Origin of the sequence: Sphingobium lignivorans, assembly GCF_014203955.1 — a bacterium.
GTDB lineage: Bacteria > Pseudomonadota > Alphaproteobacteria > Sphingomonadales > Sphingomonadaceae > Sphingobium > Sphingobium lignivorans.
On the sequence record NZ_JACHKA010000001.1, the window covers coordinates 2,403,928 to 2,519,270 of the forward strand.

The following is a 115,343-nucleotide window of genomic DNA, read 5'->3' on the forward strand; positions in this document are numbered from 1 at the left end:
AGAACGTCCCCGGCGCCGAAATTCTCGACCGAGACGATCGTGCCGACCACCGTGTCGGGATCGACCACGCACGGCAGGCCGATCAGATCGACATGATAATATTCGCCCTCCGCCAACGGCGGGAGTGCCGAGCGGGGCACGGTGAGTTCCGTGCCGCGCAGCGCCTCGGCGGCGTTGCGGTCCGCGATCTCCGCGAACCGCGCCACCGCGCCATTGGGCCCCGGGCGGATGGCCCGGAGCGTCAGGGTCCGCCCGCCGGCATTCAGGCCAGCGTAGCGCTTCAGGCTGTCCGGCCCCTCGCCAAAGAGCTTGAGGCGCACTTCGCCCGTCACGCCATGCGCGCCAATGATGGCGGCGAGCGTGACGGGGCGATCAGGTTGCAAGCTCAGCCCTCGACCTGCGCTTCAGCCGGAGCCTCCTCGGCCACGGCTTCCTCGGCGGCGGGCTCTTCGGCCGGCGCCTTGGCGGCTTCCTCGGCAGCCTTGGCGGCGGCTTCGGCTTCAGCCAGCTTCTCGGCCTTCTCCTCGGCGCGGTCCTTGGCCTTCTTGCCCGGCTCGGCCTTGTTCGGATTGTTGCGCGCCGCGCGCTCCTTCACGCCGGCGGCGTCGAGGAAGCGGGCCACGCGGTCGGTCGGCTGCGCGCCGACGCTCACCCAGTGCTTCGCGCGCTCGACGTCGATCACGATGCGCTTCTCGTCGTCCTTGGCGAGCAACGGATTGTAGCTGCCGATGCGCTCGATGAAGCGACCGTCGCGCGGCGAGCGGCTGTCCGTCACCACGATCTTGTAATAGGGACGCTTCTTCGAGCCGCCACGCGACAGGCGAATGCTGGTTGCCATAAGTTCCTTACCTTACCTTTCTAACGAATTCAGACTGTTGGTTCTAAAAATTCCGGTCATTTCTTGAAATTCTGGAAGCCGGGCGGCAGCCGGGGCATGTCCGGCATCCCGGGCAGGCCCTTGAGCCCGCTCAGATCGCCGGCCGGGCCGCTCGCAGGTCCGCCGCCGCCGCCAAGCAGGCCACCGAGCCCGCCTCCGCCACCGCCGCCGGTGAACATCTTCGCCAGTCCCTTGAGACCGCCCATCTTCTTTATCTTCTTCATGGCCGTCTCCATCTCCTTGTGCATCTTGAGGAGACGGTTGACGTCCTGCACCTGCAGGCCCGCGCCCTTGGCGACGCGGATCTTGCGCTTGGCATTGAGCAGCTCGGGCTTCTCGCGCTCCTTGAGAGTCATGGAGCCGATGAGCGCGTCGAGATGGATCAGCGTCTTGTCGTTGACGCCGGCATTGGCCATCTGCGCCTGCGCCTTCTTGAGGCCGGGGATCATGCCCGCGAGCATGCCGAGGCCGCCCATCCTCTGCATCTGGGAGAGCTGGGCGCGCAGATCGTTGAGATCGAACTTGCCCGCCGCCATGCGCTTGGCGAGCTTGTCCGCATCCTCCTGCTGGATCGTCTCGGCCGCGCGCTCGACAAGGCTGACGACATCGCCCATGCCCAGGATGCGCTGCGCGACGCGCGCGGGATGAAAGGGCTCGAGCGCATCGAGCTTCTCGCCGGTGCCCGCGAACTTGATCGGCTGGCCCGTGACGGCGCGCATGGAAAGCGCCGCGCCGCCGCGCGCATCGCCATCCATGCGGGTGAGCACCACGCCGGTCAGCGGCACCTGCTCGGTGAAGCTGCGCGCGACGTTCACGGCGTCCTGGCCGGTCAGGCTGTCGACGACGAGGAGGATCTCGGCCGGATCGGCGACCTGCGCCACCGCCTTCATCTCGTCCATCAGCGCCTGATCGACATGGAGGCGGCCAGCGGTATCGAGCATCAGCACGTCGAAGCCCTGCAGCTTCGCGGCCTGCAGCGCGCGGCGCGCGATCTCGACCGGCTGCTGGCCCGCGACGATGGGCAGCGTCGCCACATCGGTCTGCGTGCCGAGCACGGCGAGCTGTTCCTGCGCGGCGGGGCGATTGACGTCCAGCGACGCCATCAGCACCTTCTTGCGCTCTTTCTCCTTGAGGCGCTTGGCCAGCTTGGCCGTGGTCGTCGTCTTGCCCGAGCCCTGGAGACCGACCATCATCACGACGGCCGGCGGCGTCACGTCGATCAGCAGATCGGACGCGTCCGCGCCAAGAGTCTCGGTGAGCGTGTCGGAGACGATCTTGACGACCATCTGGCCCGGCGTGACCGAGCGCAGCACGTCCGAGCCGACGGCGCGTTCCGTTGCCTTGTCGACGAAGGCGCGCACGACCGGGAGGGCCACGTCCGCCTCGAGCAGGGCGATTCGCACCTCGCGCATCGCGGCGCGCACGTCATCCTCGGTGAGCGCGCCGCGCCCCCGGAGCTTGTCGAACACACTGCCCAGCCGATCGCTCAGACTGTCGAACATCAATCACCTCAACTGCGGCCGAAACCGCGAAAAACCTGCATTCAGCCCCACAACGGAAAAAGCGCCGGTGGGCGAAACCTCGCCGACCAGCGTCGATCCCCGAGGCCCTTATGCGGGCCCAGCCAGGACTGTCAGAGCGCCCGGAGAGGCGGAACACCGCCCTCGGGACGAGGGGCCGTTAGCCCAATGGCGGCGAATTGGCAAGATCGGGCGCGGGGAGCGGCACGGAACATGGGGAAGATGGCGCAGGCCGCGAAGCCCTTGAAGCAGTCCGGTGCCGGACCCAACTGGAGAAGAGACCGCCCGGATGATCCAGAGCGGCACAGGAAGCGCCGTCAACGGCTTGTCAGGACATTTTCGGCAAGACGATTGCCGGTTTTTCGTCGCCCGCTTTGCTGCTATCGTGCCGGCGAGGCTCAAGAGAGGTAATGCGTGTCCATCGAAGGCAAGATTTTCCCGGGCGAGGAAACGCCAGCACAATCCAGCAGGCTGAACCGGCGGCACATCATCATGGGCGGCGCGCTGCTCGCGGTGAGCGGCCTCGCCTTCGCGCGCACGCCCAAGCGGCGCTACCCGGAGCTCAACGACAAGCAGTTCAGCGCGCTGTTCCCGGCAACCTTCGGCGACTGGCGCCCCAACAATGTGAGCGAGCTGGTGCTGCCGCCCGAAAGCGAGCTGGCCGACAAGCTCTATCAGCACATCCTGACGCGGACCTACGTCAACCCGAAGACCAACGCCGCAGTGATGTTCCTGGCCGCCTACAACAGCATGCAGCTCAACAACGTGCAGCTGCACCGGCCGGAAATCTGCTATTATGCCTCGGGCTTCTCGATCGACCGCAGCCGGCCGGTGGAAATCGGCTTGCCGGGCGGTGACGAGATCCCCGCGCGCACCGTCACGGCCACCATGGGCTCGCGGACCGAGAACATTCTCTACTGGACGCGCATCGGCGAGGACTTCCCGCAGAGCTGGGCCGCCCAGCGGCTCGCCATGACCAAAGCCAATGTCGAGGGCTATCTCGCAGACGGCCTGCTGCTGCGCATGTCCGTCATCAACGACGACCGCGACCAGTCCGTGAAGCAGATGACCGATTTCGTCACGGGCATGATGGCCGCCGGCGGCCCGCAGACGCGCCGGCTCCTCATCGGCAACGCCTGATCCCCTGCCCTCGCTCCCGCGCCGCCAAGGCGCCGGAGCGAACGCCACGCATCGCGCACCATCATGAGATGAGACGGATCACGCGATCCGGCAACCGCGCGTTGACGCCTGCCGGCGAGAGCAAGAGCCTGCATTTCACAAGCGCGCCGCGAACGCTCTGAGTGCGCCTCACCCCGCTGCTTGCGGCAGGGGGTTATGCGCGAGGTCAGGCAGTGCCTGTGGCGGGTTGCTCGGCCGGCGGGGGCGTCGCGTCCTTCGGATTCTTGAGCCCGGGCCAGAGCAGCCCGAGCAGATGGTCGATCGCGAAGATGGTGATGAGCGCGGTCATGAACATGGTCATGCCGGCAAAATCATGCAGGAAGCCCTGCGCCGCCGCTTCGCCGCCATGATAGGTCAGCAGCACCAGCAGCAGGATGCGCACGAAATTGGCGAACACCGCGACCGGAACGATCGCGAGAAACATGAGCAGCGCATAGCGGACATTCGCGTGATGCCGCAGATAGACATAGAAGAGCGCGATCGCGGACAGGGAAATCAGCGAGTTGAGGCCAGCGCATGCCTCGGCCACGAGCAATTGGTACTGCCCCACCTGGATGGTCACACCGGCAGACGCCGTCGGATAGCCCAGATGGTAAAGCAGCGACACCGCGCCTTCCGAGAGAAAAATCTTGAGCGGATTGGTCACCATCGCCACCAGCGTGTCGGGCGGCGGGAGCACGAAGAGCAGGTAGATCAGCGGAAACCACATCTGCTTGATCGCCGCCCAGCCCACGAAGCTGAACAGGGTCGCGACGACGAGGCCATACATGAGATAGCCCTCCGTCTCCACGATGTGGCTGACGCGCGACACGAAATAGAGCAGCAGCAAAGGCACGAAGACGACCGCGACGGTCCACGCCGGCGCCGGCCTGAACAGCGGGCGCGCCTTCTGCCACTCGCGCAGCAGCAGCCAGAGGCCAGTCGCCAGCACGATCGGCCCATGGGCGCCCTGTTCGGTCGACCAGCTCTCGTTCGCCACGAGCGCCAGGGTCGGGATGATGACCGACAATATGCCGGCCGCGAGGATCGGGTTCGCGGTCAGCCAGTCGAACATCGACTGGAAAAAGCTCTTCTGCTTTACGAGGGATGCGTCGGTCGCCATGTCAACTCTTTGCTCGGGGCCGCAAGCCTATCAACGGGGCGTTAAGAGCTGATGACTGCCTGACCATCGCCATAGCGAATAGTACCCCCCACGGACAAGAACCTACGGATATAACCACGGTTATACTGACTGCCTCATATGAATTTCACCACCAGTAAGCGATAGCCCGAATTTCGACGCTGACCCGGGGCTGTGCATCATCGGGACATCCCGGATCGTCGAAGGCCACATGCGGCACGCATCCGGCGACATCCGGCGCGCTGTCATGGGTCTTGAAGACGATCGCCTCGTCGCGCGTCATGTCCGGGAACCAGTGCCAGCGATGCGCGGGATCATGGGCAACGACATAGCCCTCGAAGCTCCAGTCCCCGGCGGGACTGTCGAAGATCGCGTCCGCCTCGATGAGTTCCCGGCCCCGCAGGCTTCCCGCATCGCAGAGCGCGAGCGGCACGTCCTGCGGCGCCGGCGAGAGCACGCGCCAGACATTGTAGTGCGCCGCGCGGGAATAGGCGCCGGGCCGGGGCTGCGAGCGGCGGGAGAAATCCGCGCCGGTGGCCTGGCTGACATCGACATGCGCGAAGCGCGCGGGATAGCTGTTGTCGCTCGAACCCGCCCGGCCGGAGCGCTCGGAGAAACGCAGGATCGGCTTGCCGGTCACCACGACGTCATCGGCGCCGGTGACGCGACCCAGCAGGGCCTCGACCTGCGCCGCATAAGCAGGGCGCTGTGCCTCCTCCGCCGGATCGAGATCCAGGACATGCGGCACGATGATGAAGCCCTGATCGTCCAAGGCCAGCGCCTGCGCGCGACCATCGACCAGCGGCATGAGACGCGGCGCAACCACCACCGTGTCCCGTCCATGATCATTGGCATGGTAACGGGGCCGCTCGCCGGTGCGCGCGGCATAATTGATGCAGGCGGTGCCACGATCCGTCTGCTCCATCTGGATCTTCTCTCCCACAGCAAGGCAGATTAAAGCAAATGCCCGGCCGAAGGAAGGCTTTTGCCACTCGACAAAGGGCCGCCCCTCTCTCCACTATGCGCCCAGGCACAATCGGGCGACGGGACGGACAGCTTGCCGGACAGCAGACAGGACTTCGCCCGGCGCAGGGCGCTGCGCTCGATCGTCGGCGGCTCGCTCGGCAATTTCGTCGAATGGTATGACTGGTACGTCTATTCCGCCTTCTCCGTCTATTTCGCGAGCCGCTTCTTCCCGGCCGGTGACCAGACCGCGCAACTGCTGAGCACCGCCGCGATCTTCGCGGTCGGTTTCCTCGTCCGCCCGATCGGCGCCTGGCTGATGGGCACTTATGCCGACCGGCATGGCCGCAAGGCCGGCCTCGCGCTCTCGGTGAGCCTGATGGGCGGGGGATCGCTGCTCATCGGCCTCATGCCGACGGCCGACACCATCGGCCTTGCCGCGCCGGCGCTGCTGCTGCTCGCCCGGCTGCTGCAGGGGCTGAGCGTGGGCGGCGAATATGGCGCCAGCGCGACCTATCTCGCGGAAATGGCCGGCCCCAGGCGGCGTGGCCTCGTCTCGAGCTGGCAATATGTCACGCTGATCGGCGGGCAGCTCGCGGCGCTGGCCGTGCAGCTCAGTCTCCAGGCCATGCTCAGCGAGACAGCGATGGAGCAATGGGGCTGGCGCGTACCGTTCGTCATCGGCGCGATGCTGGCGCTCGGCGTCTTCTACCTGCGGCGCCGGATCGACGAGACCGCCGATTTCGCAGCGGCGCGAGCGAGCGGTCGCCGCTCCGGCGGCTTCGCGCTGGTGCGGGAGCATCCGCGCGAGGCGCTGCTGGTGATCGCGCTCACCGCGGGCGGCACGCTCGCCTTCTATGCCTACACCACCTACATGCAGAAATATCTGGTCAACTCGGCCGGCTTCACCCGTCCGCAGGCGACAATCATCATGGCATCGGCGCTCGGGGTGTTCATGCTGATGCAGCCCCTCTTCGGCGCCTTGTCCGATCGCATCGGGCGGCGGCCGCTGCTGATCGGCTTCGGGGTGGCCGGCACCTTGCTCACGGTGCCCCTGTTCACCGCCATCGGCCAGGCGACGAGCGCGGCGGGCGCCTTCGGGCTGGTGCTGGCCGGGCTGCTCGTCGTCTCGGGCTATACGTCCATCAACGCGATCGTGAAGGCGGAGCTCTTCCCGCCGCACATCCGCGCGCTCGGCGTGGCGCTGCCCTATGCCATCGCCAATGCCCTGTTCGGCGGCACGGCGGAATATATGGCGCTGTGGCTCGTGCAGGTCGGCCACGAGGCGCTGTTCTTCTATTATGTGAGCGGCATGTGCGCGCTCTCGCTCATCGCCTACTGGCGCATGCGCGAAACCGCCGTGCATGGCGCGATGGGCCGGGGCTGACCGGCCCCGTTCAGCCCGGCTCGCGCAACCGCATCAGCCCTTCCTGCGCGACACTCGCCAGCAGGCGCCCGTCCCGCGCGAAGAAATGCCCGCGCGCAAAGCCCCGGCCATCGCCCGCGAAGGGACTGTCGGTTGCGTAGAGCAGCCAGTCCCCGCACTCCACGTCATTGTGCAGCCACAGGCTGTGATCGATGCTCGCGCTGATGACGCCGGGACCGGCGATCTGGAGGCCATGAGGCCGATAGGCCGTGCCGAGCAGGAACAGATCGCTCATGAAGGCGAGCAGAGCGCGCTGCAGCGGCTGGCCGACGCCGAGCGGTCCGCCCGTGCCGATGCGCATCCAGCATTCCGCGTGGGGCGCACGCATCTCGTCGAGCTGGCCGGACTGGATGGGCCCCACGGGACGGAACTCGATGGGGCTGGGCTGGGTCGCGATGGCACGAAGGGCCGGGCCAGCCGGAATATCGTAAGTCGCCAGCAATTCGCGCAAGCTACGCAGATCCTCGGGCGGTGGCACCTGAGGCATGGCACTCTGGTGCTCCGGCCCCCGCTCCCGGCGATGGAAGGACGCGATCATGTTGAAGATCGGCTTGCCCTGCTGGCGCGCGACCACGCGGCGATTGGAGAAGGCCCGCCCCTCCATGTCCGCCTCGACCGCGAAGTCGATCTCGTGATCCTCGCTGCCCGGCCGCATGAAATAGCAATGGAGCGAATGGGCCGGCCGGTCCTCCGGCACGGTGCGCGCGGCAGCCATGAGCGCCTGCCCGACGACCTGCCCGCCGAACACGCGCCCCACGCCGCCCGGCTTGCGCGCGCCCGTGAAATGATCCTTCTCCTCGCCGGGCGTGACATCCAGCAAGCGAATGAGGGCCTGCGTCAGCCAGGCAACATCGGGCATCGGTTGGTTCATTCCTGCGTCTTCATTCTCATCGAAAAGCCCGGGACCGGGCATGGCCGGAGGAAAATGCGTCCATATCATAGGGCAAGGCAAGCGCTGGACGCATCGAGGCCCTTGCCGTAGCGTCCCGGCATGACAGATTTCTTCGCTTTCAAGCTGCTGCCGCCCGAGGAATGGACCCGGTGGCGCGAATCAGGCACGTTCGAGGGATCGCCCGTCGACATCGCCGATGGCTATATCCACCTCTCCACGCGGGATCAGGTGCGCGAGACGGCGGCCAAATGGTTCGCGCAAGTGGACCCCACCATCCTCGCCATGGTCGACCTGCAACCGCTCGGCGATGTCGTGAAGTGGGAAGTCTCGCGCGGCGGCGCGCTGTTCCCCCATGTTTATGGCACCATTCCCCTTGGCGCCGTTGCCGGGCACAGCAAGTTGCGCCTAGGGCCCGACGGAAAGCACGTCTTCCCGGCAGGATTCGACTGACATGACGCATCAGGTTCACATCATCGGCGGCGGCCTCGCGGGCAGCGAAGCGGCATGGCAGCTCGCGCAGGCGGGCGTGCGGGTCCGCCTTTCCGAAATGCGCGGCGCGGGCGACATGACGCCCGCCCACCAGACCGACGCACTGGCCGAGATGGTCTGCTCCAACAGCTTCCGCTCGGACGATGCCGACAGCAATGCCGTGGGGCTGCTCCATCAGGAGATGCGCGCGCTCGGATCGCTGGTAATGGCGAAGGCCGACGCGGCGAAAGTGCCGGCCGGCTCCGCGCTGGCGGTGGACCGGGACCGGTTCGCGCAGGGCGTGACGCAGGCGATCATGGATCATCCGCTGATCGAGCTGGTGCGCGAGCGCGTGGACGGCCTGCCGGCGGAAGGGCTTACCATCGTCGCGACCGGCCCCCTCACCGCCCCCTCGCTGGCCGACGCGATCGCCGGGGCCACCGGCCGCGACCAGCTCGCCTTCTTCGACGCTATCGCGCCGATCGTCCATGCCGAGAGCATCGATATGTCCATCGCGTGGAAGGCCAGCCGCTGGGACAAGGGCTCTCCCGATGGGGACGGCAAGGATTACATCAATTGCCCGATGGACAAGGCGCAATATGACGCGTTCGTCGCGGGGCTGCTGGCGGGACCGAAGACCGAATTCCGCCAGTGGGAAAAGGATACGCCCTATTTCGAGGGCTGCATGCCCATCGAGGTGATGGCCGAGCGCGGGCCGGAGACGCTGCGCCACGGCCCGATGAAGCCCGTGGGCCTCGACAATCCGCGCACCGGGCGCTGGCCCCATGCCGTCGTCCAGCTCCGGCAGGACAACGCGCTCGGCACGCTGTGGAACATGGTCGGCTTCCAGACCAAGCTCAAATATGAAGCGCAGGTGGAGTTGTTCCGGACCATTCCCGGCCTCGAGAATGCGCAGTTCGCGCGGCTGGGCGGGCTGCACCGCAATACCTTCATCCGCAGCCCCGAGCTGCTCGACGGCCAGCTGCGCCTGCGCGCCGCGCCGCACATCCGCTTCGCCGGGCAGATCACCGGCTGCGAGGGCTATGTCGAGAGCGCGGCCGTAGGGCTGCTCGCAGGCCTCATGACCGCCGCGCAGATCGGCGGCGAAACGCTGGCCGCGCCGCCCGCCGAAACCGCGCTCGGCGCGCTGCTCGGCCACATCACCGGCGGCGCCGACGCAGGCAGCTATCAGCCGATGAACGTCAATTTCGGGCTGTTCCCACCCCTCGCGGACGATATCCGCAAGAAGGACCGCAAGCGCGGCTACACCGACCGTGCCCGCGAGGCACTGGCGGCGTGGCAGACGCAGGCGCTACGCAACAGGGTGGCGGTGAGCGCCTGATCGCACGGGCTGGACCTGCGAGCGGCTATTCCTCCTCGTCGCAGGCGCAGGTCTGTGCCGGGCGGGTGGATTTCTTCGCGGGTTTGGGCGCGGTCGTGGCGAATTCGGCGCGGGTGAGCTTGCTGTCGCCATTGGCATCGGCACCCGCGAAGCGATCGGACGTGCGCACGGCCCATTCCTCGAAGGAGAGGAGATTGTTCCCGTCCTTGTCCAGCTTGCGGAAAGCGGCGGCGCGACTGCCCATCATCTCGGCGCGACTGATGATGCCGTCGCGATTGCGGTCGTAACGGTCGAAGCGCTTTTCCTCGCGCGTGCGGGGCGTCGCTTCCGGCACGCCGGGGGGCGGCTCGCCTATCGCCGCCGGATCACCCTCGCCGGGCAGAGCCGGTCCCTGCGCCCGCGCGCCGCCTTGCGCGATCAGCGGGCGCGCGGTGCGATCCGCCTCGCCCTGCCACCAGAACAGGCCTGCCGCGACCATCAGCAATGTCGCGATCGATCCCGCCAGAATGCGTCCCATGTCGGCTCCCCCCGAGGGGCAGAGACTAGCCCCGCAGGGAGGCGCGCAGCAAGCGCCCATAATGCCGCAGCGTGAAGCCCGCCGCCGGCACGCGCCCGGCGCGCACGTCTGGCAGGGCGACGGCATGAGCCAGCCGCAAGGGCCGGAACAGACGCCCGGCGGGCAGGCTTGCCGGCCCCCCATTTTCCCCCGCGACTGCCAGGACCTGCCGGGCGAGCCCCGCATCGCTGACATGGCCGGCAAAATCCCAGAGCGCCCAGATAGCGCCCGCGCGGCTCAAGGGCTCCGCGTCCTCCCCCGAAGCGGGCTCCGCCTCGGCCGCCAGCAGGCCGAACAGCCCGCCGCCCCGCGCCAGGCCATGGGCCGCGATATCCTCGGCGCTCAGGGCCTCGGGCGAAGCCAGCACGCGCCAGCCGTCGATCAGCCGCTCGGCTACCTGAGCCGCGGCGGGCGGCGCGATCGCGCGCCAGCGCTCGACGAGGGGCTCCCCGCCCCCCTTGTCCTTCTCCTGCCGCACCAGCACCCCTTCCCACCAGGCAAGGCGGATCGCCGTGATGGTCGGGTCTCCGCCCCGGCGCACCACCTGCGCGAGCCGCTGGTCGAACTGCCAGCAAAGCGCTTGCCACGGCCGGGCATCCGCCGGCGCATAAGCGAGCAGGAGGCGCTGCAGAGGGGGGAGGTCCAGCTCGGGCCCAAGGGTCTGCGGACTGCCGTTCATACCTGCTCAACCATCGCCGTTAGCCCTTTCTCTACCGCTGCAAGCTAGGGGAACCGGTGGCTCAGTGCGGAACGCGGGTTCCGGCCGGGCTGGCCTGAAGGGGGCGGTGAGGGCAATCATGAAGCGCATTCGGGCAGGCGGTTCCTTGATGACGCGGCTCGGCCGCGACGTCAGCGGCAATACCATCGCGCTTGCTGCTGCCGCCATGATCCCGCTCGCAGGGCTGATCGGCGGCGGCGTCGACATGAGTCGTCTTTATCTGACCAAGACGCGTCTGCAACAGGCTTGTGACGCGGGCGCGCTGGCCGGGCGCAAGGCGATGGGCCCGGGAAGCTGGACGACCGACGGCACGACAAGCTCCCAGGCCAGAGCCAACGAGCTGTTCGCCGTGAACTTCAAGGAAGGCGCCTACGGCACGGGCGCGCTCAGCAAGGACTTCACCGAAGACAGCGGCACGGTGAGCGGGACGGCGAGCGTCGCCGTGCCCATGACGATCATGCGCATCTTCGGCATGACGGCCCGCACACTGACCGTGAACTGCACCGCGAAGATGGAAATTCCCAACACCGACGTCATGTTCGTGCTGGACGTCACCGGATCCATGAACTGCGTCGCGGGCGACGCCGGCTGTTCGAACAATGGCAATGTGCCCGCCGCCGGAGCCAAGATCCTGGGCCTCAAGAGCGCCGTGAAGTGCTTCTATGAAGCCCTGCTCAAGGTGAACACGCCGGAAGTCTGCGGCAGCGACCCGACCGGAACATCCTACACCCAGACCGCGCAGATCCGCATCGGCTTCGTGCCCTATTCCATCGCCGTGAACGTCGGCAAGCTGCTGCCGAACACCTATCTGGCGGACCAGTGGGACTATCAGTCTCGCGTCGCCAACGTAGAAACCGTCTATGCCTGGACGCTCGGCACCGAGAGCGGGAAATCCGCCTGGAGCAGCTGGTCGCCCACCAGCATGCCGAGCAGCTTCAATACCGCCAGCGGCTTTTCGGGCTGGTCTACGTCCAGTTCCAACGTGACGATCAACGGCAACACTTATGCGCGCCAGCGCTCCGACCGCACATCTTCCAACTGCACCGGCCTGAACACGCTGAGCGGCTCCAGCAGCACGCTGGTGGCGCGCACCGATGTTGCCGGCAACACAAGCTCCGGCCTGAGCGACACCAGCAACAATCCGCCCGTCCATCCCGCGAACAGCCAGACCCTGACCTATACCGACACCGAGCCCCACACGGTGACCGGCTATCGCTATCGATGGAAAAGCGTCAACGGCACCAACAGCTGCTGGCTGGAGCGGGGCAGCGGCAGCTACGACAAGACGCGCACCCAGACCTCGACCCGGCCGATCAACTGGACGACCTATGAAAACACGTTCCAGAACTGGACCTACCGGCAGGTCACGCATGACGTCTCCGGCCTAAAAGCCGGCGAAGCGAGCTGGAACAATTCGGTCGCCCTGCCGCTGGCGACGACCAACGGCCCCACCGTGAAGCTCTCCGGCTCCAGCTCGAACACGACTCTCGCCTACGTCGCCAACACCAATGTCGCCTGGAATGGCTGCATCGAGGAGCGCCAGACGGTCAAGAACTCCGACGGGGACCCCAGCGACGAATGGAGCCCGATTCCGACGGCGGCCTATGACATGAACATCGATCTGGTGCCCAGCGCGGGCGTCGCGGGAAGCCACTGGGGGCCATTGCTGCCCAATGCCGTGTGGGGACGCTACTGGTCCGGCAACACCACCAGCGACGTGACCACCACCAGCAACCTCAACCGCAACTATTACACCTATTGCGGCACGGAAGCGAAGAAGCTGCAGACCTGGTACACCCCCGCCTCCTTCGTCTCCTATGTCGATTCGCTGCACGCGGAAGGAAACACCTATCACGACATCGGCATGATCTGGGGTGCCCGGTTCATTTCCCCGACCGGCATCTTCGCCAGCGACAACGCCGCGACATCGACCGGCGGCGCCATCCAGCGCCACATCATCTTCATGACCGATGGCGACACGATGTCCTACAATGACGACTATAACGCCTACGGCATCAGCTGGTGGGACCGGCGGCAGACCACTTACGCGCCCTCCAACTACAGCGGCACGAACAGCCACACCGCGCGGATCGTGAACGCACATCTCGCCGGCCTGTGCACGGCGATCAAGAACAAGAACATCACGCTCTGGGTGATCTCCTATGGCGGCGGGATCAACGAGGAAACGGAAGCGCGCTTGCAGGCCTGCGCGACCAACGGCAAATATTTCAGCGCGAGCGACACCCCTGCCCTCATCGCGCAGTTCAAGCAGATCGCGTCCGAAATCGCGCAACTGAGGCTCACAAGCTGATGACCGCCCGGCGCCTCCCCCTGCCCCGACGGCACCCGCGCGACATCGCAAGCGCGCAGGACGGCGTGACCATCGTCGAGTTCGCTCTCATCGCGCCGGCACTGATGGTGCTGCTGCTGGGCGCGCTGGACGTGGGGCACACCCTCTACATGCAGAGCGTGCTGCAGGGGACGGTGCAGAAGGCGGCGCGGGATGGATCGCTGGAGTCGGCGGCAGGGACGGTAACGACGCAGCGCGATGCCATCGACACGATGGTGCGCGACCAGCTCCTGACGCTGAATCGGGCAGCCACGGTCAAGTTCAACCGGCGCTTCTACAAGACCTTCTCCGACGCAGCGGCCGCGAAGGCCGAGGAGTTCACCGACTCCGCGGTCGGCAGCCCCTTCCGCGACGGCAAATGCAACAATTATGAATCGTTCGTCGATGCCAACAACAATGGCCGGTTCGACCGGGACGGCGGCGATTCCGCCGACCGCGCGGGGGCGCGGGACAATGTCGTCTACACCGTGACCATCCAATATGATCGCATGTTCCCCATCGACCGGCTGATCGGCGGCAATGGGCTAACGACCCTCAGCGCAGCGACGGTGCTCTCCAACCAGCCCTATGGCGACCAGTCGAGCACCGGCACGCCAACCGTCGCCCAGTGCGGCCTCGGCGCTCCCAATGTGGAAGCGCCCTCGCCATGATGCTGCGCCTGCGCCATGACATCGCCCGCCTGAAAGGCGACCGCAGCGGTCTCGCCGCCGTCGAATTCGCGTTGTCCGCGCCGGTCATCCTCACCATGTTCCTCGCGGGCGCGGAGCTGACCAACTTCGCCATCACCAAGATGCGGGTCAGCCAGGTGGCGCTGCACATCGCCGACAATGCCTCCCGCATCGGCACGAACAGCCTGCTCACCGCGCCCCAGATCAGCGAGGCGCAGATCAACGACCTGCTGATCGGCGCCAATCTGCAGGCGGGCAAGCTGCAGCTCGCGACGCGCGGGCGCGTGATCGTCTCCAGCCTCGAACCGATCGCCAATCCCAACCCGACCGGGAAGTTCAGGATTCGCTGGCAGCGCTGCTACGGGACGAAGTCCCATCCCTCCAGCTACGGGCTGCAGGGCGACACGAACCTGACCGGCATGGGACCGAGCGGCCAGCATGTGACCGCCCCGGACGGCGGCGGCGTGATCTTCGTCGAGGTTGCTTATGATTACGAGCCGCTGATCTCGGACCGCTTCCTGCCCTCCAGCCAGATCAGGGACATCGCCGCCATGACCGTGCGCGACGACCGCGACTTCGGCGGCAACGGGGAAATCGGCATCTACAACAGCGAAGGCGTGACGCCCTCCACCTGCTGAGCGCGCTCAAGCCGGGGAAAGCAGGGCATGGCCGAAACGATGAGCGCCGGTTCTGACTGGATCAGACCGGCGCCCTCGGATCGACAGATCGTGCCGATGGTCAGTCGCGATAGCAGACCTTCTTCGCGGCCGCGACGACGCGCTTCGCATCGATCAGCGCGGCCTTCTCGAGATTGGCGGCATAAGGCAGCGGCACATCCTCATTGGTAACGCGCAGCACGGGTGCATCGAGATCGTCGAAGCCCTGCTCCATGCACACGGCCGCGATCTCGCTGGCGATCGAGCAGACCGGCCAGCCTTCCTCGACGGCGACGATGCGATTGGTCTTGGCAAGGCTCTCCAGCACCGTCTGCGTATCCAGCGGACGGAGCGTGCGCAGGTCGATGACTTCGGCATCGATGCCCTCGGCGGCGAGCATCTCGGCCGCTTCCAGCGAGACGCCCACGCCGATCGAGTAGCTCACCAGCGTCACATCCTTGCCGGGGCGGACAATGCGGGCCTTGCCGATCGGCAGGACATGATCCTCGACCTGCGGCACATCGAAGCTGCGGCCATAGACCAGTTCGTTCTCGAGGAACACGACCGGATCCTCGCTGCGGATCGCCGCCTTGAGCAGTCCCTTGGCGTCCGACGAGTCATAAGGCGCAATGACGACCAGGCCCGGCACGCTGGCATACCAGGGCGCATAGTTCTGGCTGTGCTGCGCGGCGACGCGCGACGCGGCGCCGTTCGGGCCGCGGAAGACGACGGGGCAGCGCATCTGGCCGCCCGACATGTAATTGGTCTTGGCTGCCGAATTGATGATGTGGTCGATCGCCTGCATCGCGAAGTTCATGGTCATGAACTCGACGATGGGACGCAGGCCACCCATGGCCGCGCCGGTGCCGACACCGGCAAAGCCATATTCCGTGATCGGCGTATCGATGACGCGGCGGGGACCGAACTCGTCGAGCAGGCCCTGCGTCACCTTGTAGGCACCCTGATACTCGGCCACTTCCTCGCCCATGACGAAGACGCGCGGATCCTTGCGCATCTCTTCCGCCATCGCGTCCCGCAGCGCCTCGCGCACGGTGGTCTTCTGGAAGGTCGTGCCTTCCGGCAGCGTGGGATCGGCCGCGGGCGCGGCCTTCGACACGGCCAGATTGCTGGTGCCGCTTTCGGCCTTGGGCGCGGCGCCCGTGCCGGACTCCGCTGCCTTCTGCTCGGCTTCGGGCGCCTCGGTCTTGGGAGCCTCGGCAGCGGCGGCGGCAGCGGCGGGTGCGGCAGCTTCCTCGCCCTCGCCCGACAGCATCGCGATCACCGTGCCGACCTTCACATTGTCGGTGCCTTCCGCGATCAGGATCTTCTCGATCGTGCCTTCGTCGACCGCCTCGAACTCCATCGTCGCCTTGTCGGTCTCGATCTCGGCCATGATGTCGCCGGCCTTGACCTCGTCCCCTTCCTTCACCAGCCATTTGGCCAGCGTGCCTTCTTCCATGGTCGGCGAAAGGGCCGGCATCTTGATCTCGACACCCATCAATACTGCTCCACCAGAACATCGGTATAGAGTTCGCCAGGCGCCGGCTCGGGCGAAGTCTCGGCAAAGTCGGCGGCCTCGCTCACGATCTTGCGGATCTGCGCGTCGATCGCCTTCATTTCGTCCTCGGCGACGCCAGCCTCGGCCAGCGCCTTCTTCACGCCCTCGATCGGATCGGACGTCTCGCGCACATGCTGCACTTCGTCGCGCGAGCGATATTTGGCGGGATCGGACATCGAGTGGCCGCGATAGCGATAGGTCTTCATTTCGAGGAGGATCGGCCCCTTACCGGCCCGGACCCATTCCAGCGCTTCCTGCGTGGCGCCCCGCACCGCGAGCACGTCCATGCCGTCGACCTGGAGGCCGGGGATGCGGAAGCTCTCGCCGCGCCGGTAGAAATGATCCTCGGCCGACGAGCGCTGCACCGAAGTGCCCATCGCATACTGGTTGTTCTCGATCACGTAGATGATCGGGAGCTTCCAGAGCGCGGCCATGTTGAAGCTCTCGTAGACCTGGCCCTGATTGGCGGCGCCGTCCCCGAAATAGGCGACGCACACGCCGCCATCCTCATTATATTTGTGGCCGAAGGCGAGACCGGTGCCGAGCGACACCTGCGCGCCCACGATGCCGTGGCCGCCGTAGAATTTGTGGTCGACGCTGAACATGTGCATCGAGCCGCCCTTGCCACGGGAAATGCCCGCCTCGCGACCCGTCAGCTCGGCCATGATGAGCTTGGGATCGATGCCATAGGCCAGCATGTGGCCATGGTCGCGATAGCCGGTGATGACGCTGTCCGCGCCCGGCGTCAGCGCCGACTGGATGCCGACGGCGACTGCCTCCTGACCGATGTAGAGATGGCAGAAGCCACCGATCAGGCCGAGGCCGTAAAGCTGGCCGGCACGCTCCTCGAAACGGCGGATGAGCAGCATCTGCCGATAGAATTCGAGCAGCTCGTCCTTGCTGGCCTCGTAACTTTTCGGTTCGCCGGGACGCTCGCGATTATGATCGGCAGCGGGCGGCGGGGAGGACGCCGAAGAGGTCTTTCCCGATCGGCTGGAAGCTGGCTTCGCCAATGTTTCAGGTCCTTCTCGCGTGGAAATTTTGTGCAGCTATAGGCACGGCACATGCAGGAGCGCAATGTCCAGATAGGTTAAATGCACGCCTCGATCCCGAAAGAGGGACGAAGCGGGCCGCACCTCACTTCGCCGGGATGACGACTTCGTCCGGGTGCGCGACGCCGAGTTGTCGGCGCACGAGCTCGTCCACCATGTCCGGGTCCGCCTTCTTGGGATCGAGCAGCTTCACGCGGTTCGCCAGCGCGGCTTTCTGCGCCTGCAGGACGCGCAACTCGGACTGGCGCTGCTTGAGCTGGCGGCTGTAATCGCCCCAGGCGAGAATGCCGTTGGGCCCGATGATCGCATAAACGATGAAGACGAGCAGCAGCACGATCGCAATGGCCGGCATCATCGCCGAACCGAACAGGGACCTCAATTTCGCAAGCTGCGCCATCGCTTCTTGGAATCACGGCGACTCCCGCTTTGCAAGCCCAAAATGCAGGCCATGCGACGAGAGGTTTGAAATGGGCAGAAAAACGGCATCCGGAGAGACGAAATGCGGGCCGGACCATCCCGGAGGAAGTCCGGCCCGCGATTTATGCGTCAACCGTCGCGGCGCCGCGCTCAGCGGAAAATCGACGTCCCGGCATAATGCGCCCGGTCGCCCAGCTCCTCCTCGATGCGGATGAGCTGGTTATACTTTGCAAGCCGGTCGGAGCGGGCCAGCGAGCCGGTCTTGATCTGCCCGCAATTGGTGGCGACGGCGAGGTCCGCGATTGTCGCGTCCTCGGTCTCGCCCGAACGGTGCGACATGACATTGGTGTACCGCGCGCGGTGCGCGAGATCGACGGCCGCCAGCGTCTCGGTAAGCGAACCGATCTGATTGACCTTCACCAGCATGGAATTGGCGAGACCCTTCTCGATGCCCATGGCGAGGCGCTTGGGATTGGTGACGAACAGATCGTCGCCGACGAGCTGGCACTTGTCGCCAATGAGGTCGGTCAGGATCTTCCAGCCCTCGAAATCGTCCTCGCTCATGCCATCCTCGATCGACTTGATCGGATAGCGCGCGACGAGATCGGCGAGATAATCGGCCATTTCGCCCGGCGAGAGGGTCTTGCCTTCGCCCGAAATCACATAGCTCCCATTCTTGAAGAACTCGGTGGCCGCGCAGTCGAGCGCCAGCACGACATTCTCACCCGGGCGGTAACCGGCCTTCTCGATGCTCTGCATGATGAAATCGAGCGCTTCCACGGTCGAGGCGATGTTGGGCGCGAAGCCGCCCTCATCACCCACGCCAGTGGCGAGACCCTTCTCATGCAGGCCTTTCTTGAGCGTGTGGAAGATCTCGGAACCGATCTGCACGGCATGGGCGATGCTCTCGGCGCCCACCGGCATGATCATGAACTCCTGGAAGTCGATCGGATTGTCAGCATGTTCGCCGCCATTGATGATGTTCATCATCGGCACCGGCAGGACATGCGCCGAGACGCCGCCGACATAACGATAGAGCGGCAGGCCACGCGCATCCGCCGCAGCCTTGGCGACCGCGAGGCTGACGCCGAGAATGGCGTTGGCGCCGAGGCGTGCCTTGTTCTCCGTGCCGTCGAGCGCGATCATCGCTTCATCGATGTCGCCCTGATCCTCGGCATCCATGCCGACGACGACCTGGCTGATCTCGTCATTGACCGCAGCCACCGCCTGCAGCACGCCCTTGCCGAGATAGACGTTCTTATCCCCGTCCCGCTTCTCGACCGCTTCATAAGCGCCCGTCGACGCGCCCGAAGGCACCGCGGCGCGACCGAAGCTGCCATCCTCCAGCAGCACGTCGACTTCGACGGTGGGATTGCCGCGGCTATCGAGAATCTGGCGCGCGTGGATATCGAGAATTTCGGTCATGCCGTGGCCTTTCCCTTGCAAATTCACTGGTTCTGCGTGGGCCGCCGCTTAACGGGCGCACCCGCCATTGGCAATGGCGCGAACCACCCCGCATCGCGCGACGCGAGAATTGTCCGGGAACAATTGGCCCTCTGGGTCTGTTAAACAAAGCGGGCCCTGCTATATCGATCTTGAGGGGCACATCTGTTGCCAGAAAGGGAAGATCATGTCTGACACCAGCAGCACCGATACACCAAAGCGCAAACCCTCCACGAAGACCGCCGCCAGCAAGAGCGCCAGCCCGAGCACCACGAAAGTCGCAGCCGTGAAGCAGGCCGCTTCGGCGCGCAGCACCGGCGATGAGGCCGAGGGCGGCAAGTGGCGCGAGCAGGCAGGCGAGTTCGCCGAACAGGCCAAGGCAACCGCGCGCGATGCCGCGACGACCGCCAAGAACACGACCGGCGATGCTCTTGCCGGCCTCTCCAAGCTGATCGCGGAAACCGCGGAGACCGTCGATTCCAAGCTCGGCCCCCAATATGGCGATTATGCCCGCAAGGCGGCCGAGACGGTGGCCGGCGCGGCCAAGTCGCTCGACGAGAAGGATGTCGACCAGCTCGCCGAGGAAGCGCGCAATTTCGTGCGCAAGAGCCCAGCGGTTGCGATCGGCGCTGCCGCCGTGGTGGGCTTCGTCCTCATGCGGATGATGCGCGGCAGCTCCTCGAACGACACTTGAGAACCAGTAATCGGACCAACGCAGACCCATGACGACACCAGACGGGGAAACGGAGGCGCAGGCAGCGCCGACCGCTGACGATGGCTCCATCCGGGCAAGCGTCGAGCGTCTGGTGGCGTCCGGCCGGGAAATGGCCGAGGCGGAGCTCACCTGGGCGAAGCTCAAGGCGGCCATCATCGGGGCTATTCTGGGCAGGGCGCTCGCTTTCGGCGTGCTGGCCTTCGTCTTCCTGGTGATGACTCTCATCATGCTGATCGTCGCGGCGGTGATCGCGCTGGCACCGATGGTGGGCTGGCTCGGCGCCACCCTGATCGTGGCAGGCGTTTCGCTTGCCGCCACGATCCTCTTCGGCCTGCTGACGCGCAGCAGCGTCCAGGCCCTCAAGAGGGAGGGAAAGCCATGACGACACCCGAGCAAAGGCAGGACGTGGCCCAGGCTCGCGCTCATGCGGACCTTGCCCGGCTGCGCTTCTCGACCGCGCTCGGCAATGTCCGCCAGCGTATCTCGCCGGGCCGGCTCAAGGACGACGCACTCACCGCCGTCGGTGAGAAAGTGGAGAGCGCCAAGTTGCAGGCGCGCATGTCGATCCGCAGCCATCCGGTCCTTATGGCATCGGCCCGCGAGCGGATTCGTCGCCTTGCTGTTCTGGAGACCCGCGCGCACAACGCTGCTCTACGGCGCGCGGCTGGCGCAGATCGTGTGGCTCAATCGCAAGCTATGGAGCGCGAGCAGTGACGACTGAGAAGAAAAACAACCGGGATGGCAGCGGCACCGCCAGCGAGGTGCGCGCCCGCGCCATGGACGGCATCGACCAGGCCCGCCGCAAGGCGGGAGAAGTCATCGCAGCCACACGTGAGAAGGGCGAGGCCGTGATCGACGACACGCGCGAGAAGACCTATCGCGCCGCAGCCGAGACCAATCGCCTGTTCCAGGAACATCCCATTGCCGCCGTGGCCGCCGCCGCGGCCGCAGGCGCAGTGCTTGCCATCTTCATCCCCAAGATCGCCATCGCCGGCAAGGCGGGGCAGACGGCTGGCCGGGCGGTGAAAGCCGCCGCAGGGAGCAAGGCGGCGAAGGCCATGCTCGTCGGCCTCACCGACACCCGCCACAGCACATTGCGGCGCGTCGCGAGCCAGGCTGCGAGCAGCATGGGCAAGCATGTCTTGACCCGCAAGGCGCGAACGGCAAAAGGGAAAGCGAAGGACGGAGAGGAATAGCCCGCGTGCGCAGGCAGACGCCCGCCCCGGCCGCCGTCTTGGCAGTCAGGCGCAACGCTGCTAGCCACGCAGGCAAGAGGCCAGCCCGGCCGGCTCGACAGGATCCGGCGGGTCACCCCAGGGAGCATTTCCGTTGAGCTTATTGCATCTTGTCATGGGCGGGCGCGTCAAGGACCCGCAGAAACTCGAATTCGAGGACCTGAAGTCGATCGACCTGGTCGGCGTCTTCCCCGATTATGCCAGCGCCGAAACCGCCTGGCGCGGCGCAGCGCAGCGCACCGTCGACGACGCGGAAATGCGCTATGTCATCGTCCACCTTCATCGCCTGCTCGATCCTGCCGGCGAAGCGGTCGACCCGCAGGTTAGCTGAGGCGGAACGGCGAAAGTCGATTTCGCTCGCCGGTCAGGGCGCGGCGCGGAAGCGTCGCGCCAGCAACGGCCGGGCCAGCAGCAATCCCGCGATGAACCCGCCGATATGGGCCCCGATCGCGATGCCGCGAAACAGGCTGTCGAACCCGCCGGCGAACGCGATGAGGAGCTGGAGGATCGTCCAGGCGACTGCGAGCCAGACGATGCGCACGACATGCGCGGGGATCGGACCCAGTGATCTCACGCCGCGCTGGCTGTAGATCACGGCATATGTGCCCAGCAGCGCGGACACCGCCCCGCTCGCGCCGATCATCGGCACGACGCCGTCACCGGCCGGCATGAAGAAGGCTGACGTCGCCCATTGCCCGAGCGCCGCAGCATAAGCGCCGACCAGATAGGCGATGACCGTCCTGCCCTGCCCCAGCACTTGTTCCACGAACCGGCCGCAGAAGACCAGCATCAGCAGATTGAAGGCGAGGTGCAGCCAGCCGGAATGGATGAGCGTGGCGCTGAGCGGGGTGATCCACAGCGGCAGCCACGGAATATCCAGCGATATGTTCTGCGCGGCCAGCGCCGTGACGCGCTCCGGGATGAAACCGGCCAGGATCGCGGCGCGATCCGTCTCGCCCGCCAGCTGGACCGGCAGGAAGGCAAGCAGCGTGATCGCCGCCAGGATGTTCGTCGCCGGCCCCCGGGGAAGCGTCACTGACATGAAAGCTGGACCTCGTGCGCCGCGGAACGGCTCAAATGAACTCGATCTTCTCGACGAGGTAGAACTTGTCGCCGGACGGCACGGTCACTTCGACTTCCTCGCCGACCTGACGCCCGATCAGCGCACGGCCCAGAGGCGAGTTGTAGCTGATCATGCCCATCTTCGCGTCGGCTTCCGCCTGACCCACGATCTGGTAGCGCACCGGCTGCTCGTCCTCGTCCCGCAGGGTGACGGTGGCGCCGAAGATGATCTTGTCGCCTGACAGCGACTTGGGATCGATGACCTGCGCGCGCGAGAGCTTGTCCTCCAGATCGGCGATCGTCGCCTCGACCTGGCCCTGCCGCTCCTTGGCGGCATGATATTCGGCATTCTCGGAAAGATCGCCGTGCGCACGCGCCTCTTCGATCGCGTCCACGATCTTGGGACGCTCCGCCTTGAGGGCACGCAGATGATCGGTCAGCTTTTCATAGCCAACAGCCAGCATCGGCAACTTCTCAACGGTGGCCATCTACACTCCCCAATCTCTTCACTTGGCTTCAAACGGCTGTCCGGAAGCGCGCATTCCCTTGCCGACCGGCGGCTCCGGCCAGCTCGCATGCTGATTTCATGTCTGTCGGAAGATCAGTCCTGCGACGCCTGATAATAGGATTGGAGCGACCGCACTTCAAGGGGACGCGCGCGCAAGGCCTCGATGGCGTCCACCGCGGCAAGGCTCGCAGCCGCCGTGGTGAAGCTCGGAACCTTGAGGCGCAGCGCACTCGTGCGGATCGCCTTGCTGTCGATGAGCGACTGCCACCCTTCCGTCGTATTGAAGATCAGGTCGATCGCGCCGTCGGTGATCCGGTCCACGATATGGGGCCGCCCCTGCGCCACCTTGTTGATCGTCTCGATCTCCAGCCCGGCCTCCGACAGGAACTTCGCCGTGCCGCCGGTCGCGACGATACGAAAACCCATCGCGGCGATCTTGCGGGCGGCAGGCAGGATGACCGCCTTGTCGCTGTCCTTCACGGACACGAAGACCGTGCCCTCCTTCGGGAGGACAGTACCGGCGCCGATCTGCGCCTTGGCGAAAGCGGTCGCGAAATCGACGTCGATGCCCATGACCTCGCCAGTGGACTTCATTTCCGGGGAAAGGACCGGATCGACGCCCGGGAAGCGATTGAACGGGAACACCGCTTCCTTGACCGCGATATGGCTGATCGCGTTGCGATCGATCTTCGGCAGGTCCGCCAGCATCTCGCCCGCCATGACCCGCGCGGCGATCTTTGCGATGGGCGTGCCGATGGCCTTGGCGACGAAGGGCACGGTGCGCGACGCACGCGGGTTGACCTCGATGAGATAAACGTTGCCGTCCTTCACCGCGAACTGGATGTTCATGAGGCCGCGCACATGGAGCGCCCGGGCAAGCACGTCCGTCTGCCGCTCGATCTCGCTGATGATAGCTTCGGGCAGGCTGTAGGGCGGCAGCGAGCAGGCGCTGTCACCGGAATGCACGCCGGCCTCCTCGATATGCTGGAGCACGCCCGCGACGACCACGTCCCGGCCATCGCACAGTGCATCCACGTCCACCTCGACCGCATCGCGCAGATACTGGTCGATCAGCACGGGCGAATCACCGGAGACCTGCACGGCCGTGGCGATATATTCCTCGAGCTGCGCCTGCCCGTCGACGATCTCCATTGCCCGGCCGCCCAGCACATAGGAGGGACGCATGAGCACCGGATAGCCGATGCGGCCGGCGACGGCGATCGCTTCCTCCCTGCTGCGCGCGATGCCGTTGGCGGGCTGGAGCAGGCCCAGCTTCTCGATCAGCGCCGCGAAACGCTCGCGGTCCTCGGCCAGGTCGATGGCGTCCGGCGACGTGCCGAGAATGGGGATGCCCGCATCCTCCAGCGCCTGCGCCAGCTTGAGCGGCGTCTGCCCGCCAAACTGCACGATGACGCCGGCCAGCGTGCCGCGCGACTGCTCGACATGCAGGATCTCCAGCACATCCTCGGCGGTCAGCGGCTCGAAATAGAGCCGGTCGGACGTGTCATAATCCGTGCTCACCGTCTCCGGATTGCAATTGATCATGATGGTCTCGTAGCCGGCATCCTCCAGCGCGAAGCAGGCGTGGCAGCAGCAATAATCGAACTCGATGCCCTGCCCGATCCGATTGGGTCCGCCGCCCAGGATCACGACCTTGCGCCGGTCGCTCGGCTGGCTCTCGTCCTCGGGTTCGCCGAAGGTCGGCGCCTCGTAAGTGGAATACATGTAGGGCGTGCGCGCCTCGAACTCGGCCGCGCAGGTATCGATGCGCTTGAACACCGGGCGCACGCCCAGCTTGTGGCGCAGCGCGCGGACTTCCTCCTCCGTCACGCCACCCGTCATGGCGACGACAGCCTCGCGCACCAGTCCGGAACCGCGACGGATGGCGTTCTCCATGCCGCCGGGCACGTTCGCCGACTGCAGGGCGAGCCACGCAAGCCGCTTGTCCGAAAAGCCCATTGCCTTGAGCGCGCGCATGGTCTGGGCGTCGCGCGGCAGGCCGTTCTCCATCACCTGCCGCTCGGCCGCGACGATCTCGGCAAGCCGGTCGAGGAACCAGGGATCGAACCGGGCGACCGCATTGATCTCCTCGACGCTCAACCCCTCGCGCAGCGCCTGCGCGGCAATGAGCAGCCGGTCCGGCGTGGGCTGGCCAAGCGCGGCGATAATCTCGTCCTTGCTCGCGCCGACCAGATGATCGACCTGATTGAAGCCGGAGAGCCCGGTTTCGAGCCCCCGCAGCGCCTTCTGCATGGATTCGTGGATGTTCCGGCCGATCGCCATCACTTCGCCGACCGATTTCATCGCGGTGCCCAGCAGCGGCTCGGCGCCCTTGAACTTCTCGAAGGCGAAGCGCGGAATCTTGGTCACGACATAGTCGATGGTGGGCTCGAAGCTCGCGGGCGTGACGCCCGTGATGTCGTTCTGGATCTCGTCCAGCGTGTAGCCGACGGCCAGCTTGGCCGCGACCTTGGCAATGGGAAAGCCCGTCGCCTTGGACGCCAGCGCCGAGGAGCGGCTGACGCGCGGGTTCATCTCGATGACGATCAAACGGCCGTCCTTGGGATTGACCGCGAACTGGACGTTGGACCCGCCCGTCTCCACGCCGATCTCGCGCAGCACCGCGATGCTGGCGTTGCGCATGATCTGATATTCCTTGTCGGTCAGCGTCAGCGCCGGCGCGACCGTGATGGAATCACCCGTGTGGACGCCCATCGGATCGACATTCTCGATCGAGCAGATGATGATGCAATTGTCCGCGCGGTCGCGGACGACTTCCATCTCATATTCCTTCCAACCGAGCAGCGATTCCTCGATCAGCACTTCGGTGGTCGGCGAGGCATCGAGACCCGAGGTGACGATGCGGACGAACTCCTCCCGGTTATAGGCGACGCCGCCCCCGGTGCCGCCCATGGTGAAGCTGGGCCGGATGATCGCGGGCAGGCCAATGAACTCCAGCGCCGCCATCGCCTCGTCCATCGTGTGCGCGATGCGCGAACGGGCGCTTTCGAGGCCGATCTTGTCCATCGCGTCGCGGAACTTGAGGCGGTCCTCCGCCTTGTCGATCGCCTCGGCGTCCGCGCCGATCATCTGCACGCCGTATTTCTCCAGCGTGCCGTCGTTGAACAGCGCGAGCGCGGTGTTGAGCGCGGTCTGCCCGCCCATGGTCGGCAGGATCGCGTCGGGGCGCTCCTTCTCGATGATCTTGGCGACGATCTCCGGCGTCACCGGCTCGACATAGGTCGCGTCCGCCATCTCCGGATCGGTCATGATCGTGGCCGGGTTGGAGTTCACCAGAATGATCCGGTAGCCCTCTTCCTTCAGCGCCTTGCAGGCCTGCGTGCCCGAATAATCGAACTCGCACGCCTGACCGATGATGATCGGGCCGGCGCCGACAATGAGGATGGAGGAGATGTCTGTTCTTTTGGGCATTATCGGCCTTGTTGCATGCTACGAGCCCTCTCACCCTTCAGGGGGAGAGGGTTGGAAGAGGGGGAATGGCGAAGCGACACGAGATAACGCGGGATCGCGCGAAGACACTGCGCAGCGACATGACCGCGCCGGAACGAGCGCTCTGGTCGGTGCAGCGGGCGGGACAGCTGGGCGTCAAATTCCAGCGGCAGGTTGTGCTCGCGCCTTATGTCGCCGATTTCGCCGCACGCTCGCTGAAACTGGTGATCGAGATCGACGGGGAGACGCATGCCGGCCGGGAGCAGGCCGATGCCGAACGCACGGCGGCCCTCGAGGCGCGCGGCTTTCGGGTCCTGCGTTTCACCAACGGAGAAATCATGACCAATATCGACGGGGTCGTACGCACGATCCTCATCGCGCTTGGCCGGGAGGGTGAAAGCCCCCTCTCCCCACCCCTCTCCCCCTGAAGGGTGAGAGGGAGCGAACGCGTTCCCCCGATATGGGGAGGACGTCACTTCAGCCCCTCCACGAACCGCTTGAACAGATAGAAGCTGTCCTGCGGCCCGGGCGATGCTTCGGGATGATATTGCACGCCGAAGACCGGCTTGTCGGTGAAGGCGATACCGCAATTGGAGCCGTCGAACAGGCTCACATGCGTCTGCACGACATTGGCCGGCAGGCTGTCGGCATCGATGGCGAAGCCGTGATTCATGGAAGTGATCTCCACCACCCCGTCCTCCAGCCGCTTGACCGGATGATTGGCGCCGCGATGGCCCTGATGCATCTTGCTGGTGCGCGCGCCCGCCGCGAGGCCGAGAAGCTGGTGGCCGAGGCAGATGCCGAAGATCGGCATGTCGTCATCGATCAGCCGCCTGATGACGGGCACCGCATATTCGCCGGTCGCGGCGGGGTCGCCGGGGCCGTTGGAAAGGAAGACACCGGCGGGCTTGAGCGCCATGATCTGCTCATAGGTCGCCGTCGCGGGCAGGACGGAGACCTTGGCGCCGGCCTTCACCAGATTGCGGAAGATATTGTCCTTGGCGCCATAGTCGATGGCAACGACATGAGGCCTATCGTCGGCTGATGGCTCGTCCGTCTCCGTCGGCTCATAACCGAAACCGAGACGCCAGGGCCCGCCGGTCCAGTCGCGCTGCTCGCCAGTGACTTCGACGGCCAGGTCCATGCCCTCGAGGCCGGGCCAGGCCTTCGCCTTCTCGTGCAGGGCCTTGAGGTCGAACTTGCCCTCGGGGTCATGCGCGATCACCGCATCGGGCGCGCCGGCCATGCGGATGCGCCGGGTGAGCGCGCGCGTGTCGACGCCCGCGAGCCCGATGCGGCCATGCGCCTTCAGCCACTGGTCGAAGGGCTCGACATTGCGGAAGCTCGATGGCGCCGTCACGTCCTCGCGCACCACGCAGCCGAGCGCCCAGGGCGTATCGGCTTCCACATCCTCCGGATTGGTGCCGACATTGCCGATGTGCGGGAACGTGAAGGTGATGATCTGACCGGCGAAGCTCGGATCGGTCATGATCTCCTGATAGCCGGTCATGGCGGTGTGGAAGCAGAGCTCGCCCACCGCTTCCCCGCTCGCGCCGAAGCCGCGGCCGAAAATGACCGTGCCATCGGCAAGAACCAATACCCCCGTCGCTCCTTTGGGCACGGTCGGGTATCTGGCGTTCGCCATGGCACTGGGTTCCTTATGCTGTCGCTTGCAGGCCGGCGCCCGGAGCGCTGGCTAAACGGCCGGGTCACTAGGATTTCGGACCTGCATGGTCAATCCTATTAAAATTCATCGTGCCGCCTTATATGTCATCCTTTCCCACAAGGCGGAACGGAGGACGCGAAATGATTCGCGACGGCATCAAGGCTGCGCAGATCCAGGCAATGAAGGGCGGCGACAAGGCCCGCCTTGCGGCCGTGCGCCTCATCCTCGCGAAGCTGAAGGATCGCGACATCGAGCTGCGCACCGCCACGCAGGTGCCGGATGACGACGTCATCGTGGTCGACGTGCTCCAGAAGATGGTGAAGCAGCGGCGCGAATCGATCGCCATGTACGAACAGGGCGGCCGCGCCGAACTCGCCGCGCAGGAGCAGGCGGAGCTTGAGGTCATCGAGAGCTTCCTGCCCCGGCAGATGAGCGAGGACGAGACTCGCGCCGCGATCGAGGCGATCAAGGCCGAGGTCGGCGCTACGTCTGTGAAGGACATGGGCAAGGTCATGGCGGTGCTGAAGGACCGGCACGGCACCGTGCTCGACATGAGCAAGGCCAGCGCGATGGTGAAAGCCGCGCTGGCGAGCTGAACGCCTGGCTCATGCCGGGACAGATGAGCGCCCCGCCGGCTTCGCAGATGCACAATTAACAGGTGCAATCAGTCCTTAACCATGTTTCCTTGTCGCCGCGCCGCGCTCTTGCGGGAGCCGGCGCGTTCATCGTGGGACTGGACAGGGGATGATGATGAAACATGTGGGCGTGCTTGCCGCTGCAGCAGCGGCTCTTTCTTTCGCGGCGCCGGCGCAGGCGGTGCTGTTCAACTTCACGCTGACCGGCGATTATTCGGCAAGCTTCCAGCTCGATTCGAGCCCGGTGCCGGACGTGTTCGACGGCAGCTCGTTCACGATCTGGGACGTCTCCGGCTTTCCGGACGCGGCGCTCGGTATCGTCGACCTCCAGTTCTGGACCGGCGACGAGGCGGGCGGCTTCTCGATCATCGACTTCTACGGAGACGCCTATCTGCTCGACGCCACGGGCAGCCAGCTCTTCTCGGGATCGACGGGCGCGCCGACCTTCCTAACCGGCACCTATGCGCTGGCGGACCTGTTCGGCCCGGGAAGCTACACGCTCGTCATCGAGGAAGCGGGCACGACGCCGGCCATTCCCGAACCTGCCACATGGGCCATGCTGATCGCCGGCTTCGCCATGGCCGGCGCGGCAATGCGCCAGAAACCGCGCAAGCTCGCCGTCGCTTTCCAGCAGGGCTGAACGACTGAAAGACGGGCGGCAGGGCACGCGCCCTTCCGCCCGCCCTCCAGCGGTGCTAGGGTGGCGGCTCAATGGTTCGCCTGGCGCCGTTTCCCCGTAGACTCCATGTTTTCCAGCCAGGGCAAGGCCCCCGGCGGGCGCGTTCGTCATGAGCCTCTCGCCCCAATGGCTGGACGAACTGCGCGCGCGCACAACGCTTTCGACCCTGATCGGCAAGACCATCAAGGTCCAGAAGGCCGGGCGGGAATACAAGGCGTGCTGCCCCTTCCACAACGAGAAGACGCCCAGCTTCACGATCAACGACGAGAAGGGCTTCTACCACTGCTTCGGCTGCGGTGCGCATGGCGACGCCATCCGCTGGATGACGGACCAGCGCGGCCTGCCTTTCCTCGATGCCGTGAAGGAACTGGCGGCGGCAGCGGGGATGGAGGTGCCGGCACCGGACCCGCGGGCGGCGAAACGCGCCGAGAAGGCGCGATCGCTGCACGATGTGACGGCGGCGGCGCAAGGCTGGTTCGAGGCGCAGCTCGCCGGCCAGGAGGGAACGCAGGCAACGGCATATCTCGCCCGGCGCGGCATCTCGGACGCGACTCGCCGCAGCTTTGGCCTGGGCTACGCGCCGGATAGCCGGGGCAGGCTCAAGGCGGCCCTGCACGAGTTTCCCGAGGACATGCTGGTCGAAAGCGGCATGCTGATCCAGCCTGAAGACGGCAACCGCGACAGCTACGACCGTTTCCGCGGCCGGCTGATGATCCCGATTCGCGACCAGCGGGGCCGGGTCATCGCCTTCGGCGGCCGCATCCTGGGACCGGGCGAGCCCAAATATCTGAACTCGCCCGAAACGCCGCTGTTCGACAAGGGACGCACCCTCTACAATCTCGACAAGGCTGCGCCGGCCGCGCGCAAGGCCGGCCGCTTGATCGTGGTCGAGGGCTATATGGACGTCATCATGATGGCGCAGGCCGGCATCTGCGAGACCGTGGCGCCGCTCGGGACCGCCCTGACCGAGGCGCAGATCGAGAAGCTCTGGACGATGGTCGAGACCCCGCTGCTTTGCTTCGATGGCGATGCGGCGGGCCAGCGTGCGGCCCTGCGCGCGGCCCATCGCGCACTGCCGCTGCTGCGACCCGGTCACAGCCTCGCCTTCGCGACCCTGCCGGCCGGACAGGACCCGGACGACCTCATCCGGAGCGCGGGCACCCGGGCCCTGGAAGACGTGCTGTCCGGCGCCATCCCGCTCGTGGAGCTCATCTGGCGCCACGAGCATGAAGCGCTGCCGCTCGATACGCCGGAAGCGCGCGCCGGTTTCAAGCAGCGCCTCGCCGAGCTGTGCCGCACGATCTCGGACGGGGACATCCGCGCGCTCTACAGCCGGATGTTCAAGGAGCGCTACGACGCCCTGTTCTTCGCGCCGCGCCAGACCCCCAGCTTCGGCGGACAGCCCGCCCGCAGGCCGGCGCGCGACCAGCGTGGCGGGCGGTGGACGCCCCCTCCCCCGCCGCCGACGGACGAAGCACGCGCCATCGGCGCGAGCGGCAGCGACGCCATGCTGCTGCGCGCGGTGATTGCCGGTCTGCTGCGCTTTCCCGAGGAAATTCTCATCCATCGCGAGGCGCTGGCGAGCCTCACGCTCACCGACGAACGACTCGCGCGATTGCTCGACAGGCTGATTGAAGCGAGCGACATCCAAGAAACTGTTGAAACAGAGCGACTGCTTACCATATTGGGCGACAGTGAAGTGTATAATATGGCGAAGGGGTTGCTCCGCGCCGATGCGCTGCAGTTCACCTTCACCCGGGCCGAAACGGACAGGCAGCGCGCACAGCGTGACCTGGCGGAGGCTATCGCGGTGATTGTGGCGATGCCGCGAATCGACGCTGAGCTGGCGGCGGTCACAAGGGCGATGGCGGATCAACTGGACGAAGCGGGCTTTGCCCGTCAGCAGTCCCTGCGCAAGCTGAAGGCGGATTTGGCCGCGCGCGTGGCCGAACTGGCCCAACCCCCCGAAGAATGAACTTATGGCTGGTGCGTGATGCGCCCGGCTTGGAGCAAGGCGACGCATGGCGAGCAAGATCAACCAGAACGAAGCAGGCACCGAAGAGAGCGGCGATGCACCGCTGCTCGACCTCAACGAGGCCTCGATCAAGAAGCTGATCGCCCGCGCCAAGAAGCGCGGCTACATCACTTATGACGAGCTGAACAACGCCCTGCCGCAGGACCAGATGTCTTCCGAGCAGATCGAGGATGTTATGTCCGCTCTCAACGACATGGGCGTCAACATCGTCGAGAACGACGAACAGGGCGATGACTCCGAGGACGGCGCCGAACCCGAGGCCGACACGATCGACGGCGCGGCCGAGGACGAGGACGGCTCGGGCAATGTCGGCGAGAAGAAGAAGGAAACCGTCGACCGCACGGACGACCCCGTGCGCATGTACCTGCGCGAGATGGGCGCGGTGGAGCTGCTCAGCCGCGAAGGCGAAATCGCCATCGCCAAGCGCATCGAGGCCGGTCGCGACACGATGATCCTGGGCCTGTGCGAAAGCCCGACCACGTTCAACGCGATCATCGAATGGTCCAACGCCCTCAACAATGGCGAGATGCAACTGCGCGAGATCCTCGATCTCGACGCCATGCTCTCCAAGGACCCGGCACCCGAATCGCTCTCCGAGGACGGCGAAGGCGACGATGACGGCGAGATCAGCGAGAAGACCGCCGGCCCCTCCTTCAAGGAAGAAGAGGACGTCGAGGAGGAATCCGCCGACGACGACGAGGAGTCCATGGTCGAGCGCCGTACGCCGCGCGCCGAGGAAGAGGATGAAGAGGACAACACGCTCTCCCTCGCCGCGATGGAAGAGCTGCTGAAGCCCGCCGCACTCGAGAAATTCGCCAACATCACCCAGCTCTACAGCGCGTTCGGCAAGATCCAGCAGGCACGGCTGATCGCGCTGGGCAATGGCGTGGAATTCCCCGCCAAGGATGAAGCCAGCTACCACAAGCTGCGCGAGGACCTGACCGCGGAAGTGGAAAGCGTCCAGTTCCACCAGCAGAAGATCGAATATCTCGTCGATCAGCTCTATGCCTTCAATCGCCGGCTCACCACGCTGGGCGGCCAAATGCTACGCCTCGCGGAGCGCCACAAAGTGCCGCGCAAGGACTTCCTGGACCAGTATGTCGGCCATGAGCTGGACGAGGCCTGGCTGGAGAAAGTCGGCAAGATCGACAAGAAATGGAGCGCCTTCGCGAGCGCGGAAGCAGGTGCCGTGGAACGCATCCGTTCCGAGGTGGCCGAGATCGCGCAGGCAAGCGGCACCTCGCTGCCCGAGTTCCGCCGCATCGTGAACATGGTGCAGAAGGGCGAGCGCGAGGCACGCATCGCCAAGAAGGAGATGGTGGAAGCGAACCTGCGCCTCGTCATCTCCATCGCCAAGAAATACACGAACCGCGGCCTGCAGTTCCTCGACCTCATCCAGGAAGGCAATATCGGCCTGATGAAGGCGGTGGACAAGTTCGAGTATCGCCGCGGCTACAAGTTCTCGACCTATGCGACCTGGTGGATCCGGCAGGCGATCACGCGCTCCATCGCAGATCAGGCGCGGACCATCCGCATCCCGGTTCACATGATCGAGACGATCAACAAGCTGGTGCGGACAAGCCGCCAGTTCCTGCACGAGCAGGGCCGCGAGCCGACGCCGGAGGAAATGGCCGAGCGGCTCTCCATGCCGCTGGAGAAGGTGCGCAAGGTGATGAAAATCGCCAAGGAGCCGATCTCCCTCGAAACGCCGATCGGCGACGAGGAGGATTCGCATCTGGGGGATTTCATCGAGGACAAGAACGCGATAATCCCCGTGGATGCGGCCATCCAGGCCAATCTCAAGGAGACGGTTACGCGGGTTCTGGCCTCGCTCACGCCCCGCGAGGAGCGCGTGCTGCGCATGCGCTTCGGCATCGGCATGAACACCGACCACACGCTCGAGGAAGTGGGCCAGCAGTTCAGCGTGACCCGCGAACGCATCCGCCAGATCGAGGCGAAGGCGCTGCGCAAGCTGAAGCACCCGAGCCGCAGCCGCAAGATGCGCAGCTTCCTGGATCAATGAACGGGATTATGGGCCGGTCCTGAAAGGCCGGCCCTGTCCCATCACGCTTCGGCCGTCCGCCACCGCGCGCCCGATGCGCGGCGACACCTTTCGTCAGAAGCCGAAGTCCGGCCGATCGGGTCGCTTGCCGGTAACCCAGTCGTAGACCTCGACGACCTGCGCGGCCTTGCGTTCCCAACTGTAGAGCGCATCGATCCTCGCCCTGCCCCGTGCGGCCATCGCGGCGAGATCATGCTGCTCGGCCGCCATCTCCGCCAGTACCTGCGCCGCACGATCCCGCATGATCTCCCGCGAGCCGATGGGCAGCCGGAAGCCTGTCTCGCCCGTCACGATCTCGGCGGGACCGCCATAATCGGCGATGATCGGCACGAGCCCCAGCGCCATCGCCTCGATCACCGCGCCGCCACCGAACTCCCGCACGCTGGGAAACAGGAAAACGGACTTGTCCCGCGCGATCTCCGGCACCTCGCGATGCTCCACCCACCCCGCGAAGGTGACGGCATCGGCCACGCCCAGCCGGGCGGCCAGCGCCTTGAGATCGGCCATCATGGGGCCATCACCGATGATCGTGAGCCGAGCGACGCCCGCCCGCAGCAGGTCCTGCGCCGCCTCGATCGCAACGTCCGGCCCCTTGTAGGGCACCAGCCGGCCGATGAAGCAGAGATCGAGCCGCGCGTAGCGATCCGGCTGGCCATAGTCGGCGAAGCGCGCAGGATCGATCGCGTTTTCGGGGATATATATGCACTTTCCGCGCGCGCCCTCCGGCAACTCCGACGCAGTGTGCCGGGAGCCTGCGATGATCGCGGCCGACCGCCGCCACGTCCGCTTTATGCCGGGCATCGCCTTGTAGGCATTGCGGACATAGGACAGCCACTCCTTCTCCTGATGCCGCTCTCTGGTGAAGGCGCGCGGCCAGGGAATGCCGCCGTTCAGCGGACCGACGACGAACGGGACGCCGGCGCGGGCACAGCGGCCGGCAAGCAGGCTCGGCGCGGTGGGGCTAAGCGGCGTGATCCGGTGAACCACATCGAATTCGCCAGCCCTGATCTGCTTGCCGAAGCGACGCCACACCATGCTCTCGAACAGCGGATAGAATAAGGACTGAAGCGCCGTCACCGTCGTCCACCCCTTGCCGGCCCCGCCGCGCAACTTGCCGATGATTGTCCAGAGCGGCTTCATGAGCGCTTCGGTATCAATAGCGGTGAAATCCCGGCCTTCGACGAGGCCGGCACGCTCGAAGGCGGCTTTGTTGCGAACCTGCGTCACGATATGGGCGTCAGCGACCGAGCGGATCGCATTTGCCAGCGACCAGCCGACCAGCGGAACGCTGACCCATTCCGGGTTGGCCGCCTCGGCGATCAGCAGGGCTCGATAGCGTGACGTCATCAGCGGGAACTCCGTGCGGACCGGGCCCGTCAATAGGCCGACTCGCTTTCTCTATGACACGGGATGGGAGGGCGCAAATCACGAGTGAGATCGCCTCTCGCGCCGTAGCTGGCCATTTGTCCGAGCGCGTTACAGGTCCGTCTTGCCCGCTCAAAACGTCAGCCCGTGCCACAGGCCGGACGAGCCGTGGAACCAAATTTCCGCACCATTAACTGTGCCAATTCCGGCCGGTCCATGGTAGAATTTGGGTGGGCGCAGAGCACAATATCAATAGCTTGTTAACGTCCTCCGCTCTACTTCCGGTGTGGGGACGACGTCGATCCGGTAACGGACGACGCGATGAGGTTTGTCATGAACGAGCAGCCCCGCCAGTCGACCAATTCCAGCCTCGCTGCCGTGATCGCAGCCATAGTCGACCAGGACGGCTCCGCGGCTCACGGCTATTGCGCGCCCGCGGTGGCGGGAGAGCGCCATGCGTTCGTCCGCGACCTCGTCGACTTCGCCGACTTCGTCCATCTCGTCACGCTCCTCCATGGCCATGTGCCGGGCCTGGTCGATCATGCAGCCGCCCGGACGGTGGAAGTCTTGGCTCGCGGGTGGCTCATCAAGTCAATCGACGCGTTCGTGACCGAGCGGCAGTTCCTCAACCGGCTGAGCGTGGCTGTCGGACCGCTGCCAAGCACCGCCGGTCATAGCGAAACGAGCACCGTCGTCGCGCAGCAGCGGCACGCGATCGAGATGCTCGCACAATCCGACCGGCGGGGATGCGCCCTCGGAACAGCCGTGACGCTGACGCTGGAATGGCACCCCATTCGCGCCATCCTTGATGCCGGTGCGCTTCGCCTCGGCATCGAGCCGTCGATCTGCACGGTGCCCAGCCGCCCGGAAACGCTGGCGCTACTGAACGATCTTCCCGACCCGGACCGCATCGCCCGGGCGGTTCAGTTCGGCGCGACACAGCTTGTCGGCCAGCATCGCGGCATGTGGGACCTGCTCCAGGCCCGCGCCGCCGTGCGCAAGATGCAGGACTGACAAACCGCCGACGACCCTTTAGGTGAGGCACCGGCGCGCCGCATCCCGCGGCGGGTGCCAGGCGGGAGCGCGTGCCGCGCAGGACTTCGATTCGATGCCGGCGGGCGCAACGCGCTTCGCGCGCATCCGCGCCCGGCTGGAAGCCGCCCAGCCCGAGCGCGGACCGGCGGCATGGGTTTATGAATTTCTGCTGTTCGGATGCGCGCGAAGGATCTGCCCTCACAGGTTCAGCAAAGCGCGAATTTTCGCCTGAACCTCAACCAGCACGCCCTGGGGCACCGCGCCTTTCCTGGAGGCGAGACGAGCCCGCCAGTCGAGACTCTTGATCTGATCGGCCAGCACCGCGCTTGGCGGAGTCTCGCTCACGACAACCTCGAACGGATATCCTTTTATCCTCGACGTCATCGGACAGCAGATCATCATCCCGCGCGCACGATTGTACGAAGCCGGCGACAGCACAACGGCCGGGCGATGGCCCGCTTGCTCATGGCCCGCCTGAGGGTCGAAATGAAGCCAGACAATATCGCCGAGTTCCGGAACATAAGCCCCCACTACCAGACTTCCTTGCCTGCCGGCGGACCAAAGTCGACTTCTTCCGGGAAGGTGTCAGGCGTCATGCCACTGAGCAGCGAGTCCAGGTCATAGGAAGGCGTGGAAACCGGCTCGATGATGATGCGTCCCTCTTCCTCGCGGACATCCACCTCCTGATCGATGCGCAGAGATGCCGATGCCATGATCGAGGCCGGGATTCTCACCGAGGCGCTATTGCCCCATTTCTTGACATGAACACGCATTCTCATTGCCCTTGATGTATCGACAACGATGATACGTGACTCGCGGGCAGAGTGTCAACAAATGTATCAACAGAGAATTGGCGCGAGGTTCCGAGTGACAGCCCAGAGCGTCGTGACCAGCCCGTCTACGAAGGCGAACCGGATTGAGCAGTCCAGCAGACAGCCACTCAGTAAAGCAGATGCGCTGCCCTCGCCTGCGCCCAGGCGGCCTCGTCGGGCAGGGTCAGCGCGTCGAGATCGGCGGGGGTCGCAGCGGCATCGTCCACCCATTCGCGCAGCAGCGGCGAGCCGTTGATGACGTCGATGGGCAACTTGCCAAGCTCATATTCGTAGGGGAAATCGCGCCAGAGGGGATAGTCCGGCAGCAGCTGCCGGATGGCCTTGAAAGCAAGCGCCTGCACGCGCCAGGGACGGAACGCATCATGGCGATAGGCAGGGCCCTCGGCATGGATGTGAACGCCATTGCACAGCGTGCCGACATGCTTGTGGAAGGTCGGCTCGAACCAGCAATCACGCAGGATGCAGCCTTCCAGCCAGTGCGGCGCGAGCGCCCTCATGCGTGCGATCACGGCCCTGGCATCGATGTCCGGCGCGCCGAACAGTTCGAGCGGCCGCGTGGTCCCCCGCCCTTCCGAGAGCGTGGTGCCTTCCAGCATCACCGTGCCGGCATAGCAGCGGGCCATGTTGAGATTGGGGGCATTGGGGCTGGGATTGACCCACAGCCGCCCGGACGGCCAGCCGAAGCCGGGCGCGGCATTCGGGTCATAGTCTTCCATCGCAATCACGCGATAGTCCACGTCCAGCCCGAAATGCTCGACGAACCAGTGGCCCAGTTCCCCCATGGTGAGGCCATGGCGCATCGGCATTGGCCCCGCGCCGACGAAACTCTCCCACCCGGTCCGCAGGGTCAGCCCCTCCACCGGACGCCCGGCGGGATTGGGCCGGTCCAGCACCCACACCGCCTTGCCGAGCGGCGCCGCCGCTTCCAGCAGGTAAAGCAGCGTGGTGACGAAGGTGTAGATGCGACAGCCCAGATCCTGAAGATCGACAAGGAAGATATCCGCGCTGTCCATCATCGCGCGTGTGGGCCGGCGCACCTCCCCGTAGAGGCTGAACACCGGCACGCCGTGGACCGGATCCTCATAGTCCGGCGATTCCACCATATTGTCCTGCTTGTCGCCGCGCAGGCCGTGCTGCGGACCCATGGCGGCGGCCAGCGTCACGTCACCGCAGGCCGACAGGGCATCGAGCGCATGCGTGAGATCGGCCGTCACGGATGCTGGATGCGCCAGCAGGCAGACGCGCTTGCCGGCAAGGGGCCGGCGCAAGGCAGGATCGGCGAGAAGGCGGTCGAGACCGGTCTGGAAGCTCATGCGCTGCCCAGTGGCGGAAGCGCGAGCGCGAAGCAATCGCGATGATGAAAATCGGGCTTGCCCGGCGGATGCGCGAGCGCCCAGTAGCTGATCCGCCCGCCCTGCTCCTCGATCACTGCCGAAATGCCGATCCTGCCGGTGCGGTCCCACGGCAGGCAATCCTCGCACAGGCGCGCCGTCATGACGAGCCGCTCCGAACCGCCGGTAACCGCGATATCCGGCGCCGGCAGGTCGATGCGCGTCATGCCGGTGCGGTAATGATCGAAATGATAAGCGGCGAAGGCACCGGAAGGCGACAGATTCAGCTCCGCATAGGCATCGCCCGGGCGAGCGAAGAACAATTCGAAGCAGGTCGTCTTCCACAGCCCGTCGCTATGCACCGGTGGTGCCGCCGGCGGGAGGCTGACCAGGGATGGATCGCCGGCCGCGATGAAGCTGATCTCCCATCCGAAATCGGCCGTCCGTGCGATCCGCGCACCCAGCGCCACGATGGCCGCGCAGGGGGTCGCGGGATGGCATTGCAGGGCCCGCTCGGCCAAAATGCTACTCATGGTCCGGTTCCCATGCTAAGCGCGCCACCGTTTTCCTGACGGGCCGCCGCGAGAGAAGAAAATGGCAAGCTACAAGTCCGACCTGCTCAACCTGCTCGAAGAGCGGGGCTATATCCACCAGATCACCGATGCAAGCGGGCTCGACGCGCTTGCCTCCACGCAGGTCGTCCCGGGCTATATCGGCTTCGATCCCACCGCGCCCTCGCTGCATGTCGGGTCCATGGTGCAGATCATGCTCCTGCGTCGGCTGCAGCAGACCGGCCACAAGCCCATCGTGCTGATGGGCGGCGGCACGGGCAAGGTCGGCGACCCGAGCTTCAAGGACGAAGCGCGCAAGCTGATGACCGTCGAGACGATCAACAGCAACATCGCCTCGATCAAGACGGTCTTCGAGAACTTCCTGACCTTCGGCGACGGGCCGACCGATGCCATCATGGTCGACAATGCCGAGTGGCTCGACGCGCTCGAATATCTGCCGTTCCTGCGCGATTACGGCCAGCATTTCTCGGTCAACCGGATGCTGAGCTTCGACTCGGTGAAGCTGCGGCTCGACCGCGAGCAGTCGCTGAGCTTTCTTGAGTTCAACTACATGATCCTCCAGGCCTATGACTTCCTGGAGCTCTCCCGTCGCGCCGGCTGCCGCCTGCAGATGGGCGGATCGGACCAGTGGGGCAACATCGTCAACGGCATCGAGCTCTCGCGCCGCGTCGACGGCACCGAAGTCTATGGCGTCACCACCCCGCTCATCACCACGGCCGATGGCGGGAAGATGGGCAAGACGATGGCCGGCGCGGTCTGGCTGAACGAGGCGATGCTGCCGCATTTCGATTACTGGCAGTTCTGGCGGAACACGGACGACCGCGATGTCGGCCGCTTCCTGCGCCTGTTCACCGATCTCCCGCTCGATGAGATCGCGCGGCTCGAAGCGCTGGAGGGCGCGGAGATCAACGAGGCGAAGAAGATCCTCGCCAACGAGGCCACGGCGCTGTGCCGGGGCCGGGAGGCGGCGGAGGGTGCCGCCGAGACGGCGCGGCTCACTTTCGAGGCAGGCGCGGCGGCGGCCGCCACCGACCTCCCCACGATCCAGGTGGCAGGCGACAGCATCGGACTCGTCGCAGCCCTGACGGAGACCGGCCTTGCAGCGTCCAATGGCGAGGCGCGGCGCAAGATCGCCGAGGGCGCCGTGCGCGTGGATGATCAGCCGATCCGCGACCCCGCCCATCAGGTTCTGGTGGGGGACGCGCCCGTCAAGCTCAGCCTCGGCAAGAAGCGTCACGCCCTGCTGACGCGCTGAGCGGTCCGCGCGGAAGGGTGGCGGCAGGGAGCCGTAGGGCTCTCCGCCTTCGCGCTGTCCTGTCCGATCATGGGGAAAGCATCCGCTCATCGTTTACAGCGCGCTAGGGATGATGATTGACCTCCGGTTCACGGATGGGGCGGACAATGGTCGGTCCTGAGCCGGAGGAATGTCGATGTCGCTTCCCTCAACCGAATATGAGCCCCGGCGCGCCGTTCGCGAGACCATCGCCTGCCCGGCGCGCATCTGGGGCCTCACGCTGCCGCCGAGCGACGTGCTCGTGGTCAATCTCTCCGCGAACGGATGCATGCTGCAGTCCGACATGCCGGCATCGATCGGCGAGAGTCTGACGCTTGAGCTGCCGGACCTCGGCAGCCTGCGCGGCGTGGTCATATGGTCGACCGGCGCCCGCATCGGCCTCGAGTTCGAAGCGCTGATCCCGCAGGATGCCTATCTGCCCTTTCTTGAAAGACACCAGGACAGGAGCGATGGATAAGATCCCGTTTTACGAGGAAAAATGACGAAACGCCCGCACATATGACGGGCGAGCTCATCTCAACCCATAAGTCGCTAGGAGAGAGAGAATGACCCTGGAGGCCCCTCGGATCGCACCGGACATGCCGCGCCAGCGTCGGGAGACGACGCGCGATCTTGTCGATTTCCCCACCAGCATCGAACGAGGCGAGATACGGCTCGACGTCCGGCTGATCGATGTCTCGGCCCGGGGTTTCCATGCCCGTTGCAGCGACGCCCGCTTCGTCCGCGGGGAAGCGGTGAGCGTCTGGCTGCCGCAATGCGGGCTTGTCCAGGCGCGCGTGATGTGGGGATTGCGCGGCTGCTTCGGCGCCCAGTTCATGGTGCCGATCGATCCGCGGACCTATCCCGACATACTGGCGGCGCTGCGCGCGCCTGCGGACAAGGCGCAAGGCGCGCTCCCGGGCTGATCGATTTCTGGGCCGGCACGACTGCCTGCAATGCCGGTCCAGCACGGCGCTGCTGTCTGGAAGTTTACGAAGATGACGACCCGTCCGTCTCATCTTCCGCTCTCCGCGCGCTTTGCGGTGGACCGACGCGGCGGACGCCGGCGCCTGCTCCGGCAGGGCTGGACGGTCTCGCCGGATGATGGAAGGTCTCCAATGAACAAGAGCTGCGCATTGCCCTGTCTCCTTCGATGCGAAGAGGCGTTCGGCAGGGCTGCCACGGCGGAGGGATGTAGGACAGGGAAAAACGAGGCTGATGGGGGGACCACCTCACGGCATACTCGTCCCAGATGGCCCCCTCCCTCCTGCGCAAGCGGGGAGCCCCCTGGGGGGGCGATGGCGTTGCCCCCTCTCCCAACCCTCTCCCTGAAGGGGAGAGCGCTCTAATCCCTCCGTTGAGTCAGCCGCTCGAGAGGAGTGCGATGGCCGCGTCGCGCTCGAAAAGGTAAAGGCAGGTGCGCGCAGCCTGCCCGCGCTCGGAATCGAGGCCTCCGTCCCGGTCCATCAGCAGCCGCGCGTCGTCATGGGCAGCCGGCAGCAAAGCCTGGATCTGCTCGGGCGTAGCGAGACGGAAGCGCTGCTCGCCGGACTGGCGCGTGCCGAGCAGCTCACCCGCGCCGCGCAGGCGCAAGTCCTCCTCCGCGATGCGAAAGCCATCGCCGGTCTCGCGCATGAGCGACAGGCGCGCGCGCGCGGTCTCCGAGAGGGTCTGGCCATGCAACAGCATGCAGAAGCTGCGCTGATCGCCCCGGCCCACGCGCCCGCGAAGCTGGTGAAGCTGCGCGAGGCCGAAGCGCTCGGCGGCCTCGATGACCATCAAGGTGGCATTGGGCACGTCGACCCCGACCTCGATCACCGTGGTCGCGACGAGAAGGCTCAGCCTGCCCGACGCGAATGCCTCCATGACGGCATCCTTCTCCGCGCCCGGCATGCGGCCATGGACGACGCCGACCTTGTCCGCCCCGAACCGGGCCCTGAGCCCTGCCGCGCGCACCTCGGCCGCGGCTTCGTCACCATCCTCGCTCTGCTCGACCAGCGGGCAGACCCAATAAGCCTGCCGCCCGGCATCGACATGCCGCCCGACCGCGGCGACGACCTCGTCGATGCGCGCATCCGAAATGACCCGCGTGTCGATCTGCTGCCGGCCCGGCGGCATCTCGTCCAGCCGCGAGACGTCCATGTCGCCATATTGCGTGAGAGTGAGCGTGCGGGGAATGGGCGTGGCAGTCATCACGAGGAGATGCGGCGTGCGCTCCGCCTTGGCAGTGAGCATGAGGCGCTGGGAGACGCCGAAGCGATGCTGCTCGTCAATGACGGTGAGAACGAGATTGCGATAGCTCACCGCCTCCTGGAAGATGGCGTGCGTGCCGACGAGGATATGGATGCTGCCATCCGCCAGCCCCATCAGCGTCGATTCGCGGGCCTTGCCCTTGTCCCGCCCGGTGAGCAGCGCGACATTCACCGGCAGGCCGGCGAGCATGGATTGGAGGCTCGCAAAATGCTGGCGCGCGAGAATCTCCGTCGGCGCGAGGAAAGCCGCCTGCCCGGACGCCTCCACCGCGTTCAGAAGGGCCATGAGCGCGACAAGCGTCTTGCCCGACCCCACATCGCCCTGCAGCAGCCGCAGCATCGGGACGGGCTGGGCCATGTCCCCCTCGATCTCCGCGAAGGCGCGCCGCTGCGCGCCGGTGGGCGAGAAGGGCAGCGCCAGCTTGTCCCGCAGGCGGCGGTCCCCGGCAACGGGCACGCCGCGCCGCCGCCGCGTCGAGGCCCGCAGCAGCATCAGGGCGAGCTGGCTGGCGAAGATCTCGTCATAGGCAAGGCGCGTGCGCGCAGCCTGCGCGGCAGGATCATGATGCGCCGCCGCCAGCGCCTCATGCCAGGCGGGCCATTGCTTGCGGGCGCGCAGCCCCGGCTCGATCCATTCCGGAAGTTGCGGCGCGCGGGCGAGCGCCTGCACCACCAGCTCGCGCATCCGCCCGTTGGTGATGCCTTCGGACAGGCCGTAGACCGGCTCGCGATCAGCAATGCCGGCGGCTTCCTCAGGCGGCACGACATGATCGGGATGGACGATCTGCAGCTCGTCGCCGAACCGGTCCAGCCGGCCGGAGACGAAGCGCGGCTCGCCGAGCGGAAAGAGCTTGCGCGGCCAGCCGGAATTCTTCCCGAAATAGACGATGCTCACGACATCGCCCGCCGCATCGACCGCGCGGATGCGGAACGGGGCACGCGCCGAGCCCGATGCGCGATAATCCTGGGCCGTGAGCACGACGCCCACCATGCGGCCGGTCTCCGCATCGGCGAGGCGATGGACGCGCTGCCGCTCGATCCAGCTCACGGGCAGATGGAAAGCGAGATCCACCGCGCGCGTGAGGCCCAGGCGCTCCAGCGGCCGGGCGAGCACATGGCCCACGCCCTTGAGCGCAGTGCTTTCCGTGAACAGCGGATTGAGAATATCAGGTCGCATGACTATGTGCGCCCTAGTCCAAGCCGACGGGACAGGAAAGCGCCCGCCGGCCTGCGAGCGTTGCGGCCGGAAGGGCGGCGGGCGGTAAGGGAGCCGTAAATGACTGACGAGAGCCGCCTGCGCAGGATGAAGTTTCGCGCATGGCACCGGGGCACCAAGGAAGCCGACCTGATGATCGGCGGGTTCTTCGACACCCATGCCGCCGGCTGGAACAGCGACCAGATCGACTGGTTCGAGCAGATCCTCGAGGAAGATGACGTGGACATCATGGCCTGGGCGCTGGGAACCCTGCCCTGCCCTCCCGAGTTCGAGGGGTCGATGATGCAGGCCATGCGGGCACTCGACTATATCCCCATCGCAAAGTGACGACCACGCCGCTGCCCGGACCATCGCTGCGACCGCCCCCGGGCAGAGGCGCGCGCGCGTGCCCGGCCGGCGGACGGGAGCGCCACTCTCACCCGTCCCCGCAGGGGCTTCAAGACCTGACATATGACTGACATCCAACGCATCCTTTCCGCCCGGGCGCCGCTCACCCTGTCCGGCGTCCCCAACGGCTTCCTCCCGGTGCTGCTCGCCGACCTCGCACGCGCGGCGAAGGGGCGGCTGTGCTTCATCGCGCCCGACGCGCAGGCGATGGACGCCATCGAGCAAAGCGTGGGCTATTTCGCGCCGGAAATGGCCGTGGTGCGCATCCCGGCATGGGATTGCCTGCCTTATGACCGCGCCTCCCCCTCGCTGCGCGCCGCATCGGAAAGGCTGGCGGGACTGCAGGCACTCCAGGCGCCGCTGAAAGGCCCCCAGCTCGTCCTCACCACGCTCAGCGCCGTCACCCAGAAGACGCTGACGCCGTTCCGCATCCGCCAGATGGTGGCGCGGCTGGCCCCGGGCGAGCGCATCGCCATCGACCGGCTGGTCGCGCTGCTCCAGTCCAATGGTTATGTCCGCACCGACACCGTCCACGACGCGGGCGAATATGCGGTGCGCGGCGGCATCGTCGATCTCTTCCCCTCCGGCGAACCCGGCCCGCTGCGGCTCGACTTCTTCGGCGACGAGATCGAGACGCTGCGTCGTTTCGATCCTTCCACCCAGCGGACGATCGGCGCGGTGCCCGGCTTCATGCTGCTGCCCGCCTCCGAAGCGCTGCTGGACGAGGAGAGCATCAAGCGCTTCCGCAGCCGCTACCGCGAGATGTTCGGCGCCACGGCGACGGGCGATCCGCTCTATCAGGCCGTGAGCGACGGCCGCCGGCTCGCGGGCATGGAGCACTGGCTGCCGCTGTTCGAGGAACGGCTGGTGCCGCTCTTCGAGCATCTTGCGGACGACACGCTCTGGCTACGGGACGGCGGCGTCGCCAGCGCGGCCGACTCGCGGTTCGAGGCGATCCGCGATTATCATGCCAATCGGGTGAACGCCGCCGGGGCGTCGCCGGGCAGCTACCGGCCGCTCCCGCCCGAGCATCTCTATCTGGCCGGCGAGCAATGGGCAGACGCCATCGCCGCGCTGCCGATCCACGCCACCTCGTCCTTCCACGAACCGGAAAGCGCCAGCGTCCTCGACTTCGCGGTGGACAGCGCGCGGGATTTCGCGCCCGAGCGCGCGCAGAACGCGAATGTCTACGAGGCCGTCGGGCGGCATCTCGAACAGGCGGGGCGCAAAGGGCGCAAGCGCATCATCGCCAGCTATTCGGCCGGCGCGCGCGAGCGGCTGACGGGCCTGCTCGCCGACCATGGCGTCAAGCGGCTGACGATAGTCGACAGCTGGCAGGAAGCGCAGGGCACGGCCGCCGGCGGCGCGGTGGCGCTCGCCGTGCTGCCGCTCGACCACGGCTTCGCTACCGCCGAGCTGGAAGTGCTGACCGAGCAGGACATGCTGGGCGACCGGCTGGTGCGCAGGACGAAGCGCCGCAAGAGTGCCGATGCCTTCCTTGCCGAGCTGGCGACGCTCTCGCCGGGCGATCTCGTGGTCCATGCCGACCATGGCATCGGGCGCTATGAGGGCCTGACCAGCATCCCGGTCGGCAAGGAACCGCACGACTGCGTCGAGCTCCATTATGCGGGCGGTGACAAGCTGTACGTGCCGGTCGAGAATCTGGACGTGCTCTCCCGCTACGGATCGGGCGAGGAAGGCGTCTCGCTCGACAAGCTCGGCGGCGAGGCATGGCAGCGGCGCAAGGCGCGGATGAAGGAGCGCATCCGCGAGATCGCGGGTGAATTGCTGGCCACCGCCGCCCAGCGCGCATTGCGGCCCGCGCCCGTGTTCGAGCGGGAAAGCGCGGGCTACCCGGCCTTCGTCGATCGCTTCCCCTATGAGGAGACCGAGGACCAGGACCGGGCGATCGCCGACGTGCTGGAGGATCTGGCGGCGGGCAGGCCGATGGACCGGCTGGTGTGCGGCGATGTCGGCTTCGGCAAGACGGAAGTGGCGTTGCGCGCCGCGTTCGTGACGGCGATGGCGGGAGCGCAGGTCGCGCTCATCTGCCCCACGACACTGCTGGCGCGGCAGCACCATCTCAACTTCGAGGAGCGCTTCCGGGGCTTCCCGCTGAAGATCGGCCGCCTCTCGCGGCTCGTGGGCACCAACGAGACAAAGGCGACCAAGGAAGGCCTCGCCGACGGATCGATCGACATCGTGATCGGCACCCATGCGCTGCTGGCCAAGGGGCTGACCTTCAAACGGCTCGGACTGGTCATCGTGGACGAGGAACAGCGCTTCGGCGTCACCCACAAGGAGCGGCTCAAGCAGCTCAAGGCCGACGTCCATGTGCTGACCCTGACGGCCACGCCGATCCCGCGCACGCTGCAGATGGCGATGAGCGGCCTGCGCGAGCTGAGCGTGATCCAGACGCCGCCGGTCGACCGGCTCGCGGTGCGCACCTACGTCATGCCCTGGGACGACGTGGTGCTGCGCGAGGCCCTGCTGCGCGAGCATTATCGCGGCGGGCAGACCTATTTCGTGGTGCCGCGCATCTCCGACATGGCGGACATGGAAGACTTCCTGCGCGAGAAAGTGCCCGAGGTTCGCTTCATCTCCGCGCACGGACAGATGTCCGCCAGCGAAGTCGAGGAGCGCATGTCTGCCTTCTACGAGCGCCGGTATGACGTGCTGCTCTCCACCACCATCGTGGAAAGCGGCCTCGACATCCCCAGCGCGAACACGATCATCATCCACCGCGCGGACCGGTTCGGCCTTGCCCAGCTCTATCAGCTGCGCGGCCGCGTCGGCCGGTCCAAGACCCGCGCTTATGCCTATATGACGACGCCCGCCGACCGGGTGATGACCGAGACGGCGGACAAGCGGCTCAAGGTCCTCTCCGACCTCGACACGCTGGGCGCGGGCTTCCAGCTCGCCAGCCACGATCTCGACATTCGCGGCGCGGGCAATCTGGTGGGAGACGAACAGTCCGGCCACATCAAGGAAGTCGGCTTCGAGCTCTATCAGTCGATGCTGGAAGACGCGATCATGGAGGCCAAGGCGCAGGGCGCGAAGATGCCGCTCGCCCGGCAGGACTGGTCGCCCCAGATCAATGTCGAGGCGCCGATCCTGCTGCCCGAGGACTATGTGCCGGACCTCGACCTGCGCATGGGGCTCTATCGCCGCATCAACGAGCTGGAGGACAAGGCCGAGATCGAGGCGTTCGCCGCCGAGCTTATCGATCGCTTCGGCCCGCTGCCCGACCCGACCCGCAATCTGCTCACGTTGATCGAGGTGAAGCTCAATTGCCGCACCGCCGGCATTTCCCGCATGGACATCGGCCCGCGCGGCGCGCTGGTCTCGTTCCACAACGACCAGTGTCCCAATCTCGCCGGCCTGCTCGGCTATGTGCAGAAGATCGGCCAGATCGCCAAGCTCCGCCCGGACAGCAAGCTGGTCATCCAGCGGGTATGGGGCGATCCCAAGGCGCGACTCAACGGGGCGCTGAAACTCAGCCAGGGGCTGGCAAAGGCAATCGGCTGAGCCGTGGAGGAAGGATGGGCGCGATGATCTCCATGGCGAACATGCTCTCATGATCGGCGCGATCGCGCTGCTCTGCCTGTGCCAGCTCGCGGGCGAGATCATCCACCGGCTGAGCGGCCTGCCCCTGCCCGGCCCGGTGATCGGCATGGTGCTGCTGCTCGGCTGGTTCGCCCTGATGCCGCGCGAGCGCCCGACGCTCAGCGCCGTCACGGGATGGCTCACTGCGCATCTCTCGATCATGTTCGTGCCGGCCGCGGTGGGCCTGGTCGAGCAAGGGCCGCTTCTCGCCCGTTACGGGCCCGCACTGGTCGTCGCGACGATGATCTCCACGCTGCTCACCCTGATCGTGGCGGTGACCGTCTTCCGCCTCGCCGCGCGGCGCATCCCGGCGAAGGACGAGGCACCATGAGCGCCATCCTCGCGATTCCGATCTTCTGGCTCGTCGCCACGCTCATCGTCTTCGAAGGCGCGGACATCCTCTCGCGGCGCAGCGGGCGGCATCCGCTCTGTCACCCCGTGCTGCTCGCGACTCCGGCGCTCATCGGCCTGCTGCTGGCGACCGGAACGCCTTATCCCGCCTATCGGGAGTCCACTGCCCTGCTGAACTTCCTGCTTGGCCCGGCGGTGGTGGGCCTTGCCGTGCCGATCTGGAAACAGCGGCGCCTGATCCGGCGGCTCGCAAAGCCGCTCGCCTTGGCCCTCCTTGCTGGCGCAGCGACGGCCATCACCAGCGTGGTGAGTATCCTGTGGTTGTTCGGCGCGCCGCCGGAAATCCTCGCCTCCGCCGCGCCGCGCGCGACGACGACGCCGGTCGCCATCGAGATGGCGGCGCAGCTTGGCGGCATACCGGCTCTGACGACCGCCATCGTCCTGTGCTCTGGTATCCTGGGTGCGATGATCGCAACGCCGATATTCGATGCGCTGAAGATCTCAGACTTCCGGGCGCGCGGCTTTTCGGTGGGCATTTCCGCGCATGGACTCGGGGCAGCGCGCGCCTTTCAGGTCAATTCCACGGCCGGCGCGTTCGCCAGTCTGGGCATGGCCCTGAATGCCGTCGCGACCTGCGTGATGCTGTCACTCATCGCCTTACTGGTCTGAACGCCTTGTTCCTGCGGCCCAAGGCTTTAAGAGCGGGCCCGTGAGCAATACCATCATCATCGGCAACGACCCTGCCGGCGCGCCGGTGCGCATCGACATCGAGGAACTGCTGGCGACCCGGCTGCTCGTGCAGGGCAATAGCGGCTCGGGCAAATCCCACCTGCTGCGGCGATTGCTGGAGCAGAGCGCCGCGCTCGTCCAGCAGGTGGTGATCGATCCGGAAGGCGACTTCGTCACGCTGGCTGCGCCTTTCGGGCATGTCGTGATCGACGGCGCGGCTTATGGCAGCGCCGAACTGGCCGAGCTGGCCGCGCGGATTCGCCGCCACCGCGCCTCGGTCGTTCTGGCGCTCGACGGGCTCGACCTGGAAGCGCAGATGCGCTGCGCGGCGCAGTTCCTCTCCGCCATGTTCGACGCACCGCGCGACCAGTGGTTCCCCGCGCTCGTCGTGGTCGATGAAGCGCAGATGTTCGCGCCGGCCGCTGCCGGGGACGTGAGCGACGAGGCGCGCCGGCTCTCGCTGGCAGCCATGACCAACCTCATGTGCCGGGGCCGCAAGCGCGGACTGGCGGGCGTCATCGCGACGCAGCGCCTCGCCAAGCTCGCCAAGAATGTCGCGGCCGAAGCCTCGAACTTCTTGATGGGCCGGACGTTCCTGGACATCGACATGCTGCGCGCGGCGGACCTGCTCGGCATGGAACGGCGGCAGGCAGAACAGATCCGCGACCTGGAGCGCGGCCATTTCCTGGCGCTGGGCCCGGCCATCACCCGCCGCCCGATCGCCGCGCGGATCGGCCCGGCGCAGACGGCGCCGCGCACGTCGATCAGCGGCCTCATCCCGCCGCCCGAGGCGCCGGCACAGGACATGTTCGCGCTCCTCCACGCCGACCTGCAGGATGACACGCCGCCGCCCACCCGGCCCGCCCCGCCGCCGCCGGAAAAGCTCGACAGCCTGATCGACCGCATATCATCGCCGCAAGCGCCGGACCTGCCCGCCGGCGCGCCGTCTGCCCCGGCCCCCGCCGAGACGCTCTCAAGGGAAGAGATGGACGCGGCGCTGGATGACATCCTTGCCGAGATGATCCAGGACGACGAAGCGCCCTATCGGCCCGCAGCCGTGACCTATCAGGATTTCACCGTCCGCTGCCGCATGCTGCGCCTTCCCGCCAACAGCCTGAGCCTTGCGGGTTTCCGGCGACGTTTCGCGATGGCGCTCGGCGGCTTCAACGGCTCGGGAGAGCAGAGCGAGGCCGAACAGGCCGTGCTCGACCTCGCCCGGGCCGTGCCGGACGATCTGTTGGCCCCCTTCCTGTGCATCGCGCGCGCTGCGATCGACCAGCAAAGCTGCCCCAACGACGAGCAGCTCGCCCATATCTACGGCACCCGCAGCCCCGGCCGCGTCCGTCGGATGCTGGAGCATCTCGAGAAAAGCGGGTTCATCGTGCTACGGACCGACTTTGGCGGGCGCCGCTCGGTCGGCCTGCCCGGCCTCAACCTCTCCACCGCGCCGCAGGAAGCATGAGCGCGATGCTGGCCGATCCGGCGGCCCTGCTGCGCAGCGTCTTCGGGTTCGAGGGCTTCCGGGGCGTGCAGGCGCAGGTCGTGGAGCGCGTGCTGGCCGGCAAGGCGACGCTGGCCATCATGCCGACCGGGGCAGGCAAGTCGCTCTGCTACCAGTTGCCGGCCGTGGCGCTGCCGGGCTGCTGCGTGGTGATCTCGCCGCTCATCGCCCTGATGCACGACCAGCTCCGCTCCGCCCGCGCGCTGGGCATTCGCGCCGCGAGCCTCACCTCGGTGGACAGCGACTGGCGCGAGACGCAGGATCGGCTGCGCGCGGGCGAGCTGGACCTGCTCTATGTCGCGCCCGAGCGCGCCTCGGGCACGGGCTTCCGCACCCTGCTGGAAAGCGCGCGCATCAGCCTGTTCGCCATCGACGAAGCGCATTGCGTCTCCGAATGGGGGCATGACTTCCGCCCGGACTATCGCCTGCTGCGGCCGCTGCTCGATGCTTTCCCGGACGTGCCGCGCCTCGCGCTCACCGCCACGGCGGACCGGCACACGCGCGACGACATTCTCGCGCAGCTCGGCATCCCGCCCGAAGGCCTCATCATCTCGGGCTTCGACCGGCCCAATATCCGCTACGCCGTCCAGCCGCGCGACGGGTTGCAGCGCCAGCTCCAGGACGTGCTGGCGGCCAACAGCGGACCGGGCATCATCTATGCGCCGACTCGTGCCGCCACCGAGCAGCTCGCGCAGGGACTGGCCCGGGGCGGACGCACGGTGCTGCCTTATCATGCCGGGCTCTCCAGCGAGGTTCGCGCCGCCAACCAGTCCGCCTTCCTCGCCAGCGAGGACATGGTGATGGTCGCCACGGTCGCGTTCGGCATGGGCATCGACAAGCCGGACGTGCGTTTTGTCGTCCATGCCGGCCTGCCCAAGTCCATCGAGAGCTATTATCAGGAAAGCGGACGCGCCGGCCGCGACGGGGAGCCCGCCATCGCGCTGCTGTTGTGGGGCGCGGAGGATTTCGTCCGGGCCCGCCAGCGGATCGCGGAAGTGGAGCCTGCCCGGCAGTCGGGCGAACGCGCCCGCATCGCCTCGCTTGGCGCACTGGTCGAGACGGCGGGGTGCCGCCGCGCGGTCCTGCTGCGGCATTTCGGCGAGACGCCGCCGCCGCAGTGCGGGAACTGCGACAATTGCCTTGAGCCGCCCGCATGCATGGACGTGACGGAAACCGCGCAGAAGCTGCTCTCCGCCGTCCACCGCACGGGCCAGTCCTTCGGCCTGGGCCATCTCGAAGCCGTGCTCACCGGCAAGAGCAACGAGCGCATCGTCCAGCGCGGGCACGACGCCCTCTCGGTGTTCGGCATCGTCGGGCGGGAGGAAGCGCCGCTCATCAAGCCGGTGGCCCGCGCCCTTCAGGTGCTCGACGCGCTCACGGCCAATGACCATGGCGGGCTCGCCTTCGGCCCGGCGGCGCGCGATTATCTGCGCGGCGAGGAGAAAGTGAGCCTCGTCCTGCAACCGGCAAAAGCCCGGGGCCGCAAGCGCGCCTCAGGCGGGCAGGACGTGAACGACCCCATTTTCGAGGCCCTGCGCGCCTGCCGGCGGGATCTGGCGAAGGAGGCCGGCGTCCCGCCCTATGTCATCTTCCACGACAGCACCCTGCACGAGATGGCGCGCATCCGGCCGAAATCACTGCGGGACATGGGCCTGGTCAGCGGCGTGGGCGAGCGCAAGCTGGACGCCTATGGCGCCGCCTTCCTCGAGGCGATCCGCCGCTTCGGCTGAGCCGGGCGACCAACCGGCGCGTCCTCCGCGCGCATTGCCAGGCCTTAACCAATAATTTGCCGACGCCCCCCTATGTGCCGTGATCCCTTTCGATGTGGTGGGAACACGGATGAGGAAGACGATCGCGCCCGGCAAGGTGAGGATGGGCATGAAGGTCCTCGGTTTCGAGGGCTCATGGCTGCATCATCCCTTCTGGAAGAAGAACTTCCGCATCGATGATCCAGAGACGCTCCGCAAGGTGCAGGAAAGCGACGTTTCCGGCGTGGTCATCGAGATTGGTATCGAGGACATCGCCGTGCCTGTGACAGCGCCCCGCCAGGCCCCTGCCCCGGCCAGCGCGCGTCCCCCGCGCCGGACGGAGGCGTTCGTGCCTGTCGCGCGCAGCGAGGCCCCGATCAACCAGGATCTGGAGCGCGCAAAGGCGGTGATGCAGCGCGCGCGGCGGATCATGTTCCGCGTCTTCGAAGAAGGACGCCTCGGCCGCGCGGTCAGGGGATCGGACGTCTCGGGACTGGTCGAGGAGATATCGGACGCCGTGATGCGCAACCCTGCCGCGATGCTGCACGTGGCGCGGATGAAGTCCAAGACCGAATATACCTACATGCATTCGGTCGCGGTGTGCACGCTGATGATCAACTTCGCCCGGACGCTCGACCTGCCCGAGGACAGCCATCGCGCAATCGGGATGGCGGGGCTGTTGCATGACCTCGGCAAGGTCACCATGCCCATCGAGATCCTCAACAAGACCGGGCCCCTGACCGACGCCGAATTCGAGCAGATGAAGATGCACACCCTGAACGGGCGGGATCTCATCGCGGAAAGCACCGACATTCCCGAGATCGCGCTGGACGTCTGCGCCCACCATCACGAGAAGATGGACGGAACCGGCTATCCCTTCGGCCGGCAGGGCGCGCAGCTCAGCGTGCATGCGCGGATGAGCGCCATCTGCGACGTCTATGACGCGCTGACGTCCGATCGCATCTACAAGCCGAGCTGGACGCCGCAACAGGCCCTCGGCGCCATGCAGGCGTGGCACGGGCATTTCGACGATCGGCTCTACTTCCAGTTTCTCCGTTCCGTCGGCATCTTTCCGCCCGGCATGCTGGTCGAACTCCGCTCGCAGCGGCTGGCGATGATCCTGCCCGGGGGTCGGCGCAACTCGCGGCCGCGCGCGCGCGCCTTCTACGACTTGCGACAGCGGGATTTCATCGAGCCCGTCGATGTCCAGCTCGATGACAGCCTGCGGCACGACCAGGTCCTCCGGGAAGCGAGCCCGCTTGCCCATGGCCTGCCGGACTGGGACCTGTTGAAGGCCGCGCTGCTGGGCGGCCGGGATCCAAGGCCAATGGTCGACAAGGCGGCCTGACTCGACGCGGCGGTGCCGGGCGCTCAGGGAAGGCGCGCGACCACTTCCCAGGCATAGCCCCGGAACAGCGCGCGCGCCTCCAGGCTGGCACCCTGCGCCGCCGCCACGCGCCGCGCTTCCTCGAAGAGATCCGCGCGCGGCGTGACGTGGAACCGATCGAGCCAGGCTCGCAGGGCCGAGCCGAACCAGCCCGGCAGCGCTTCCTGCTGGCCGAAATCCACGATGTGCAGCGATCCGCGCGGTTCTAGGAGCGTGATCGCCTGCGCCAGCGCCGACTTCCAACCGGGAATCATGGACAAGGCGTAGCTGATATAGATGCGATCGAAGCCCGCCTCCCCGAACAGCGCCTGCGGATCGAAGCGGGTGGCGTCCGCACGGGCCAGCAGCGTCCGGCCATCCGCCCCGGCCCGGGCGAGATTCGCCTCTGCTGACTTCAGCATCTCGGCCGAGATATCGAGCCCGAACAGGCGGGCCTGGGGATAGCGCCGGGCGACGAGGGCAAGGTTCCTGCCGGTTCCCACCCCGATCTCCAGCACCGAACCACCGGGCGGGACCGCTAGTCCACGGATGAGGCCGTCCCGGCCCAGCAGATAATATTTGCGCGTCAGGTCATAGAGATGCCGCTGCAGCGCATATTGCGCATCCATGGCGCGGGCATGATCCTCGCTGCCCGCGTCCATCCCCCGGCTGCCGGTCATCGCTCAGCCTTCCAGCGAATAGAGATGCACACCGCCATAGATGGACGAGCGATCCGCGCGCGTGAAGTCCAGCGATTCCGCCGCGTGATAGGTCCAGCGGTCGAGCAAGGCGGGCGAAAGGCGGCCGGGCAGCAGGCTGGGCTCGGCCGCCGTGCGGAAGAGCACACGGGCGCCGGGCCGCGCGCAGCGGGTGATCTGCGTCCACAGCGCATCGAGCTGGGCATTGCTCATCCAGTCCTGCGCGTCGAGCAGGACGTAGCGGTCGACGCTCTCGTCGGCCTGGGTCGCGAGCCAGTCGGTCATGTTGGCATGGCGGATGTCGACGCGGCCGGTGCGGCTGCGCACGGCGTCATAATGCCGCTCCTCCAGATAAGGCGGCAAAGGCGCGTCCTGATGGCGGCCATAAGCGCGGCCGAACGCCTGCCATGCGAAATAGTTCGACTTGAGGTCATGGTCGCAGGCGAGCTTCTCCAGCCGCCGGCGCAACACCGCCGCCATCTTCTCGTCCCCGGCCAGCGATTCATACTGGGCAGGCGGAATGCCGAGCCCGAACAGCGAGGCGGGCTGGTCCGTCAGCCAACGGACGAACTTCCGGTTGAACACCGGCGCGAGCTTCTCCTCGAAGATCCGCCGCTGCTCCTCCATGTTCCGCGCCTCGAGCAGGACGCGCGGATCGATGCGGTAAAGCTTCGCCACCAGATGCGCGGCGCCGATGAAGCCGCCGAGCAGCCCGCGCTTGTAGGCGCCGCTGCGGAACATGCCGATGCGCCGGCGCCCGACCATATCCCGCCCTTCCCAGTAGCGGCGCGACGTCTCGTCGAGATAGGGACGGATATAGGTCCGGTAGGCCGCGATGTTCTCGGCGCTGTCCGCATCGCCAAAGAAGCGGCGGAAATGGGTGTAGTCAGGCAGGCTGACCGCCGCGACCTGCTTCAGGCAGTTGAGCGCGATATGCGCGGTGTTGAGATCGACCGCCGTGATCCGCGCGGGATTGGCGGTCAGATAGGAAAGGACGTTGCAGCCGCCGCTGGCGATGGTGACGACATGGCTCTGCGGCGTGATTGCCAGCGCCTCGATATCGACCACGGGATCTTCCCAGATCTGGGCATAGACGAGCCCCCGGAACGCGAAGGCAAAGGCACGCTCCAGCAGCCCTTCCCGGCTGAGCGCCTCGTGATTCACGACCGCCCGATCGATCACATGTCCCATGCCTTGCTCCACGTTTGACCCGTCTGGCCGCCCGCTAGCCTGCGGCGGTGTCGGGTTCGTGACGGTCCGATTGCAGATCGGTGACAGCCATCACCCTCGCCGGATGGCGGCCCGATTGATACAAGGGCAGTCGATGGATCCAATGGTCTCCGATCTCGAACGTGCCTGGTATGCTCTGGAGTGGATCATCCGCATCGGCGCCCTGGCGATCGTGCCGCTGCGGCGCACGCCGGCCGCGGCGCGTGCATGGCTGCTGCTGATCTTCTTCCTGCCCTTGCCGGGGCTGCTGCTGTTCCTGGCCATCGGCAGCCCGCGCTTCCCCGCCTGGCGGAGGGAGCGCTTCGCCGCCCTCGCCCCCTTCCTGGCGCGGATCGCCGAGCGGTTGCGCACGCATGCGCCGGCGCCGGGCGCCAGCGCGCCCGTCGCCGCGCTGGCCGAGACGCTGGGCCACATGCCGGCGACCGGCGGCAATCTGGTTGAGCTGATCGACGACTATGACGGGGTCATCGACCGGCTGATCGCCGACATCGACGGCGCGCGCAGGAGCGTCCACCTGCTTGTCTACATCTTTGCGGACGACGCGGTCGGCCGCAGGATCGCGGACGCACTGGGCCGCGCCGTCCTGCGCGGGCTGGATGTACGCGTGCTGTTCGATCCGGTCGGCTCGCTGGCATGGCGGCGCGGCACGCAGAAGATGCTTCGGACGCGCGGCGTACGGGTCTGCGAGACGCTGCCGCTGCGCCTGCTGCGCGCCCGGACCCGTCGCGACATGCGCAACCACCGCAAGCTCTTCGTCATCGACGGGGAGATCGGCTATGCCGGTTCCCAGAACATCGTCGCCCGGGACTTCCGCCCCGGCGTCGTCAATCGCGAACTGGTGGCGCGTGTGCGGGGTCCGGTCGTCGCCAGCATGGACGCCATCGTGCGCGCGGACTGGAGCCTTGAATCGGGCGAACCGGCGGCGGCGCCCGAGGAGCTGCCCGCACCGGCAGGCGACGCCATCGTGCAGCTGCTCCCGAGCGGCGCGGACTATCCGCTCGCAGGCTTCGAGACCCTGCTGGTGTGGCAGCTCCACGAGGCACGGGAACGGGCCATCATCGTGACGCCCTATTTCATCCCGGACGAAAGCGTGCTGAACGCGATGATCTCGGCGGTGGCGCGGGGCGTGAGAGTGGATCTGATCGTCTCCGGCGTCATCGACCAGCGACTCGTCCATCTCTCCCAGAGTTCCTTCTACGACGAGCTGCTGGTCGCCGGAATCCACATCCACCTGTTCAACCGCTATCTGCTGCACGCCAAGAATGTCTCGATCGACCGCCGGCTCGCCATTGTCGGATCGAGCAATGTCGACCTGCGCTCCTTCCAGCTCAATCAGGAAGCGAGCCTGCTTTTCCACGACGCGGAGTCGATCGCCGCGGTCGCCGCGATCCAGCAGGATTATCTCGACAACAGCACGCCGCTGAAACTGGAAGTCTGGCGCAGCCGCTCGCGCTTGCGCCGGCCCGCCGAGAACATTGCGCGCATGATGAACTCACTGCTTTGATAGTACGGACTATTTCCGGTTATCTGATGGGGACTGTGCCGCCCTCAAGCATCGGGGCGGCAGAATGGTTTACAAATCATTAACCTTTATTTAGATTGCCGCCTGCTTCCTTCACCCGGAACCAGCCTCAAAACGGTGGAGCTGCGGACGAACAGCGCGGACTGGATGGAGCATCGGATACCACGCAGCCCGTGGGAATCGAGCAGGATATTCGCCGGACGCAGCAGGGTCGTGGGCTGCATATGCGCAAGCGAATGTCCGTTGAGAGGAGCCGACCATCATAGGTCGGTATGTGGGAGACTATCATCATGAAGCGTTCAATCGCTGCGGCAGCCTGTGTGCTCGCCGCCTTTACGGCTGTCTCGGCCAATGCAGAGGTGATTTCGCTGAATTTCGCCGGCCTGGACGGCGATGCGCAGGAACTGGTTCTCGATTATTACAATGGCGGCACCGGCAGCCTCGGCTCCGGACCCGGCACCAATTACGGCATCAGCTTTTCCGACAATGCCATCGCCTGCTCCGTGCAGCCGGGCGGCAGCTGCAACTCGGGCGGCCTGCCCACCGGCGGCAACCTACTGTTCTTCCTGACCGGCGACGCGTCGACCATGAATGTTGCCGGCGGGTTCGATACCGGCTTCTCATTCTATTACAGCGCGATCAACAATCCCGCCTTCGTGAGCGTGTGGAGCGGCCTTGATGGGACCGGCGACTTGCTGGCGACCATCAACCTCGCGACCACGCCGAGCGATCCGGGCTCGGCTGCCTGCGCCGGCGGCGGCTTCTGCCCGTTCGTCCCGATCGGCGTGGCCTTCGAGGGCATCGCGATGTCGGTGGACTTCGGCGGCTCGGCCAATCAGGTCGCTTTCGCCGCGATCACGCTGAACTCCGACGTGCCGGGACCGGCACCGGCCGTGCCGGAACCGGCGACCTGGGCAATGATGATCGGTGGCATGGGCCTTGTCGGCGCCTCCATGCGCCGTCGCCGCGTCAAGGTCGCTTTCGCAGCCTGATCGCCAAGGATCGAGAATGGAGAAGGGGTCGGCCATGCCGACCCCTTTTTCGTTGCCCCCACGCGGCTCAGTCGGCGAGCAGGCGCAGGAAGGTCTCGCGGTCCACATTGCCGCCCGAGAGGGTGACGATGGTGGCGTCGGTCGCGTCCACCTTGCCGGCCAGCACGGCCGCCAGCGCGGCCGCGCCGCCGGGCTCGACCACGAGATGCAGCTTCTCGAACGCAAGGCGCATGGCGGCCGCCACGTCCGCCCGCGTCACGGCCGCGCCGCCGCTCACCCGCTCGCGCAGCACCGCGAAGTTGATCGGGAAAGTGCGCGGCGTCTGCAGCGCGTCGCAATCGGTCGGGTAAGTCATGTCCGCGACCGGGAGTATCTCGCCCGCGGCGAGCGAGCGCAGCACATCGTCCCACCCCTCCGGCTCGGCGATGTGGATCTCCGCGTCCGGGCAGGCGAGCGCGACGCCCGCCGTCAGCCCGCCGCCGCCGCAGCATGTGACGAACCGGTCCGGCTCGCGCCCGATGCGCGCGCGCAGCTGCGCCGCCGCCTCGATGGCGAGCGTCCCCTGCCCCTCGATGATCCACGGATCGCCATAGGCATGGACCAGCGTCGCGCCGGTCTGCGCCGTCATCTGCGCGGCGATGGCATCGCGATCCTCACGTGCCCGGTCGTAGAGCACCACCTGCGCACCCAGCGCGCGTGTCGCCTCCAGCTTCGCGCGGGGCGCATTGGAAGGCATGATGATCGTCGCGGCGATGCCGAGCCGGCGGGCCGACCAGGCGACGCCCTGGGCATGATTGCCGCTGGAGACGCCGACCACGCCGCATGCGCGCTGCGCTTCGTCGAGATCGCTCAGCCGGTGCCATGCGCCCCGGATCTTGAAAGCGCCGACGGGCTGCAGGACCTCCGCCTTGCACCAGATCGTGCGTCCATCCAACTCCAGCGGAAGCAGGGGCGTCGGCGGCAGCAGCGCCGCCACTTTTTCCGCCGCGCGCAACACGCCCTCGCGTCTTGGCGAACGCGTCGGGTCCAGCAATTCTTGTTCTGTCACAGAGCCCCCCTATATGCAGGCGCTTATCGATTCGATCTCACGGAGACTTACAGATGAGCAAGGTGCTGGTCATCGGCGCAGGCGGCGTCGGCTCGGTTGCCGTCCACAAGATGGCGATGAACCGGGACATCTTCAGCGATATTCACCTCGCAAGCCGTACCGTCTCCAAGTGCGACGCCATCGCGGCGTCCGTCAAGGAGCGCACGGGCGTCACGATCAGCACCTACGCGCTGGACGCGGATGATGTCGAGGCCACGACTGCGCTCATCCGGCAGATCGGCCCGAAGCTGGTCGTCAATCTCGCGCTGCCGTATCAGGACCTCGCCATCATGGACGCCTGCCTGGCGGCCGGCGTGCATTATATGGACACCGCGAATTACGAACCGCGTGACGAGGCGCATTTCGAATATTCCTGGCAATGGGCCTATCAGGACAAGTTCCGCGAGGCCGGGCTGATGGCGCTGCTCGGCTCGGGTTTCGACCCCGGCGTGACCAGCGTTTTCGCGACATGGCTGAAGAAGCATCATTTCGAGCGGATCGACACGCTCGACATCCTGGATTGCAACGGCGGCGACCATGGCCAGCATTTCGCCACCAACTTCAATCCCGAGATCAACATCCGCGAAGTGACCGCGCCGGCGCGGCATTGGGAGAATGGCGAATGGGTGACGACCCCGGCGCTTTCCTACAAGCAGACGTTCGACTTCGAGGCTGTCGGCCCCAAGAACATGTACCTCATGTATCATGAGGAGCTGGAGAGCCTCGCGAAGTTCTTCCCGGAGATCAAGCGCATCCGCTTCTGGATGACGTTCGGCGATGCTTATCTCAAGCATCTGGAAGTGCTGCAGAATGTCGGCATGACGCGGATCGACCCGGTCATCTACAATGGCGTGGAGATCATTCCGCTCCAGTTCCTCAAGGCCGTGCTGCCCGAGCCCGCCTCGCTCGGGCCGACGACCAAGGGCAAGACCAACATCGGCGACATCGCCACCGGCCTGGGCAAGGACGGCACCGAGAAGACGCTCTACGTCTACAATATCTGTGACCATGAGGACGCCTATGCCGAGACCGGCAATCAGGCAGTGAGCTACACCACCGGCGTTCCCGCGATGATCGGCGCGGCGCTGGTGCTGCAGGGCATCTGGTCCGGCGCGGGCGTGTTCAACATCGAGCAGCTCGATCCCGATCCGTTCATGGACATGCTGAACAAGCATGGCCTGCCCTGGCAAGTGAAGGAACTGGACGGCCCGCTGGGCTTCTGAGGCATGGCGCGGACCGGCACGCTCATCCTTGCTCTCGCACTGGCGCCGCTGGCCGGCTGCTCGCCGCAGATCGGGCTGGTGGAAGGCGTGCCTTCGCCCGAACTGAACGCCTGCGTCCGGCAGGGCGGGACGCTGCAGGTGCGCGGCCGGGCGGGCACGGTGATGTGCGTCATCCCTTATGCGGATGCGGGCAAGAGCTGCACGTCCAGTTCCGAATGCCGGGGCCGCTGCCTTGCCGCGCGGACCGACGGCGACCTGCCGGAGCGGGGCGAGGCAGCGCCCGGGCGATGCCAGCCCGAAAACCGGCTGTTCGGCTGCTTCGCCGAACTCAAGGACGGCAAGGTCGCCACCACCATGTGCATAGATTGAGCGAGCAGGATATGGAAACCAGAGCCGGCGACCCCGGAGCCTTCGCCCGTTTCGACCTCAACCGCGTGCCCTCGCCCGCTTTCGTGGTGGATGCGGCGGCCGTGCGGCGCAATCTCGCCATCCTGCGGGACGTGCGGGATCGCGGCGGCATCCGCATGCTCGCGGCGCTCAAGGCCTTCTCGATGTGGGCGCTCGGGCCAACCGTCTCCGCCTATCTCGACGGCGTATGCGCATCCGGCCTCTATGAAGCGCGCCTTGGTCGCGAGGAATATAGCGGGCTGGACGAGAAGGGCGAAGTGGCGACCTATTGCGCGGGATATAAGGCAGTCGACCTGCCGGAAATCTGCGCGCTTTCCGACCATATCATCTTCAATTCGCCCGGCCAGCACGACCGCTTCCGGCCGATCCTCGATGCCCAGCGCGCCAATGGCGGTCGGTTCGACATCGGCCTGCGGATCAATCCGCTCCACGCCGAGGGCGAGGTCGCCAAATATGACCCGTGCCAGCCACACAGCCGGCTCGGCTTCCCCATCGACCAGCTTCGGCCCGAGCATCTCGAAGGCGTGGAAGGCATTCACTTCCACTCGCTGTGCGAGCAGGACTTCGTGCCGCTGGCCCGCACCTGGGCAGCCGTCGAGCCCAGTCTGCGGCATTATTTCGGGCAGCTCAAATGGCTGAACTTCGGCGGCGGGCACCACATCACCCGCGCCGACTATCAGCGTGAGGAGCTGATCGCCTTCCTGCAGCAGGTGCAGCAGCAGACCGGCCTCGACGTCTATCTCGAGCCGGGCGAAGCCGTGGCGCTCGATGCAGGCATTCTGGTGGGCGAGCTTCTCGACGTGATCGACAACGGCATGCCGGTCGCGGTGACAGACATCTCGGCGACATGCCATATGCCGGACGTGATCGAGGCGCCCTATCGCCCGGCCATGCTGGGCGAGCGCATCGCGGATCCGGCCGCACCGCTGGTGCGGCTGGGCGGCCCCTCATGCCTCGCCGGCGACATCATCGGCGACTATGCGCTGCCGGTGCCGGCGGAGCCGGGGCGACGCATCGCCTTCCTCGATCAGGCGCATTATTCGATGGTGAAGACCAATACATTCAACGGTGTGCCGCTGCCCTCCATCTGGCTGTGGGACAGCGAGACGGACGAACTGCGCGAGGTGCGCAGCTTCGGCTATGAGGACTTCAAGAACCGGCTGAGCTGATCCGCCGCGTCGTTCAGCGCAGCGCGGGACTGGCCTCACGCAGCTGCTGTTCTTCCGCGCTCATCAGCGCCTGCGCGGCCAGCCGCTCGTTCTGGAAGGCCGTGAGCGAAGCGGCGGTCAGCGGCGTGGCGGTCATGTGCTGGATGAGGCTCTGCCGGTCACGGGCGCGCAGTTCCAGCTTCGCGGCGGCCGCCTCCGTCTTGCTGAAACCATTGCCCTCGCCCAGCGCGATGATGGCGAGGGCGCGGCCGCTGAACGCCGTCAGGTCGGCGGTGTCCTTCGTGCCCGCTGCCGCATAAGCCTCGTCCAGCCCCTTGCGCAATTCGCCCGCGAGCGCCGCGCCGTCCTTGCCGGCATCGGCCTTCTCGGCCGCCGCGCGACGCGCCTGAATGGTGATGAGCACGTGCGAGGTTCGGGAGGCCCCGCTCGTGCCGGCCGTCCCGCTCTTGCCGGTGCCGGACGTCACGCGGGCGATGGTCTGCTGGACGGACAGCGCGGTGGGAGAAAGCGTGCCCGAGGACCCTGACGTGTCGGTCCCGAGATAGGCAATGAGCGACATGGACACCTCCTGAAAATAACTGGCCGAACGCGACGTAAATGAAGAAGGTTAACAGGCGATAACCCTCCCCGCGTCCTGCGAACGGCTCGATTCGACCCATGTCGCCCGGCCGGGGGTTGATTGAGCCGGGAAGGCCGCCATTTCATGAAGCGCGCGGTAAAATCGCGGGAAATTCAGGATTTCCATCACGCGATTCTTTTGCCCCCGGTCTTTACAGACCCCCATGCAGGCCATATATGCGCACCCCTGCTGCCCCATGGGACTTCCACCGCAAGGCAGCTTTGTTTGGCTGATACCCACTGGAGGTCCCTTGAGTTGTACAAGCACCATAGCGCGCTGGGGGTAGCTCTTTCCCTCAAACCGGCAGCACCGGTAACGCTCATTCGCCCGCAGGCTGCGGCCCGCGCCGCCCGGTTCTTCTCGCAGAAGTTCCCGGGACGCTCGCTCTATGCCGTCAAGGCCAATCCCTCGCCAGAGCTGCTCAGGACGCTCTGGTCGGCGGGCATCACGCATTTCGACGTGGCATCGATCACGGAAGTGCGGCTGGCCGCGCGGACCCTGCCCCGTGCCAAGCTCTGCTTCATGCACCCGGTGAAGGCCGAAGAAGCCATTCGCGAGGCTTATTTCCAGCACGGCGTGCGCACCTTCTCGCTCGATTCGATCGAGGAGCTGGAGAAGATCGTCCGCGCGACGCGGGGCGCCACGGATCTCGAACTGTGCGTCCGCCTGCGCGTCTCCTCCGAGCACAGCAAGCTCAGCCTCGCGTCCAAGTTCGGTTGCGAGCTGGCCGATGCGCGCGATCTGCTGATGGCCACTCGCCAGGTGGCGGACGCTCTGGGCATCTGCTTCCATGTCGGCAGCCAGGCGATGTCGCCCCATGCCTACACGCAGGCCATCGAGCGCGTGCGCGCGGCGATCGTCGATGCGTCCGTCACGGTGGACATCGTGGATGTGGGCGGGGGCTTCCCCTCCAGCTATCCGGGCATGGAGCCGCCGCCGCTCGAGGATTATTTCCGCGCCATCCATCGCGCCTTCGAGAGCCTGCCGATTTCCTATTCGGCCGAGCTCTGGTGCGAGCCGGGCCGGGCCCTGAGCGCCGAGTACAGCTCTCTCCTTGTGCGAGTGGAGCGCCGTCGCGGCAATGAGCTCTACATCAACGACGGCGCTTATGGCGCGCTGTTCGACGCCGCGCATCTCGGATGGCGCTTCCCGGTGCAGCTGCTGCGGGCGGAAGCCAATGAGGCCGACATGGTGCCGTTCAGCTTCTACGGCCCGACCTGCGACGACATGGACCATATGGCCGGTCCCTTCATGCTGCCGGCCGACGTCAAGGCCGGCGACTTCGTGGAAATCGGCATGCTCGGCGCCTATGGCAGCGCCATGCGGACCGAGTTCAACGGCTTTGGCGCGGACACGATCTGCGAAGTCGCGGACGAGCCGATGGCGAGCCTCTATCGCGACGAGGCGCCAGCGCCCTCGCTTTCCAACGTGGTGCAATTGCGCCGCTGATCAGTGTCAATTGACAACTGAAATGCGTTGAGACAGCCTCCCCGGATCAACTCCGGGGAGGTTTTCCATGTCCACAAATCTGATCCCGCCGGTCCTCACGCTGGTGATCTGGTCGCTCATCATGCTGATCTGGATGGCGACGCTGCGAATGCCGGCACTGGCGCGGCTCAAGATCCCGCCGCATCAGGCGCGCGGCGGACGGGGGCAGGATCTCGACCGGGTGCTGCCGCGCGAGATCAACTGGCCCGCGCACAATTATGCGCATCTCATGGAACAGCCGACGATCTTCTATGCGACGGTGCTGGCGCTGGCCGTGCTGGGACAAGGCTCGCCCCTCAATGTCGGGCTCGCCTGGGCCTATGTCGCGCTCCGCGTCGTGCACAGCATCTGGCAGGCCACGGTGAACACTATCCCGGTGCGGGCAGGCCTGTTCTTTCTTTCCTCGCTGCTGCTGCTCGTCCTCGCCGCCAACGGGCTGCTGGGGGCCCTTAACGCCTGAAAGTGCCGACCAGCTCGACATGCGTCGACCAGCGGAATTGCCCGACCGGTCGCGCCTGTTCGAGCACATAGCCGCTCTCGATCAGAGTGGCGGCATCGCGGGCGAAGCTTGCCGGATTGCACGAGACATAAGCAATGACCGGCACCTGGGCAGCCGCGAGCTGCAGCACCTGCTCGCGCGCGCCGGCGCGCGGCGGATCGAGGATCACGGCATCGAACCGGTCCAGCTCCTTCGGCGTGAGCGGGCGGCGGAACAGATCGCGATGCTCGGGGAAGACGCGGCCGGGCAGACGATTGCCACCGGCCTGCAGGGCCAGCACCAGATCGCGCGCGGCCTCCGCGGCATAGAGTTTGCGCCCGGGCACGTCATTCGCCAGCGACAGCGCGAACGTGCCGAGGCCGGCAAACAGGTCGGCCACCATGCGTGCATCGCCGATCGCGCCGCGGACCGCCGCGACCAGCGCGGCTTCTCCGTCACGCGTGGCCTGAAGGAAAGCGCGCGGCGGGAAGCCAACCGCGACCTCGCCGAAACGGACAGTGACCGGATCGGGCTCCCACAAGGTCATAGGCGCGTCCCCATCGTCCAGCAGGAGCCGGGCCAGCTTGTTCTCGCGTGCGAAATCCAGCAGCGCCTCGGTCACGGCCAGCCCATCGACGGCAAGGCCGCTCAGCACCAGATCGACGCCCTGATCGACCAGCGCCATGTCTACCGTGGCGGGTTGGCGATCACGCAGATGGCGGGCGAACAGGCTGCGCAGCGGCGCCACCAGTGCGAACAGGCGCGGTTCCAGAACCTCGCACTGGGCGAGATCGACCATGCGATGGCTGCCCTGCGCGCTGAACCCGACCTGCACCCGCTTGCCGAGCCGCAGCGCACGCAGACTGGCGCGGCGGCGGCTGCGCGGCGGCGAGACATAAGCGAGCGGGACATCCCCCGCGCTCACACCCTGCCCGGCCAGCGCGCCCGCGACGCGGCTACGCACATAATCGGCATAAGCCCCGTCAGAGAGGTGCTGGAGCTGGCAGCCGCCGCATTCCGGAAAGTGCCGGCAGACCGGGGCGACATGATCGGGGCCCTTGATCAGCGTCCCGTCCACGAGCAGCCGATCGCCCGGCGCGCTGCCTGCGACATGGCGCCCATCGGCGGTGACGCCGTCGCCCCGCGCCGCTATGCGCACGATGAGATCGGGATCGCTCACAGGGCACTCTCCAGGGCGGCGGGAAGATGGACGAGAAGATCGTCCGCAACGAAGGCCGCGCCAGCGCGCCGTGCTGCCTCGCCCTGGAGCCAGACCGCCTCGCAAGCCGCGCGAAACGCATCGACGGTGACCGCGAGACGCCCGGCACACAGGCCGGCGAGCACGTCACCGGTGCCCGCAGTGGAAAGCCAGGCGGAAGCCGGGGGCGCAACGACGCAGCGGCCATCCGGCGCGGCAATCACCGTGTCCGTTCCCTTGTGCACGATCACGGTCTCCATGTGCGTCGCGGCCTGCCGCGTGCGATCGATCTTGTTGCCGGCGAGTGTGCCGAACAGATGCGCGAACTCCCCCTCATGGGGCGTGAGGATCGCGGGGGGCCGTGCCCATGCCGGCTTGCGCTCGCCGATCAGCCACAGCGCATCGGCGTCCGCCACAAGCGGGATGCCGGCCTCGAGCGCGGCGGACAGGCGCTGCCATGCCGCTTCTCCCCTGCCCAGCCCGGGCCCGACCAGCACGGCCCGCGCGCGGTCGAACGCCAGCGCCTTGCTGCGCACGATCGCATGGCTGAGGCCGGGCTCGGCCGCATCGCCGAGCAGGCGGACATAGCCCGCACCCGAGCGCGCCGCCGCTTCCGCCGACAGGCCCGATGCGCCGGGCATGTCACCGGCCACGACCGCTACCAGCCCGCGCGTATATTTGTGCGCATCCCGCGCGGGCGCACCAAAGCGCGGCGCTGCCAGTGCCATGGCGCCCTCCGCCGGGGCCGCAATGCCGATGTCGACGAGCCAATGCTGCGCGGCGAGCGCGGCCGAGGGCATCAGCACATGGGCGGGCTTCCACGCGCCCAGCGAAATGCAATGCGTGAACACCGGGACGGGAGACAAGGCAATGGCCGCATCGCTTTCCACACCGCTCGGCACATCGATAGCATAGCTATGCTGCGCAGCATCGACGAGCTGGGCCAGCCTTTCCGCGGGATCGGGCGCGAGCCCCCGGGTGAGGCCGATGCCGAACAGCGCGTCGACAAGCTGCGCGGCGGGTGCCGCCTCTTCCAGCGTCTCCACCGGCCCGCCCCATGCCGCACGCGCCTTGCGGGCGCTGTCGGTCCCCGGCGCGGCCAGCGCGGCCACCCGGACCGGCACGCCCAGATCACGCAGCGCACGCGCCACGACATAGCCATCCCCGCCATTGTTGCCCGGACCGCAGAGCACCAACGTCTCGCGCAGATGGCCGGCGCGCCAGATCACCTCCGCCGCGCCTTCGCCCGCGCGGCACATCAAGGCGTAAGGATCGACGCCGGCATCGAACAGCGCCTGCTCCGCCGTCCGCATCTGCGCGACGGATAGGATAGGGCCGCCCCTCATGGCGCGCGCCCGCCCTCGAGCGCACTCACCGGCAACGCATAGCGCTCCTCGCCGAACAGGATCGCGACGGCGGAACCGCTGCGCGCAGTGCGCGGCTCGATAGCGCCATCCGCGGCGGCGAGCGTGCCATCGGCATCCAGCCGCACGCGGCGGAACCCGCCGTCTGGCCGCGACAGGATGAAGACCCGGCCCTGCGCATCCTCCACGGTCTCGATCCGGCAATCCTCCGCGAGGGGCGCATCCCGGCCCATTGCGCAGGGAATGCGGGTCCGCCCATCGGTGGCGCCATCCACCCAGCGCTTCATGGCTTCGGCGGGAGAGACTGGGGGCGCAGCCGGATCGGCGTCGTCACCCGGACCCGCCTGCCCGCAACCGCCGAGCAGCAGTGCGGCGGCCATAACGAGCTGAACGCCCGCCGACCGGGCGACGCTTGCCCCCGACCCGGCCGGAGCCGACGGAGCGGATCGTGCCAGACCAGTGCCGCTCCTAGATATCCGCATAGACATGCGTTTCGGCGCGAGCACCGGGGTGCGTGACCGCGCCGGTGCGGGCCGGGCCGACATTGCGCGAATAGCGCCACAGCGCGCCGGCCTGATAATCATTGGTGCGCGGCTGCCACTTCGCCCGGCGCTCGGCCAGCACGGTACCGTCGACCAGCAGATCGATGGTGCCCGCTTCCGCATCGATGGCAATGGTATCGCCATTTTCGATCAGCGCGATCGGTCCGCCGTCCGCCGCTTCCGGGCCGACATGGCCGATGCAGAAGCCGCGCGTGCCGCCGGAGAAGCGGCCATCGGTGATGAGCGCGACCTTCTCGCCCAGCCCTTGCCCGTAAAGCGCCGCCGTAGTGGAGAGCATCTCGCGCATGCCGGGGCCGCCCTTGGGGCCCTCGTAGCGGATGACGACGACGTCGCCGTCCACGATCTGCTGCGCCTCCACCGCCGCGAACGCATCTTCCTCGCGCTCGAACACCTTGGCTGTGCCCGTGAATTGCAGGCGCTTCATGCCCGCCACTTTCACGATCGCGCCTTCCGGTGCGAGGCTGCCCTTGAGGCCGACGACCCCGCCGGTCGGCGTGATCGGCGTCTTCGCGTCGTAGATCACTTTCTGGTCGGGGTTCCAGGTGACTTCGTCGATATTCTCGCCCAGCGTCTTGCCGGTCACGGTCATGCAGTCGAGATGCAGCAGGCCGGTCTGCGCCAGCGACTTCATCAGCATGTAGATGCCACCGGCGGCATGCATGTCCTTCGCGACATAGCGACCGCCGGGCTTGAGATCCGCCATGTAGGGCGTGGTCTTGAAGATCTCCGCGACGTCGAACAGGTCGAACGCGATGCCGCATTCGTTCGCCATGGCGGGCAGGTGCAGCGCGCCGTTGGTGGAGCCGCCGGTCGCCGCGACGATGCGCGCGGCATTCTCGAACGCTTCGCGCGTGCAAATGTCGCGCGGGCGGATGTTGCGGGCCAGCACGTCCATGATCTGCTTGCCGGCCGCCACGGCGATTTCCTGCCGGCTCTTGTAGGGCGCGGGCGCCATGTTGCTGTTGGGCAGCGAGAGGCCGATCGCCTCGGCCACGCAGGCCATGGTGTTGGCGGTATATTGCCCGCCGCACGCGCCATGGCCGGGGCAGGCTGCCTTCTCGATGGCGACGACCTCGGCAAGCGGGCAATTGCCGGCGGAATAGCGCCCGACGGCCTCGAACACGTCAATGACGGTGAGATCGTCGCGGTCCTTGTAAGTGCCCGGCAGGATCGAGCCACCATAGACGAAGATGGCGGGCACATTGAGGCGCAGCATCGCCATCATCATGCCCGGGAGAGACTTGTCGCAGCCAGCAAAGGCAACGAGCGCGTCATAGCAGTGGCCGCGCACCGACAGCTCGACCGAATCCGCGATCACTTCCCGGCTCACCAGCGAGGACTTCATGCCCTGATGGCCCATGGCGATGCCGTCGGTTACGGTGATGGTGTTGAAGCGGAACGGCGTGCCGCCCGCCGCCATCACGCCTTCCCGGGCCCAGTCTGCCTGCTGGTCGAGCGTGGTGTTGCAGGGAGCGGAATCATTGCCGGCAGAGGCGAGCGCCACGAAGGGCTTCGCAATATCCTCTTCCTTCCAGCCCATCGCATAATAATAGCTGCGGTGCGGGGCGCTCTCGACGCCGACCGAAACATGGCGGCTGGGGAGCTTCGACTTGTCGAACTGGTGGGTCATGGAGTCCTCTGCGTTTTGCGGGTCCCTTTCCACCTTTGGGCCCTTTCACGCAAGACTCTTGCGGCATTGCTCCAGAACCGGACCCAGAATTTCCGCGAAGCGCGCCTGCCCCGCCGCGTCGCTCACCAGATCCTGCCGCATCTCCACGCCGAGATAAGGACGACCGTGCGCCTCGGCATGGCGGTTCATGGAGGCATTGAGCAGCTTGCCCGAATAAGGCTGCTGGTCGCCCACCACGAGTCCGGCGGCCGAAAGCAGGGGAATGGCGATGCGCGCGGCGCGATCATCCTCGTTGTAGAGAATGCCGATCTCCCACGGGCGCGCTTCCTCCGGGCGGCTGCGCAGACCGGGCGTGAAGCTGTGCAGGGAAAGGATGAAGGGCCGGTGCGCCTGCCCGGCGAGTCGCTCCACCTGCGCATGATAGGGGTCATAGAAGCGCAGCAGCCGGTCGGCGACATCGGCCGTGCCATTACCTTCGACATGGTGGCCGTCGCTGTGCACGGGGACAAGACCGGCGGCATCGGGCTCGCGATTATAGTCGATGACGAGACGGGAGACGCCGCCCAGGATGGCGCAGCATCCACCTCGCCGGACGAGCAGCTCGGCCACCTCCGCAACGCCAATATCCAGCGCGACATGCTCGTGCATGAGCGCCGGAGGCACGCCGAGATCGATGCCGTCGGGCACCGCATTGGAGGCATGGTCGGCGACGATGAGGATCGGCGCGCCGCTGTCGCCGAGGATATGGAAGGGAGACGTCATCGGGCCATCCTAGAGGCAGGATCGCTTCGCCGAAAGAGGCTGTGCCGGCCGGAGAGTTGCCCCTCTTCAGCGCAGGCGCGTGGAGAGCGTCCACCAGTCGGGATGATCCCGGTCGATGCGCGTCGCGGCGGCATCCCGCTCGGCCGTGCTCGCGAACAGGCCGAAACAGGTGGCGCCCGAGCCGGACATCCGGGCGAGGCGTGGCAATTGCGCGCGCAGCACGGCCAGCACCTCGTCGATCTCCGGCACCACCTCCATGGCGGGCGCGGCAAGATCGTTTCGCCCGCGCGCCCAGTCGAGCGGATCGAGCGGGCCGCGATCTTCCCCGTCCCATGCGGCGAACACGGGCCCCGTCGGACAGGCGACCAGCGGATTGACGAGCAGAACCGGCATGTCGGCCAGATCGAGCGCCACCGGCTCCAGCTTCTCGCCGATCCCCGCGCCGAACACGGTGTGCGAACCGAGGCAGGCCGGCACATCCGCGCCGAGCGCGGCGGCGATGCGCGCCAGATCGACATCAGCCGGGGAAATGGCCCACAGGCGCAGCAGGAGGCGCAGGGCCGCCGCCGCATCCGCCGAGCCGCCGCCAATGCCGGACGCGACGGGAAGGCGCTTGTCGAGCATCAGATCGGCCCCGGACCGGATGCCCGCGGCCTCGCGCAACGCCCGCGCCGCCCGCAGGACGAGATTGTCCTCCCCGGCGGACAGATCATCGGCGAATGGCCCCTCGATCGCCAGCGTCAGCGCGCCGTCCTCGCGCGCGGTGGCGCCTAGCACGTCGCCATCGGTGCAGAAGGCGAACAGGCTCTCCAGCTCATGATAGCCATCCGCCCGGCGCGCGCGGACATGGAGCGCCAGATTGACCTTCGCAAACGCGATTTCAGAAAGAGCCGGAACCTGCATGGGCGCTCTCTTAGCGACGCTCCCGGCCGCTTGTCTTGCGCTGATTTGGACAGGCTCTTCCATCGCTCGTGATCGGCCGGCGGAACTTTCCGCCGCCCGGACCGTCTCATGATGGTCTGTTCATCATTGATCGGGAGAATGCTCCATGCTCTGGACCATCATCGCCGTGCTGCTCGTGCTGTGGCTGCTCGGTTTCGTCGCTCAGGTGGGCGGCGGCCTCATTCACCTGCTGCTGCTGGTGGCAGGGGTGATCTTCGTGTTCCAGCTCATCACCGGACGCCGATCGCTATAATCGCCGCCCTGCCGGACGCGTGGAGGAGGTTCGCGTCAGAACCTGCTCCACCGCCGGCTTGCCTTCGCCGCTCGCTCAGCCGAACGGCGCATCCATCGACGTTGGCGGCTCGGTAAACCATTTGGGACCCGTGGCCGTCATGTGGAAGCAATCTTCCAGCCGCATGCCGAACTGGCCCGGCAGGTAGATGCCCGGCTCGTTCGAGAAGCACATGCCCTCGGCCAGTGGCGTGGTTTCGCCATGGACGAGATTGATCGGCTCGTGCCCGTCCATGCCGATGCCATGGCCTGTGCGATGGGAGAGGCCGGGCAGCGTGTAGCGCGGCCCATAGCCCAGTGATTCATAGTAAGCGCGCACGGCATCGTCCACCTTGCCGGCGGGCGTGCCGATCTTCGCGGCTGCGTTCGCAACCTGCTGGCCGCGCGCCATCTCGCTCCACACCTTGCGCTGCAGCGCACTGGGCGTCCCGTAAACGAATGTGCGCGAGATATCCGAGGCATAGCCCTTCACCGAGCAGCCGCAATCGAACAGCACCACGCGCCCCTCGCCCACCGTTTCCGGCACGATGCTGCCATGCGGATAGGCCGTACCTTCGCCGATCAGGATGAGCGAGCCCGGGGCTTCGCCGCCCAGCCGGATGCTCGCCGCCTCAATGAGTCCGGCAAGGTCCGCCTGGCTCATGCCTTTCTCGACGCGCGGATAGACCCAGCGATAGGCCGCCATTGTCACGTCGTTCGCGCCCTGCATCAGCGCGATCTCGGCCGGCGTCTTGCGCATCCGGCAACCGCGCACGACGGGATTGGCCGACACCAGCTTCACGTCCGGCAAGGCCCGCTTCAGCCCATCGATGGCGAGGTAGCGCACGGTTTCCTCGATACCGACCGGCCGCCGGGCCAGGCCCCGATCCTTGAGGAACCCGGCGACGAGCTTGAGCGGATCCTCATCTTCCTGCCAGACGCGCACCTCCGCCTTGATGTCCAGCATCTGCTCGATGGAAGGCGCCTCGAAGAACGGCGTGACGATGCCTGCCTCGCCCTCGGCCGGCAGGATCACGGCGGTCAGCCGCTCGCTGCGCCACCATTTGATGCCGGTGAAATAGACGAGGCTCGATCCCGGCTCGATGAGCACCGCGCCGATCCCGTTCTCGCGCATGAGCGCCTGCGCCCGCTGCACACGCGCGGCGCGCTCCGCCGTGCTGATGGGGGCAAGGCCGCTGGTGAGGCTCTTGAGTTGCGCCAGATCCGGCTCGGCGGCCCGGACGACAGGCGAGCGCGCGAGGCTGGCACCCAGGAAAAGCGCACCCCCCGCCCCGGCAAGCCACTGGCGGCGCGAAGGCCGCGGCAATTGTCCCATCATCGAGCCCCCTCAAGATAAAAAGATCGATCGTAGATCGTAGACGATATGGATAACCGCATTATCCGTTCATCGGCAATGCCAATGTGAGGGCCCAAGCGGCCGCTGACGAAAGCCGTCCAGGCAAGGGTGCAGACCCTTCACATGTTCGGATAAGTCGGCCCGCCGCCGCCCTCGGGCGCCACCCAATTGATGTTCTGCAACGGATCCTTGATGTCGCAGGTCTTGCAATGGACGCAGTTCTGCGCGTTGATCTGGAACCGGGCCTCGCCTTCCTCGTCAGTCAGCACCTCATAGACGCCGGCCGGGCAGTAACGCTGGGCAGGCTCGTCATAGAGCGGCAGATTATAGCGGATCGGCACGTCCGGGTCCTTGAGCTGAAGATGGACCGGCTGGTCCTCCTCGTGATTCGTGCCCGAGAGAAACACCGACGAGAGGCGATCGAAGCTGATGACGCCATCGGGCCGGGGATAATCGATCCTGTGGCACTGGTCCCTGCGCCAGAGCTTGGTGTGATCGGCCTTGTTGCGCAGCGTGATCGGCAGGCCGATGCGCAGCTGGCGCATCCACATGTCGATGCCGGCCGCCAGCGTGCCGAGCGTGTTGCCGAACCGGGCCAGCGCGGGCCCGGCATTGCGCACCATCTTGAGCTCGTCCGCCACCCAGCTCGTATCGAGAGCAGCGGGATAGGCCTCCAGCGTGTCGCCGGAGCGATCCGCCGCGACCGCATCGAACGCGGCGTCGGCAGCCAGCATGGCGGACTTCATGGCGGTATGCGTGCCCTTGATGCGCGGCACGTTCACGAAGCCGGCCGAGCAGCCGATGAGCGCGGCGCCGGGCATCACCAGGCGGGGCACGGACTGCCAGCCGCCTTCATTGATGACGCGCGCGCCATAGGAAACGCGCTTGCCGCCTTCCAGCACCGCGCGGATCGCGGGATGCTGCTTCCAGCGCTGGAATTCCTCGAACGGGCTGAGATGGGGATTGCGGTAGCCCAGGCCGACCACGAAGCCGAGCGCCACCTGCCCGTTCGCCTGATGATAGAGGAAGCCGCCGCCATAAGCGTCCGTCAGCGGCCAGCCCTGCGTGTGGATGACGCGGCCGGGAACATGCTTCGCCGGATCGATGTCCCACAGCTCCTTGCAGCCCAGCCCGTAGGTCTGGGGATCGCAATCCGCCTCCAGATCGAAGCGCGCCTTGAGCTGCTTGGTGAGATGGCCGCGCGCGCCCTCGGCAAAGAGCGTGTAGCGCGCGTGAAGCTCGAGACCGGGCTGATAATCGGGCTTGCGGCTGCCATCGCGCGCGATGCCCATGTCGCCGGTGGCGACGCCCTTCACCGACCCGTCCTCATGATAGAGGATCTCGGCGGCGGGGAAGCCGGGGAAGATTTCCACGCCCAGCCCTTCCGCCTGCTCCGCCAGCCAGCGGCACAGCGAACCGAGCGAACCGGTGTACGTGCCCTTGTTGTGCATGAAGGGCGGCGTGAAGATGTGCGGGATCGCAACCTTGCCGGACGCACTGAGGAACCAGTGGACATTCTCGGTGACCGGCACCTGGGCGAGCGGGCAATCCGTGTTCCGCCAGTCCGGCAGAAGCTCGTCCAGCGCCCGGGGATCGATCACGGCGCCCGAGAGAATATGCGCGCCGATTTCCGAACCTTTTTCCAGCACGCAGACGCTGAGCTCGGCGCCGGTTTCGGCGGCGCGCTGCTTCAGGCGGATCGCGGCGCTCAGGCCCGCGGGCCCGCCGCCAACGATCACCACGTCATATGGCATGGATTCCCGTTCGGACATGATGGCTCTCCGTTGCATCGACCGGGGTCCGGTCGCCGCAATTCTCAAACGTCTTGCGGTCACCCGCGATGCGGCAGAGTTGACCGCGCCGTCAACCTCTGTCTCTTAGCAGCGCGATGCGGGGTAGAGAACAAAGCAGTCTGGAGGAGGCGGTCCGGTCCTACGCGCTGTGGTGGCGCGATGCGGGACTGCACTGCGCGACCGAATCCGGCGCCCATGGCTGGCGAACGGCGCGTCCGGCGCCGTTCTGGCAGGAGACGCCGGGTGCCGATCGGGCGCAGCCGCCCGAAATATCGGCCGCGCCTGCCCTGACCACAGCCCCTGTCGCGCACGCCCCTGCCCCAGCCTCCATTGCCGCGCCGATGCCGGGCGATCTCCCCGCATTCCTTGCCTGGCTCGCCAGCGATCCGGACCAGCCGGAAGCCACATGGAGCGGCCCCCAGATCCTGCCGCCTCTGCGCGAACAGATGCGCTTGCTGTTCATCGTCGAGATGCCATGGGCGCAGGCGAGCGACGGCGAGACGGTGCTGGCACCCGAGCAGCGGCATTTCGTCGAGGCGATGGCGGCCAGCTTGGGCCTGAACGCTGATGACATGGCAATCGCCTCGCTCGCGACACGGCGCCCGCCCGGTTCCCTGCTCGATGAAGCGACGCTGGCGCGGCTCGCGGAGCGGATGACGCATTATCTGGGCCTTGCCCGGCCCGGCGGCGCCGTGATCCTGAGCGATCGTACCAGCCGCGCCCTGATCGGCGCGCCATGGCGGCCGGGCATGGACATCCTGCCCGAGATCGCCCATTCAGGCGGCGGGACGAGCGCGGTCGCGCTGCCCGGGCCGGATTTGCTGATGAACCGGCCGGCAGCGAAGGCCAGAAGCTGGCAGGCCCTGCGCCTGCTCCATGGGGTATTGAACGGATGACTCGCGCAAGGATGGCCGCGCTTCTCGCGGCGATAAGCTTCGGCGGACTGGCCGCTCCGGCAGCGGCGGCCCCGACGGCAGCGACGGCCATCGCGAAGAACGGATCGGCGATCGTGCCGGTCAGCGCGGACGAGCGCGCGCGCTATGGCGTGGTGGTCGCCGCACTGAACGACCAGCGCTGGGCCGAGGCAAAGACGGCGATCCTCGCGCTCGACGAGACGGACAGCATGCGCGCGCACCTGCTCGCCGAACTCTATCTTGCCAAGGGCTCGCCGCGCGTCGAACTGTTCGACCTGCTCGACATTCTCGCCAAGGCGCCCACCCTGCCCCAGGCCGAGCGGCTCGCTGCCCTGGCCAAGAAGCGCGGCGCGCAGCTCCTCCCCGATCTCCCCGCGACCCGGCAGCTCATGTGGACCGGCACATCGCCCCAGCGGCGCATCCTGCGCGCGATCTCCGGCGATACCGCGGCCGACAAGCTGCGCGGCCAGCTTCTCCAGTATATCAAGGACGACAAGCCGGCGGACGGCGAATCCCTGCTCTCGATCGCCGAGGCGGACCTGACTATCGAGGGGCGCACCGAACTGCGCCAGCGCCTCGCCTGGTCCTATTATATCTGCGGTGACATCGCCAATGCCCGCCGCCTCGCCGACATGGCAGCGCAGGGCGGCAGCGGCGCCTTCCTTGCCCCGGCGCAATGGGTCGCCGGCCTCGCCGCCTGGCGCCAGAAGCAATGGAACGCCGCCGCCACCGCTTTCTACCAGGCTGCAGTCAACAGCGCCGACCCGGACATGCGCAGCGGCAGCTATTTCTGGGCGGCGCGCGCGGTGATGGCCGACCGGCGGCCCGAGCGCGTGAATGCCCTGCTGCGCGCCGCCGCCCGCGACGAAGAGACCTTCTACGGGCTGCTCGCCCGCGAGACTCTGGGCCTCGGCCCGAGCGCCACGCTCGCGCGCGGGCATGTCTCGGCGGAGGAATGGGCCGCGCTCTCGACACGCGCCAATGTCCGCAATGCCGTGATCCTCGCATCGCTCGGGCGCAGCGCGGAAGCTGACGAAGTGCTGCGCCACGAAGCGGCGCTGAGCGGCGACAGCCTTTACACCGCGCTCGTCCATCTCGCTTCCGATCTCTCGCTGCCCACCACGCAACTCTGGCTCGCGCAGCGATCGCCCAGCGGCCGCATGTCCGCCGCTTATGCACGCTATCCGCGCCCGGACTGGACGCCGGTGAACGGCTGGCAGGTCGACCGCGCGCTGGTCTATGCGCATGCCTTGCAGGAATCGCGCTTCCAGACCAATGCCCGCAGCCAGGCGGACGCGCGCGGCGTGATGCAGGTTCGCCCCGGCACGGGTGGCGAACTGGCCGCCGATGCTGGCATGAGCTTCTCGGACGACCAGCTCTATGATCCCTCGGTAAGCCTCGCGCTGGGTCAGCTCTACCTCAAGAAGCTCAGCCGCATGCGCGCCACGGGCGGGCTGCTGCCCAAGGTCGTCGCCGCCTACAACGCGGGGCCGGTGCCGATCGAGAAATGGAACGTCCAGGTGCGTGACGAGGGCGATCCGCTGCTCTTCATCGAATCCGTGCCTTATTACGAGACGCGGGCCTATCTGAACGCCGTGCTGCGCAATTACTGGATCTACCAGATGGACGAGAAAGGCACCTCGCCGGCGCTCGCGGCCATGGCGCAGGGCCTGTGGACCCGCTTCCCGGACAGCGGCCAGACCGTGGCGGTGCGCATGGAGCCCAGCGGGGTCGTCTTCGGTGCCCAATGACGACAGCCGGCCGTTTCTGCCGGTCAACATCGCGCTCCTGACCGTCTCGGACAGTCGCACTCGCCTTGACGACCGCTCCGGCGATCTCCTCGCCGAGCGCATAGCCACCGCCGGCCATGTGCTCAAGGCGCGCGAGATCAGCCGGGACAGTGTCGAGGACATCCTCGCCCACATGCATCGCTGGATCGACGATCCGCAGATCGACGTCATCATCACCACGGGCGGCACCGGCGTGACCGGCCGCGATGTGACGCCCGAGGCGATCGAGAAGATCCAGGACAAGCCCATTCCCGGCTTCGGAGAGCTGTTCCGCTGGATCAGCTTCCAGTCGATCGGCACCTCGACCATACAGTCCCGCGCCTGCGCCTGCGTCACGCGCGGCACCTATGTATTCGCGCTCCCCGGTTCGACCGGCGCAGTGAAGGACGGCTGGGACCAGATCCTTGTGCACCAGCTCGACAGCCGGTTCCGGCCCTGCAACTTCGTGGAACTGATGCCGCGACTGCTGGAAAAATAAGGGCCCCCGCTTTCGCGGGAGCCCTTCGGACCGAGCCGTGCAGACCCGTGGCCCGGGAGCCGGGGGCGAGCGCGGCCCGCCCCCAGGCGCTTACAAACCTTCGACGGCCTTGCTGACCAGAACGTTCACCGCGACGCGGCGGTTCTGCGCCTTGCCTTCTGGCGTCGTGTTGTCTGCCACCGGGTCCGCCATCGCCATACCGGTCGGCGTCAGCATGCGGTAGGGCTTCCAGCGGCAGGCCTGCTGCAGATAATTGACGACGCGCGCGGCGCGCTTCTCGCTCAGCACCTGATTGAAGTCCTCGCTTCCGGTCGCATCGGTATAGCCGACGACAAGCAGCAGGGCGTTGTCCATGCCTTCGGCCGTCGCGGCGGCATTGCACAGATCGGCCTTCGCCTGCTGGGACAGGACGGCCTTGCCGGTGTCGAAGTTCACGTTGATCGTGCTCTTGACGTTATACTGGTCGATATCGCCCACGCGGCCGCGCAGCGCTTCGGTGGCCGCAGTCTGCTCCTCGAAGCCCTGCGCGGTGCCGGTGCGGATCATCGCGGCGGTCTTGAAATCATTGTTCCTGAACGTGATCTGCCGTGCCACCAGCTCGCCGTTTTCCAGCTGGGCAGTCTTGATGGTCACCGGAAGACCATTGAGCAGCGACTCCGTCGTCGGCGTGGTGCGCCGGCCGAACAGGCCGCTGGTGGCCTTGAGCTTGGTCGCCTCGTCAAAGGCGACAACCGTCCGCGAGCCGTCCTCGGTCGTGACCTGCAGCCGGTTATCCTTGCGCGCGGAAATGAAGCCCTTGACCTCAGGCCCGTCGATCCGTTGCCCGTAGATATTGATGTCGTCGCCGGCGGCGACGTCGTCGCTGCCTGCAGCCTGCGTCTGCGCCATCAGGCCGCCGGAGACCGGCATGGCCAGCATGGCGAGCGCAAGAAGATGGTGACTGGGTTTTCCGGACATGAAACGCATAAAATTCTCCCTCTGACTCCCCTCCCTCGAACTGCCCCGGCTCAGGCTGTTCAGGGGCACCTTTCTGCCAGATGAACCAACGGGGCGGGACGCGTGATCCTGCCGCCCATCAGAGTGGATCGTGCGACGACCCGATGCGGAACGGGTGCGCCGCTTCCGGAATCAGAGTGACTGAGTCCGTGCCCATGCCGCGATGCGAGTGGCCGCCTCGTCGGCGCCCAAGGCGGTCACATCCAGCTCCAGCAGTGCGTCGCCATGGTCGATCAGGCTCTGACGCTCGTCCCTGAGGTCCACGATCGCCACGTCTGTCGGCTTGCGGCTGGCCAGCCGATCGGGCGAAGCGATGCGGCGGCGATTCTCGTCGTCCGAACACAGCAGATGCGCGACGAACAGGCGCGACCCGCGGCGACGCGCGAGATCGATCACCGCGTCGCGCCACTCCTCGCGCCACCAGCCGATCGTTCCGCTGGCTGTGGTGAGGACGAGCGGAACCTGGGGTGGCAGATCCTCCACTGCGGCCTGCCACGCAATGTCCCGCACGGCCCGGACCGTCCGGTAGAAGGCTTCGGAACGAGGCTCCGCGAGCGCGAAGCCGACATTATAGATGCTGTGATTGTCGAGCAGCCTACCAACCAGATGCTCGGTGAGCAGGCGGCCGATGGTCAACTTGCCGATGCCGGGTTGCCCCGCGATCTCGACGATCATGACGTACGCTCCCTGCACCCCGGAGACTGTCGGCCGGGATGGCTCCGGATCAGTAGCTCCGGCCGACGATCACCCGCTCCACCGCCGTCTCGCCGGTGAAGATGCAGGTGCCGGTGGCCGGCGCGGCGTCGAGCGGGGTGTTGCGCAGGGTGAGCTTCTCCCCCTTCAGCCACTCCTCGACCGCGTCGAGCGCGGCGCCGCTCGGCCTCGCCCATTCCACCTCGACCCAGCCGGGCTTGTCCCCTTCGAACGCGGCGACGAGCGCGGCCTTGTCGGTCACGTCGCGGCGGATGTTCGCCTCGAGCCGGCTTTTCGCATCGGCGTGGAGCGTCGCCTGGATGTCCTTCAGCGTCTCGGCCGCGCGCGCGATGAAATCGTCCTTCGGGAGGATCTCACTCGCGAGCTTGCCGGCGTCGTTGTAGAGCCGGTCGCGGCGCAGCACGGAGACGTTGCCGCCCGCGACATCACGCCCGCCCACCTCGACGATGATCGGCGCGCCCTTCTTCACCCAGGACCAGCGCTTGTTGGCGGCCTTGATCGGCTTGCGGTCGAGCAGCACGCGCAGCGGCTCGCGGAACACATCCACATCGCCCAGCGCCTTCGCCAGCTCCGCGCAATAGGCAAGCACCGCCTCGTCTTCCGGATTGTCGCGCAGCATCGGCACGATGACGACCTGCCAGGGCGCGATCATCGGCGGACAGCGCAGCCCGTCATCGTCGCCATGGACCATGATGACCCCGCCGATCATGCGGGTGGACGTGCCCCAGCTTGTCGTGTGCGCGAACTGCTGCTGCCCTTCCGCATCCTGATAGCGGATGTTCGCCGCCTCGGCGAAACCGGTGCCCAGATAATGGGACGTGCCGGCCTGCAGCGCCTTGCCGTCCTGCATCATCGCCTCGATGGAATAAGTGGCGACGGCGCCGGGGAAGCGCTCATTCTCCGGCTTCTCGCCCGCGATCACCGGCATGGCGAGCTCGGTCTCGGCGAAATCGCGATACATCTCCAGCGCGCGCATCGTTTCCTTGCGGGCATCCGCCTCGTCGACATGCGCCGTGTGCCCTTCCTGCCAAAGGAATTCGCTGGTGCGCAGGAACATGCGGGTGCGCATTTCCCAGCGCACGACATTGGCCCACTGGTTGACCGTGAGCGGCAGGTCCCGCCAGCTCTGGACCCAGCGGCTCATCGCCTGCCCGATCACCGTCTCCGATGTGGGCCGGACGACCAGGGGCTCCTCCAGCTTCGAATCCGGATCCGGCTGGAGCTTGCCGTCGATAGCCTTGAGCCGATGATGCGTGACGACCGCCATCTCCTTGGCAAAGCCATCGACATGGTCGGCCTCCTTCTCGAAGAAGGACAAGGGAATGAACAGGGGGAAGTAGCAGTTCTCCACCCCCGCCGCCTTGATGCGGGCATCCATGAGCTTCTGGATGCGCTCCCAGATGCCGTAGCCCCACGGGCGGATGACCATGCAGCCGCGCACGCCGCTTTCCTCGGCCAGATCGCCCTCACTGATGACGGCCTGATACCAGGCGGCGAAATCCTTCTGGCGGGTGACGGGCAGGGCATGCTTGATATTGGGAATGCTCATAGCTGCGACTTCTTGGTGAGAAATGGATCGGAAACGGCCTTTAGAGCGGCCGGCCTCAAATAAAAAGCACTCGATAGGCCCGGGCCGCACGGGGTGCAGCGATCGAGCAATGGACCGCCGGCCGAACACCTCCCTCGGCGCGACAAATGCATGTTTCGCAATCACCCGTGTCCTGCATGCAATAGCACGCGTCATAAAAGCCACAGGGGTTGGAAGATCGTCGGGCTCCGGCGCCGTCAGCACGCCTTCCCGCTTGCATCGATCCACGCGCTTCGCTTGGGGGCAATCAGCCCGGGGCACCCACAACCTCGAGAGAAAGAGGAGAGAGACCATGAAGACATTGCTTGTTGCACCAGCGATTCTTCTCGCATCCACCAGCGCCTTCGCGCAGGATACCCAGCCGCAAGGCTCCACGACCACCGCCGACACTTATGGTGACGAAATCATCGTCACGGCCCAGAAGCGCGAGCAGTCGCTTCAGGACGTGAGCGCCGCCGTGAGCGCGCTCAGCGCGGACCGCATCGTCAATGCGGGCGTGAGCAGCATCTCCGACCTGCAGACCATCGTCCCCTCCGTGAACTTCGGCAGCGACTTCAACCAGGCGAAGATCTTCATTCGCGGCGTGGGCGCCAACACGTCGACCACCGGCAGCTCGACGGGCGTCGCTTTCCATGTCGACGGTGCCTATGTGGCGCGCGCGGAAGCGCAGCTGACCTCGCTGTTCGACCTTGAGCGCCTCGAAGTGCTGCGCGGCCCCCAGGGCACGCTCTACGGCCGCAATGCCGTGGGCGGTTCGATCAACGTCATCACGGCCAAGCCGACTGCCACGCTGCAGGGCTATGGCCGCTTTTCCTACGGCAACTACAATGCCCTGACCGCGGAAGCCGCGGTGAGCGGGCCGATCACCGACAGCATCCGCGCCCGCCTTGCGATCAAGACCGAGGATCGGGACGGCTTCGGCATGAATCCGGTCTCCGGCAAGGATGTCGACGATCTCAACCGGCGGATGGGCCGTGCGCAGATCGAGTTCGACCTCGGGCCGGAAGCCTCGCTGCTGCTCGCGGGCGAATATTTCCGCCAGAGCGACGCATCCGGCGCGATCCATTATCTGCGCGCGTCCTTCCCGGGCGTAGCGCGTCTCGCGCCGCTCGGCGTGGGCGGCTATGCCACGCATCCGCGCGACCTCGCGACCGAATCCGATCCCGGCACCGAGACCGAGACCTATGCCTTCACCGGCACGCTCGAAGTGCCGCTGAACGATGCCCTCACGATCAGCAACATCGCGAACTACCGCTCGTTCAAGAGCTCGCTGTTCCAGGACCTCGACCTGTCCGCCGTCATCGACAGCCTGCCGACCAACGGCCAGGCGACGACCGTGCAGGAGCGCCGCATCGACAGCAAGCAGTGGAGCAACGAGCTGCGGCTGGGCCTGAGCTCGGAGTGGATCAACGGCACCATCGGCGTCTTCTACTTCCATGAGCGCCAGCGCCCGATCGACAATGTGGGTCTGCAGAACCGCAACGGCATGGCGCAGAACATCGCGGTGCTCGAAGCGGCCGGCATCAGCCTCGCCGAAGCCTATAATCTGTGCGGCTACTCGCCCGACGGCGTGACCGGTGGCAGCACGATCATCGCGCCCAAGCGCGTGTGCACCAAGTCCAACCTGTCGACGGACGCCTTCTCCATCTTCGGCCAGTATGCCATCGGCCTTGGCATGTTCGGGGATGCGCTCTCCGCCTTCACGGTCAAGCTCGGCGGACGCTGGAGCAGCGAGCATGTGGAATCGGAAAACCCGTCGATCATCATCACGCGCAATGGCCTTGGCCCCATCGTGCGCCACACGCCGGAAAGCACGCATGTCGAGAAGACGTTCCGCGACTTCACGCCGGAAGCGGGCATCGAGTGGAAGGCCAGCGACGACATCCTCGTCTATTACACCTACTCGGAAGGCTTCAAGGCGGGCTCCGGCGAGAATGCCTCGGGCAGCCGCACCATCGTGGACCCCGAGACGATCACCAACCACGAAGTCGGCATCAAGGCGAGCTTCGGCCGCATGCTCACGGTCAATCTCTCCGGCTACAGCTACACGCTGGACGGCCTGCAGCTGAACAAGACGATCGCCGGCGGCCCAAGCGGCTACACCACGATCTTCGAGAACGCCGCCAAGACCCGCGCCAAGGGCATCGAGATGGACGTGCTGCTGCGCCCCGCTCGCGGCCTGCGCCTGAGCGGTGCCGTGTCCTACACGGACGCCCACTTCGTCGACTATCTGACGCTCGATCCGCTCAATCCCGCCAACATCGCCGGCGGCACGCCCTATGATCCGGTGACCAATCCCGACCCGACCGCCTTCGGCGCGCCGGGCGGCGGCGAGATCCAACTCGCGGGCAACGACACGCGCAACAGCCCGCGCTGGTCGTGGAACGTCCATGGCGAATATGACGTGGTTGCGCCAGTCGGCACCTTCACGCCGAGCGTCGACGTCTCGTACAAGAGCCGCACCTATTTCAGCGAATATATGCGGGAGATCGAGAGCAGCGCGGCTTATGCCATGGTCGACGCCTCGCTGGCCTATGAGACCAATGACGGGCGCATCCGGGCGCAGCTCTGGGCGAAGAACCTGTTCGACGTCTTCCGGCCGAGCAGCACCTTCGCGCTCGCCACGGGCCGCCTGATCGGCGTCACCTGGCTGCCGCCGCGCACTTATGGCGTGTCGATCGGCTACAAGTTCTGACGACAGAATTTCCGGGCGGCGTTCCTCGCGTCGCCCGGGAATGATTCATCCGGCGCCCTGCAGACGCCGTGGCTGACTACCGCCAGAAGCCCCACAAGAGGCGGCGGCGCCCTTTCACGCTTTCATGTGACGCTTCTCGCACGGGCGAGCCAGACTGTCCGGCGCCTGCTTCCTCATCGGAACAACCCGCTCTTCCCGGCAGCGATCAGCCGCCGGGCACCTCAGCGGCGATGGAAGGCTTCAGCCCCCGAGCTTGTCGATCTTGGCATTGAGCGCCGCGAGCTGCGCCTTGAGTTCGGCGACCTCGTCCGTGGCCGTCTCGGCCTTCGGCTTGACGGCGCCACCGGGCTTGAAGGCATTCGCGGCGGCATTCAGCATTTCCATGTTGCGCTTCGCGATCTCCGCGAAGGGGCCGCCGGCGAACGCGCCCTGCATCGCCTCCTGAAACTGCTGCTGGTTCTTGCGGAAAGCTTCCATGCTCGCTTCGAGATATTGCGGCACCATCGACTGCATGGAATCGCCATAGAGCGAGATGAGCTGGCGCAGGAAGCTGACCGGCAGCAGATTCTCGCCCCGCTGCTCTTCCTCCATGATGATCTGGGTCAGCACGCTGTGCGTGATGTCTTCCCCGGACTTGGCGTCCACGACGACGAAGTCCCGGCCCTCCCGGGTCATCTGCGAAAGAAGTTCTAGCGTGATATAACTGGAGGTTTCCGTGTCATAGAGGCGGCGGTTGGCGTACTTCTTGATGACAATGGTACCTGATTCGCCACCCGATTTCGTCCGCGCCATATCTGATCCTCCAACCTCCGGAGGCCGCAGCATAGCATCGATTCTTTCCGCATCGCAACATGGACCGCGTCCGCTCCCGCTGTTTCTTTCCATTTTATGGTCCGTGACGGCACAGGATGCGGAATTGCGGCGACGCGCCTTCGCCGGCCTGCGGCGATATCAGAGCGCGCCGCGCCGGATCGAGACCGATCCTCCAAGCCCCGTTGCGCAACATGGCCGCACCACCTTGCTCACGCGAAACGGCGATGCACAACAGGGCGCGAGGCCGGAAAGCGGCCGATCGCCGGTCATCCTCGTGCCCTCGCTCATCAACCCGCCCGATGTGCTGGATCTCACGCCGCGGCGATCATTGCTGCGCTTCCTGCTGCGCGCAGGGCATGACGCCTATCTGCTGGACTGGGGACATCCCTCGCAGGCCGATGCATCAAGCGACCTGGCCGATCATGTCGAGGCCCTGCTGCTGCCGCTGGCCACGCGATGGGAACGGCCGCCGCTGCTCGTGGGCTATTGCCTGGGCGGCACGCTCGCTCTGGGTGCGGCTGCCCGGCTCGCCGCGCAGGGCCGACCCGCAGCAGGCGTCGCGACCATCGCCGCGCCATGGGACTTCTCCCGCTATGACGAAAGCTTCCGCACCCGGCTGGCGGCGACATGGGACAATGCCCGGGCCGGCTGCGAAGCGCTTGGGCTCGTGCCGATGGAAGTTTTCCAGTCCGGCTTCTGGTCGCTCGATCCCGAGCGCACGATCGCCAAATATGCAAAGTTCGGCGAGATGGAGGAAGATACCCCCGCTTATCACGGCTTCATCGCGCTGGAGGACTGGGCCAATGAAGGCGCGCCGCTCACGCTCGGGGCCGGCCCGCGACCTTGCGGAACGATGCTATGGCGCCAATATGACAGGTGTCGGCGCGTGGTCGATCAATGGCACGCGCGTCGATCCGGCGGCGCTGGACTGCCCGACGCTCGCGGTGGCGTCCACCACGGACCGGATCGTCCCCGCGACGACCACGCCGCCCGCCGGCGAACGCCTCGACCTCGCGCTCGGCCATGTCGGCATGATGATCGGCGGACGGGCGCAGGAAAGCCTCTGGAGAGGACTGAGCGACTGGCTTTCACGCTGCGGCGGCTGATGCTACAGGCGCCCGCGGACGACTGACACGCGCGCGGGCATGCCCTGCCCGCGCCTCAACCAAGGGATTCGTCAAGCATGACCGATATCGTCATCACTGCCGCCAAGCGCACGCCGGTCGGCAGCTTCCTCGGCAGCTTCGCCACCACCCCGGCCCATGAGCTTGGCCGTGTCGCCATCCTCGCCGCGCTGGAGCAGGCGGGCGTTTCCCCGGCCGAAGTCTCGGAAGTGATCTTCGGGCAAGTGCTCACCGCCGCGCAGGGCCAGAACCCGGTGCGCCAGGCGGCCGTCAATGCCGGCATCCCGGTCGACCGGACGGCCTTCACCATCAATCAGGTCTGCGGCTCGGGCCTGCGCTCCGTCGCGCTCGCTGCTCAGGCGATTCAAACTGGCGACGCCGCGATCATGGTCGCTGGCGGACAGGAAAGCATGTCGCTCTCCCCCCATGCGCAGCAGCTGCGCGGCGGCACCAAGATGGGCAATGTCAGCCTGATCGACACGATGGTCAATGACGGCCTGATGGATGCCTTCAATGGCTATCACATGGGCATCACGGCCGAGAATGTCGCCGAGAAATACCAGATCACGCGCGAGGCGCAGGATGCCTTCGCCACCGCCAGCCAGAACAAGGCGGAAGCCGCGCGCGCGGCCGGGCGGTTCGTGGACGAGATCGCGGCCGTCACCGTCAAGGGCCGCAAGGGCGACACCATCGTCGATACCGACGAATATATCCGTGCCGGCGCGACGATCGAGGCGATGGCTGGCCTGCGCGCTGCCTTCAAGAAGGACGGCACCGTCACGGCCGGCAATGCCAGCGGCCTCAACGACGGCGCGGCGGCGCTGGTGCTGATGAGCGCCGAGGAAGCGGCGCGGCGCGGCGCCCCGGTGCTGGCCCGCATCGCAAGCTGGGCGACCTGCGGCGTCGATCCCTCGGTCATGGGCATCGGCCCGGCGCCCGCTTCCCGCAAGGCGCTCGAGAAGGCGGGCTGGTCCCTCGCCGACCTCGATCTCATCGAAGCGAACGAAGCCTTCGCTGCGCAGGCGCTGGCCGTGGGCAAGGAACTGGGCTGGAACCCCGACATCGTGAACGTGAACGGCGGCGCAATCGCCATCGGCCACCCGATCGGCGCGTCGGGCGCCCGCATCCTCACGACCCTTCTCTATGAAATGGGCCGCCGCGACGCGAAGAAAGGCCTCGCCACGCTGTGCATCGGCGGCGGCATGGGCATCGCGATGTGCGTGGAACGGTAAAGGCGGACAAGCGCCGGGGATCCCTGATTCCCGGCGCTTGTCCGCCGGCCTGAAGGCGGGGCCAGACCCCGCCATCCTTTTCCGGACAATTCTGCTCGCGACCGCCGGAAAGCGACCGGTGACATTCCGCAAACAAAGTGAGCGGCATTGCCTGTACAAGCGCCGCACAAAATATCTTTTTTAGTTCTGCTTTCTAGCCAACGCAGTTACAAGCGAAGTGGAACATAACGAATCAATGGACGGGAGTGCTCGTCTATGCTGCCTGGTTCGACCGATGGCGACGTGACGCAAGTACAGAAGCTCGATCGGCTTCAGGCGATCATTGCTTCTGCCATGGATGCAATCATCAGCATCGATGCCGCACAGCGCGTGATCTTTTTCAATCCCGCAGCCGAGCAGATGTTCGGCATCTCAGCGCAGGAAGTCATGGGGGCACCGATCGAGCGGTTCATCCCCGAGCGTTTCCGCGCCGGTCATTCGGAACATATCGTCCGTTTCGCGACGACCGGCGAGACCGGGAGGCGCATGGGCGCGCTCGGGGCGATCAGCGCCATTCGCGAGAATGGCGAGGAATTCCCCGTCGAGGCATCGATCTCGCAGGCCCAGGTGGGCGGCGAGCGCCTCTCGACCGTGATCCTGCGCGACATCACGGAACGAAAGGCCAATGAGGAAGCCCAGGCCTTGCTGGCCCGCGAAGTCGATCACCGGGCCAAGAACATCCTCGCGATCGTGTCCTCCCTCGTGTCACTCACCGAGGCCCCGACGCGCGAGGCTTATGCCGAATCGCTGGCAGGACGCATCGCCGCCATGTCCCGCGCGCACGGCCTGCTGGCACGCGGACGCTGGAAAGGCGCGTCCCTGCGTCAGGTGGCGGACGACGAGCTCGGCACCTATGCCGATCTGGCGAACTTCACGTGCGAGGGTCCGGACGTCAAGCTCTCACCCCGAGCGGTCCAGCCGATCGGCATGCTCATCCACGAGCTGGCCACCAACGCCGTCAAATATGGCGCGCTGTCCATGTACAATGGCCATGTCCATCTTACCTGGCAGCAGGTTCCCGGCAACGGCATCCATCTGAGCTGGCAGGAAAGCGGCGGCCCGCCGGTAACGGCCCCGGCAGAAATGGGCTTCGGGACCAACCTGATCCAGCAGATCGTGGACAATCAGCTCTGCGGTGACTTCGAGCATCATTGGGCCCGCGATGGCTATCGACTGGAACTGAATCTGCCCGAGAGCGTTTTGCAAATCGGCAGCGACAGACGGCCGAGAGAAGGCAGACCTGCAATGGGGGAACCGGTAAGACAGGAAGGCGCGTCCCAGCGCACTGACGACAGCGAGAAACTCGGCACTTTGCTCATCGTCGAGGACGAACCGCTGCTGGCGATGCAGATGTCCAAATCCCTGGAAGAATATGGATGGTCCGTTGTCGGCGTGGCCGGTTCCATCGAGGACGCCAATCGCATTCTTTCGGAAAAGAGCCGGCCGGATGTTGCCATACTTGATGTCGATCTCGGCGGCATGCCGGTGTTTCCCTTGGCGCGGTCCTTGCGGCGCCTCGGCATCCCCTTCCTGTTCTGCACCGGCTATGAGGATCTTGGCTACAGCCAGGAGTTCGCCAATTGCCGCGCGATCAGGAAGCCGGCGACGGTGCTGCAGTTGATCCGCGGGTTGCGGGAAGCCGTGCGCGGGGCGCATGGCACGCTGACCATGGCGCCCAGTACCTGATCAGCGCCAGACGCGCTCGTAGCGCGCGCCAAGGCCCGTCAACAACTCATATTGCGAGAGGCCGGACTGGGCCGCCGCCAGCGTCAGATCATAGTCCAGCTCCACCCAGTCCCCCTCGCCCAGCGAAGGCACCTGGCTGACATCGACGATCAGGAGATCCATCGAGACCCGGCCGAGCACGGGCAGGCGCACGCCGTCGGCAAGCGCCGCGCCGGTCGAAGAGAAACCACGCAGATAGCCGTCGGCATAGCCGACGTTCAGCACCGCCACTTCCCGTTGATCGGGCGCGCGGAACGTCGCGCCATAGCCGACGATCGCGCCACTCTTCACCGTGCGCCGCTGGAGGATCTGGGCACGCGGCCGCACGACCTGCGCGAGATGACCCGCCGCCTCCGGGCGCGGCACGCCGCCATAAAGCGCGAGGCCCGGCCGCGTGAGGTCGAAATGATAATCCGGTCCGAGCAGGATGCCGGCACTGTTGGCGAGGCTCAAGCGCTTCGCCGGCACCCGCGCCGCCACGTCATGAAACAGCGCGCACTGCGCCGCATTGAGCGGATGATCCTCGTCGGCGCAGGCCAGATGGCTCAGCAGCGTCTCGATCTCGAGCCCTTCCAGAAGATCGGCGGAGATATCCTGCGGATCGAGGCCCAGCCGGCTCATCCCGGTGTCGACCATGAGGTCGCACGGCCCGCCCCCGGCCGCTTTCCAACGTGCGACCTGCCCGACACTGTTGAGCACCGGGCGCACGGGACAACCGCGCGCAAAAGCCATGTCCTCGGCGCGAACGCCATGCAGGACGGAAAGCGAGGCATCGCCCAGATGCGGCATCAGCGCCGCGGCTTCCCGCCAAGTCGCCACGAAGAAATCGCGGCAACCGGCAGCCTTCAGGTGCCTCATGACCTCGATGGCGCCGAGGCCATAGCCATTCGCCTTGATGGCCGCGCCGCAGCGGGCATCGCCGCTCCGCCGCGCGAGCCACTGCCAGTTGGACTTGAGCGCGGCACTGTCCAGATGCAGCGCGAGCGGCGCAGATGGAAGCTCGGTCATCGATGGGGCGTTAGCGCGCGCCGCTCCCTGCGTCGAGATCATTCCGCCAGGAGCGCCCGGCACCCCACAGGATCACGACCAGCGCGAGCGCCACCACGCCGAGCGTATACCATAGGCCCGCATAGGGATCGCCCGTCCGAGCCACGATGTAGCTCGCGATGAACGGCTGGAACCCGCCGAAATAGCCGGTGCCGACATGATAGGGGATGGAAAGCGAGCTGTAGCGCACGGCGGGAGGGAACATCTCGCTGAGCAGCGCCGCCACCGGGCCGTATGTCATGCCGGACAACAGGCTCAGCCCGACGACGCCGAGCATGATGATGAGCAGGCTGCGCAGCGGCGGGGTCTGCGGCGTGAGGTCATAGCCGGCAGCATCGAGCGCGGCGTCCATCCCCTCTCCCTCCGGATGGGCGACGACGGTGCCGCCCACAGTTACGCGCAGCCCCTCGCCATGCTCGACCGTATAAGACAGGCCCTTTGCCGTCAACCGATCCAGAACCCGGCCGCAGGGTGTCGCCTGCCCGCCGCTTGCGAAAGGGTCGTAGCGGCATTGCGCGCCCGTCACCACGATGGGCGCGCGCGCACTCGCTGCCGCCAGCGCGGGATTGGCCTGGCTGCCGATCAGCCAGAAGGCCGGCACGAGCAGGACCAATGTCAGCGCATATCCGACGGCGATGACGCGCCTGCGCCCCCATGTGTCGGACAGATGGCCGAACAGGATGAACCAGACCGATCCGATCAAGGCGGCCAGTGCCACGATCACCTGCGCCGTCGTCGCGGAGACCTTCATCGGCCCCTGGAGGAAGGAAAGCACCGAGAACATCGAAGTGTACCAGATCACCGTCAGCCCCGCCGCCACGCCGAACAAGGCGACGAACAGGCGCCGCCCGTTGCCGGGATAGGTGAAGCTCTCGACGAAGGGATTGCGCGCCATCCGCCCTTCCGCCCGCATCTCCTCGAACACCGGGCTTTCGCGCAGCTTGCTGCGCATCCACACGGAAATGACGAGAAGGACGATGGACAGCAGGAACGGCACGCGCCAGCCCCAGGCATCCCATGTCGCGGCCGACATGACGCCCTTGACCCCCAGAACGACGAACAGCGACAGGACGAAGCCGCCCGCCACTGCCGCCTGGATGAAGCTCGTGTAGAAACCGGCGCGACCCTGCGGCGCATGCTCGGCGACGAAGACCGCCGCGCCGCCATATTCCCCGCCGAGCGCGAGGCCCTGGCAGATGCGCAGCAGGATGATGAGGACTGGCGCGGCCAGCCCGATCGTCTCGGCCGAAGGAACGAGGCCGACTCCCGCCGTCGCCACGCCCATCAGCACGATCGTCACGAGGAAAGTATATTTCCGGCCCAGCCTGTCGCCGAGATAGCCGAATATGATCGCGCCCAGGGGGCGGAAGCCGAAGCCGATCGCGAAGCCCGCCCAGGCAAGCAGGGTCTGCAGTGTCTCGCTGCCGGTCGGGAAGAAAACCCGGCCGATAATGCCGCTGGCCGCCAGCGTCCCGTAAATGAAGAAATCATACCATTCGAACATGGTGCCGAGCGACGAAGCGCCGATCACCAGCGGAATGGATTGCGTCGTCTCGCCGGTCTCCCTCTGCGCCGCAGCCGTTGCCATGTCCCCTCCATTCCCCTACCCCGTCGCGACTTCTACGGGAGTTAAGGCGGGTTGTGAACGCCTCGCGACGCCCGGCCGGAAGGCTCTATTCCAGTTCGAGGATCACGTCATCCAGCGCCAGCGTCGCGCCGGACAGGGCCACGATGCTGGCGACGGTGCCGGCCTTGCCCGCCCGCAGGACATTCTCCATCTTCATCGCCTCGACGACCGCCAGCGGCTGGCCCGCCTCCACCTTGTCCCCCTCTTCCACGTGCAGCGCGACGAGCCGGCCGGGCATCGGGCTCATGAGGAAACGCGAGAGATCGGGCGCTGGGTGCTCGATCATGTGGTCGGCATGGCGCGCGACATGGGCCGGCAGCACGCGCGCTTCATGGGACGCGCCGCGCGTGGTGAGGCGCCAGCCGGCCCGAACGGGCGCGATCCGCACGGCGAGCCCTTCCTCCGCGTCGTCCGTGCCGAACTCGGCTTCCACCAGTCGGTCGCCCGGTGTGTAGTCCAGCGCCATGAACAGCGGCGCGCCATCCACGGTGAGGTCATCGCCATGGATGGTCACCGCATGATCCTCGTCCCCGATCCGAACCTGCCACTCCGTCGGCGGCGCGAGAGGGCGGGCGAGCTGGCCGTCGATCCGCCGCGCCCGGTCCGCCTGCGCCATCGAGACGAAGGCGGCGATCGCGGCGAGACGGCGCCGGAGGCCCGGCGCGGCCGGCGCACCGGCAAAGCCGTCCGGATATTCCGTGGCGATGAAGGCGGTGGTGATGTCCCCCGCGCGGAAGCGCTCGTGCTGCATCAGCGCGGACAGGAAATCGATATTGTGATTGAGGCCCTCGATCTCGAACCGGTCGAGCGCATCGATCTGCAGGTCGATGGCGCCGGTTCGCGTGGGCGCGTGCGTCACCAGCTTGGCGATCATCGGATCGTAGAACATCGAAACGTCGCTGCCCTCGGCCACGCCATCGTCCAGCCGGATCTCGCCGCCGCGCGCGGCATCCTGGCCGGCAACGGCCTCAAGCTCCGTATCGTCGAGCTCATCGGCATCCGCCTCCACGACGCCGGTCTCCGGCCGCGTGTAGCGCACCAGACGCCCGGTGCTGGGCAGGAAACCGCGGTAGGGGTCTTCCGCATAGACACGGCTTTCGACTGCCCAGCCGTCCAGCCGCACGTCCGCCTGAGTGAAGCCAAGCGCCTCGCCATTGGCGACGCGGATCATCTGCTCGACCAGATCGAGGCCGGTCACCATCTCCGTCACCGGATGCTCGACCTGAAGCCGCGTGTTCATTTCGAGGAAGTAGAAGCTCTCCCCCGTCCTGTCCGCGCCGGAGACGATGAGTTCCACCGTGCCGGCGCTGTAATAGCCCACGGCCCGCGCGAGCGCGACGGCCTGCTCCCCCATCGCCCTGCGCATGTCCGGCGTCACGAAAGGCGACGGCGCTTCCTCGATGACTTTCTGGTGGCGCCGCTGGATCGAGCATTCGCGCTCGCCGAGATAGAGGATGTTGCCATGCTGGTCCCCCAGCACCTGGATCTCGATATGGCGCGGCTGCTCTATGAACTTCTCGATGAACACGCGATCGTCGCCAAAGCTCGCCAGCCCCTCGCGCTTGACGGCGGGAAAGCCCTCCCGCACCTCGGCTTCCGAATAAGCGAGCCGCATGCCCTTGCCGCCGCCGCCGGCCGATGCCTTCATCATCACCGGATAGCCGATCTCGCCCGCGATCCGCACGGCATGATCGGTATCGTCGATCTCGCCGACATGGCCCGGCACGACATTGACCCCGGCGGCGAGCGCCAGCTTCTTGGATTCGATCTTGTCGCCCATCGCGGCGATGGCATTGGGCGGCGGGCCAATGAAGACGATGTCATTCTCCGCGCAGGCCCGCGCGAAGCTTTCGCGCTCGGACAGGAAGCCATAGCCCGGATGCACCGCATCCGCGCCGGTCGCCTTGCAGGCGGCGATGATGGCATCGGCGAGCAGATAGGACTGCGAAGCCGGCGGCGGTCCGAGCAGCACCGCCTCGTCCGCCATGAGCACATGCGGCGCGCGCGCATCCGCCTCGGAATAGACCGCGACCGTGGCGATGCCCATCCGGCGCGCCGTGCGGATGACGCGGCAGGCGATCTCGCCGCGATTGGCGATGAGGATTTTGGAGATCATGGCAGCTTCCGTCCTCGAACATTGCGATGGATCGCCAGGGGGCCCGCTCCGGACACCAAAGGAGCGCCCCGCGTCATGAGCAACATGATAAAACTGACCCGGGGCACTGCGATTCAGCGACCGAAAGCCACGCCGCCGCTTCCCCGTCCGCCGTCATGCCGGACTTGATCCGGCATCCCGCTTTCTTGCCACGCGACGGCAAGGAAGCTGGCCCCCGGATCAGGTCCGGGGTGACGGAGGTGGGAGAGCGCCTCACTCCGCCGCTTCCTCCAGATGCCCGTGCGGCGCTGCGTGCATGGCCGCGATGCCCAGCTTCGCCAGCAGCGCGCCATCGCTGTCGTCGCCCGCATTGGGCGCCGTCAGCAGCTTGTCGCCGGTGAAGATGCTGTTCGCGCCCGCCATGAAGCACAGCGCCTGGCAGGCCTCGCTCATGCTCTCGCGGCCGGCGGAGAGGCGAACCATGCTCGCTGGCATGGCGATGCGCGCCACCGCCACCGTGCGCACGAACTCGATCTCGTCGATCTTGGCGAGCGGTGTGTCGGCCAGCATGTCGCCCAGCACCGTGCCTTTCACCGGCACCAGCGCGTTGATCGGCACGCTCTCGGGATGCGGCATGGTGGCGAGCGCGTGAATGAAGCCAATACGGTCCTCCCGCGTCTCGCCCATGCCCACGATGCCGCCGCAGCACACATTGATGCCCGCCGCGCGCACCGCTTCCAGCGTGTCGATCCGCTCCGCGAAGCTGCGGGTGGTGATGACCTCGCCATATTTCTCCGGCGCGGTGTCGATATTGTGGTTGTAATAATCGAGGCCGGCCTGCGCGAGCATGTCCGCCTGGGCGGGCGTCAGCATGCCGAGCGTCATGCAGGTCTCCATGCCCATGGCCCGCACGCCCTTCACCATCTCGATGAGGGCCGGCATGTCGCGATCCTTGGGATTGCGCCAGGCCGCGCCCATGCAGAAGCGGCCCGAGCCGTTGTCCTTGGCCATGGCGGCGGACTGGAGCACGGCGCGCACGTCCATGAGCTTCGTCGCCTTGAGACCCGTCTCGGCATGGACGGACTGGCTGCAATAGCCGCAATCCTCCGGGCAGCCGCCGGTCTTGATGGATAGCAGAGTCGAAAGCTGCACCGCGTTGCGCGGGTGGCCGGCGCGGTGGACGGTCTGCGCCTCGTAGAGCAGGTCCATGAACGGCAGGTCGAACAGGGCGGCAATCTCTGCCCGGGTCCAGTCTGTGCGGGGCTCAGTCATCAAAATCTCCATGCAGGGCGAGCGCCGTGCCCGCCCCGCCTATTCCCTGGAAGAGAGCATGAGCGCGGGCAAGCCCCGACGGGGGCGATTGCTGTGCATGAAACGGCCGCGCTCTGCCCATCGCTCACAGCTGGTCCAGCGCCTGCGCCATGTCCGCGATGATGTCGTCGATATGCTCGATGCCGACGGAGACACGCACGACGTCCGGACCGGCGCCGGCCAGCACCAGCTCGTCATCGGAAAGTTGGCTGTGCGTCGTCGAGGCGGGGTGGATGATGAGCGAGCGCGTGTCGCCGATATTGGCGAGGTGGCTGAAGAGCTTCACCGAGGAAACCAGCCTCACGCCCGCCTCGCGCCCGCCCTTGAGGCCGAAGGTGAAGACCGCGCCGCCCTTGCCGCCCATGTAGCGCTGCGCCAGCGCATGATAGCGGTCTTCGGGCAGGCCGGCATAGGACACCCAGTCCACCTTGGGATGGGTGCGCAGCCACTGCGCGAGCATGAGGGCATTGCTGCAATGCCGCTCCATGCGCAGGGGCAGCGTCTCCATGCCGGTGAGCACGAGGAAAGCGTTCATCGGCGCCAGCGTCGGCCCCAGATCGCGCAGGCCCAGCGCCCGGCAAGCGAGGATGAAAGCGATGTTGCCGAACGCCTCGGTGAAGCGCTTGCCGTGATAGCTCGGATTGGGCTCGCTGAGATATGGATATTTGCCGTTCTTCGCCCAGTCGAACCGGCCCGCGTCCACGATCACCCCGGCAAGCGAATTGCCATGGCCGCCCAGGAACTTGGTCGCGGAATGGACAACGATGTCCGCGCCATATTCGATCGGGCGGCACAGCATCGGCGTGGCCAGCGTGTTGTCGACAATGAGCGGTACGCCGGCCCGCGTGCGCGATGCGGGCAATGGCCTCGATATCCTGCACGACACCGCCCGGATTGGCGAGGCTCTCGATGAAGACCGCCCGGGTCTTGTCCGTGATGGCGGCAGCGACATTGTCTGGCTCGTCCGCGTCGACGAACGTCGAATCCCAGCTCATCTTGCGGAAGCTATGGCCGATCTGATTGAGCGAGCCGCCATAGAGCTTCTTCGCCGCCACGATGTGGCAGCCCGGCTCCATCAGCGTGTGGAAGGCGAGGAACTGCGCGGCATGGCCCGATGCCGTAGCCAGCGCCGCCGCGCCGCCTTCCATCGCCGCGATCTTGCCCTCGAACGCCCCGGTCGTGGGGTTCATCAGGCGCGTGTAGATGTTGCCGAACTCGTTGAGGCCGAACAGCGCCGCGGCATGCTCCGGGCTGTCGAACACATAGGATGTGGTCTGATAGATCGGCGTGATGCGTGCCTTTGTCGTCGGGTCCGGCTCGGTCCCGGCATGGATGGCGAGTGTCTCGATATGGTCGGTCATCGGCAATCACTTCTCCTCATGTCTGGTCGCTCTTTGGCCGATCAGACCGATTCCGGCGAGGGCATATTATGCCCGAGCAGGCGCAGCACGTCCTCGACGGAATCGAGCACATTGGTACCGGGGCCGTAGATCCCCTGCACGCCCGCTGCCCGCAACGCCTCATAATCCTGCGGCGGAATGACGCCGCCCACGATCACCCTGATGTCCGCCCGCCCCGCCTCGCGAAGCCGGTCGATCAGTTCCGGGATCAGCGTCTTGTGCCCCGCGGCGAGGCTGGACGCGCCCACCACATCCACATCCTTCTCCAGCGCCAGTGCCGCTGTCTCTTCCGGCGTCTGGAACAGCGGGCCGCTGGTCACCTCGAAGCCCAGATCACCAAAGGCCGAGGCAATCACATTCGCGCCGCGATCATGCCCGTCCTGCCCCATCTTGGCGACGAGGATGCGCGGCTTGCGGCCAAGTCGCCGCTCCACGGCCTGCACGCCATCGACGACATTCGCCCAGCGCTCGTCCTCGTGGTAAGGCGCGGCATAGACGCCTTTGACCGGCTGGGGGACCGTAGCGTAGCGCCCGAACGCCTCTTCCATCGCCGAGGAAATCTCGCCCAGCGTGGCGCGGGCCCGCGCCGCTTCCACCGCGAGGGCAAGGAGATTGCCCGTGCCCGCCGCGCCGGCCTTCAGCGCCGCGAGCGCCGCCCCGCACGCCGCCTCGTCGCGCTGTGCCTTCACCTGCCGGATGCGCGCGACCTGCGCGTCCCGCACGGCGTGATTGTCCACTTCCAGGATCTCGATGGGCGCCTCGCCCGGCAGGCGATATCTGTTGACGCCCACGATCACATCCTCGCCCCGGTCGACCCGCGCCTGGCGGGCGGCGGCGGCTTCCTCGATCATCGCCTTGGGCCAGCCGGCGGCCACGGCCTGCGCCATGCCGCCTTCCGCCTCCACCCGGTCGATGATCGCCTGCGCGGCTTCGGCCAGCTCATGCGTGAGCGCCTCGACATAATAGCTGCCGCCGAGCGGATCGACGACCTTCGTCATCCCCGTTTCCTCCTGCAGCACGATCTGCGTGTTGCGGGCGATGCGGGCGGAAAAGTCCGTCGGCAGCGCGATGGCCTCGTCGAGCGCATTGGTGTGCAACGACTGGGTGCCGCCCAGCATTGCCGCCATGGCCTCGATGGTCGTGCGGATGACGTTGTTGTACGGGTCCTGCTCGGTCAGCGAGACGCCGGACGTCTGGCAATGCGTGCGCAGCATCTTCGAGCGCTCGTCCTGCGCGCCGAGCGTCGTCATCGCCCGGTGCCAGAGCAGCCGCGCCGCGCGCAGCTTGGCGACTTCCATGAAGAAATTCATGCCGATGGCGAAGAAGAAACTCAGGCGCCCCGCGAAACGGTCGATATCCAGTCCGGATGCCACGCCATATTTCACATATTCGATGCCGTCCGCGATGGTGAAGGCCAGCTCCTGCACCGCCGTCGCCCCGGCTTCCTGCATATGGTAGCCGGAGATGGAGATGCTGTTGAAGCGGGGCATGTGGTCTGCCGTATAGGCGAAGATGTCCGAGATGATCCGCATGCTGGGCGCGGGCGGATAGATATAGGTGTTGCGGACCATGAACTCCTTGAGGATGTCGTTCTGGATGGTCCCTTCCAGCGTCTCCTGAGCGACGCCCTTCTCCTGCGCCGCGACGATGAAGAAAGCGAGGACCGGGATCACCGCGCCGTTCATGGTCATGGAGACGGACATCTGGTCGAGCGGGATGCCGTCGAACAGGATTTTCATGTCCTCGACGGTGTCGATCGCTACGCCGGCCTTGCCGACATCGCCCGTCACGCGCGGATGATCGCTGTCATAGCCGCGATGGGTGGCGAGATCGAAGGCGACGGACAGCCCCTTCTGCCCGGCCGCGAGATTGCGCTTGTAGAAGGCGTTGGATTCCTCGGCGGTCGAGAAGCCGGCATATTGGCGGATCGTCCAGGGCCGCCCCGCATACATGGAGGCACGCACGCCGCGCGTGAACGGCGCGAAGCCCGGCAGGCCGGGGTCCAGCCCTTCGGTGTCCGCCGGCGTGTAGAGCGGGCGAACGTCAATGCCTTCAGGCGTGTGCCAGGCGAGATCGCGCCCCTTCACTTCCTGCGCAGCGCGCTGCTGCCAGTCCTCGAGCGTAGGCCGGTCGCTCATCATTCGCCCCGAAAAATCGGCGCGCGCTTCTCGACGAAGGCGGCGACACCTTCGCGGAAATCCTCGGTGCGCCCTGCAGCGCTCTGGTTCGCTGCTTCCACCGTCATGGTCTCGGGCAGCGTATGGGTCAGCGCTGCGGCCACCTGCTTGCGGATCAGGCCGATGGCCACGCCCGGCCCCCGGGCAAGACGATGCGCGATCGCATTCGCCTCGCTCGCCAGTGCCTCGTCATCGAAGACCCGCGCGACCAGCCCGGCATCCACCGCGTCCTGCGCGCCCATCTGCTCGCCCAGCAGCGCCATCTCCAGCGCCTTGGCCCGGCCGGCGCTCTTGGCGACCAGCCATGTCGCGCCGGCATCCGGCACCAGCCCGATATTGACGAAGCCAAGCTGGAGATAGGCCGAGCGCGCGATGAGGGCGATGTCCGCCGCCAGCGCCAGCGCCACGCCCGCGCCCACCGCGGGACCGTTGATGGCGCTCACCACCGGGATATCCAGCCCGGCAAGGCGCAGGAACAGGGGATGATAATAAGTCGCCAGCGTCTCGCCCAGATCGCGCACCACGCCGCCGCTGCCCGCCAGATCCGCTCCGGCACAGAAGGCGCGGCCAGCGCCGGTGAGGAGCACCGCGCGGGCCCCGGCCGCCACGCCATCGTCCAGCGCATGCGTCAAGGCCGCGAGCAATTCGGTGGAAAGGGCATTGAGCCGCTCCGGCCGGTTGAGCGTCAGCGTCAGGACGCCTTCCTGCAGGGAAGAGATGAGGATCTGGGTCAATGTCCCGCTCCCTTGGGGGTTTCCATGATCTCGGTCAACACGCCGCCCATGTCCCGGGGATGGACGAAGAAGACCAGCGTGCCGTGCGCGCCAAGGCGCGGCTCGCCCAGCACCCGCTTGCCCTGCCGCTCGAACCAGTCCTTCGCGGCCGCTATGTCCGGCACTTCGAACGCGAGATGATGCTGCCCGCCCTGCGGGTTCTTCGCGAGGAACGCCGCGATAGGCGAGGTCTCCCCAAGGGGCTCCAGCAGTTCGATCTGCGTGCCCGCCGTGCTGTCCGCCCCGGGCGTCTCGACGAAGCAGACGCGCACGCCCTGCCCGGCCATGTCGAACGGCTCGCGGATGATCTGCGCGCCCATGATGTCCCGCCAGAAGGCGATCGCCCTCTCCAGTGACGGCGTTGCCACGCCGACATGATTGAGGCGCCCCAGCTTCATCAGAGCAGTTCCACCGCCATTGCCGTCGCCTCGCCGCCGCCAATGCACAGCGACGCGATGCCGCGCCGCCCGCCGGTGCGCTCCAGTGCGGACAGCAGGGTCGCCACGATGCGCGCGCCGGATGCGCCGACCGGATGGCCGAGCGCCGTCGCCCCGCCATGGATGTTCACTTTCCCGTGCGGGATGGAGAGGTCATGCATCGCCGCCATGGTGACGACCGCGAATGCCTCGTTGATCTCGAACAGATCGACATCCTCGACGCGCCAGCCGGTCTTCGCCAGCAGCTTCTCGATCGCACCGACAGGGGCCGTGGTGAAGTGCGCGGGCAGCCGGGCATGCGCCGTATGGGCGACGATCCGCGCGACCGGGCGCACGCCGTTGGCCGCTACCCAGCCCTCGCCCGCCAGCACCAGGGCGGCCGCGCCGTCCGAAATGGAGCTGGCATTGGCGGCAGTGATCGTGCCGTCCTTTGCAAATGCCGGCCGCAGGCTCGGGATCTTCGCGGGATCGCCCTTCAATGGCTGCTCGTCCTGCGCGATGGTTTGCGAGCCCTTGCGGCTTGTCACCTCGACCGGGACGATTTCCTTTTCGAACCAGCCGTCTGCCTGTGCCCTCTGCGCCCGCGTCAGGGATTCGATCGCATAGGCATCCTGCGCCTCGCGGGTGAACTGATAATCGCGCGCCGTGCCCTCGGCGAAGACGCCCATCGCCTTGCCCGGCTCATAGGCATCCTCCAGCCCATCGAGCATCATGTGGTCATAAATGACATCATGGCCGATGCGGGCACCCGCCCGGTGCTTCTTCATGAGATAGGGCGCGTTGGACATGCTCTCCATGCCACCCGCGACGATCAGCTCGGCCGACCCTGCCGCGATGGCGTCCGCCGCCATCATCGCCGCCTTCATGCCGCTGCCGCACATCTTGTTGATGGTGGTCGCCTCGACATGATCGGGCAGCCCTGCTCCGCGCGCGGCCTGGCGCGCCGGCGCCTGCCCGAGCCCGGCCGGCAGCACGCAGCCCATATAGCAGCGCTCGACCGCCGCCGGATCAACACCCGCGCGCTCGACCGCGGCCCTGACGGCGGCCGTGCCGAGCTCCGTCGCGCTGGCGCCGGAAAGACTGCCCTGGAAGCCGCCCATCGGCGTGCGGGCATAAGAGAGAATGAGCGTGGCGTTCGTCGTCATGTCCGGAAATCCATCATTCAACCAGCGCCCTCCCTGCAAAACGGGGAAAGACGAACTGGTACGGAAACATCAAATCAGCAGGCCCATGCACAGGAGTCTGGTCCATGGCGGCGGCCGCTCATCACAGCGGAATATTATCATGCTTCTTCCACGGGTTATCGAGCTGCTTGTTGCGCAGCTTCCGCAGCCCGAGCGCGACGCGCCGCCGCGTGGAATGGGGCATGATGACCTCGTCGATGAAGCCCTTGGACGCGGCGACGAAGGGATTGGCGAAGCGATCCTCATATTCCTTGGTGCGCGCGGCGATCTTCTCGGGGTCGCCGATATCCTTGCGGAAGATGATCTCCACCGCGCCCTTGGCGCCCATCACCGCGATCTCGGCGGTCGGCCAGGCATAATTGAGGTCGCCGCGCAGATGCTTGGAGGCCATCACGTCATAGGCGCCGCCATAGGCCTTGCGCGTGATAACGGTAATCTTTGGCACCGTCGCCTCGGCATAAGCGAAGAGCAGCTTGGCGCCATGCTTGATGATGCCCGCATGCTCCTGCGCCGTGCCGGGCAGGAAGCCGGGCACATCGACGAAAGTGAGGATCGGGATCTCGAACGCGTCGCAGAAGCGCACGAAGCGCGCGGCCTTCTTCGACGAATTGATGTCGAGCACGCCGGCGAGGACCATCGGCTGGTTCGCGACCACGCCGACCGTGCGCCCCTCGATCCGCCCGAAACCGCAGATGATGTTCGCCGCATGGGCCGGCTGGATTTCGAAGAAATCGCCTTCGTCCAGCGTCTTGCGGATGACCTCGTGCATGTCATAGGGCTGGTTGGCGCTCGCCGGGATGAGCGTATCCAGCCCCGGCTCCTCGCGATCCCAGGGGTCAGCGGTGGGACGATCGGGCACGGGATCGCGATTGTTCGCGGGAAGAAAGTCCACGAAGTCGCGCGCCGCCAGCAACGCCTCGATGTCATTCTCGAAAGCGACGTCGGCAACGCCCGACTTCGTGGTGTGAGTCACGGCGCCCCCGAGTTCCTCCTGCGAAACCATTTCGTTCGTGACGGTTTTCACGACATCGGGGCCGGTGACGAACATGTAGCTCGAATGTTTCACCATGAAGATGAAGTCGGTCATGGCCGGGGAATAGACCGCGCCACCGGCACAGGGGCCCATCACCAGACTGATCTGCGGGACCACGCCGGACGCCAGCACGTTGCGCTGAAACACCTCGGCATAGCCGCCCAGTGACGCCACCCCTTCCTGGATGCGGGCGCCGCCACTGTCGTTGAGGCCGATCACCGGGGCGCCGACCTTCATCGCCATGTCCATGATCTTGCAGATCTTCTGGGCATGCCGCTCGGAGAGCGATCCGCCGAACACCGTGAAATCCTGGCTGAAGACGAAGACCAGCCGGCCATTGATCGTGCCCGAGCCCGTGACCACGCCGTCGCCGGGCATGCGCTGCGCATCCATGCCGAAATCGGTGCAGTTATGCTCGACATACATGTCGAGTTCCTCGAACGAGCCTTCGTCCAGCAGCACATCGAGCCGTTCACGCGCCGTCAGCTTGCCCTTGGCATGCTGCGCGGCGATGCGCGCCTCGCCGCCGCCAAGCTTTGCCGCGGCGCGCTTGGCCTCAAGCTGCTCGATGATGGGCAGATCGGACACGGGCTCTCCATCCTGCGAAACTGACTGTTTGCGAAACGCGCCGGTGCCTGAATATGGCCCCGGCAGGGCTTTGTCACGCGTAGCGCTTTGCAAACTTGCGGAGTTGCGAAGCGTCGCTTTGCGGATTAGGCAACGCGCATGTCCCGCGGCACCCGCCTCTTCGTCGGCCAGAAGGTCCGGCAGCTTCGCCTCGACAATCGCATGGACCAGAAGGCCATGGCGCGTCTGCTCGACATCTCCGTCTCCTATCTTTCGCAGCTCGAGAACAACGACCGCCCCCTCACCGCCAAGGTGAAGGCCGCGCTCGCGAGCGCCTTCCCTCTGGACTGGTCCGCGTTTGACGAGCGGCAGGAGGAGCAGTTGCTGGGGGCCTTCAACTGGGCGCTCGCCAATCCCGGCCTCGGCTCGCCGCCGCCCGATCCGGAACGCGCCGAGCGGCTGCATCTCCATTATCCCGACTTCGCGGCGCGCTATGTCGAGCTGCACCATGCGTTGCGCCAGACGCAGGAACGGCTGGCGATGATGGAAGAAGCCATCGCGTCCGACGCCGCGCCGGCCCGCGCGCGCGCCCTGGGAGACGGTGCGCGACTGGTTCCACGAGTCAGGCAATTACATTCATGCGCTCGATGTCGCGGCAGAGGACCTCTGCGCGCGGCTGGGCCTTGGCGGGCCGGACAATGAAGCGCGGCTGCTGCGCGCGCTGGAGGAGCGGCACCAGTGCCGCGTCAGTCCCAGCGAAAGCGACCGCACCATGCTGCGCCGCTATGATGCCGCCGGGCGGCAGCTCAGCATCAATGCCGCCCTGCCCCTCCCCAGTCGCGCCTTCCAGATCGCCAACCAGCTGATGCAGTTCGAGCTGGGCGGAGACATGGCGACGATCATGGCCGAGGCCCAGCTTGGCGATCCGGTGGCGGACCAGCTCCTCCTGCTCGGTCTCGCCAATTATGCCGCTGGCGGGCTGCTGATGCCTTATGGCCTTTTCCGCCAGTCCGCCCGGTCCCTGCGCCACGATATCGATCCGCTCGCCCGCCAGTTCGGCGTGAGCTTCGAGCAGGCCTGCCACCGACTCTCGACACTCCAGCGGCCGGGGCAGCGCGGCATTCCCTTCTTCTTCTGCCGGGTCGACATGGCTGGCAACATCACCAAGCGCCACAGCGCCACGCGCCTGCAATTCGCCCGGTTCGGCGGCGCCTGCCCGCTCTGGGGTGTGCATGAGGCCGTGGCGATCCCCGACCGGATCATCGTGCAGCTCGCCGAGATGCCGGACGGAATGCGCTATGTCTCGATGGCGCGGGGTCTCGTGAAGCCCTCGGGCAGCTATGCTCGCGCGCCGCGGCGCTATGCCGTGGTGCTTGGCTGCGAGATCGAGCATGCCGGCAACTTCATCTATGCCGATGGCCTGCGCCTCACCGACGAGGCCGCCGCCACGCCCATCGGCATGTCCTGCCGCCTCTGCCCGCGCGAAGGCTGCGACCAGCGCGCCTTCCCCCCGCTCGACCGGCCGATCCACATCGAGCGCGATCATCGCGGCATCGTGCCTTACGGCATCGGGTGAGCGCGAGGGGTAGCGCCCTCAGCGCATCAGGACGAGTTCTTCGGCCATGCTGGGATGCAGCGCCACCGTGGCATCGAAATCCGCCTTGGTGAGGCCGGCCTTTACCGCGATGGCGGCGGCCTGCAGGATCTCGGGCGCATCGGGCGAAAGCATGTGGATGCCGACGACCTGGTCCGTCAGGCCATTGCAGACCAGCTTGTAGAGGCTGCGCTCGTTGCGATTGGCCAGCGTATTCTTCATCGGCCGGAAATCGGACGTATAGACCTTCACATTGCCGAGCTTGTTGCGCGCCTCGCCTTCCGTCATCCCCACCGCGCCGATCGGCGGGTGGCTGAACACGGCGGAGGGAATGCAGTCATAATCCACCGTGCGCGGATTGCCGCCGAACACCGTGTCCGCAAAGGCATGACCCTCGCGGATCGCCACGGGCGTGAGCTGCACGCGGTTGGTGACGTCCCCCACGGCATAGATGCTCTCGACATTGGTGCGGCTGTGCGCATCTACCTTGATCGCGCCCTTCTCGATCTCGACGCCGGCATTCTCCAGCCCGAGCCCGTCGATCTTCGGATTGCGCCCGGTGGCGAAAAGCACGAGATCCGTCTCGATGGGCGCGCCGCCGGTGATGAAGACCTTGAGCGAGCCGTCTTCCTGCTTCTCGATCCTCTCCAGCGGCGCGTTGAAGCGGAACTGGATGCCCTTGGACATGCTGATCTGCAGCAGCCGGTCACGGATCTGCTCGTCATAGCCGCGCAGGATCTGGTCGCCGCGCAGCACCAGCGTCACCTCGCAGGCGAATTCGTGGAAGATGCCGGCAAATTCATTGGCGATATAGCCGCCGCCGAAAATGGCGACCCGGCGCGGCATCTTCTCGAGGTGGAAGACTTCGTTCGAGGTAATGCCCAGCTCCGCGCCGGGCACGTCCGGCACGTTCGGCCAGGCACCGGTGGCGACGAGGATATATTTCGCCTTCACCAGCCTGCCGCTGGCAAGGCGGACCTCATGCGGGCCCTCAATGGTGGCGCGTTCGTGGAACGTGGTGACCTTGTTGTTGTCCAGAGTCTGCTGATACAGCCCCTCCAGCCGCGACACTTCCCCGATGACGTTGTCGCGCAGCGTCGGCCAGTCGAAGGCGCAATCCGGCACATTCCAGCCGAAGCGGCGTGCGTCCTTCAAATCCTCGGCGAAATGCGCGCCATAGACGAGCAGCTTCTTGGGCACGCAGCCCCGGATGACACAGGTACCGCCGACCTTGTATTCCTCCGCCACCGCCACGCGCGCGCCATGCCCGGCCGCCACGCGCGAGGCCCGGACGCCCCCCGAGCCTGCGCCGATCACGAACAGGTCGAAATCATAGTCGTCGCTCATGGGATATCCTCACCGGGCTGATTATCGGTCACGCGCATATGGGCAGGCACAAGCGGTGGCGCAAAGCAATTTTGCTTGCGAGGTTGATAGTGTCCGGCAGGAACCACCACCCTCGCCGCGCCTTGCCCTATCCCAGCGCGCGTTCGATCAGCGCCATCGTGCTGGGATCGAAGCCCTGTGCGCCTTCCTGCTCGATGCTCCGGGCGATCTCCTTGCCCAGTTCCACGCCGAACTGATCGAAGCTGTTGATCTCCATCAGCACGCCATTGGCAAAGGTGCGGTGCTCGTAGAAGGCGATCAGCGCACCCAGGGAATGGGGCGTGAGCGCATCGATGAGGATCGTCGTCGAGGGACGATTGCCGGGATAGGCCCGGGCGGGATCGGCGGCATTCTCGCGCCCCTGCATCAGCGCCGCGCCCTGCGCGAAGCAGTTGACCAGCAAGGTCTGGTGGTGGGCGGGATCGAGATCGTCGCCCGCTTCCGTGACCGCCACGAACTCGACCGGCACGACATGCGTGCCCTGATGGAGAAGCTGGAACACCGCGTGCTGGGCATCGGTGCCCACGCCGCCCCAGGTGATGGCCGCCGTCGGCCCGTCCACCGGCGTGCCGTCCGCCTTCACGGACTTGCCGTTGCTTTCCATCTCCAGCTGCTGGAGATAGTCGGGCAGCAGGCGCAGGCGCTCGTCATAAGCGAAGACGGCGCGGGTCTGGCAGCCCATGACGCGCGCATAATATTGATCGACGAAGGCCGCGCGCAACGGCGCGTTTTCCAGAGGGCCGGCATGGCGGAAATGCCGGTCCATGGCGGCGGCGCCTTCCAGCAGCGCCTCGAACCCGTCCCAGCCCAGTGCCAGCGCGGCGGGAAAGCCGATGGACGACCAGAGCGAATAGCGCCCGCCCACGCTCTCGGAAAAGCCGAGAATGCGCGTCTCGTCCACGCCCCATTCAATCGCCTTGTCCGGCGCGGCGGTGAGCGCGACCACCTGTCCATAAGGGTCTTCCACGCCCGCGCGTGTCATCCAGTCGATGGCACTCGCCGCGTTGAGCATCGTTTCGGTGGTGGTGAAGGTCTTGGATGCGATGACGAGCAGGGTGCAGGCCGGATCGAAGCGGGCCATCGCTTCTTCCAGCGCCACCCCGTCGACATTGGACACGATGGCGACGTCATAGCGGTCCGCGCTGCGAGCCAGCGCATCGACGAGCAGATCCGGCCCGAGCGCCGATCCGCCGATGCCGACATGGAGGATGTGGCGAATCTCGCCCAGCGCACCGGCCTCGATCGCATCGATGAGCGTGCGCATGCGGGCCTTGTGCTCGCGCGCCGCTTCCACGCTCGCCGCCTTGCCTTCCCCGCGCTCGGCGCTGTGCTCGACCGCGCGCCCTTCGGTGACGTTGATCGCCTCGCCATTGAACATCGCCGCGCGCCGGCCGGAAAAATCGACGGCCTCGGCAAGCTCCGCGAACAGCGCGAGCGCCTCGCCCGTCAGATGCGTCTTGGAGAAATCGAAGCGCAGCGCCCCTTCCTCCACGACATGCGCGGCCAGCCGCCCGGGATCCGCCTCGAAAAGCGCCCGCAGGTCGGGGACATCAAGGGCTTTGAGGGCGTTCCAGCAAGCAGCAATGCGATCAGTCTCAGCCATGCGTTCCTTCTTTCCCCACGGGTTTCACGGGCGGGCATATCCAATCGCAGGCCCCATTGCACCCCCTCAGGCCGGTCGCGCAAACGCAGTCCGTCCGATGCCCGGCGCTTGACGCCGCACGCATGGGCCCGCAAAGACGGCGAACGGGCCGCCCGGCCCCGGCCAATTCCAGGAAAGCGCGCGTTCCATGTCCCAGAAATCCGAAACGCGGGATCTCCTGACGTTTCTGCTCAAGCTGGCGCTGGTCGTTCTGCTGATCCGCTCGCTGCTCGTCGCGCCGTTCAACATCCCGTCCGAATCGATGCAGCCCCGCCTGCTGATCGGGGATTATCTGCTCGTCTCGAAATGGCCTTATGGCTATTCGCGCTACAGCTTCCCCTTCCATCCCGACCTGTTCGAAGGCCGCATCATGGGCAGCGACCCCGAGCGCGGCGATGTCGTGGTGTTCGCATCGCCCCGCAACCCGCGCGAGGACTGGATCAAGCGCGTGATCGGTCTGCCGGGCGACACGGTCCAGGTGCGCGAAGGCACGGTCTATCTCAATGGCCAGCCCGTCCCTCGGCGCCGCGTGGACGACCTCGTCATCCCGGTGACGGCCAACATGACCAGCGCAGCGCGCAACGAGCGGGCGCTCTCGCCCTGCTTCCGCTCCGATTTCGAGTTCACCGACCCCAAGGGGGAGGCATTCTGCCGCTATCCGCGCTTCCGCGAGACGCTGCCCAACGGCAAGAGCTACGAAGTGCTGGACCTGATCGACAGCGCGGCCGACAATACCGGCGTCTATGTGGTTCCGGAGGACCATGTGTTCGTCATGGGTGACAATCGCGATCGCAGCGCGGACAGCCGCATCCCGCAGGAAGAAGGCGGCGTGGGCGCCTTGCCGATCGACCATCTGATCGGCCGCGCGATGGTCAGCTTCTTCTCCACTGACGGGTCGGCGAACCTGCTGCTCCCCTGGACCTGGCTCACCGCCGCCCGGGCCGAACGCATCGGCGAGGGTTTTTGAGCGGCGCCGCGCCAGACGCATGGCTTGCCGGCCTCATTGGCCGCGAGCCGCGCGACAAGGCGCTGTATGAGCAGGCGCTCACCCATGGCAGCGCCAGCGCCGATCATTATGAGCGGCTGGAATTCCTCGGCGACCGGGTGCTAGGCCTCGTCATGGCGGACTGGCTTTACCAGCGCTTCCCGCAGGAAAAGGAAGGACAGCTTTCCCGCCGCTTCAACCATCTGGTCGCCGGCGGCACCTGCGCCCGGGTGGCCCGGGCGATCGGCGTGCGCACGCATCTGCGCCTCGGCAAGCAAGCACGCGACGATGGCGCGGTGGACAGCGACAATGTGCTTGGCGACGTGATGGAAGCGCTCATCGGCGCGCTGTATCTCGATGCCGGCATGGACGCGGCGACCGGCTTCGTGCGGCGGCTGTGGGAAGGCGAGCTGGACAGTCAGGCCAGCGCGCCCAAGCACCCCAAGTCCGCGCTCCAGGAATGGGCCGCCGCGAACCATCGCCGGCCCCCGGAATACAGCCTCGTCGAGCGCAGCGGACCCCAGCATGCATTGCGCTTCACGGTCAGCGTCACCATCAAGGGCGCTGGCGAGGCGCGCGGAGAAGGCCATTCCAAGCAGGAAGCGGAAACCGCTGCTGCCACGGCGCTGCTGACGAAATTGTCGGGATGAAGCCCTCGGCGCTTCGACCGGCCGAACAGGAACGCGGAACCCGGACATCCCGGCGGTTCCGGACGAACGGAGACATTATTGAACGCGAATGAAAAGCCCCAGCATTGCGGCGTGATTGCCGTCGTGGGTGCGCCCAATGCGGGCAAGTCGACGCTGGTGAATGCGCTGGTGGGGCAGAAGGTGGCGATCACCAGCCCCAAGGCACAGACGACGCGCACACGCGTGCTGGGCATCGCCATCGAGGACCAGACCCAGCTCGTGCTGGTGGACACGCCCGGCATCTTCCAGCCTTCCCGGCGACTCGACCGCGCCATGGTGCAGGCGGCATGGGGCGGCACGCAGGATGCGGACCTGATCGCGCTCGTCGTCGACGGACGTGCCGGGCTTGGCCCCAAGATGGAGCCGATCCTCGAAGGTCTGGCAACGCGCCCCGAGGCGAAGTGGCTCATCCTCAACAAGGTCGACATCGCCGCCAAGGACAAGCTGCTCGCGCTGACCAGCAAGCTGCACGAGCGCGTGCCCTTCGCCGAAATCTTCTTCGTGAGCGCGGCAACCGGTGACGGCCTGCCCGAACTGCGCACCGCGATGATGGCGGCGATGCCCGAAGGTCCCTGGCATTTCCCCGCCGATCAGGTGTCGGACGCGACCGACCGCCTCCTCGCCACGGAGATCACCCGCGAGCAGCTTTATCACCAGTTGCATGACGAGCTGCCCTATCAGAGCGCGGTGGAAACCGAGCAATATAAGGAGCGGGAGGACGGATCAGTCGAGATCCACCAGCAGATCCTCGTCGCGCGTCCCACGCAGCGCGGGATCATCCTGGGCAAGGGCGGGCAGCGGCTGAAGGAGATCGGCTCAAAGGCCCGTGCCGAGCTTGCCGCCCTGCTCGGCTGCAAGGTGCATCTCTACCTGCACGTCAAGGTGAAGGAAGGCTGGGACGAGGACCGCCAGGTGTGGCGCGACATCGGTATGGACTGGGTGGAGTAAGGCCGGCCGGTCACCGGCTGTAGGCATAGGGTCCGCCCTTCTCCAGCGCCGTCCGATAAGCCGGCCGGGCATGCACCTTGTCCAGCCACGCGATAATATTCGGTCGCGCCTCGCCAAGCCCGCCGCGCGCACGGGCGGCTTCCAGCGGAAAGCTCATCATGACGTCGGCGCCACTGATCTGCTCGCCGGCGAACCAGGGACGCTGCGCAAGCTCGGCTTCGATATAGTCCAGATGCACGTCGATCATTGGCTGGATGCGGCGCATCGCGATCCTGCCCATGATCGGCACGCGGCTGAGCACCAGCTTCACCAGCAGCGGGGGCATCACCGATCCTTCCGCATAATGCAGGAACATCCGGTAGCGCAGCGCCGCGTCCCGCCCAGCCGGCGGCCCGAACCGCCCGTCGGCCTTCTCGACCAGATACTCCACGATAGCGCCGCTCTCGGCAATCACGCGCCCCTCATCCTCGATCACCGGCGCCTTGCCGAGTGGATGGACGCGCCGCAGCTCGGGCGGCGCGAAGAGCGTGGCGGGATCGCGCTGGTAGCGCCGGATCTCATAAGGCAGACCCAGTTCCTCCAGCAGCCACAGCACACGCTGCGAGCGGGAATTGTCGAGATGGTGGACGATGATCATGGCGACCTTTCCGAAAGCGCGATCCAGCGCGCCGTCTGATTTCCCCTCGCACCCGTGCATACAACGCGCGAGGCGGCGCGCCTATCCGCCTCCACGACAGGATGACCAGGGGCGCTTCCTGGAAGTTCCGCTCCGATAGACAAAATCAACGTCAGCGCTTGACCCCATGCCGCCCAGCAGGCAGCACGCCGCCTGTAGCGTCCGAACACATCCAGATCGATTTGCACGCAGTCAGGAGAGAAGCATGAGCAATCGCCGCATGGTCACGATCGCGCCCACCGGGGGCACGACCTTCAAGAGCGCCAATCCGGCGCTGCCGACCCAGCCGCAGGAAATCGCCGACGACGTCTATGCCTGCTACAAGGCCGGCGCCGCCATCGCCGCGATCCACGCGCGCCGGCCGGACGACGAGGCGACCTGCAATCCGGCGATCTATCGTGACATCAATGACCGCATCCGTGCGAAGTGCGACATCATCCTCAACAACTCCACCGGCGGCGGCAACAGCGGCGACATGCTGATCGAGCGGCCCGACGGCATGTTCGAGAACAGCTTCGAGGAGCGATTGAAGGGTACCGAGGGCGGCGCGGAAATGTGCACGTTCGACGGCGTGACCGTGGTCGACACGATCAGCGGCAAGGATGTGCTCGTCATCACCCCGCCCTCGCGCTGCGAGACGCTGGTCAAGGCCATGGTCGACAAGGGCATCAAGCCGGAGTGGGAAGTCTTCTCGCCCGAGCACATCCTGCAGGACGTCACGCGCCTGATTCAGAAAGGCTATGACAAGCCGCCTTATTACATCAACATCGTGCTGGGCGGCGAGAAGGGCTTTCAGGGCGCCATGCCCTACACGCCCGACATTCTCGATTTCATGGTGAAATGCCTGCCGCCCCAGTCGATCTGGTGCATTTCCGGCATCGGACCGGCGCAGCTCCCGGCCACCACGCAGGCGCTGCTGCTCGGCGGCCATGTCCGCGTCGGCCTGGAAGACAATCATTATTATTCGCGCGGCGTGAAGGCGACCAATCTCATGCTGATCGAGCGGCAGGTCCGCATCATGGCCGAGATGGGCTACGAGCCCATGTCCGCTGCGGAATCGCGCGAACTGCTCGGCCTGAATCCGGTCTGAGGACGCCCCGCCCCGCCGGACCGGGCGTAGCGCCGGTTCTGCGGGGATTGCGGGGCGCATGATCGTTCCCCCCCGTAGCGCGCAACTGGCCGGGATTTGACTTGCCGCCCCGGCCATCTGATACCGGCAGGCGCAGCCCCGTGCCGACTGGGAGAGCGCTCCGTGAGGAACCATGATGCGATGTCCGCCATCAGCGGCCTCGCCACAGAATTCGCCAATGTTGCCCGCCTCTTCGCGCAGGCGGCCGATCTGCGCGCGGCGCAAGGCGCCCCCGAAGAGGTCGAGACCCTGCGCCGGTCCAGCGCGCTCAGGCAGCGCATCGCGGACAGGTTGCTCGCCGCCAGCGATAGCGCGCAAGGGCCAGCCGGCGGATCATGGCTTCCCACGCCCGAAGAGATCGAATTCGGCATCAAGGCGCGCCTGATGGGCGGCCGCGGCACCAGCGCGCTCGACGCCGCCGACCAGCAGCTCTTCGCACGGATCGACGATCTCCTGACCCATGGCGCGCCCTCGCGCGACACGCGAGAGACAGTGGAGGCCGCCAGGGAAATGTTGTCGACGGATTCGCGCGCCATTGCGAAGCCATCCGGCTTGCCGCATCAACCGGGCTGACGCTCGCGAGCAGGGAAAGGGAAGCATGGCCGACGCTGCCGGATATGGACTGGAACAGGCGGTCGTGCTGCTCGGCGCAGCCGTCGCGGCCGTGCCTCTCTTCCGCAAGCTCGGCCTGGGCTCGGTGCTGGGCTATCTTGCCGCCGGGCTCATCATTGGCCCCTTCGGCCTGCGTCTGGTGAGCGACGCCGAGACGCTGCTCCACATCTCGGAGCTCGGCGTCGTCATGTTCCTCTTCATCATCGGCCTCGAGATGCGGCCAAGGAAGCTGTGGAACCTGCGGCGGCAGATCTTCGGCCTCGGCGCGGCGCAAGTGCTGACTTGCGGGGCGCTGCTGACTCTGCTCGGCATGGCCGCCGGCGGCCTTCCTCCCGCCGTTGCGGCAGCGGCCGCCATGGGCTTCGTGCTCTCCTCGACCGCCGTCATCATGCAGATGCTGGAGGAAGCGGGCGACACCGCCACGGAGGAAGGGCAGAAAGCGATCTCGATCCTGCTGCTGGAAGATCTGGCGATCGTCCCGCTGCTGGCGCTCGTGGCGCTCTGGGCCGCGTTCAACGGGCACGGCACGAGCGACGCGGCGCCGGTATGGCAAAGCATCGGCATCGCGCTCGCCGCGCTGGCTGTGCTGATCGCGGCCGGCATCTGGCTGCTCGACCCGCTGTTCGGGCTCATCGCCCGGTCCGGTGCCCGGGAAGTCCTGACGGCTGCGGCTCTTCTCATCGTCCTGGGATCGGCGCTGTTCATGCAGTCGGCCGGCCTCTCGATGGCGATGGGCGCTTTCCTCGCGGGCGTCCTGCTCTCGGAATCGAGCTATCGCCACCAGCTCGAGGCGGACATCGAGCCGTTTCGCGGCATCCTGCTCGGGCTTTTCTTCATCAGCGTGGGCATGTCGCTCGATCTTGCCACCGTCGTGCGGGAATGGCCGTTCGTCATTGCCGGCGTGCTGGGCTTCATGGCCCTCAAGGGCGCAGGCATCTATGTCATCGCGCGCCTTTCCGGCTCCGTGCATCATGCGGCGCTGCATCGCGCGGCGCTGTTCGCGCAGGGCGGCGAATTCGCTTTCGTCCTCTATGCGGCGGCGCTGGGCGTCGGCCTGTTCGATGCCCGGGTCGCGGCGATCATGGCGGCCATCGTCATCCTTTCGATGGCACTGACGCCGCTCGTGCTGATCGCGCAGCGCCGGCTGGTCCGCGACGCACCCGTCTCGCTGGATGGGGTAGACGCGGCGGACGGCCTGCGGGGCCAGGTGCTGTGCATCGGCTTCGGCCGCTTCGGCCAGATCGTCAGCCAGACCCTGCTGGCGCGGCGCGTGGAAATGGCGGTAATCGAGAATGACGTGGAGATGATCCACGCGGCGGGCAATTTCGGCTTCAAGGTCCATTATGGCGACGGTACGCGGCTGGACGTGCTCCACGCCTCCGGGGCCGGACGCGTCGACGCCATTCTGGTGTGCGTGGACAAGCCCGAAGCGGCGGACAGGATCGTCGAGCTGTGCCGATCCGAATTTCCGCATGCCCGGCTGTTCGTGCGATCCTTCGATCGCGGGCACGCTCTGCGCCTCATCCAGGCGGGCGTCACGTTCCAGATCCGCGAGACATTCGAGTCCGCCCTGCTCTTTGGCCATGAAGTGCTGAAGGATCTCGGCTTCGACGAAAGCGAAGCCGACGATGCGGTCGACGACGTGCGGGATCGCGACGATCAGCGAGTGAAGCTCGAACTGGTCGGCGGCATCGCGGCGGGGCGCAAGCTGCTGCGAAACAACATGACGACGCCCGAGCCAGAGCCGTTCTTCCCGCGCGCGCGGTCCGGCGAGGACACACCGGCCGCGCCACAAGCCGCGCTCGAACGGGACTAGCGGTCGGTGCCGGCGCCGGACCTGCCTCCAGCGCCGGCCTTGTTCAGGTCTTCCCTCGTCAGGCGGCCTTGACCGTAGCGCGCTGGCCCGGCCTCGCCTCAGGGACCTGCGTCGTCTCGATCTCGCGGGAAATCTCGGTCACGACCTGCGAACCGGCCTCGACGCTTTTCCGGGCTTCCTGCGAATAATCGTCCGAGGCGCGCTTGAAGAAGTTCGAAACGATCCCCGGCACGTCCGTCATGTCTTCCGTTTTGCTGAGCTGCTCCAGAAGCTCCATGTCGCGCTCGCAGCGCAGCGTCAGGAAGCTCAGCCATTCCTTCTGCTGCTGAAGCGCGATGTGGGCGAGGGATGCCTGCATCCGGGGCAGCGTGAAGGCGAAGCGCCGAACCTGCGGCAGCATGGCTTCCACGGCGGAAAAATCGGGATTGAACGAAACGCTGCTGACCATCTCAGTCTCCTTGGTGAACGTGGCTGGCAAGCGGCGGCATGTCACCGCCTCGAAAGCGACCGATCCCGGCGTCGCGGGTGCGGTTCTCTTGTTGTGTCCGTGGCCACGCTCGACAGGACATTTCCTGGCAGCAGGAGCTCTCTCCCGAGGGCGCCCTGCCCTTCCGTGGTCACCGGCAACCATTTCGGGCGGGCCTCAGGCCATGCGCCCTGCGAGGGAGGCCTTGAGGCCTCCGCATTGTTTGAGCCGCAAGATGGCAGAGGCGTCCTTGGGTCCATATCCGCAATTCTACTGAGGTGGGCATGGTTCCGTTATGGCTGGACAGCCGGACGGAAAGCCTGTCGATTCATACGGTAAGGGCTTTTACCGATATGATTCGCATGAGGTTTGCAAGATGGCGACACTCATGAACGCACCGCTGACTGCCAACGCCGACCAGGGGCACGACCCGCTGGATGGACTGGCGGAGACCATGGACCGCGCGTCCTTCGCCGCCATTGCGCAGATGACGCACGGGCTCTCGCCTGCGACGCTGGTGCAGGCCTTTTCCGACTGGGCGATGCATCTCGCTGTTTCCCCCGGCAAGCGTGCGCAGCTCGCGGCAAAGGCGGTGCGCAAGAACCTCCGCCTCGCCGAGCATCTGACGGACGGCAAGCCGGCCATTCTCCCGCTCCCGCAGGACCACCGCTTCGACGATCCTGCCTGGCAGGCGCAGCCCTGGTCGCTGCTCTCCCAGGCCTTCCTGCTCAATCAGCAATGGTGGCATGCCGCCACCACCGGCGTGATGGGCGTGACGGCGCATCATGAGGCGATCGTCGAGTTCGTCGCGCGGCAGATGCTCGACATGATGGCGCCCTCCAATTTCCTGCTCACCAATCCGGTGCTCCAGCAGCGCATCGCCGACACGGGCGGACAGTGCCTGGTCGAAGGCGCACACCTGCTGTTCGAGGACATGGTGAATGCCATGCGCGGCGATCCCTCGCCGGGCAGCGACGGCTTCATCACGGGCGAGACTGTGGCCGTGACGCCCGGCAAGGTCGTGTATCGCAACCGGCTGATGGAACTGATCCAGTATGCGCCGACGACGGGCACCGTGCGCCCCGAGCCGGTGCTCATCATCCCGGCCTGGATCATGAAATATTATATTCTCGACCTCTCGCCGGAGAACTCGCTGATCCGCTGGCTGGTCGGCCAAGGCTACACCGTCTTCGCGATCTCCTGGCACAATCCCGAAAGCGCGGACCGGGATCTCGACATGGACGCCTATCGCCGGCTCGGCCCGCTGGCCGCGCTGGATGCGATCGGCGCGATCACGGGCGCCGCGAAAACCCACGCGCTCGGCTATTGCCTCGGCGGCACGTTGCTCGCCGTCACGGCGGCGGCCATGGCGCGCGACGGGGACGAGCGGCTCGCCAGCCTCACGCTACTGGCCGCGCAGACGGATTTCTCCGAGCCCGGCGAACTCGGCCTGTTTATCGACGAGGCGCAGATCAACCTGCTGGAAAGCCTGATGTGGAGCCGCGGCTATCTGGACAGCAGCCAGATGGGCGGCGCGTTCCAGCTCCTGCGCTCGAACGATCTCATCTGGTCGCGCGTGCTGAACACTTATCTGATGGGCAAGCGCGAGCCGCTGAACGACCTCATGGCCTGGAATGCGGACGGGACGCGCATGCCCTATGCCATGCACAGCGGTTATCTGCGCAGCTTCTTCCTGGAGGATTCGCTCGCCGAGGGGCAATATGAAGTGGATGGACGCGCGATCAGCCTGACAGCCCTGCGCGCGCCGATGTTCGTCGTGGGCACGGAGCGGGATCATGTCGCGCCCTGGCGATCGGTGTACAAGATCCACGGGCTGACCCCGTCCGACATCAGCTTCGTGCTCACCAGCGGCGGGCACAATGCCGGCATCGTATCCGAACCCGGCCATCCGGGGCGGCACTTCCGCATGATCGAGCGGCCGGCGCAGGCGCATTCCCTCTCCCCCGACGAGTGGCTGGCGAGCGCGCCCGGTCATGACGGCTCATGGTGGCTCGCATGGGGCGACTGGCT

The 115,343-nt window shown here is 66.5% G+C and carries 100 protein-coding genes and 3 pseudogenes (2 of these 103 only partly in view); 51 read left to right on the forward strand and 52 right to left on the reverse strand.

The genetic code is table 11. The annotated features are described in order from the left end of the window. The 3 genes in view from rimM to ffh are tightly spaced (at most 56 nt apart) and all read right to left on the reverse strand, a layout consistent with a single transcriptional unit that may run on beyond the window. Positions 1-383: the 5' portion of a ribosome maturation factor RimM gene (gene rimM, locus HNP60_RS11180; RefSeq protein WP_184153639.1), read on the reverse strand. Its footprint begins 100 nt before the window's first position; the window shows 383 of its 483 coding nt (coding positions 1-383); the start codon lies at positions 381-383; its stop codon lies beyond the left edge, outside the window. Between the two features lie 2 nt (positions 384-385). Then, positions 386-838, reverse strand: a complete 453-nt coding sequence (gene rpsP, locus HNP60_RS11185) for a 30S ribosomal protein S16 (protein ID WP_184153641.1) — start codon at positions 836-838, stop codon at positions 386-388. Between the two features lie 56 nt (positions 839-894). After that, entirely contained in the window at positions 895-2,379 is a 1,485-nt protein-coding gene (ffh, locus tag HNP60_RS11190) for a signal recognition particle protein (RefSeq protein ID WP_184153643.1), read from the reverse strand. Between the two features lie 432 nt (positions 2,380-2,811). Between ffh and epsI the strand changes: the two genes are divergently transcribed. Beyond that, on the forward strand, positions 2,812-3,537 hold the full coding sequence (gene epsI, locus HNP60_RS11195; RefSeq protein ID WP_184153645.1) for an exosortase-associated protein EpsI, V-type: 726 nt from the start codon (positions 2,812-2,814) through the stop codon (positions 3,535-3,537). Between the two features lie 205 nt (positions 3,538-3,742). On the opposite strand, the gene xrtV is transcribed toward epsI, so the two are convergent. Then, positions 3,743-4,678 carry an exosortase V gene (xrtV, locus tag HNP60_RS11200; protein ID WP_184153646.1) on the reverse strand — a complete coding sequence of 312 codons (936 nt, stop codon included), beginning with the start codon at positions 4,676-4,678 and terminating at the stop codon, positions 3,743-3,745. A 145-nt stretch (positions 4,679-4,823) separates the two neighbouring features. After that, positions 4,824-5,621, reverse strand: a complete 798-nt coding sequence (locus HNP60_RS11205; protein ID WP_184153648.1) for a CmcJ/NvfI family oxidoreductase — start codon at positions 5,619-5,621, stop codon at positions 4,824-4,826. Between the two features lie 132 nt (positions 5,622-5,753). On the opposite strand from HNP60_RS11205, the gene HNP60_RS11210 reads away from it, so the two are divergent. Further along, positions 5,754-7,046 carry an MFS transporter gene (locus HNP60_RS11210; protein ID WP_184153651.1) on the forward strand — a complete coding sequence of 431 codons (1,293 nt, stop codon included), beginning with the start codon at positions 5,754-5,756 and terminating at the stop codon, positions 7,044-7,046. Between the two features lie 10 nt (positions 7,047-7,056). Here the strand turns inward: HNP60_RS11210 and HNP60_RS11215 are convergent, their stop codons facing one another. Then, on the reverse strand, positions 7,057-7,956 hold the full coding sequence (locus tag HNP60_RS11215) for an acyl-CoA thioesterase (RefSeq protein ID WP_184153654.1): 900 nt from the start codon (positions 7,954-7,956) through the stop codon (positions 7,057-7,059). Between the two features lie 120 nt (positions 7,957-8,076). Between HNP60_RS11215 and HNP60_RS11220 the strand changes: the two genes are divergently transcribed. Then, entirely contained in the window at positions 8,077-8,427 is a 351-nt protein-coding gene (locus HNP60_RS11220; RefSeq protein WP_184153656.1) for a DUF952 domain-containing protein, read from the forward strand. Between the two features lies 1 nt (position 8,428). Further along, entirely contained in the window at positions 8,429-9,787 is a 1,359-nt protein-coding gene (gene trmFO, locus HNP60_RS11225) for a methylenetetrahydrofolate--tRNA-(uracil(54)-C(5))-methyltransferase (FADH(2)-oxidizing) TrmFO (protein WP_184153659.1), read from the forward strand. A gap of 25 nt (positions 9,788-9,812) precedes the next feature. Here the strand turns inward: trmFO and HNP60_RS11230 are convergent, their stop codons facing one another. Continuing rightward, on the reverse strand, positions 9,813-10,304 hold the full coding sequence (locus tag HNP60_RS11230) for an EF-hand domain-containing protein (RefSeq protein WP_184153662.1): 492 nt from the start codon (positions 10,302-10,304) through the stop codon (positions 9,813-9,815). A 25-nt stretch (positions 10,305-10,329) separates the two neighbouring features. After that, the gene (locus tag HNP60_RS11235) at positions 10,330-11,022 is read right to left on the reverse strand and encodes a hypothetical protein (RefSeq protein ID WP_184153665.1); all 693 of its coding nucleotides are present in this window, start codon (positions 11,020-11,022) and stop codon (positions 10,330-10,332) included. A 148-nt stretch (positions 11,023-11,170) separates the two neighbouring features. Between HNP60_RS11235 and HNP60_RS11240 the strand changes: the two genes are divergently transcribed. The 3 genes from HNP60_RS11240 to HNP60_RS11250 are packed head-to-tail and all read left to right on the forward strand — an operon-like array spanning position 11,171 to position 14,717. Beyond that, positions 11,171-13,372 (forward strand): TadE/TadG family type IV pilus assembly protein, encoded by a 2,202-nt coding sequence (locus HNP60_RS11240; RefSeq protein ID WP_184153668.1) that lies wholly within the window; start codon positions 11,171-11,173, stop codon positions 13,370-13,372. Next, complete coding sequence (locus HNP60_RS11245) at positions 13,372-14,061, forward strand: TadE/TadG family type IV pilus assembly protein (protein WP_184153671.1); 690 nt, start codon at positions 13,372-13,374, stop codon at positions 14,059-14,061. The genes HNP60_RS11240 and HNP60_RS11245 overlap by 1 nt, the downstream gene beginning before the upstream one ends. Continuing rightward, a complete protein-coding gene (locus tag HNP60_RS11250; protein WP_184153673.1) occupies positions 14,058-14,717 on the forward strand; it encodes a TadE/TadG family type IV pilus assembly protein in 660 nt (219 codons plus the stop codon). The genes HNP60_RS11245 and HNP60_RS11250 overlap by 4 nt, the downstream gene beginning before the upstream one ends. A gap of 100 nt (positions 14,718-14,817) precedes the next feature. Here HNP60_RS11250 and HNP60_RS11255 read toward each other — a convergent pair whose 3' ends face one another. The 4 genes from HNP60_RS11255 to eno form a co-directional block, all read right to left on the reverse strand. Then, complete coding sequence (locus HNP60_RS11255; RefSeq protein ID WP_184047916.1) at positions 14,818-16,233, reverse strand: pyruvate dehydrogenase complex E1 component subunit beta; 1,416 nt, start codon at positions 16,231-16,233, stop codon at positions 14,818-14,820. Next, entirely contained in the window at positions 16,233-17,306 is a 1,074-nt protein-coding gene (gene pdhA, locus HNP60_RS11260; protein ID WP_014076720.1) for a pyruvate dehydrogenase (acetyl-transferring) E1 component subunit alpha, read from the reverse strand. The genes HNP60_RS11255 and pdhA overlap by 1 nt, the downstream gene beginning before the upstream one ends. A 124-nt stretch (positions 17,307-17,430) precedes the next feature. After that, positions 17,431-17,742 carry an FtsB family cell division protein gene (locus HNP60_RS11265; protein ID WP_184153676.1) on the reverse strand — a complete coding sequence of 104 codons (312 nt, stop codon included), beginning with the start codon at positions 17,740-17,742 and terminating at the stop codon, positions 17,431-17,433. A gap of 170 nt (positions 17,743-17,912) precedes the next feature. Continuing rightward, positions 17,913-19,187, reverse strand: a complete 1,275-nt coding sequence (gene eno / locus HNP60_RS11270) for a phosphopyruvate hydratase (RefSeq protein ID WP_184153679.1) — start codon at positions 19,185-19,187, stop codon at positions 17,913-17,915. Between the two features lie 205 nt (positions 19,188-19,392). On the opposite strand from eno, the gene HNP60_RS19980 reads away from it, so the two are divergent. The 5 genes from HNP60_RS19980 to HNP60_RS11295 all read left to right on the forward strand — a co-directional run bounded on the left by HNP60_RS19980 (position 19,393) and on the right by HNP60_RS11295 (position 21,486). After that, positions 19,393-19,899: a hypothetical protein gene (locus HNP60_RS19980; RefSeq protein ID WP_014076723.1), complete on the forward strand. Its 507-nt coding sequence runs from the start codon at positions 19,393-19,395 to the stop codon at positions 19,897-19,899. 28 nt (positions 19,900-19,927) lie between these two features. After that, a complete protein-coding gene (locus tag HNP60_RS11280) occupies positions 19,928-20,302 on the forward strand; it encodes a phage holin family protein (RefSeq protein WP_184153682.1) in 375 nt (124 codons plus the stop codon). Continuing rightward, the gene (locus tag HNP60_RS11285) at positions 20,299-20,634 is read left to right on the forward strand and encodes a hypothetical protein (RefSeq protein WP_184153685.1); all 336 of its coding nucleotides are present in this window, start codon (positions 20,299-20,301) and stop codon (positions 20,632-20,634) included. The genes HNP60_RS11280 and HNP60_RS11285 overlap by 4 nt, the downstream gene beginning before the upstream one ends. Continuing rightward, positions 20,631-21,116 carry a DUF883 family protein gene (locus HNP60_RS11290; protein ID WP_184153688.1) on the forward strand — a complete coding sequence of 162 codons (486 nt, stop codon included), beginning with the start codon at positions 20,631-20,633 and terminating at the stop codon, positions 21,114-21,116. The genes HNP60_RS11285 and HNP60_RS11290 overlap by 4 nt, the downstream gene beginning before the upstream one ends. A 133-nt stretch (positions 21,117-21,249) precedes the next feature. After that, positions 21,250-21,486 carry a DUF4170 domain-containing protein gene (locus tag HNP60_RS11295; protein WP_184153691.1) on the forward strand — a complete coding sequence of 79 codons (237 nt, stop codon included), beginning with the start codon at positions 21,250-21,252 and terminating at the stop codon, positions 21,484-21,486. Between the two features lie 33 nt (positions 21,487-21,519). Here HNP60_RS11295 and HNP60_RS11300 read toward each other — a convergent pair whose 3' ends face one another. The 3 genes from HNP60_RS11300 to carB form a co-directional block, all read right to left on the reverse strand. After that, positions 21,520-22,197 carry a rhomboid family intramembrane serine protease gene (locus HNP60_RS11300; protein WP_184153693.1) on the reverse strand — a complete coding sequence of 226 codons (678 nt, stop codon included), beginning with the start codon at positions 22,195-22,197 and terminating at the stop codon, positions 21,520-21,522. A gap of 31 nt (positions 22,198-22,228) precedes the next feature. Next, positions 22,229-22,705 (reverse strand): transcription elongation factor GreA, encoded by a 477-nt coding sequence (greA, locus tag HNP60_RS11305; protein WP_184153696.1) that lies wholly within the window; start codon positions 22,703-22,705, stop codon positions 22,229-22,231. A 113-nt stretch (positions 22,706-22,818) separates the two neighbouring features. After that, positions 22,819-26,157, reverse strand: coding sequence for a carbamoyl-phosphate synthase large subunit (gene carB / locus HNP60_RS11310; RefSeq protein ID WP_184153700.1), 3,339 nt, complete (start codon positions 26,155-26,157; stop codon positions 22,819-22,821). A 65-nt stretch (positions 26,158-26,222) separates the two neighbouring features. Between carB and HNP60_RS11315 the strand changes: the two genes are divergently transcribed. Beyond that, positions 26,223-26,603 carry an endonuclease domain-containing protein gene (locus HNP60_RS11315; protein ID WP_184153704.1) on the forward strand — a complete coding sequence of 127 codons (381 nt, stop codon included), beginning with the start codon at positions 26,223-26,225 and terminating at the stop codon, positions 26,601-26,603. Between the two features lie 44 nt (positions 26,604-26,647). Here HNP60_RS11315 and carA read toward each other — a convergent pair whose 3' ends face one another. Next, positions 26,648-27,820, reverse strand: coding sequence for a glutamine-hydrolyzing carbamoyl-phosphate synthase small subunit (gene carA / locus HNP60_RS11320; protein ID WP_184153708.1), 1,173 nt, complete (start codon positions 27,818-27,820; stop codon positions 26,648-26,650). A gap of 161 nt (positions 27,821-27,981) precedes the next feature. Between carA and HNP60_RS11325 the strand changes: the two genes are divergently transcribed. The 4 genes from HNP60_RS11325 (at position 27,982) to rpoD (ending at position 33,213) form a co-directional block, all read left to right on the forward strand. After that, positions 27,982-28,437 (forward strand): GatB/YqeY domain-containing protein, encoded by a 456-nt coding sequence (locus HNP60_RS11325; RefSeq protein ID WP_184153710.1) that lies wholly within the window; start codon positions 27,982-27,984, stop codon positions 28,435-28,437. A gap of 148 nt (positions 28,438-28,585) precedes the next feature. Further along, positions 28,586-29,116, forward strand: coding sequence for a PEPxxWA-CTERM sorting domain-containing protein (locus tag HNP60_RS11330; RefSeq protein ID WP_184153713.1), 531 nt, complete (start codon positions 28,586-28,588; stop codon positions 29,114-29,116). Between the two features lie 148 nt (positions 29,117-29,264). Then, positions 29,265-31,130, forward strand: coding sequence for a DNA primase (dnaG, locus tag HNP60_RS11335; protein WP_184153716.1), 1,866 nt, complete (start codon positions 29,265-29,267; stop codon positions 31,128-31,130). A 46-nt stretch (positions 31,131-31,176) separates the two neighbouring features. Continuing rightward, positions 31,177-33,213 carry an RNA polymerase sigma factor RpoD gene (rpoD, locus tag HNP60_RS11340; protein WP_014076735.1) on the forward strand — a complete coding sequence of 679 codons (2,037 nt, stop codon included), beginning with the start codon at positions 31,177-31,179 and terminating at the stop codon, positions 33,211-33,213. Between the two features lie 93 nt (positions 33,214-33,306). Here rpoD and HNP60_RS11345 read toward each other — a convergent pair whose 3' ends face one another. Continuing rightward, positions 33,307-34,599, reverse strand: coding sequence for a glycosyltransferase family 4 protein (locus HNP60_RS11345; protein WP_184153719.1), 1,293 nt, complete (start codon positions 34,597-34,599; stop codon positions 33,307-33,309). 351 nt (positions 34,600-34,950) lie between these two features. On the opposite strand from HNP60_RS11345, the gene HNP60_RS11350 reads away from it, so the two are divergent. Beyond that, positions 34,951-35,631 carry a DUF6975 family protein gene (locus HNP60_RS11350; RefSeq protein ID WP_260394849.1) on the forward strand — a complete coding sequence of 227 codons (681 nt, stop codon included), beginning with the start codon at positions 34,951-34,953 and terminating at the stop codon, positions 35,629-35,631. Between the two features lie 219 nt (positions 35,632-35,850). Here HNP60_RS11350 and mazF read toward each other — a convergent pair whose 3' ends face one another. The 4 genes from mazF to HNP60_RS11370 all read right to left on the reverse strand — a co-directional run bounded on the left by mazF (position 35,851) and on the right by HNP60_RS11370 (position 38,349). Then, positions 35,851-36,183 carry an endoribonuclease MazF gene (mazF, locus tag HNP60_RS11355; RefSeq protein ID WP_014076738.1) on the reverse strand — a complete coding sequence of 111 codons (333 nt, stop codon included), beginning with the start codon at positions 36,181-36,183 and terminating at the stop codon, positions 35,851-35,853. After that, a complete protein-coding gene (locus HNP60_RS11360; RefSeq protein WP_221414706.1) occupies positions 36,183-36,431 on the reverse strand; it encodes an AbrB/MazE/SpoVT family DNA-binding domain-containing protein in 249 nt (82 codons plus the stop codon). Before HNP60_RS11360 ends, mazF begins: the two co-directional genes overlap by 1 nt. A gap of 161 nt (positions 36,432-36,592) precedes the next feature. Further along, positions 36,593-37,798, reverse strand: a complete 1,206-nt coding sequence (locus HNP60_RS11365; protein WP_184153725.1) for an exo-beta-N-acetylmuramidase NamZ family protein — start codon at positions 37,796-37,798, stop codon at positions 36,593-36,595. After that, positions 37,795-38,349, reverse strand: coding sequence for a DOMON-like domain-containing protein (locus HNP60_RS11370; RefSeq protein ID WP_184153727.1), 555 nt, complete (start codon positions 38,347-38,349; stop codon positions 37,795-37,797). Before HNP60_RS11370 ends, HNP60_RS11365 begins: the two co-directional genes overlap by 4 nt. Positions 38,350-38,410: 61 nt before the next feature. Between HNP60_RS11370 and tyrS the strand changes: the two genes are divergently transcribed. The 3 genes from tyrS to HNP60_RS11385 all read left to right on the forward strand — a co-directional run bounded on the left by tyrS (position 38,411) and on the right by HNP60_RS11385 (position 40,587). Next, positions 38,411-39,643, forward strand: coding sequence for a tyrosine--tRNA ligase (tyrS, locus tag HNP60_RS11375; protein WP_184153730.1), 1,233 nt, complete (start codon positions 38,411-38,413; stop codon positions 39,641-39,643). Positions 39,644-39,818: 175 nt separating this feature from the next. After that, positions 39,819-40,139, forward strand: coding sequence for a PilZ domain-containing protein (locus tag HNP60_RS11380; protein WP_184153733.1), 321 nt, complete (start codon positions 39,819-39,821; stop codon positions 40,137-40,139). An 88-nt stretch (positions 40,140-40,227) separates the two neighbouring features. Further along, positions 40,228-40,587: a PilZ domain-containing protein gene (locus tag HNP60_RS11385; protein ID WP_184153735.1), complete on the forward strand. Its 360-nt coding sequence runs from the start codon at positions 40,228-40,230 to the stop codon at positions 40,585-40,587. 436 nt (positions 40,588-41,023) lie between these two features. Here HNP60_RS11385 and recG read toward each other — a convergent pair whose 3' ends face one another. Beyond that, the gene (gene recG / locus HNP60_RS11390) at positions 41,024-43,090 is read right to left on the reverse strand and encodes an ATP-dependent DNA helicase RecG (protein ID WP_184153737.1); all 2,067 of its coding nucleotides are present in this window, start codon (positions 43,088-43,090) and stop codon (positions 41,024-41,026) included. 99 nt (positions 43,091-43,189) lie between these two features. On the opposite strand from recG, the gene HNP60_RS11395 reads away from it, so the two are divergent. The 7 genes from HNP60_RS11395 to HNP60_RS11425 all read left to right on the forward strand — a co-directional run bounded on the left by HNP60_RS11395 (position 43,190) and on the right by HNP60_RS11425 (position 52,799). Then, positions 43,190-43,456: an FAD assembly factor SdhE gene (locus HNP60_RS11395; RefSeq protein ID WP_014076747.1), complete on the forward strand. Its 267-nt coding sequence runs from the start codon at positions 43,190-43,192 to the stop codon at positions 43,454-43,456. Positions 43,457-43,579: 123 nt separating this feature from the next. After that, positions 43,580-47,044: a transcription-repair coupling factor gene (gene mfd / locus HNP60_RS11400; RefSeq protein ID WP_184153739.1), complete on the forward strand. Its 3,465-nt coding sequence runs from the start codon at positions 43,580-43,582 to the stop codon at positions 47,042-47,044. A gap of 49 nt (positions 47,045-47,093) precedes the next feature. Next, positions 47,094-47,453 carry a CidA/LrgA family protein gene (locus HNP60_RS11405; protein WP_184153741.1) on the forward strand — a complete coding sequence of 120 codons (360 nt, stop codon included), beginning with the start codon at positions 47,094-47,096 and terminating at the stop codon, positions 47,451-47,453. Continuing rightward, entirely contained in the window at positions 47,450-48,142 is a 693-nt protein-coding gene (locus HNP60_RS11410) for an LrgB family protein (RefSeq protein ID WP_184153743.1), read from the forward strand. Before HNP60_RS11405 ends, HNP60_RS11410 begins: the two co-directional genes overlap by 4 nt. Positions 48,143-48,182: 40 nt before the next feature. After that, a complete protein-coding gene (locus HNP60_RS11415) occupies positions 48,183-49,664 on the forward strand; it encodes a helicase HerA domain-containing protein (protein WP_184153746.1) in 1,482 nt (493 codons plus the stop codon). Between the two features lie 5 nt (positions 49,665-49,669). Next, complete coding sequence (recQ, locus tag HNP60_RS11420) at positions 49,670-51,433, forward strand: DNA helicase RecQ (RefSeq protein ID WP_184157015.1); 1,764 nt, start codon at positions 49,670-49,672, stop codon at positions 51,431-51,433. Between the two features lie 109 nt (positions 51,434-51,542). After that, the gene (locus HNP60_RS11425) at positions 51,543-52,799 is read left to right on the forward strand and encodes a cyclic di-GMP phosphodiesterase (protein WP_184153749.1); all 1,257 of its coding nucleotides are present in this window, start codon (positions 51,543-51,545) and stop codon (positions 52,797-52,799) included. 23 nt (positions 52,800-52,822) lie between these two features. Here HNP60_RS11425 and HNP60_RS11430 read toward each other — a convergent pair whose 3' ends face one another. Continuing rightward, on the reverse strand, positions 52,823-53,497 hold the full coding sequence (locus HNP60_RS11430; protein WP_184153752.1) for a class I SAM-dependent methyltransferase: 675 nt from the start codon (positions 53,495-53,497) through the stop codon (positions 52,823-52,825). Positions 53,498-53,500: 3 nt separating this feature from the next. Next, the gene (locus HNP60_RS11435) at positions 53,501-54,706 is read right to left on the reverse strand and encodes a BtaA family protein (RefSeq protein ID WP_184153755.1); all 1,206 of its coding nucleotides are present in this window, start codon (positions 54,704-54,706) and stop codon (positions 53,501-53,503) included. A 133-nt stretch (positions 54,707-54,839) separates the two neighbouring features. Here HNP60_RS11435 and HNP60_RS11440 point away from each other — a divergent pair, with 133 nt between their 5' ends. Together HNP60_RS11440 and HNP60_RS19990 are read left to right on the forward strand one after the other, a co-directional pair. Then, positions 54,840-56,249 (forward strand): phospholipase D-like domain-containing protein, encoded by a 1,410-nt coding sequence (locus tag HNP60_RS11440; RefSeq protein WP_184153757.1) that lies wholly within the window; start codon positions 54,840-54,842, stop codon positions 56,247-56,249. 308 nt (positions 56,250-56,557) lie between these two features. Further along, positions 56,558-57,259, forward strand: a complete 702-nt coding sequence (locus HNP60_RS19990; RefSeq protein ID WP_260394850.1) for a PEPxxWA-CTERM sorting domain-containing protein — start codon at positions 56,558-56,560, stop codon at positions 57,257-57,259. A 67-nt stretch (positions 57,260-57,326) separates the two neighbouring features. Here the strand turns inward: HNP60_RS19990 and HNP60_RS11450 are convergent, their stop codons facing one another. Continuing rightward, positions 57,327-58,307 carry a threonine ammonia-lyase gene (locus tag HNP60_RS11450; protein WP_338056712.1) on the reverse strand — a complete coding sequence of 327 codons (981 nt, stop codon included), beginning with the start codon at positions 58,305-58,307 and terminating at the stop codon, positions 57,327-57,329. A 53-nt stretch (positions 58,308-58,360) separates the two neighbouring features. Here HNP60_RS11450 and HNP60_RS11455 point away from each other — a divergent pair, with 53 nt between their 5' ends. Genes HNP60_RS11455 through HNP60_RS11465 form a run of 3 tightly spaced genes read left to right on the forward strand, consistent with a single transcriptional unit; the run spans position 58,361 to position 61,146 of the window. After that, positions 58,361-59,569 (forward strand): saccharopine dehydrogenase family protein, encoded by a 1,209-nt coding sequence (locus HNP60_RS11455; protein WP_014076759.1) that lies wholly within the window; start codon positions 58,361-58,363, stop codon positions 59,567-59,569. A 3-nt stretch (positions 59,570-59,572) separates the two neighbouring features. Beyond that, entirely contained in the window at positions 59,573-59,938 is a 366-nt protein-coding gene (locus HNP60_RS11460; protein ID WP_184153759.1) for a hypothetical protein, read from the forward strand. A gap of 11 nt (positions 59,939-59,949) precedes the next feature. Further along, positions 59,950-61,146: a carboxynorspermidine decarboxylase gene (locus HNP60_RS11465; RefSeq protein ID WP_184153761.1), complete on the forward strand. Its 1,197-nt coding sequence runs from the start codon at positions 59,950-59,952 to the stop codon at positions 61,144-61,146. A gap of 13 nt (positions 61,147-61,159) precedes the next feature. On the opposite strand, the gene HNP60_RS11470 is transcribed toward HNP60_RS11465, so the two are convergent. Continuing rightward, positions 61,160-61,705, reverse strand: coding sequence for a hypothetical protein (locus HNP60_RS11470; RefSeq protein ID WP_184153764.1), 546 nt, complete (start codon positions 61,703-61,705; stop codon positions 61,160-61,162). A 315-nt stretch (positions 61,706-62,020) separates the two neighbouring features. Between HNP60_RS11470 and HNP60_RS11475 the strand changes: the two genes are divergently transcribed. Both HNP60_RS11475 and HNP60_RS11480 read left to right on the forward strand, forming a co-directional pair. Next, a complete protein-coding gene (locus HNP60_RS11475; protein WP_184153767.1) occupies positions 62,021-63,214 on the forward strand; it encodes a type III PLP-dependent enzyme in 1,194 nt (397 codons plus the stop codon). A gap of 67 nt (positions 63,215-63,281) precedes the next feature. After that, on the forward strand, positions 63,282-63,713 hold the full coding sequence (locus HNP60_RS11480; RefSeq protein ID WP_184153770.1) for an MAPEG family protein: 432 nt from the start codon (positions 63,282-63,284) through the stop codon (positions 63,711-63,713). Here HNP60_RS11480 and HNP60_RS11485 read toward each other — a convergent pair. From HNP60_RS11485 to HNP60_RS11510, 6 genes are all read right to left on the reverse strand, one after another. Next, on the reverse strand, positions 63,703-64,911 hold the full coding sequence (locus tag HNP60_RS11485; protein WP_184153773.1) for a class I SAM-dependent RNA methyltransferase: 1,209 nt from the start codon (positions 64,909-64,911) through the stop codon (positions 63,703-63,705). The two genes, HNP60_RS11480 and HNP60_RS11485, sit on opposite strands and share 11 nt — an antisense overlap. Further along, the gene (locus tag HNP60_RS11490) at positions 64,908-66,275 is read right to left on the reverse strand and encodes an NAD(P)H-hydrate dehydratase (protein WP_184153776.1); all 1,368 of its coding nucleotides are present in this window, start codon (positions 66,273-66,275) and stop codon (positions 64,908-64,910) included. Before HNP60_RS11490 ends, HNP60_RS11485 begins: the two co-directional genes overlap by 4 nt. Beyond that, a complete protein-coding gene (locus HNP60_RS11495; protein ID WP_184153779.1) occupies positions 66,272-66,673 on the reverse strand; it encodes a hypothetical protein in 402 nt (133 codons plus the stop codon). Before HNP60_RS11495 ends, HNP60_RS11490 begins: the two co-directional genes overlap by 4 nt. Positions 66,674-66,761: 88 nt before the next feature. Next, positions 66,762-68,486 (reverse strand): dihydroxy-acid dehydratase, encoded by a 1,725-nt coding sequence (ilvD, locus tag HNP60_RS11500; protein WP_184153782.1) that lies wholly within the window; start codon positions 68,484-68,486, stop codon positions 66,762-66,764. A 45-nt stretch (positions 68,487-68,531) separates the two neighbouring features. Next, the gene (locus tag HNP60_RS11505; RefSeq protein WP_184153785.1) at positions 68,532-69,248 is read right to left on the reverse strand and encodes an N-formylglutamate amidohydrolase; all 717 of its coding nucleotides are present in this window, start codon (positions 69,246-69,248) and stop codon (positions 68,532-68,534) included. Positions 69,249-69,314: 66 nt separating this feature from the next. After that, complete coding sequence (locus HNP60_RS11510; protein WP_184153788.1) at positions 69,315-70,151, reverse strand: 4-(cytidine 5'-diphospho)-2-C-methyl-D-erythritol kinase; 837 nt, start codon at positions 70,149-70,151, stop codon at positions 69,315-69,317. A gap of 145 nt (positions 70,152-70,296) precedes the next feature. On the opposite strand from HNP60_RS11510, the gene HNP60_RS11515 reads away from it, so the two are divergent. Further along, on the forward strand, positions 70,297-70,443 hold the full coding sequence (locus tag HNP60_RS11515; protein WP_014076772.1) for a lmo0937 family membrane protein: 147 nt from the start codon (positions 70,297-70,299) through the stop codon (positions 70,441-70,443). 75 nt (positions 70,444-70,518) lie between these two features. On the opposite strand, the gene HNP60_RS11520 is transcribed toward HNP60_RS11515, so the two are convergent. Beyond that, on the reverse strand, positions 70,519-71,799 hold the full coding sequence (locus HNP60_RS11520; protein ID WP_184153791.1) for a M24 family metallopeptidase: 1,281 nt from the start codon (positions 71,797-71,799) through the stop codon (positions 70,519-70,521). A 137-nt stretch (positions 71,800-71,936) separates the two neighbouring features. Further along, positions 71,937-73,589: an electron transfer flavoprotein-ubiquinone oxidoreductase gene (locus HNP60_RS11525; protein ID WP_184153794.1), complete on the reverse strand. Its 1,653-nt coding sequence runs from the start codon at positions 73,587-73,589 to the stop codon at positions 71,937-71,939. A 116-nt stretch (positions 73,590-73,705) separates the two neighbouring features. On the opposite strand from HNP60_RS11525, the gene HNP60_RS11530 reads away from it, so the two are divergent. The 3 genes from HNP60_RS11530 to moaB are packed head-to-tail and all read left to right on the forward strand — an operon-like array spanning position 73,706 to position 76,792. Then, a complete protein-coding gene (locus tag HNP60_RS11530; protein WP_184153797.1) occupies positions 73,706-74,506 on the forward strand; it encodes a hypothetical protein in 801 nt (266 codons plus the stop codon). An 11-nt stretch (positions 74,507-74,517) separates the two neighbouring features. Further along, entirely contained in the window at positions 74,518-76,275 is a 1,758-nt protein-coding gene (locus HNP60_RS11535; protein ID WP_260394851.1) for a lytic transglycosylase domain-containing protein, read from the forward strand. Beyond that, on the forward strand, positions 76,265-76,792 hold the full coding sequence (gene moaB, locus HNP60_RS11540; RefSeq protein ID WP_014076777.1) for a molybdenum cofactor biosynthesis protein B: 528 nt from the start codon (positions 76,265-76,267) through the stop codon (positions 76,790-76,792). The genes HNP60_RS11535 and moaB overlap by 11 nt, the downstream gene beginning before the upstream one ends. 90 nt (positions 76,793-76,882) lie before the next feature. On the opposite strand, the gene HNP60_RS11545 is transcribed toward moaB, so the two are convergent. From HNP60_RS11545 to proS, 3 genes are all read right to left on the reverse strand, one after another. Then, complete coding sequence (locus tag HNP60_RS11545) at positions 76,883-77,758, reverse strand: OmpA family protein (RefSeq protein WP_184153803.1); 876 nt, start codon at positions 77,756-77,758, stop codon at positions 76,883-76,885. 162 nt (positions 77,759-77,920) lie between these two features. Then, positions 77,921-78,463: a P-loop nucleotide/nucleoside kinase family protein gene (locus HNP60_RS11550; RefSeq protein WP_184153806.1), complete on the reverse strand. Its 543-nt coding sequence runs from the start codon at positions 78,461-78,463 to the stop codon at positions 77,921-77,923. Positions 78,464-78,512: 49 nt separating this feature from the next. Continuing rightward, complete coding sequence (gene proS / locus HNP60_RS11555) at positions 78,513-80,051, reverse strand: proline--tRNA ligase (RefSeq protein ID WP_184153809.1); 1,539 nt, start codon at positions 80,049-80,051, stop codon at positions 78,513-78,515. 331 nt (positions 80,052-80,382) lie between these two features. Here proS and HNP60_RS11560 point away from each other — a divergent pair, with 331 nt between their 5' ends. Further along, on the forward strand, positions 80,383-82,785 hold the full coding sequence (locus tag HNP60_RS11560; RefSeq protein WP_184153812.1) for a TonB-dependent receptor: 2,403 nt from the start codon (positions 80,383-80,385) through the stop codon (positions 82,783-82,785). Between the two features lie 240 nt (positions 82,786-83,025). Here HNP60_RS11560 and phaR read toward each other — a convergent pair whose 3' ends face one another. After that, positions 83,026-83,577, reverse strand: a complete 552-nt coding sequence (gene phaR, locus HNP60_RS11565) for a polyhydroxyalkanoate synthesis repressor PhaR (protein ID WP_014076781.1) — start codon at positions 83,575-83,577, stop codon at positions 83,026-83,028. A gap of 103 nt (positions 83,578-83,680) precedes the next feature. Between phaR and HNP60_RS11570 the strand changes: the two are divergent. The 3 genes and pseudogenes from HNP60_RS11570 (at position 83,681) to HNP60_RS11580 (ending at position 87,679) form a co-directional block, all read left to right on the forward strand. Then, positions 83,681-84,704: pseudogene (locus HNP60_RS11570) on the forward strand (thioesterase domain-containing protein). A 77-nt stretch (positions 84,705-84,781) separates the two neighbouring features. Further along, positions 84,782-85,954 carry an acetyl-CoA C-acetyltransferase gene (locus HNP60_RS11575; RefSeq protein WP_184153815.1) on the forward strand — a complete coding sequence of 391 codons (1,173 nt, stop codon included), beginning with the start codon at positions 84,782-84,784 and terminating at the stop codon, positions 85,952-85,954. Positions 85,955-86,209: 255 nt separating this feature from the next. Beyond that, entirely contained in the window at positions 86,210-87,679 is a 1,470-nt protein-coding gene (locus HNP60_RS11580; RefSeq protein ID WP_184047746.1) for a PAS domain S-box protein, read from the forward strand. Here HNP60_RS11580 and alr read toward each other — a convergent pair whose 3' ends face one another. The 10 genes and pseudogenes from alr to HNP60_RS11630 form a co-directional block, all read right to left on the reverse strand. Further along, entirely contained in the window at positions 87,680-88,726 is a 1,047-nt protein-coding gene (gene alr, locus HNP60_RS11585; RefSeq protein ID WP_184153819.1) for an alanine racemase, read from the reverse strand. 10 nt (positions 88,727-88,736) lie between these two features. Continuing rightward, positions 88,737-90,353: an MFS transporter gene (locus HNP60_RS11590; protein WP_184153822.1), complete on the reverse strand. Its 1,617-nt coding sequence runs from the start codon at positions 90,351-90,353 to the stop codon at positions 88,737-88,739. A gap of 85 nt (positions 90,354-90,438) precedes the next feature. After that, positions 90,439-92,508 carry an acetyl-CoA carboxylase biotin carboxylase subunit gene (locus tag HNP60_RS11595; RefSeq protein WP_184153825.1) on the reverse strand — a complete coding sequence of 690 codons (2,070 nt, stop codon included), beginning with the start codon at positions 92,506-92,508 and terminating at the stop codon, positions 90,439-90,441. Between the two features lie 252 nt (positions 92,509-92,760). Then, the gene (gene bioB, locus HNP60_RS11600; protein ID WP_184153828.1) at positions 92,761-93,759 is read right to left on the reverse strand and encodes a biotin synthase BioB; all 999 of its coding nucleotides are present in this window, start codon (positions 93,757-93,759) and stop codon (positions 92,761-92,763) included. Between the two features lie 124 nt (positions 93,760-93,883). Next, a pseudogene (locus HNP60_RS11605) lies at positions 93,884-95,159 on the reverse strand (O-acetylhomoserine aminocarboxypropyltransferase). A gap of 41 nt (positions 95,160-95,200) precedes the next feature. Then, entirely contained in the window at positions 95,201-97,336 is a 2,136-nt protein-coding gene (gene scpA / locus HNP60_RS11610) for a methylmalonyl-CoA mutase (RefSeq protein ID WP_184153831.1), read from the reverse strand. After that, on the reverse strand, positions 97,336-98,109 hold the full coding sequence (locus HNP60_RS11615) for an enoyl-CoA hydratase-related protein (protein ID WP_184153834.1): 774 nt from the start codon (positions 98,107-98,109) through the stop codon (positions 97,336-97,338). The genes scpA and HNP60_RS11615 overlap by 1 nt, the downstream gene beginning before the upstream one ends. Beyond that, positions 98,106-98,546: a methylmalonyl-CoA epimerase gene (gene mce, locus HNP60_RS11620; RefSeq protein WP_184153836.1), complete on the reverse strand. Its 441-nt coding sequence runs from the start codon at positions 98,544-98,546 to the stop codon at positions 98,106-98,108. Before mce ends, HNP60_RS11615 begins: the two co-directional genes overlap by 4 nt. Continuing rightward, complete coding sequence (locus tag HNP60_RS11625; protein ID WP_184153839.1) at positions 98,546-99,730, reverse strand: acetyl-CoA C-acyltransferase; 1,185 nt, start codon at positions 99,728-99,730, stop codon at positions 98,546-98,548. The genes mce and HNP60_RS11625 overlap by 1 nt, the downstream gene beginning before the upstream one ends. A gap of 121 nt (positions 99,731-99,851) precedes the next feature. Next, complete coding sequence (locus HNP60_RS11630) at positions 99,852-101,390, reverse strand: carboxyl transferase domain-containing protein (protein ID WP_184153842.1); 1,539 nt, start codon at positions 101,388-101,390, stop codon at positions 99,852-99,854. 138 nt (positions 101,391-101,528) lie between these two features. Between HNP60_RS11630 and HNP60_RS11635 the strand changes: the two are divergent. Further along, positions 101,529-102,945 (forward strand): annotated as a pseudogene (locus HNP60_RS11635) (helix-turn-helix domain-containing protein). Positions 102,946-102,963: 18 nt separating this feature from the next. Here HNP60_RS11635 and gorA read toward each other — a convergent pair. Further along, a complete protein-coding gene (gene gorA / locus HNP60_RS11640; RefSeq protein WP_184153845.1) occupies positions 102,964-104,310 on the reverse strand; it encodes a glutathione-disulfide reductase in 1,347 nt (448 codons plus the stop codon). Positions 104,311-104,437: 127 nt separating this feature from the next. Then, complete coding sequence (gene pgi / locus HNP60_RS11645; RefSeq protein ID WP_184153848.1) at positions 104,438-105,952, reverse strand: glucose-6-phosphate isomerase; 1,515 nt, start codon at positions 105,950-105,952, stop codon at positions 104,438-104,440. Positions 105,953-106,139: 187 nt separating this feature from the next. Between pgi and lepB the strand changes: the two genes are divergently transcribed. The 3 genes from lepB (at position 106,140) to era (ending at position 108,613) form a co-directional block, all read left to right on the forward strand. Next, positions 106,140-106,958, forward strand: coding sequence for a signal peptidase I (gene lepB, locus HNP60_RS11650; RefSeq protein ID WP_184153851.1), 819 nt, complete (start codon positions 106,140-106,142; stop codon positions 106,956-106,958). Beyond that, entirely contained in the window at positions 106,955-107,626 is a 672-nt protein-coding gene (gene rnc / locus HNP60_RS11655; protein ID WP_184153854.1) for a ribonuclease III, read from the forward strand. The genes lepB and rnc overlap by 4 nt, the downstream gene beginning before the upstream one ends. A 78-nt stretch (positions 107,627-107,704) precedes the next feature. Further along, positions 107,705-108,613: a GTPase Era gene (era, locus tag HNP60_RS11660; protein WP_184153857.1), complete on the forward strand. Its 909-nt coding sequence runs from the start codon at positions 107,705-107,707 to the stop codon at positions 108,611-108,613. 10 nt (positions 108,614-108,623) lie between these two features. Here era and HNP60_RS11665 read toward each other — a convergent pair whose 3' ends face one another. Next, a complete protein-coding gene (locus HNP60_RS11665) occupies positions 108,624-109,250 on the reverse strand; it encodes a glutathione S-transferase family protein (RefSeq protein WP_184153860.1) in 627 nt (208 codons plus the stop codon). A 244-nt stretch (positions 109,251-109,494) separates the two neighbouring features. Between HNP60_RS11665 and HNP60_RS11670 the strand changes: the two genes are divergently transcribed. From HNP60_RS11670 to HNP60_RS11680, 3 genes are all read left to right on the forward strand, one after another. Then, positions 109,495-110,379 carry a beta-keto acid cleavage family enzyme gene (locus HNP60_RS11670; protein ID WP_014076802.1) on the forward strand — a complete coding sequence of 295 codons (885 nt, stop codon included), beginning with the start codon at positions 109,495-109,497 and terminating at the stop codon, positions 110,377-110,379. A 162-nt stretch (positions 110,380-110,541) separates the two neighbouring features. Further along, a complete protein-coding gene (locus tag HNP60_RS11675) occupies positions 110,542-110,991 on the forward strand; it encodes a hypothetical protein (RefSeq protein ID WP_184153863.1) in 450 nt (149 codons plus the stop codon). A 25-nt stretch (positions 110,992-111,016) separates the two neighbouring features. Beyond that, on the forward strand, positions 111,017-112,846 hold the full coding sequence (locus HNP60_RS11680; RefSeq protein ID WP_184153866.1) for a monovalent cation:proton antiporter-2 (CPA2) family protein: 1,830 nt from the start codon (positions 111,017-111,019) through the stop codon (positions 112,844-112,846). A 58-nt stretch (positions 112,847-112,904) separates the two neighbouring features. Here the strand turns inward: HNP60_RS11680 and HNP60_RS11685 are convergent, their stop codons facing one another. Then, on the reverse strand, positions 112,905-113,294 hold the full coding sequence (locus HNP60_RS11685; RefSeq protein WP_184153870.1) for a phasin family protein: 390 nt from the start codon (positions 113,292-113,294) through the stop codon (positions 112,905-112,907). Between the two features lie 406 nt (positions 113,295-113,700). Here HNP60_RS11685 and HNP60_RS11690 point away from each other — a divergent pair, with 406 nt between their 5' ends. Further along, positions 113,701-115,343 carry the 5' portion of a PHA/PHB synthase family protein gene (locus tag HNP60_RS11690; RefSeq protein WP_260394852.1) on the forward strand. 106 nt of this gene lie beyond the right edge of the window, so 1,643 of the gene's 1,749 nt are visible here — the first part of the coding sequence; its start codon is at positions 113,701-113,703; its stop codon lies off the right edge, out of view.

Coding starts and splice junctions, on each gene's coding strand:
- rpsP (WP_184153641.1), bottom strand. CDS start 838: ATGGCAACCAGCATTCGCCTGTCGCGTGGCGGCTCGAAGAAGCGTCCC.
- ffh (WP_184153643.1), bottom strand. CDS start 2,379: ATGTTCGACAGTCTGAGCGATCGGCTGGGCAGTGTGTTCGACAAGCTC.
- xrtV (WP_184153646.1), bottom strand. CDS start 4,678: ATGGCGACCGACGCATCCCTCGTAAAGCAGAAGAGCTTTTTCCAGTCG.
- HNP60_RS11205 (WP_184153648.1), bottom strand. CDS start 5,621: ATGGAGCAGACGGATCGTGGCACCGCCTGCATCAATTATGCCGCGCGC.
- HNP60_RS11215 (WP_184153654.1), bottom strand. CDS start 7,956: ATGAACCAACCGATGCCCGATGTTGCCTGGCTGACGCAGGCCCTCATT.
- HNP60_RS11220 (WP_184153656.1), top strand. CDS start 8,077: ATGACAGATTTCTTCGCTTTCAAGCTGCTGCCGCCCGAGGAATGGACC.
- trmFO (WP_184153659.1), top strand. CDS start 8,429: ATGACGCATCAGGTTCACATCATCGGCGGCGGCCTCGCGGGCAGCGAA.
- HNP60_RS11230 (WP_184153662.1), bottom strand. CDS start 10,304: ATGGGACGCATTCTGGCGGGATCGATCGCGACATTGCTGATGGTCGCG.
- HNP60_RS11235 (WP_184153665.1), bottom strand. CDS start 11,022: ATGAACGGCAGTCCGCAGACCCTTGGGCCCGAGCTGGACCTCCCCCCT.
- HNP60_RS11240 (WP_184153668.1), top strand. CDS start 11,171: ATGACGCGGCTCGGCCGCGACGTCAGCGGCAATACCATCGCGCTTGCT.
- HNP60_RS11245 (WP_184153671.1), top strand. CDS start 13,372: ATGACCGCCCGGCGCCTCCCCCTGCCCCGACGGCACCCGCGCGACATC.
- HNP60_RS11250 (WP_184153673.1), top strand. CDS start 14,058: ATGATGCTGCGCCTGCGCCATGACATCGCCCGCCTGAAAGGCGACCGC.
- HNP60_RS11255 (WP_184047916.1), bottom strand. CDS start 16,233: ATGGGTGTCGAGATCAAGATGCCGGCCCTTTCGCCGACCATGGAAGAA.
- HNP60_RS11265 (WP_184153676.1), bottom strand. CDS start 17,742: ATGGCGCAGCTTGCGAAATTGAGGTCCCTGTTCGGTTCGGCGATGATG.
- eno (WP_184153679.1), bottom strand. CDS start 19,187: ATGACCGAAATTCTCGATATCCACGCGCGCCAGATTCTCGATAGCCGC.
- HNP60_RS19980 (WP_014076723.1), top strand. CDS start 19,393: ATGTCTGACACCAGCAGCACCGATACACCAAAGCGCAAACCCTCCACG.
- HNP60_RS11280 (WP_184153682.1), top strand. CDS start 19,928: ATGACGACACCAGACGGGGAAACGGAGGCGCAGGCAGCGCCGACCGCT.
- HNP60_RS11285 (WP_184153685.1), top strand. CDS start 20,299: ATGACGACACCCGAGCAAAGGCAGGACGTGGCCCAGGCTCGCGCTCAT.
- HNP60_RS11300 (WP_184153693.1), bottom strand. CDS start 22,197: ATGTCAGTGACGCTTCCCCGGGGGCCGGCGACGAACATCCTGGCGGCG.
- greA (WP_184153696.1), bottom strand. CDS start 22,705: ATGGCCACCGTTGAGAAGTTGCCGATGCTGGCTGTTGGCTATGAAAAG.
- carB (WP_184153700.1), bottom strand. CDS start 26,157: ATGCCCAAAAGAACAGACATCTCCTCCATCCTCATTGTCGGCGCCGGC.
- HNP60_RS11315 (WP_184153704.1), top strand. CDS start 26,223: ATGGCGAAGCGACACGAGATAACGCGGGATCGCGCGAAGACACTGCGC.
- carA (WP_184153708.1), bottom strand. CDS start 27,820: ATGGCGAACGCCAGATACCCGACCGTGCCCAAAGGAGCGACGGGGGTA.
- HNP60_RS11325 (WP_184153710.1), top strand. CDS start 27,982: ATGATTCGCGACGGCATCAAGGCTGCGCAGATCCAGGCAATGAAGGGC.
- HNP60_RS11330 (WP_184153713.1), top strand. CDS start 28,586: ATGATGATGAAACATGTGGGCGTGCTTGCCGCTGCAGCAGCGGCTCTT.
- dnaG (WP_184153716.1), top strand. CDS start 29,265: ATGAGCCTCTCGCCCCAATGGCTGGACGAACTGCGCGCGCGCACAACG.
- rpoD (WP_014076735.1), top strand. CDS start 31,177: ATGGCGAGCAAGATCAACCAGAACGAAGCAGGCACCGAAGAGAGCGGC.
- HNP60_RS11345 (WP_184153719.1), bottom strand. CDS start 34,599: ATGACGTCACGCTATCGAGCCCTGCTGATCGCCGAGGCGGCCAACCCG.
- HNP60_RS11350 (WP_260394849.1), top strand. CDS start 34,951: ATGAACGAGCAGCCCCGCCAGTCGACCAATTCCAGCCTCGCTGCCGTG.
- HNP60_RS11360 (WP_221414706.1), bottom strand. CDS start 36,431: ATGAGAATGCGTGTTCATGTCAAGAAATGGGGCAATAGCGCCTCGGTG.
- HNP60_RS11365 (WP_184153725.1), bottom strand. CDS start 37,798: ATGAGCTTCCAGACCGGTCTCGACCGCCTTCTCGCCGATCCTGCCTTG.
- HNP60_RS11370 (WP_184153727.1), bottom strand. CDS start 38,349: ATGAGTAGCATTTTGGCCGAGCGGGCCCTGCAATGCCATCCCGCGACC.
- tyrS (WP_184153730.1), top strand. CDS start 38,411: ATGGCAAGCTACAAGTCCGACCTGCTCAACCTGCTCGAAGAGCGGGGC.
- HNP60_RS11380 (WP_184153733.1), top strand. CDS start 39,819: ATGTCGCTTCCCTCAACCGAATATGAGCCCCGGCGCGCCGTTCGCGAG.
- HNP60_RS11385 (WP_184153735.1), top strand. CDS start 40,228: ATGACCCTGGAGGCCCCTCGGATCGCACCGGACATGCCGCGCCAGCGT.
- recG (WP_184153737.1), bottom strand. CDS start 43,090: ATGCGACCTGATATTCTCAATCCGCTGTTCACGGAAAGCACTGCGCTC.
- HNP60_RS11395 (WP_014076747.1), top strand. CDS start 43,190: ATGACTGACGAGAGCCGCCTGCGCAGGATGAAGTTTCGCGCATGGCAC.
- mfd (WP_184153739.1), top strand. CDS start 43,580: ATGACTGACATCCAACGCATCCTTTCCGCCCGGGCGCCGCTCACCCTG.
- HNP60_RS11405 (WP_184153741.1), top strand. CDS start 47,094: ATGATCGGCGCGATCGCGCTGCTCTGCCTGTGCCAGCTCGCGGGCGAG.
- HNP60_RS11410 (WP_184153743.1), top strand. CDS start 47,450: ATGAGCGCCATCCTCGCGATTCCGATCTTCTGGCTCGTCGCCACGCTC.
- recQ (WP_184157015.1), top strand. CDS start 49,670: ATGCTGGCCGATCCGGCGGCCCTGCTGCGCAGCGTCTTCGGGTTCGAG.
- HNP60_RS11425 (WP_184153749.1), top strand. CDS start 51,543: ATGAGGAAGACGATCGCGCCCGGCAAGGTGAGGATGGGCATGAAGGTC.
- HNP60_RS11430 (WP_184153752.1), bottom strand. CDS start 53,497: ATGACCGGCAGCCGGGGGATGGACGCGGGCAGCGAGGATCATGCCCGC.
- HNP60_RS11435 (WP_184153755.1), bottom strand. CDS start 54,706: ATGGGACATGTGATCGATCGGGCGGTCGTGAATCACGAGGCGCTCAGC.
- HNP60_RS11440 (WP_184153757.1), top strand. CDS start 54,840: ATGGATCCAATGGTCTCCGATCTCGAACGTGCCTGGTATGCTCTGGAG.
- HNP60_RS19990 (WP_260394850.1), top strand. CDS start 56,558: ATGAAGCGTTCAATCGCTGCGGCAGCCTGTGTGCTCGCCGCCTTTACG.
- HNP60_RS11455 (WP_014076759.1), top strand. CDS start 58,361: ATGAGCAAGGTGCTGGTCATCGGCGCAGGCGGCGTCGGCTCGGTTGCC.
- HNP60_RS11460 (WP_184153759.1), top strand. CDS start 59,573: ATGGCGCGGACCGGCACGCTCATCCTTGCTCTCGCACTGGCGCCGCTG.
- HNP60_RS11465 (WP_184153761.1), top strand. CDS start 59,950: ATGGAAACCAGAGCCGGCGACCCCGGAGCCTTCGCCCGTTTCGACCTC.
- HNP60_RS11470 (WP_184153764.1), bottom strand. CDS start 61,705: ATGTCGCTCATTGCCTATCTCGGGACCGACACGTCAGGGTCCTCGGGC.
- HNP60_RS11480 (WP_184153770.1), top strand. CDS start 63,282: ATGTCCACAAATCTGATCCCGCCGGTCCTCACGCTGGTGATCTGGTCG.
- HNP60_RS11490 (WP_184153776.1), bottom strand. CDS start 66,275: ATGAGGGGCGGCCCTATCCTATCCGTCGCGCAGATGCGGACGGCGGAG.
- HNP60_RS11495 (WP_184153779.1), bottom strand. CDS start 66,673: ATGGCCGCCGCACTGCTGCTCGGCGGTTGCGGGCAGGCGGGTCCGGGT.
- ilvD (WP_184153782.1), bottom strand. CDS start 68,486: ATGACCCACCAGTTCGACAAGTCGAAGCTCCCCAGCCGCCATGTTTCG.
- HNP60_RS11505 (WP_184153785.1), bottom strand. CDS start 69,248: ATGACGTCTCCCTTCCATATCCTCGGCGACAGCGGCGCGCCGATCCTC.
- HNP60_RS11510 (WP_184153788.1), bottom strand. CDS start 70,151: ATGCAGGTTCCGGCTCTTTCTGAAATCGCGTTTGCGAAGGTCAATCTG.
- HNP60_RS11515 (WP_014076772.1), top strand. CDS start 70,297: ATGCTCTGGACCATCATCGCCGTGCTGCTCGTGCTGTGGCTGCTCGGT.
- HNP60_RS11520 (WP_184153791.1), bottom strand. CDS start 71,799: ATGATGGGACAATTGCCGCGGCCTTCGCGCCGCCAGTGGCTTGCCGGG.
- HNP60_RS11525 (WP_184153794.1), bottom strand. CDS start 73,589: ATGTCCGAACGGGAATCCATGCCATATGACGTGGTGATCGTTGGCGGC.
- HNP60_RS11530 (WP_184153797.1), top strand. CDS start 73,706: ATGCGGGGTAGAGAACAAAGCAGTCTGGAGGAGGCGGTCCGGTCCTAC.
- HNP60_RS11535 (WP_260394851.1), top strand. CDS start 74,518: ATGGCCGCGCTTCTCGCGGCGATAAGCTTCGGCGGACTGGCCGCTCCG.
- HNP60_RS11545 (WP_184153803.1), bottom strand. CDS start 77,758: ATGCGTTTCATGTCCGGAAAACCCAGTCACCATCTTCTTGCGCTCGCC.
- HNP60_RS11550 (WP_184153806.1), bottom strand. CDS start 78,463: ATGATCGTCGAGATCGCGGGGCAACCCGGCATCGGCAAGTTGACCATC.
- proS (WP_184153809.1), bottom strand. CDS start 80,051: ATGAGCATTCCCAATATCAAGCATGCCCTGCCCGTCACCCGCCAGAAG.
- HNP60_RS11560 (WP_184153812.1), top strand. CDS start 80,383: ATGAAGACATTGCTTGTTGCACCAGCGATTCTTCTCGCATCCACCAGC.
- phaR (WP_014076781.1), bottom strand. CDS start 83,577: ATGGCGCGGACGAAATCGGGTGGCGAATCAGGTACCATTGTCATCAAG.
- HNP60_RS11575 (WP_184153815.1), top strand. CDS start 84,782: ATGACCGATATCGTCATCACTGCCGCCAAGCGCACGCCGGTCGGCAGC.
- HNP60_RS11580 (WP_184047746.1), top strand. CDS start 86,210: ATGCTGCCTGGTTCGACCGATGGCGACGTGACGCAAGTACAGAAGCTC.
- alr (WP_184153819.1), bottom strand. CDS start 88,726: ATGACCGAGCTTCCATCTGCGCCGCTCGCGCTGCATCTGGACAGTGCC.
- HNP60_RS11590 (WP_184153822.1), bottom strand. CDS start 90,353: ATGGCAACGGCTGCGGCGCAGAGGGAGACCGGCGAGACGACGCAATCC.
- HNP60_RS11595 (WP_184153825.1), bottom strand. CDS start 92,508: ATGATCTCCAAAATCCTCATCGCCAATCGCGGCGAGATCGCCTGCCGC.
- bioB (WP_184153828.1), bottom strand. CDS start 93,759: ATGACTGAGCCCCGCACAGACTGGACCCGGGCAGAGATTGCCGCCCTG.
- scpA (WP_184153831.1), bottom strand. CDS start 97,336: ATGAGCGACCGGCCTACGCTCGAGGACTGGCAGCAGCGCGCTGCGCAG.
- mce (WP_184153836.1), bottom strand. CDS start 98,546: ATGAAGCTGGGGCGCCTCAATCATGTCGGCGTGGCAACGCCGTCACTG.
- HNP60_RS11625 (WP_184153839.1), bottom strand. CDS start 99,730: ATGACGACGAACGCCACGCTCATTCTCTCTTATGCCCGCACGCCGATG.
- gorA (WP_184153845.1), bottom strand. CDS start 104,310: ATGAGCGACGACTATGATTTCGACCTGTTCGTGATCGGCGCAGGCTCG.
- pgi (WP_184153848.1), bottom strand. CDS start 105,952: ATGGCTGAGACTGATCGCATTGCTGCTTGCTGGAACGCCCTCAAAGCC.
- lepB (WP_184153851.1), top strand. CDS start 106,140: ATGTCCCAGAAATCCGAAACGCGGGATCTCCTGACGTTTCTGCTCAAG.
- HNP60_RS11665 (WP_184153860.1), bottom strand. CDS start 109,250: ATGATCATCGTCCACCATCTCGACAATTCCCGCTCGCAGCGTGTGCTG.
- HNP60_RS11670 (WP_014076802.1), top strand. CDS start 109,495: ATGAGCAATCGCCGCATGGTCACGATCGCGCCCACCGGGGGCACGACC.
- HNP60_RS11680 (WP_184153866.1), top strand. CDS start 111,017: ATGGCCGACGCTGCCGGATATGGACTGGAACAGGCGGTCGTGCTGCTC.
- HNP60_RS11685 (WP_184153870.1), bottom strand. CDS start 113,294: ATGGTCAGCAGCGTTTCGTTCAATCCCGATTTTTCCGCCGTGGAAGCC.